At 64.5% G+C, this 92,247-nt stretch carries 93 protein-coding genes; 42 read left to right on the plus strand and 51 right to left on the minus strand.

From position 1 onward, the window contains the following. Window positions 1–191: 191 nt before the first annotated feature. Together SE91_RS09930 and rpe are read right to left on the minus strand one after the other, a co-directional pair. Window positions 192–788 (minus strand): hypothetical protein, encoded by a 597-nt coding sequence (locus SE91_RS09930; protein WP_245318419.1) that lies wholly within the window; start codon window positions 786–788, stop codon window positions 192–194. Window positions 789–831: 43 nt separating this feature from the next. Continuing rightward, a complete protein-coding gene (gene rpe / locus SE91_RS09935; RefSeq protein ID WP_060736493.1) occupies window positions 832–1,533 on the minus strand; it encodes a ribulose-phosphate 3-epimerase in 702 nt (233 codons plus the stop codon). A 252-nt stretch (window positions 1,534–1,785) separates the two neighbouring features. Here rpe and SE91_RS09940 point away from each other — a divergent pair, with 252 nt between their 5' ends. After that, complete coding sequence (locus tag SE91_RS09940) at window positions 1,786–2,577, plus strand: EF-hand domain-containing protein (RefSeq protein WP_061847484.1); 792 nt, start codon at window positions 1,786–1,788, stop codon at window positions 2,575–2,577. Between the two features lie 13 nt (window positions 2,578–2,590). Here the strand turns inward: SE91_RS09940 and SE91_RS09945 are convergent, their stop codons facing one another. The 3 genes from SE91_RS09945 to SE91_RS09955 are packed head-to-tail and all read right to left on the minus strand — an operon-like array spanning window position 2,591 to window position 6,754. Next, complete coding sequence (locus tag SE91_RS09945; protein ID WP_061847485.1) at window positions 2,591–2,803, minus strand: KTSC domain-containing protein; 213 nt, start codon at window positions 2,801–2,803, stop codon at window positions 2,591–2,593. A 36-nt stretch (window positions 2,804–2,839) separates the two neighbouring features. After that, window positions 2,840–3,850, minus strand: a complete 1,011-nt coding sequence (locus SE91_RS09950; RefSeq protein WP_061847486.1) for a P1 family peptidase — start codon at window positions 3,848–3,850, stop codon at window positions 2,840–2,842. Between the two features lie 57 nt (window positions 3,851–3,907). Then, the gene (locus SE91_RS09955) at window positions 3,908–6,754 is read right to left on the minus strand and encodes a PAS domain S-box protein (RefSeq protein WP_061847487.1); all 2,847 of its coding nucleotides are present in this window, start codon (window positions 6,752–6,754) and stop codon (window positions 3,908–3,910) included. Window positions 6,755–6,991: 237 nt separating this feature from the next. Here SE91_RS09955 and SE91_RS09960 point away from each other — a divergent pair, with 237 nt between their 5' ends. Next, on the plus strand, window positions 6,992–7,378 hold the full coding sequence (locus tag SE91_RS09960; RefSeq protein WP_008564714.1) for a response regulator: 387 nt from the start codon (window positions 6,992–6,994) through the stop codon (window positions 7,376–7,378). A gap of 76 nt (window positions 7,379–7,454) precedes the next feature. On the opposite strand, the gene SE91_RS09965 is transcribed toward SE91_RS09960, so the two are convergent. From SE91_RS09965 to SE91_RS09985, 5 genes are all read right to left on the minus strand, one after another. Next, window positions 7,455–8,573, minus strand: coding sequence for a branched-chain amino acid ABC transporter substrate-binding protein (locus SE91_RS09965; protein WP_008564711.1), 1,119 nt, complete (start codon window positions 8,571–8,573; stop codon window positions 7,455–7,457). Window positions 8,574–8,744: 171 nt separating this feature from the next. After that, on the minus strand, window positions 8,745–9,479 hold the full coding sequence (locus SE91_RS09970) for an ABC transporter ATP-binding protein (protein ID WP_060736492.1): 735 nt from the start codon (window positions 9,477–9,479) through the stop codon (window positions 8,745–8,747). Beyond that, window positions 9,476–10,321 (minus strand): ABC transporter ATP-binding protein, encoded by an 846-nt coding sequence (locus tag SE91_RS09975; RefSeq protein ID WP_061847488.1) that lies wholly within the window; start codon window positions 10,319–10,321, stop codon window positions 9,476–9,478. The genes SE91_RS09970 and SE91_RS09975 overlap by 4 nt, the downstream gene beginning before the upstream one ends. Beyond that, complete coding sequence (gene livM, locus SE91_RS09980; RefSeq protein WP_061847489.1) at window positions 10,318–11,637, minus strand: high-affinity branched-chain amino acid ABC transporter permease LivM; 1,320 nt, start codon at window positions 11,635–11,637, stop codon at window positions 10,318–10,320. Before livM ends, SE91_RS09975 begins: the two co-directional genes overlap by 4 nt. Window positions 11,638–11,648: 11 nt before the next feature. After that, a complete protein-coding gene (locus tag SE91_RS09985; RefSeq protein ID WP_061847490.1) occupies window positions 11,649–12,566 on the minus strand; it encodes an ABC transporter permease subunit in 918 nt (305 codons plus the stop codon). Between the two features lie 263 nt (window positions 12,567–12,829). Between SE91_RS09985 and SE91_RS36985 the strand changes: the two genes are divergently transcribed. Then, window positions 12,830–12,997 carry a hypothetical protein gene (locus SE91_RS36985; RefSeq protein WP_193409736.1) on the plus strand — a complete coding sequence of 56 codons (168 nt, stop codon included), beginning with the start codon at window positions 12,830–12,832 and terminating at the stop codon, window positions 12,995–12,997. 183 nt (window positions 12,998–13,180) lie between these two features. After that, window positions 13,181–13,705 (plus strand): hypothetical protein, encoded by a 525-nt coding sequence (locus SE91_RS09990; RefSeq protein ID WP_061847491.1) that lies wholly within the window; start codon window positions 13,181–13,183, stop codon window positions 13,703–13,705. Here the strand turns inward: SE91_RS09990 and SE91_RS09995 are convergent. The 3 genes from SE91_RS09995 to SE91_RS10005 all read right to left on the minus strand — a co-directional run bounded on the left by SE91_RS09995 (window position 13,667) and on the right by SE91_RS10005 (window position 16,339). After that, on the minus strand, window positions 13,667–14,059 hold the full coding sequence (locus SE91_RS09995; RefSeq protein ID WP_061847492.1) for a carboxymuconolactone decarboxylase family protein: 393 nt from the start codon (window positions 14,057–14,059) through the stop codon (window positions 13,667–13,669). The genes SE91_RS09990 and SE91_RS09995 overlap by 39 nt on opposite strands. Window positions 14,060–14,173: 114 nt before the next feature. Further along, entirely contained in the window at window positions 14,174–14,956 is a 783-nt protein-coding gene (pcaD, locus tag SE91_RS10000) for a 3-oxoadipate enol-lactonase (RefSeq protein WP_061847493.1), read from the minus strand. A 27-nt stretch (window positions 14,957–14,983) separates the two neighbouring features. After that, window positions 14,984–16,339, minus strand: coding sequence for a 3-carboxy-cis,cis-muconate cycloisomerase (locus SE91_RS10005; RefSeq protein WP_061847494.1), 1,356 nt, complete (start codon window positions 16,337–16,339; stop codon window positions 14,984–14,986). Window positions 16,340–16,508: 169 nt separating this feature from the next. On the opposite strand from SE91_RS10005, the gene SE91_RS10010 reads away from it, so the two are divergent. The 8 genes from SE91_RS10010 (at window position 16,509) to SE91_RS10045 (ending at window position 23,380) form a co-directional block, all read left to right on the plus strand. Further along, the gene (locus SE91_RS10010; protein ID WP_008564659.1) at window positions 16,509–16,955 is read left to right on the plus strand and encodes an SRPBCC family protein; all 447 of its coding nucleotides are present in this window, start codon (window positions 16,509–16,511) and stop codon (window positions 16,953–16,955) included. A gap of 135 nt (window positions 16,956–17,090) precedes the next feature. Beyond that, window positions 17,091–17,576: a (2Fe-2S)-binding protein gene (locus SE91_RS10015; RefSeq protein ID WP_060736488.1), complete on the plus strand. Its 486-nt coding sequence runs from the start codon at window positions 17,091–17,093 to the stop codon at window positions 17,574–17,576. A gap of 32 nt (window positions 17,577–17,608) precedes the next feature. Then, window positions 17,609–18,415, plus strand: coding sequence for an FAD binding domain-containing protein (locus SE91_RS10020; protein ID WP_061847495.1), 807 nt, complete (start codon window positions 17,609–17,611; stop codon window positions 18,413–18,415). 62 nt (window positions 18,416–18,477) lie between these two features. Continuing rightward, window positions 18,478–19,401, plus strand: coding sequence for an AAA family ATPase (locus tag SE91_RS10025; RefSeq protein ID WP_060736487.1), 924 nt, complete (start codon window positions 18,478–18,480; stop codon window positions 19,399–19,401). Window positions 19,402–19,538: 137 nt separating this feature from the next. Beyond that, window positions 19,539–20,741: a vWA domain-containing protein gene (locus SE91_RS10030; RefSeq protein WP_061847496.1), complete on the plus strand. Its 1,203-nt coding sequence runs from the start codon at window positions 19,539–19,541 to the stop codon at window positions 20,739–20,741. 10 nt (window positions 20,742–20,751) lie between these two features. Then, complete coding sequence (locus tag SE91_RS10035; protein ID WP_061847497.1) at window positions 20,752–21,075, plus strand: XdhC family protein; 324 nt, start codon at window positions 20,752–20,754, stop codon at window positions 21,073–21,075. Window positions 21,076–21,077: 2 nt separating this feature from the next. Then, on the plus strand, window positions 21,078–21,779 hold the full coding sequence (locus SE91_RS10040; RefSeq protein WP_061847498.1) for an XdhC family protein: 702 nt from the start codon (window positions 21,078–21,080) through the stop codon (window positions 21,777–21,779). After that, the gene (locus SE91_RS10045; RefSeq protein ID WP_061847499.1) at window positions 21,776–23,380 is read left to right on the plus strand and encodes an NTP transferase domain-containing protein; all 1,605 of its coding nucleotides are present in this window, start codon (window positions 21,776–21,778) and stop codon (window positions 23,378–23,380) included. The genes SE91_RS10040 and SE91_RS10045 overlap by 4 nt, the downstream gene beginning before the upstream one ends. Window positions 23,381–23,488: 108 nt before the next feature. Here the strand turns inward: SE91_RS10045 and SE91_RS10050 are convergent, their stop codons facing one another. Continuing rightward, window positions 23,489–24,280: a hypothetical protein gene (locus tag SE91_RS10050; protein WP_156489556.1), complete on the minus strand. Its 792-nt coding sequence runs from the start codon at window positions 24,278–24,280 to the stop codon at window positions 23,489–23,491. A 163-nt stretch (window positions 24,281–24,443) separates the two neighbouring features. On the opposite strand from SE91_RS10050, the gene SE91_RS10055 reads away from it, so the two are divergent. Both SE91_RS10055 and SE91_RS10060 read left to right on the plus strand, forming a co-directional pair. Then, a complete protein-coding gene (locus SE91_RS10055; RefSeq protein ID WP_008564648.1) occupies window positions 24,444–24,833 on the plus strand; it encodes a DUF4189 domain-containing protein in 390 nt (129 codons plus the stop codon). A gap of 65 nt (window positions 24,834–24,898) precedes the next feature. Next, window positions 24,899–25,309, plus strand: a complete 411-nt coding sequence (locus SE91_RS10060) for a DUF2000 family protein (protein ID WP_061847501.1) — start codon at window positions 24,899–24,901, stop codon at window positions 25,307–25,309. A 139-nt stretch (window positions 25,310–25,448) separates the two neighbouring features. On the opposite strand, the gene SE91_RS10065 is transcribed toward SE91_RS10060, so the two are convergent. Genes SE91_RS10065 through SE91_RS10075 form a run of 3 tightly spaced genes read right to left on the minus strand, consistent with a single transcriptional unit; the run spans window position 25,449 to window position 26,671 of the window. Beyond that, window positions 25,449–25,862 carry a GFA family protein gene (locus tag SE91_RS10065; protein WP_061847502.1) on the minus strand — a complete coding sequence of 138 codons (414 nt, stop codon included), beginning with the start codon at window positions 25,860–25,862 and terminating at the stop codon, window positions 25,449–25,451. Window positions 25,863–25,874: 12 nt separating this feature from the next. Then, entirely contained in the window at window positions 25,875–26,339 is a 465-nt protein-coding gene (locus SE91_RS10070) for an SRPBCC family protein (RefSeq protein WP_061847503.1), read from the minus strand. After that, the gene (locus SE91_RS10075) at window positions 26,336–26,671 is read right to left on the minus strand and encodes an ArsR/SmtB family transcription factor (protein ID WP_060736482.1); all 336 of its coding nucleotides are present in this window, start codon (window positions 26,669–26,671) and stop codon (window positions 26,336–26,338) included. The genes SE91_RS10070 and SE91_RS10075 overlap by 4 nt, the downstream gene beginning before the upstream one ends. 109 nt (window positions 26,672–26,780) lie before the next feature. On the opposite strand from SE91_RS10075, the gene SE91_RS10080 reads away from it, so the two are divergent. From SE91_RS10080 to SE91_RS10105, 6 genes are all read left to right on the plus strand, one after another. Further along, entirely contained in the window at window positions 26,781–27,476 is a 696-nt protein-coding gene (locus SE91_RS10080) for a TetR/AcrR family transcriptional regulator (protein WP_156489557.1), read from the plus strand. After that, complete coding sequence (locus SE91_RS10085; protein WP_236840746.1) at window positions 27,473–28,390, plus strand: efflux RND transporter periplasmic adaptor subunit; 918 nt, start codon at window positions 27,473–27,475, stop codon at window positions 28,388–28,390. Before SE91_RS10080 ends, SE91_RS10085 begins: the two co-directional genes overlap by 4 nt. Then, window positions 28,387–29,319, plus strand: coding sequence for an ABC transporter ATP-binding protein (locus tag SE91_RS10090; RefSeq protein ID WP_061847504.1), 933 nt, complete (start codon window positions 28,387–28,389; stop codon window positions 29,317–29,319). The genes SE91_RS10085 and SE91_RS10090 overlap by 4 nt, the downstream gene beginning before the upstream one ends. Next, a complete protein-coding gene (locus SE91_RS10095; protein WP_061847505.1) occupies window positions 29,316–30,479 on the plus strand; it encodes an ABC transporter permease in 1,164 nt (387 codons plus the stop codon). Before SE91_RS10090 ends, SE91_RS10095 begins: the two co-directional genes overlap by 4 nt. 109 nt (window positions 30,480–30,588) lie before the next feature. Then, window positions 30,589–31,896, plus strand: a complete 1,308-nt coding sequence (locus tag SE91_RS10100) for an adenylate/guanylate cyclase domain-containing protein (protein ID WP_061847506.1) — start codon at window positions 30,589–30,591, stop codon at window positions 31,894–31,896. A gap of 153 nt (window positions 31,897–32,049) precedes the next feature. Further along, a complete protein-coding gene (locus SE91_RS10105) occupies window positions 32,050–32,964 on the plus strand; it encodes a PhzF family phenazine biosynthesis protein (protein WP_061851074.1) in 915 nt (304 codons plus the stop codon). Window positions 32,965–33,074: 110 nt separating this feature from the next. Here SE91_RS10105 and SE91_RS10110 read toward each other — a convergent pair whose 3' ends face one another. Both SE91_RS10110 and SE91_RS10115 read right to left on the minus strand, forming a co-directional pair. After that, window positions 33,075–33,533: a DUF488 domain-containing protein gene (locus SE91_RS10110; protein WP_061847507.1), complete on the minus strand. Its 459-nt coding sequence runs from the start codon at window positions 33,531–33,533 to the stop codon at window positions 33,075–33,077. Window positions 33,534–33,542: 9 nt separating this feature from the next. Beyond that, window positions 33,543–34,379, minus strand: a complete 837-nt coding sequence (locus SE91_RS10115; RefSeq protein ID WP_156489558.1) for a DUF72 domain-containing protein — start codon at window positions 34,377–34,379, stop codon at window positions 33,543–33,545. A gap of 100 nt (window positions 34,380–34,479) precedes the next feature. Here SE91_RS10115 and SE91_RS10120 point away from each other — a divergent pair, with 100 nt between their 5' ends. From SE91_RS10120 to SE91_RS10135, 4 genes are all read left to right on the plus strand, one after another. Beyond that, window positions 34,480–34,860: a hypothetical protein gene (locus SE91_RS10120; RefSeq protein WP_061847508.1), complete on the plus strand. Its 381-nt coding sequence runs from the start codon at window positions 34,480–34,482 to the stop codon at window positions 34,858–34,860. Window positions 34,861–35,008: 148 nt separating this feature from the next. Further along, on the plus strand, window positions 35,009–35,212 hold the full coding sequence (locus SE91_RS10125; RefSeq protein ID WP_008568381.1) for a hypothetical protein: 204 nt from the start codon (window positions 35,009–35,011) through the stop codon (window positions 35,210–35,212). 258 nt (window positions 35,213–35,470) lie between these two features. After that, the gene (locus SE91_RS10130) at window positions 35,471–36,616 is read left to right on the plus strand and encodes a glycosyltransferase family 2 protein (protein ID WP_061847509.1); all 1,146 of its coding nucleotides are present in this window, start codon (window positions 35,471–35,473) and stop codon (window positions 36,614–36,616) included. Between the two features lie 6 nt (window positions 36,617–36,622). Further along, window positions 36,623–38,125 (plus strand): glycosyltransferase family 39 protein, encoded by a 1,503-nt coding sequence (locus SE91_RS10135; RefSeq protein ID WP_061847510.1) that lies wholly within the window; start codon window positions 36,623–36,625, stop codon window positions 38,123–38,125. Between the two features lie 4 nt (window positions 38,126–38,129). Here SE91_RS10135 and SE91_RS10140 read toward each other — a convergent pair whose 3' ends face one another. Both SE91_RS10140 and SE91_RS10145 read right to left on the minus strand, forming a co-directional pair. Next, window positions 38,130–40,019 carry a CHASE2 domain-containing protein gene (locus tag SE91_RS10140; RefSeq protein WP_061847511.1) on the minus strand — a complete coding sequence of 630 codons (1,890 nt, stop codon included), beginning with the start codon at window positions 40,017–40,019 and terminating at the stop codon, window positions 38,130–38,132. A gap of 78 nt (window positions 40,020–40,097) precedes the next feature. Beyond that, window positions 40,098–40,622, minus strand: coding sequence for a FecR domain-containing protein (locus SE91_RS10145; RefSeq protein ID WP_061847512.1), 525 nt, complete (start codon window positions 40,620–40,622; stop codon window positions 40,098–40,100). A 654-nt stretch (window positions 40,623–41,276) separates the two neighbouring features. On the opposite strand from SE91_RS10145, the gene SE91_RS10150 reads away from it, so the two are divergent. Continuing rightward, a complete protein-coding gene (locus SE91_RS10150; RefSeq protein ID WP_061847513.1) occupies window positions 41,277–42,380 on the plus strand; it encodes a DUF2778 domain-containing protein in 1,104 nt (367 codons plus the stop codon). A gap of 69 nt (window positions 42,381–42,449) precedes the next feature. Here the strand turns inward: SE91_RS10150 and SE91_RS10155 are convergent, their stop codons facing one another. After that, window positions 42,450–43,274, minus strand: a complete 825-nt coding sequence (locus SE91_RS10155; RefSeq protein ID WP_061847514.1) for an SDR family NAD(P)-dependent oxidoreductase — start codon at window positions 43,272–43,274, stop codon at window positions 42,450–42,452. A gap of 105 nt (window positions 43,275–43,379) precedes the next feature. Then, window positions 43,380–43,973, minus strand: coding sequence for a cysteine hydrolase family protein (locus SE91_RS10160; RefSeq protein WP_061847515.1), 594 nt, complete (start codon window positions 43,971–43,973; stop codon window positions 43,380–43,382). Window positions 43,974–44,098: 125 nt separating this feature from the next. Between SE91_RS10160 and SE91_RS10165 the strand changes: the two genes are divergently transcribed. Both SE91_RS10165 and lepB read left to right on the plus strand, forming a co-directional pair. Then, window positions 44,099–44,932 carry a LysR family transcriptional regulator gene (locus tag SE91_RS10165; RefSeq protein ID WP_061847516.1) on the plus strand — a complete coding sequence of 278 codons (834 nt, stop codon included), beginning with the start codon at window positions 44,099–44,101 and terminating at the stop codon, window positions 44,930–44,932. Window positions 44,933–45,049: 117 nt separating this feature from the next. Continuing rightward, on the plus strand, window positions 45,050–45,802 hold the full coding sequence (lepB, locus tag SE91_RS10170) for a signal peptidase I (protein WP_061847517.1): 753 nt from the start codon (window positions 45,050–45,052) through the stop codon (window positions 45,800–45,802). Window positions 45,803–45,916: 114 nt separating this feature from the next. Here the strand turns inward: lepB and groL are convergent, their stop codons facing one another. After that, window positions 45,917–47,557 carry a chaperonin GroEL gene (gene groL / locus SE91_RS10175; protein ID WP_060736470.1) on the minus strand — a complete coding sequence of 547 codons (1,641 nt, stop codon included), beginning with the start codon at window positions 47,555–47,557 and terminating at the stop codon, window positions 45,917–45,919. A 46-nt stretch (window positions 47,558–47,603) separates the two neighbouring features. Then, complete coding sequence (locus SE91_RS10180) at window positions 47,604–47,918, minus strand: co-chaperone GroES (RefSeq protein ID WP_008563030.1); 315 nt, start codon at window positions 47,916–47,918, stop codon at window positions 47,604–47,606. 377 nt (window positions 47,919–48,295) lie between these two features. On the opposite strand from SE91_RS10180, the gene SE91_RS10185 reads away from it, so the two are divergent. Continuing rightward, on the plus strand, window positions 48,296–48,583 hold the full coding sequence (locus tag SE91_RS10185; RefSeq protein WP_060736469.1) for an usg protein: 288 nt from the start codon (window positions 48,296–48,298) through the stop codon (window positions 48,581–48,583). Window positions 48,584–48,591: 8 nt separating this feature from the next. Here the strand turns inward: SE91_RS10185 and SE91_RS10190 are convergent, their stop codons facing one another. After that, complete coding sequence (locus SE91_RS10190) at window positions 48,592–50,721, minus strand: O-linked N-acetylglucosamine transferase, SPINDLY family protein (protein WP_061847518.1); 2,130 nt, start codon at window positions 50,719–50,721, stop codon at window positions 48,592–48,594. 219 nt (window positions 50,722–50,940) lie between these two features. Between SE91_RS10190 and SE91_RS10195 the strand changes: the two genes are divergently transcribed. Further along, window positions 50,941–51,480, plus strand: a complete 540-nt coding sequence (locus tag SE91_RS10195; protein WP_061847519.1) for a cupin domain-containing protein — start codon at window positions 50,941–50,943, stop codon at window positions 51,478–51,480. 159 nt (window positions 51,481–51,639) lie between these two features. Here SE91_RS10195 and SE91_RS10200 read toward each other — a convergent pair whose 3' ends face one another. Beyond that, window positions 51,640–52,890, minus strand: coding sequence for a NupC/NupG family nucleoside CNT transporter (locus SE91_RS10200; protein ID WP_061847520.1), 1,251 nt, complete (start codon window positions 52,888–52,890; stop codon window positions 51,640–51,642). A 173-nt stretch (window positions 52,891–53,063) separates the two neighbouring features. Here SE91_RS10200 and SE91_RS10205 point away from each other — a divergent pair, with 173 nt between their 5' ends. Then, a complete protein-coding gene (locus SE91_RS10205; RefSeq protein ID WP_061851076.1) occupies window positions 53,064–54,302 on the plus strand; it encodes an MFS transporter in 1,239 nt (412 codons plus the stop codon). Between the two features lie 152 nt (window positions 54,303–54,454). Here SE91_RS10205 and SE91_RS10210 read toward each other — a convergent pair whose 3' ends face one another. The 6 genes from SE91_RS10210 to SE91_RS10235 all read right to left on the minus strand — a co-directional run bounded on the left by SE91_RS10210 (window position 54,455) and on the right by SE91_RS10235 (window position 60,012). Then, window positions 54,455–55,213 (minus strand): SDR family oxidoreductase, encoded by a 759-nt coding sequence (locus SE91_RS10210; protein ID WP_061847521.1) that lies wholly within the window; start codon window positions 55,211–55,213, stop codon window positions 54,455–54,457. Window positions 55,214–55,237: 24 nt separating this feature from the next. Beyond that, on the minus strand, window positions 55,238–55,996 hold the full coding sequence (locus tag SE91_RS10215) for a proteasome-type protease (RefSeq protein ID WP_008563017.1): 759 nt from the start codon (window positions 55,994–55,996) through the stop codon (window positions 55,238–55,240). 127 nt (window positions 55,997–56,123) lie between these two features. Further along, window positions 56,124–56,531 (minus strand): carboxymuconolactone decarboxylase family protein, encoded by a 408-nt coding sequence (locus SE91_RS10220; RefSeq protein ID WP_061847522.1) that lies wholly within the window; start codon window positions 56,529–56,531, stop codon window positions 56,124–56,126. Between the two features lie 68 nt (window positions 56,532–56,599). Continuing rightward, on the minus strand, window positions 56,600–57,448 hold the full coding sequence (locus SE91_RS10225; RefSeq protein ID WP_060736467.1) for a transglutaminase family protein: 849 nt from the start codon (window positions 57,446–57,448) through the stop codon (window positions 56,600–56,602). Between the two features lie 195 nt (window positions 57,449–57,643). Beyond that, on the minus strand, window positions 57,644–58,588 hold the full coding sequence (locus SE91_RS10230) for an alpha-E domain-containing protein (protein WP_008563002.1): 945 nt from the start codon (window positions 58,586–58,588) through the stop codon (window positions 57,644–57,646). 5 nt (window positions 58,589–58,593) lie between these two features. Then, window positions 58,594–60,012: a circularly permuted type 2 ATP-grasp protein gene (locus tag SE91_RS10235; RefSeq protein WP_061847523.1), complete on the minus strand. Its 1,419-nt coding sequence runs from the start codon at window positions 60,010–60,012 to the stop codon at window positions 58,594–58,596. Between the two features lie 277 nt (window positions 60,013–60,289). Here SE91_RS10235 and SE91_RS10240 point away from each other — a divergent pair, with 277 nt between their 5' ends. Genes SE91_RS10240 through SE91_RS10250 form a run of 3 tightly spaced genes read left to right on the plus strand, consistent with a single transcriptional unit; the run spans window position 60,290 to window position 62,277 of the window. Further along, on the plus strand, window positions 60,290–61,027 hold the full coding sequence (locus SE91_RS10240) for a competence/damage-inducible protein A (protein ID WP_061847524.1): 738 nt from the start codon (window positions 60,290–60,292) through the stop codon (window positions 61,025–61,027). 35 nt (window positions 61,028–61,062) lie between these two features. Continuing rightward, window positions 61,063–61,590, plus strand: coding sequence for a xanthine phosphoribosyltransferase (gpt, locus tag SE91_RS10245; protein ID WP_008562986.1), 528 nt, complete (start codon window positions 61,063–61,065; stop codon window positions 61,588–61,590). A 24-nt stretch (window positions 61,591–61,614) separates the two neighbouring features. Further along, entirely contained in the window at window positions 61,615–62,277 is a 663-nt protein-coding gene (locus SE91_RS10250; protein WP_061847525.1) for a hypothetical protein, read from the plus strand. Between the two features lie 13 nt (window positions 62,278–62,290). Here SE91_RS10250 and SE91_RS10255 read toward each other — a convergent pair whose 3' ends face one another. Further along, window positions 62,291–63,313 (minus strand): methionine synthase, encoded by a 1,023-nt coding sequence (locus SE91_RS10255; RefSeq protein ID WP_061847526.1) that lies wholly within the window; start codon window positions 63,311–63,313, stop codon window positions 62,291–62,293. A gap of 119 nt (window positions 63,314–63,432) precedes the next feature. Here SE91_RS10255 and SE91_RS10260 point away from each other — a divergent pair, with 119 nt between their 5' ends. The 3 genes from SE91_RS10260 (at window position 63,433) to SE91_RS10270 (ending at window position 65,853) form a co-directional block, all read left to right on the plus strand. Then, on the plus strand, window positions 63,433–64,134 hold the full coding sequence (locus SE91_RS10260) for a glutathione S-transferase N-terminal domain-containing protein (protein ID WP_061851077.1): 702 nt from the start codon (window positions 63,433–63,435) through the stop codon (window positions 64,132–64,134). Window positions 64,135–64,267: 133 nt separating this feature from the next. Then, the gene (locus SE91_RS10265; protein WP_061847527.1) at window positions 64,268–64,876 is read left to right on the plus strand and encodes a 2-hydroxychromene-2-carboxylate isomerase; all 609 of its coding nucleotides are present in this window, start codon (window positions 64,268–64,270) and stop codon (window positions 64,874–64,876) included. Continuing rightward, window positions 64,876–65,853 (plus strand): NADPH:quinone oxidoreductase family protein, encoded by a 978-nt coding sequence (locus SE91_RS10270; RefSeq protein ID WP_061847528.1) that lies wholly within the window; start codon window positions 64,876–64,878, stop codon window positions 65,851–65,853. Before SE91_RS10265 ends, SE91_RS10270 begins: the two co-directional genes overlap by 1 nt. 129 nt (window positions 65,854–65,982) lie before the next feature. Here SE91_RS10270 and SE91_RS10275 read toward each other — a convergent pair whose 3' ends face one another. The 8 genes from SE91_RS10275 to SE91_RS10310 form a co-directional block, all read right to left on the minus strand. Continuing rightward, a complete protein-coding gene (locus SE91_RS10275) occupies window positions 65,983–66,873 on the minus strand; it encodes a crotonase/enoyl-CoA hydratase family protein (protein ID WP_061847529.1) in 891 nt (296 codons plus the stop codon). A 120-nt stretch (window positions 66,874–66,993) separates the two neighbouring features. After that, window positions 66,994–68,415, minus strand: a complete 1,422-nt coding sequence (locus SE91_RS10280) for an amidase (protein ID WP_061847530.1) — start codon at window positions 68,413–68,415, stop codon at window positions 66,994–66,996. A 2-nt stretch (window positions 68,416–68,417) separates the two neighbouring features. Beyond that, window positions 68,418–69,581: a M20 aminoacylase family protein gene (locus SE91_RS10285; protein ID WP_060736462.1), complete on the minus strand. Its 1,164-nt coding sequence runs from the start codon at window positions 69,579–69,581 to the stop codon at window positions 68,418–68,420. A 13-nt stretch (window positions 69,582–69,594) separates the two neighbouring features. Next, window positions 69,595–71,100 carry a M81 family metallopeptidase gene (locus SE91_RS10290; protein WP_061847531.1) on the minus strand — a complete coding sequence of 502 codons (1,506 nt, stop codon included), beginning with the start codon at window positions 71,098–71,100 and terminating at the stop codon, window positions 69,595–69,597. Between the two features lie 211 nt (window positions 71,101–71,311). Then, window positions 71,312–72,961 (minus strand): ABC transporter ATP-binding protein, encoded by a 1,650-nt coding sequence (locus SE91_RS10295; protein ID WP_061847532.1) that lies wholly within the window; start codon window positions 72,959–72,961, stop codon window positions 71,312–71,314. 135 nt (window positions 72,962–73,096) lie between these two features. Beyond that, on the minus strand, window positions 73,097–73,984 hold the full coding sequence (locus SE91_RS10300; RefSeq protein WP_008562921.1) for an ABC transporter permease: 888 nt from the start codon (window positions 73,982–73,984) through the stop codon (window positions 73,097–73,099). A gap of 19 nt (window positions 73,985–74,003) precedes the next feature. Beyond that, window positions 74,004–74,945 carry an ABC transporter permease gene (locus SE91_RS10305; RefSeq protein ID WP_008562920.1) on the minus strand — a complete coding sequence of 314 codons (942 nt, stop codon included), beginning with the start codon at window positions 74,943–74,945 and terminating at the stop codon, window positions 74,004–74,006. Between the two features lie 198 nt (window positions 74,946–75,143). Further along, window positions 75,144–76,274, minus strand: coding sequence for a M20/M25/M40 family metallo-hydrolase (locus SE91_RS10310; protein ID WP_061847533.1), 1,131 nt, complete (start codon window positions 76,272–76,274; stop codon window positions 75,144–75,146). A gap of 270 nt (window positions 76,275–76,544) precedes the next feature. On the opposite strand from SE91_RS10310, the gene SE91_RS10315 reads away from it, so the two are divergent. After that, window positions 76,545–78,152, plus strand: coding sequence for an ABC transporter substrate-binding protein (locus SE91_RS10315; RefSeq protein WP_061847534.1), 1,608 nt, complete (start codon window positions 76,545–76,547; stop codon window positions 78,150–78,152). A gap of 227 nt (window positions 78,153–78,379) precedes the next feature. Continuing rightward, window positions 78,380–79,975 (plus strand): glycosyltransferase family 39 protein, encoded by a 1,596-nt coding sequence (locus SE91_RS10320; RefSeq protein WP_082813911.1) that lies wholly within the window; start codon window positions 78,380–78,382, stop codon window positions 79,973–79,975. Window positions 79,976–79,984: 9 nt separating this feature from the next. On the opposite strand, the gene SE91_RS36990 is transcribed toward SE91_RS10320, so the two are convergent. Together SE91_RS36990 and SE91_RS10325 are read right to left on the minus strand one after the other, a co-directional pair. Continuing rightward, complete coding sequence (locus SE91_RS36990; protein ID WP_197489450.1) at window positions 79,985–80,122, minus strand: hypothetical protein; 138 nt, start codon at window positions 80,120–80,122, stop codon at window positions 79,985–79,987. 53 nt (window positions 80,123–80,175) lie between these two features. Further along, window positions 80,176–81,426, minus strand: coding sequence for a multidrug effflux MFS transporter (locus tag SE91_RS10325; RefSeq protein WP_061847536.1), 1,251 nt, complete (start codon window positions 81,424–81,426; stop codon window positions 80,176–80,178). 328 nt (window positions 81,427–81,754) lie between these two features. Here SE91_RS10325 and SE91_RS10330 point away from each other — a divergent pair, with 328 nt between their 5' ends. Then, window positions 81,755–83,059: a hypothetical protein gene (locus SE91_RS10330; protein ID WP_245318421.1), complete on the plus strand. Its 1,305-nt coding sequence runs from the start codon at window positions 81,755–81,757 to the stop codon at window positions 83,057–83,059. Between the two features lie 29 nt (window positions 83,060–83,088). Here the strand turns inward: SE91_RS10330 and SE91_RS10335 are convergent, their stop codons facing one another. The 5 genes from SE91_RS10335 to SE91_RS10355 form a co-directional block, all read right to left on the minus strand. Continuing rightward, window positions 83,089–84,036 carry a GDP-L-fucose synthase family protein gene (locus tag SE91_RS10335; protein WP_061847538.1) on the minus strand — a complete coding sequence of 316 codons (948 nt, stop codon included), beginning with the start codon at window positions 84,034–84,036 and terminating at the stop codon, window positions 83,089–83,091. A gap of 75 nt (window positions 84,037–84,111) precedes the next feature. Continuing rightward, a complete protein-coding gene (locus SE91_RS10340) occupies window positions 84,112–85,050 on the minus strand; it encodes an NAD-dependent epimerase/dehydratase family protein (RefSeq protein ID WP_061847539.1) in 939 nt (312 codons plus the stop codon). A gap of 52 nt (window positions 85,051–85,102) precedes the next feature. After that, window positions 85,103–85,699 (minus strand): D-sedoheptulose-7-phosphate isomerase, encoded by a 597-nt coding sequence (locus tag SE91_RS10345; RefSeq protein ID WP_061847540.1) that lies wholly within the window; start codon window positions 85,697–85,699, stop codon window positions 85,103–85,105. A gap of 136 nt (window positions 85,700–85,835) precedes the next feature. Continuing rightward, the gene (locus tag SE91_RS10350; protein WP_197489451.1) at window positions 85,836–87,008 is read right to left on the minus strand and encodes a DegT/DnrJ/EryC1/StrS family aminotransferase; all 1,173 of its coding nucleotides are present in this window, start codon (window positions 87,006–87,008) and stop codon (window positions 85,836–85,838) included. Beyond that, window positions 87,005–87,490 (minus strand): transketolase C-terminal domain-containing protein, encoded by a 486-nt coding sequence (locus SE91_RS10355; RefSeq protein ID WP_197489452.1) that lies wholly within the window; start codon window positions 87,488–87,490, stop codon window positions 87,005–87,007. The genes SE91_RS10350 and SE91_RS10355 overlap by 4 nt, the downstream gene beginning before the upstream one ends. 722 nt (window positions 87,491–88,212) lie before the next feature. On the opposite strand from SE91_RS10355, the gene SE91_RS10360 reads away from it, so the two are divergent. Then, window positions 88,213–88,638 carry a hypothetical protein gene (locus SE91_RS10360; protein ID WP_061847542.1) on the plus strand — a complete coding sequence of 142 codons (426 nt, stop codon included), beginning with the start codon at window positions 88,213–88,215 and terminating at the stop codon, window positions 88,636–88,638. 21 nt (window positions 88,639–88,659) lie between these two features. On the opposite strand, the gene SE91_RS10365 is transcribed toward SE91_RS10360, so the two are convergent. Further along, window positions 88,660–89,862 carry an FAD-dependent monooxygenase gene (locus SE91_RS10365; RefSeq protein WP_061847543.1) on the minus strand — a complete coding sequence of 401 codons (1,203 nt, stop codon included), beginning with the start codon at window positions 89,860–89,862 and terminating at the stop codon, window positions 88,660–88,662. Between the two features lie 19 nt (window positions 89,863–89,881). After that, window positions 89,882–90,127 (minus strand): zinc-finger domain-containing protein, encoded by a 246-nt coding sequence (locus tag SE91_RS10370; protein ID WP_008562814.1) that lies wholly within the window; start codon window positions 90,125–90,127, stop codon window positions 89,882–89,884. Between the two features lie 306 nt (window positions 90,128–90,433). Here SE91_RS10370 and SE91_RS10375 point away from each other — a divergent pair, with 306 nt between their 5' ends. Continuing rightward, a complete protein-coding gene (locus SE91_RS10375; protein ID WP_061847544.1) occupies window positions 90,434–91,570 on the plus strand; it encodes a hypothetical protein in 1,137 nt (378 codons plus the stop codon). A gap of 167 nt (window positions 91,571–91,737) precedes the next feature. Further along, window positions 91,738–92,247 (plus strand): alpha/beta fold hydrolase (locus SE91_RS10380; RefSeq protein WP_061851079.1); only part of this gene is annotated, 510 nt, incomplete at its 3' end.

Raw genomic sequence — 92,247 nt, forward strand, 5'->3', positions numbered from 1 at the left:
ACGTGCCGGGACCTGCACCGGTCCGGCGGAAGGGCCAAACACGACAAACGCACTGAACCCAAGCCACAACGCCACGCCAGTCCAAACCAGGGTCGTCGTCATGATGTGCTCCCGCGAAACAGGCAAGAATCACTAGCCGTGATTTGCGCGAATCAGGGAAGCCCGGAGGAGTACGGAAAGTGGTTGCAATCTTAGGGATTGCGCGCTGCAGCGCCCGCAGCTTTCTGCGCATTCGACCGGCGCACGTTGCCTGCCCGTGCGCCTTCGAGGATATCGCGGATGCGCGGGGCGTCTCGAACGCAGCGAAACCCATAGCGGCCGGAGTAGTCGGTATCGGGCGAACGCGTCGATCGTCCTGACGCGAAATTGAGGTGGCCACCGCCACCGCCGATGTCGAGGATTTCAAGGACCGCGTCCATCGCCTGGAACGGCGTCTGGCTGACCGTCCGTCTGCCCCAGGCCGTTCTCAGGATCAGCGCGCGGCGATCGGTGATCAAATAGAGTGTCTGCAGGTCTTGCAGCAGCATCACCAGCGGAGCCGCAATCATCGCAACTCCCAGCATCACGAGAGGTTGGGCCGCTTGGTCGACCCAATCGTTCCTCAGGGCGACGACGGTCAGAAGCAGCCAGGGGAATCCGAGCCACCACAGAAATCGCCACAGGATCATCCGGGCGATGCCGTCGGGTTGGCCCTCCCAGATCACCTGCTCGCCGTCCTGCAAGGCCTCGGCGCGCAGGCGCCTCAAGCCTGCAGAAAACGGAGTAGCACGAATCTCGTCCATTCCCATTGGTCGCACCGGCTACAAGGCCGGTTCGGACCGCGAACGGCGGTCAAATCGCTTCGCCGCGCGCGCCTGCGGCAGCGTTGCGGATTGCCGCGATGTTGGTCTTGTAGGCCTCCTGCGTGCCGCCCCTGAACACGGACGTGCCGGCGACGAAGGCGTTGGCGCCGGCCGCCGCGAGCGCGCCGGCAACGTCGGGACCGACACCGCCATCGACCTCGATGTCGATCGGGCGTCCGGCAATCATCGCGCGGATGTCACGGATCTTGCCGATCGCAGAGGGGATGAAGGCCTGGCCGCCGAAGCCTGGATTGACCGACATCACCAGCACGAGGTCGAGGAGGTCGAGCACGTATTCGAGCGTGCTGATCGGCGTTGCCGGATTGAGCGAGACGCCGGCCTTCTTGCCGAGCGCGCGGATGGCCTGGAGCGAACGGTGCAGATGGGGACCCGCTTCCGCATGCACGGTGATGTGGTCGCAGCCGGCCTTCGCGAAGGCCTCGAGATAGGGGTCGCAGGGCGAGATCATCAGATGTGCGTCGAAGATCTTCTTCGTATGCGGGCGCATCGCCTTGATGACGTCGGGGCCGTAGGAGATGTTCGGAACGAAGTGCCCGTCCATCACGTCGAGATGAATCCAGTCGGCGCCGGCGGCATCCACCGCGCGCACCTCCTCGCCGAGCCTGGAAAAATCCGACGCCAGGATCGAGGGCGCAATGGCAAGGGGACGGGGAGCGAAGGCTTGGGTCATGGCACGTTGTCCGGTGGCGGCCGCAAGAGGAATGGCCTCGCCTAACATGGGCCTCTGCGGCGGGCAATGCAGGGGGTGGCGCTTCCTGTGGGCGGAAATTTCTGCCGCGACCGGCACGAATTGCCGGTGTTTGCAGGCCGTGCCAAGTGCAGCGAAGGCGGATTTCATTGAGCTTTTTTCGCTGGCACGACGCTTGCTGACGTCAACTTCGGAACATTGGCCGCGGCATGCCGCGTCAGTTGGAGTTGTGCAATGTTGTTCGCCCTTGGCGCGGTATCGAGTGCGCTCGACGCGATCCAGTCGCTGACGAACTCGAAATCGTCCTCCTCGACGCAGAAGACGGGATCGTCCCAAGGTGCGGCCAATCCGTTTGCGATCAACAGCGGCAGCAGCACGATCAGCGGCGCGACCTCGTCGGTCAATTCGAGCCGGTATCCGCAGATCTCGCCGGAGACGATGAACGCGCTGTTCGCGGCGCAGAGCCAGTCGGCCGACGGTGCGAGCAGCTCGACCTCATCGGGCTCGGCGTCCTCGACGTCGAAGGGCCGGGAGGCTGCGCTGAAGGATCTGTTCTCGCAAATCGATGCGGACGGCGACGGCAAGATCACCAAGTCCGAGTTCGAGGAGGCGCTCGGTGCCGGCGGCACCAATCTGGCGCAGGCCGACGACGTGTTCTCGAAGATGGATGCCAACTCCGACGACAGCATCAACCTCGACGAAATGACGAAGGCACTGACGGGCGGCCGTCATGGCCATCATGCGCAGGGCGCTGACGGCTCGGGTGACGCCTCGGGCGGCGGATCAGGCTCGAAGGCGAGCGGCGGATCGACCTCGACGACGACGACCAATGCGGACGGCTCGACCACCACCACCGTCACCTATGCCGACGGCTTCAAGATGTCGACGACGGTGCCGGGCGCCTCCAGCTCTTCAAATGCTAATGGTGGCGGCAATTCGCCTTATGACTGGTTCGGACAGATGATGCAGCGTCAGGCGCAGTCCGCGGCGGGATCGGCGGCTTCATCGATGTCGATGAGCGTTTGAGCGGAACTCCAGGCTAGCCCGTGTATTCATGCGTGATGTCACGATAGGCATAGCGATCGCGGATTTCGCGGTTGAAGAATGAGCCCTTAGCGAACGCATCCCTGAACGCGGCCGCGACCTCGGCCGGCACGTCCTCGTAGACATACAGGCGCCCGCTGATGAAGGTCACCTTCAGCTCGCGCGTCTCGGGCGCATAGCGAAAGAAACGGATCACTGACGACGGCATGACGGTGCACCTTGGCCCCGCCGGGATAACGCCTTGTCAGGCGTTTCGTTGCGATCCGAACCGGTCCTGCCACGCCGGCTGCGCACCGGGGAACGGCAGGGCGGTCGCGCCGTAAACGCCGCGGGCGATCGCGCGCGCGACCACATTGGCTGCGACCGTGCCGAGTTCGGTCAGGCCGGCCAGCGGCTCGATCGGTTTGTCGCAGGTCGCGGCGGCGAACAGCACGTCGCCGTCAGTCGGCGCATGCACCGGATAGATCGCGCGGGCGAAGCCGGTATGCGCGATCATCGCCAGCCGCTTGGCCTGGGGCTTGGTCAGCACCGCGTCGGTGACGACGGCGCCGATGGTGGTGTTTTCGCGGGCGTTCACCGCGGGACCGCCCTTGATGCGCATGCGGAGCATGTCGTCCGTGAACTTGTCCGGCAGCCCGCGTCCGCCGAATTCGCCGTCCACCTCGAACGGTGCGGCCCAGAACCACGGTCCGTTGCCGACGGTGACGCTGCCCACCGCGTTGACGGCGACGATCGCCGCGACTTTGACGCCGCTTGGTGTCACAGCCGAGGCCGAGCCGAGCCCGCCCTTGAACGTCGCGGTGGTGGCCCCTAGGCCGGCGCCGACACTGCCGAGCGCAAAGTCCGTGCTGGCAGCGGCTGCCGCCGCGTAGCCGAGGTCGCGATAGGGCGAGAAGCGTCCCCAGGCCTTGTCGCCGCCGTTGAGGAGGTCGAACAGAATCGCGCCCGGCACGATCGGAATCAGGGCTTCGCGCACCCGATGGCCGCGGCCCTGCTCGGCGAGCCAGGCCTGCACGCCGCCGCCGGTATCGAGGCCGAAGGCAGAGCCGCCCGACAGCGCGATCGCGTCGACGCGCTCGACGGTGTTGGCGAGATCGAGCAGTGCGTCTTCGCGCGTGCCGGGGCCTCCGCCGCGCACGTCGATCGCGGCGACCGCAGGGGCGTCGAAGATGATCGCGGTCGTGCCCGATGCGACCTTCGCATCTTCGGCATGGCCGACACGGACGCCGGCGATGTCGGTGAGGAGATTCTTCAAGCCGGCCTCGCGATCTGAAAGAGTTCACCTGTGCGATAGCGCAGAGGTGCCGCAGGCTCAACTGGCGAGCGCCGTCCTGAGCATCTTGGCGAGCTCGGATTTGCGATAGGGCTTGGCCAGCAGCAACACGCCGGAATCGAGCCGGCCGTGATGGACGATGGCATTCTCGGTGTAGCCCGAGGTGAACAACGTCTTGAGGTCGGGGCGGCGCCGGGCCGCTTCGTCGGCAAGCTGCCGGCCGTTCATGTTGCCCGGCATGATGATGTCGGTGAAGAGCAGGTCGATGGTCTTGTCACTGTCGAGGATGGTGAGGGCCTCCGCGCCGTTGGCGGCCTCGAGCGCGGTATAGCCGAGACTCTTGACCTGAGTCACAACATATTGCCGCACCAAAGCGTCATCCTCGACGATCAGAATCTTCTCGTTGCCGCCGGTGATGGGCGCATTCTGGAGCGCCTCGTACTCGGTCTCCAGCACCCCGGTCGAGCGCGGCAGGTAGATCTTCACGCTCGTGCCGTGGCCGACCTCGCTGTAGATCTTGACGTGGCCACCCGACTGCTTGACGAAGCCGAACACCATGCTCAAGCCGAGGCCAGTGCCCTTACCGACCTCCTTGGTGGTGAAGAACGGATCGAAGACCCGATCGATCAGGTCCGGCGGGATTCCGCTGCCGGTGTCGCTGACCGCGATCATCACGTAGTTGCCCGCGACCATGTCGGGATTCATGCTGGCGTAGCCGTCGTCGAGGAAGATGTTGCGGGTCTCCAGCACCAGGGTGCCGCCGTCGGGCATGGCATCGCGCGCATTCAGCGCGAGATTGAGGATTGCAGTAGAGAGCTGGCCCGGATCGACCAGCGTCGGCCAAGCGTCCTCGGTGAGCTGAGGCATGATCGTGATCTGCTCGCCCAGCGTCGGATGCAGCAGCTTGGCGGCTTCGAGCGCCAGCGCGTTGACGTCGATCTCGCGCGGCTGGAGCGGCTGCTTGCGCGCAAAGGCGAGCAGGTGCTTAGTCAGCTGCGCGCCGCGCTCGGCGGCATCGTCAATCAGCTTGGTGATGGCGGCAAGCTCTGGCCGGTCGGCGACGGCGTCGCTGAGAATGCCGATCGTGCCCGTGATCACGGTCAGCACGTTGTTGAAGTCGTGGGCGACGCCTCCGGTCAATTGGCCGATCGAATCCATCTTCTGGACCTGCCGGAGCTGCGCCTCGGCAGCCTGCTTGTCGGTGAGGTCGCGTCCGATGAAGAAATGGCGCTTCACCGGCTCCGACCAGGTGCCCATCCAGTTCAGAGTAACCTCGTGACCGTCGTAGTGGTAGTAGCGCGCCTCGAAACTGCGCTTGACCGCGCCGCGGCGGGCAGCCCGCATCTCGCTCCGCGTCTTCTCGAGGTCGTCGGGATGAATGAACTCGGTCGCGCTGTGCCCGACCATGTCCTCGGGACTGTAACCAAGGATGTTCTCCACGCTCGGGCTGACCTGGATAAAATTGCCGTAGCCATCGGTGACCAGGATCAGATCTTGCGACGTCTCGAAGATGCGTTGGCGTTCTTCGGTCTCGCGGCGCAGCTTCTCGCGCGCCTGCTTTTCCTCGGTGATGTCATGGGCGATCTTGGAGGCGCCGATGACCTCGCCCTGATCCGTGCGCAGGGGGGAAATATTCAGCACCACGTCGAGCGGACGTCCGTCTTTTCGAATGCGGATCGTTTCGTGCTGGGCGATCGACTCGTTGCTGGCGATCCGGTTGAGGATGCTCCTGACTTCGCCCTTGCGGTCCGGCGGCACGATAATATCGATCGGCTGGCCGACGGCTTCAGCGGCGGAATAGCCGAACAACTGCTCGGCGGCCTTGTTCCAGCCGGTGATGATACCGTCGAGCGTCTTCGTGATGATGGCATCATTGGAGGATTCGACTACCGCCCCGTACAGCGCGAGGCGCTTGCCGAAATAGTCGCGTTCCGAAGCCGATTGCTGCCGGAGCCGGCCGACAAGGCCCACCGTGTGCGCCTGAAGGCGGACATTCTCGATGAGAAGCACCGCAAGCACGAAGGTCGCCGCGGCGAGGCCGTAAAGCCGGCCGGCATAGAAACCGAGGTCGAAGCGTGCGACGTTGATGATCGCCGACAGCGCGATGTCGAACAGCCAGGCGCACATGACCACCATGAGCCAGATGTCGATCACCGAATGCGGCTTGCGGAACCAGAGTGAGACGAGCGCAGCAAAGCTCAGCGACCACACGAAGGACACGACGCCGATCATGGTCGGGGTGTAGTGGCCGTCGCGCAGCAGGACCGGAAGCAGATCGTGCCCTGCAGTGACCATCCAGCCGAACACCGCAATCGCGGCGACGACGCCGAGCACGCTGGCATAGATCGCGCTGTTGGCGGTCATCCGAACGCGGGCGCCCCCATCCTTCTCCTTCAGCCAGGCATAACCCACCACGCACAGCGGAAAGCCCGCGTGCCAGATCATGTAGAGCCAGACCGTCGTCTGGCGGCCCGCGCCAAACAGGCCGGTCGGTGTGAACAGACCGGGGAAGGTGAGGGCGTGGAGCACGGCGGCCGCAGCGGTGAAAAGATAGCCGGTCGCGAGCCACAGCAGCGCGCGGGTCCGCAAGACCGCAAATTGCGACAACAGCAGCACTGCCGTGACGATGTCGCTCACGGCAAGGGCCGATTGATAGCTCGCGACGAAGGCGGGAACTGGCAGTAGTGGGATACCGGCGAAGGGTGCGGCCATCGCGAACAGAATCGACGAGATGCCGACGATCGTCAGGGCCGCGGCACGGTCGGTCGAGGTGGCCGGCAGGGTCGAAAGAAATGTGCTTCGATCGATCGTCGCCGGCACGTCCACCTCTTGCAGGTCGATCTTGGGCGGGATTTTTGGCAAGCTTTTGGACAGGCTCTTGAGCATCTCAGCTCGTCTCGTTCCGCTAGTTGTGGGCTTATGGTAGCGGGTTCTAGGCGCAGTTTGTGAACGGAACCGGTTACGACTCAACCAACGGTTACAGCTTACTTAATCTCGGTAGGAGCACGGAATAGGGATCGGGTAAGGAGGGCTTTACGGGGTGGTGTCATAATGCCCCTCCGCCGTTTCGAGTTCCAGGCTTGCGTCGGAGGATTCGGATCTGGATACCGGGAGTTGTTCCCAATGCCTCGCGTTCTCATCATCGACGACCAGACGGACGTCCGCGCGATGATCGCCATGGTGCTCCGGGTCAATCGGTTCGAAGCCGTGGAGGCCGAGAGTGGTGCAGCCGGGCTGAAAGCCTTTGCGGAAGGTTCCTTTGACGCGGCGATCGTCGACATCTTCCTCGGCGACACCAGCGGCGTCGATGTCATCGCGGGTCTGCGCGAACGGGCGCCGGCGCTTCCCGTCATCGCGGTCTCCGGGATGACGGCGCTCGATTTCATGGAGCAATCGCCACACCTCGCCAATGTGGCCTGTTTGCAAAAGCCGTTTCGGCCGAACGATCTCTTGCAAGCCCTGCGGAAGGCCCAGGCCGCGGCGGGCGGCGAGCTGCCCGAAACCGTCTGATCCTGTCGCAAGACAAAACGCCCCGGGGCAAGCCGGGGCGTGATGATGATTGAGAGATGGAGGTCAAGGCCAACGGCTAGGTGCCGTTGCCGCTGATCTCGGCGTAACCGCCCTTCGCGTCCCACTTATAGACGACGTAGTCGATCTGCTTGATGTCGCCCTTGGCGTCATACTCGATCGGGCCGATCACGGTGTCCCACTTGCCGGCCTTCACCGCCTCCATGACCTTCTTGGCGTCGGTGGTGCCGGCCTTCTTCGCGGCCTGCGACCAGACCTGCATCGCCGCGTAGGTGTAGAGCGTGTAGCCCTCGGGATCGATGCCCTTGGCCTTGAAGGCCTCGACGATCTTCTTCGCCGTCGGCTTGTTGCGCGGATCGGGACCGAAGGTAAACAGCGTGCCTTCGCCCGCCGGACCGGTGATGGAGGCGTACTCCTTGTCGGCGAGCGCGTCGCCGGCCATCAGCACGGTCTTGAGGCCCTGGTCGCGCATCTGACGCAGGATCAGGCCGCTTTCCTGATGATAGCCGCCGACATAGACGAGATCGATGTTGTCACGCTTCAGGCGCGAGACGATCGCGTTGAAGTCCTTGTCGCCCTTGTTGTAGGACTCATACATCTTCTCGGTGATGCCGGCCTTGTTGAGTGCCTTCTTGGTCTCGTCGGCAAGACCCTTGCCGTAGGTGGTCTTGTCGTTGAGGATCGCGATGTTCTTGCCCTTGTAATTCTTGGCAATGTACTGCGCCGCGATCAGGCCCTGTTGGTCGTCACGGCCGCAGACGCGGGCCACGTTCCAGAGCTTGCGCTCGGTGAACAGCGGATTGGTCGAGGCCGGCGTGATCTGGAGCACGTTGCCGTCGGCATAGGCTTCGGAGGCGGGGATCGACGACGACGAGCAATAGTGCCCGGCCACGAACGGGATTTTCGCGCCGGCGATCTTCTCGGCGATCGAACGCGCCTGCTTCGGATCGCAGGCGTCGTCCTCGACGGAGAGCGCCAGCTTCTTGCCGTTGACACCGCCGGCGGCGTTGATGTCGGTCACGGCCATCTCGGCGCCGTTCTTCATCTGGCGGCCGAAGGCGGACTCGCCGCCGGTCATCGGGCCTGCGACTGCGACGGTGACATCCTGCGCGAATGCCGCGCTCGACAGCGCGAGCGATGCGCCGAATGCCAGACCGATGAGCTTCAGTGATTTCATGAGATACCTCGCGGGTGGTCGCCTGTGGAAGTTGCCGGGGCACGCCCGGTCCAAACCGGCGCCATTCTTGAATGAAATCGCCGAGAAGTCACCGGCAAAATACGGGCAGCGGCGGAGATATCTCGCCGCATTCGGCCGCACGTCATTCGACTTGGTGGCCTTTGGCGGGCCTCAGCCGTGCCGGCCGCCTTCTAGGTAGGCGGCGCGAATCTCTGGGCGCTGCAACAACTCCGCCCCGGTCCCGGCCAGCGTGATCAGGCCATTGACCATGACATAACCGCGATGGGCGAGCTTGAGTGCGTGGTTGGCGTTCTGCTCCACGATCAGGACGGTCAGGCCGTCCTGCCGGTTCAAGGTGCGGATCGCATCGAAAATCTGGCGCGCGATCAACGGCGCGAGGCCGAGGGAGGGTTCGTCGAGCAACAGCAGCCGGGGACGGCTCATCAGCGCGCGACCGATCGCCAGCATCTGCTGCTCGCCGCCGGACAGGGTCCCGCCGCGCTGGGCGTAGCGTTCCTTCAGCCGCGGAAACAGCGTGAACACGCGCTGCAGCGTCGCCTCGCGTTCGGCCTCCGTGCATCCGGTGGCGTCCGCCCCCATCTGAAGGTTTTCCGCCACGCTCATGCGCGGGAAGATGCGGCGGCCTTCCGGCGATTGCGCAATGCGCAAATGCGCGATCTCGTGGGTGGGGACGTCGGTGATGTCGCGGCCTTCGTAAACGATGTGGCCGGCGCGGGCGCGCGGCTTGCCGAAAATCGTCATCATCAGGGTCGATTTGCCGGCGCCATTGGCGCCGATCAGCGCGACGATCTCGCCAGCGTTGATCTCGACGTCGACGCCTTTCAGCGCCTCGATCTTGCCGTAGGCGGCGCGAAGACCGCGGATCGCGAGCAGGGGCGACGTCACGACCCGCTCTCCATCACGGCCACGGCCTCGTCCTCGTCGGCGCCGAGATAGGCGGCGATCACCTTGGGATCGTCGCGGACCTCGCGCGGCGTGCCTTCCGCGATCTTGACGCCGTGGTCCATCACCACGATGTGGTCGGAAATCTCCATGACCACGGACATGTCGTGCTCGATCAGCAGGATCGAGGTGCCGAGCTCGTCGCGGATCGACAGCAACAGCTCGCTCAGGGCCGCGCTCTCGCGGGCATTGAGACCGGCGGCAGGCTCGTCCAGGCACAGCAGCGCGGGCTCGGTGCACATGGCGCGTGCGATTTCGAGCCGGCGCTGGTCGCCATAGGCGAAATTGCCGGCGGCTTCGTCGGCGCGCTCGAGCAGATTGACCCGCTTGAGCCAGTCGGTGGCGAGATCGATGGCGCGCTTTTCGGCGTCGCGATAGGCTGGGACGCCGAGGAGGCCGAGGAGGGTGAAGCCCGAAGCGCGCATAAGTACGTTGTGCTGCGCCACCATTAGGTTTTCCAGGGCGGTCATGCCGGGAAACAAACGGATGTTCTGGAACGTGCGCGCGACCTTGGCCTGCTTCGCAATGCGAAAGTCGTTGAGCCGATCCAGCGCGATCACCCCGCCGTCGTCGTGGGTCAGGCTGATGCTGCCGCCGCTCGGCTTGTAGAAGCCGGTGATGCAGTTGAAGACCGTGGTCTTGCCGGCGCCGTTCGGCCCGATCAGCGCGGTGATCTTCTTGCGCTCGGCTGCGAAGGACAGGTCCTGCACGGCGACGATGCCGCCGAAGCGCATGGTGAGCCGGTCGACGCCAAGAATCTTGTCGTTCGCCTTGCCGCCGCTCATCCGTGCCCTTCCTTGACGAGGTCGGAGGAGATCGCCTTTGCCTTGGTCAGGTACACAGTCGGGGCGCGATGGCCGATCAGGCCGCGCGGTCGCCAGATCATGATCAGGACCATCGACATGCCGAACACCAGCATGCGGTAGTTCTCGAGACCGCGGAACAGCTCGAAGCCGCCGATCAGGGCGAGAGCCGCGAGCGCGACGCCGAGCTGCGAGCCCATGCCGCCGAGCACGACGATGGCGAGGACCAGGGCCGATTCCTGGAAGGTGAACGATTCCGGGCTGATGAAGCCCTGGCGCGTCGCAAAGAACGCGCCGGCGAAGCCGCCGAACATGGCGCCCGTCGCGAACGCCGTGAGCTTGGTGGTCGTGGTGTTGATGCCGAGCGCCCGGCAGGCCACCTCGTCCTCGCGCAGGGCTTCCCAGGCCCGGCCGATCGGCAGGCGGCGCAGACGGATCGTCACCCAGTTGGTGAGCAGCGCGAGCGCCAGGATCAGGTAGAACAGGAAGATGATGCGGTGGGTCGCCGAATACTCGATGCCGAGCCTGAAGGCGAGCCCCTCATCGCTCCTGTCGAGCGGGATGCCGAAGAAGGACGGGCGCGGAATGCCGCTGACGCCGTTGGGCCCGCCCGTGAGCTCCTGCCAGTTGATGATGACGAGGCGGATGATCTCGCCGAAGGCCAGCGTCACGATGGCAAGGTAATCGCCGCGCAGGCGCAGCACGGGAAAGCCGAGCAGCACGCCCCAGAACGCAGCGAGGATGCCGGCAAGCGGCAGGCAAATCCAGAACGACCAGCCGAAATTGGTGGCGAGCAGCCCGTAGGAATAGGCGCCGACGGCGTAGAACGCGACATAGCCGAGGTCGAGCAGGCCGGCGAGGCCGACCACGACGTTCAATCCCCAGCCCAGCATGACGTAGGTGAGCACGAGGATCGCGAGGTCGAGGATGTAGCGCTGGTTATAGAAGATCACAGGCACCAGCAGGGTGAAGATCAGCAGCGCCGGCGCGAGGTAGCGGCCGATGAAGGAGACGCCGCTCTGCACCGCCGGTGGCACCAGTCTCTCGGTGCCGGTCGGGCCGATCCATTGTCTGAGCAGCTCGATCACGATCGAGCCGCCGAACACGATCGCGACGAGGGACGCAAGCTCCCCGAAGCGCGTCCAATAGGTGAGCTGGCCGGACGAGCCCGCCTCGGTGCGAACGCCGACCATCAGCGAGAACAGCACCAGCGCGATCAGCGCGTTGATGACGGCCGTCTTCAGGAGGGAGGCGATGCCCGTTGTGGATTTGACCGTCTTGGTCGAGGAAGCTGTCACGCGGCGGTCCGTCAGACTTTTTCGACTTCGGGGCGACCGAGAAGGCCGGTCGGCATGAAGATCAGCACGACGATCAGGATCGAGAACGCCGCGACGTCCTTGTACTCGACTGAGAAATAGGCCGACCAGAACGTCTCGATCAGGCCGATCGCCAGCCCGCCGAGCATGGCGCCCGGCAGCGAGCCGATGCCGCCGAGCACGGCTGCGGTGAAGGCCTTGATGCCGGCGACGAAGCCCATGAAGAAATCGACCAGGCCATAGTAGAGCAGGTACATCAGGCCGGCGACCGCGGCGAGCGCGGCCCCGATCACGAAGGTCATTGAGATGGTGCGGTCGACGTCGACGCCGAGCAGCGCCGCCATGGTCTGGTCCTGCTCGCAGGCGCGCATGTCGCGTCCGAGGCGGGTGCTCGACACCAGCCAGGTGAAGAGCGCCAGCAGCACGACGGTGGTGATGACCACCATGATCTGAATATTGGAGAGCTGAATCACGAAGCCGTCCGGGCTCTCATGCAGGGTGTAGCCGCCGGTGATGAAGGGCGGGATCGGCTTGACGCGGGCGCCCTGCGCCACCTGCGAGTAATTGGTCAGCACAAAGGACATGCCGATCGCCGACAGCATCGGGGCGAGGCGGAAGGAATGGCGCAGCGGCCGGTAGGCGATGCGCTCGATGGTCCAGCCATAGAGCGCGGTGATCGCCATCGAGACCAGGAGCACGATCAGCAGGATCAGGGGGATTGCTGTCAGGCCGAACGAGATCAGGATCAGGAAGGTGATGAGGGCGATGAAGCCGCCGATCATGAAGACGTCGCCATGAGCGAAGTTGATCATGCCGACGATGCCGTAGACCATCGTGTAGCCGATTGCGATCAGGCCGTAGATGGAGCCGAGCACGAGGCCGTTGATGAGCTGCTGGGCGAAATAATCCATGGCTGCCGTTACCACACCTGACGCGGCTCAAAGGGAGCTCTTGAGAAAGAGTTCTTGGGCCCCGGCAGCCCTTGAGCGCTCTTCCGGTTTTGTAACAGGAGGGAACTGGCGGCCGCAACTGGCCAAGCCTCGGCACAAAGGCTTGTACAGAGATCATTTCGCGCTTGAGTTCCAGCAATGGACGGAACCGGGTTCCGGCGGCAACCAATCTGGAGGCCGGCCGTTATCTTCCCTCTGACGTCCAACAAGGGAGTTTCCCCGAAATGACGAAGCAGCAGAACCAGAATCCGGGCCAGCAGAGTCAGAACCCCGGCCAGCGTAATCCGCAGCAGCAGGGTGGCGGCCAGAAACCCGGACAGCAGCAGCAGGACCCGATGCGCCAGGGCGATCGTCCCGGCCAGCAGCAGGGTGGCCAGCGCGATCAGGAATAGCGAGTTTGGGAACCCAGTGTGAGGAGAGGCCCCGCCGAAAGGCGGGGCTTTTCCTGTTGGGGCGGTCCACTCGGGCAGTTAACGTAAACAAAGGGTTTAAATTGCCGCCGCAGTCTGATGCGAGTTAGCTCCCCCGAGGCCGCCTTTCGCTGAAGGCGGTCGGCCAATCAGGCGGGAAGCGGCATGTTCAGGAATTGGCGAATCGGTTCGGTCAACGGCGCGCTGCTGGCGGCCTACTTCATTCCGGTCTGGACCCTCGTCGCCTTCAACATCATCGTGGCACCGGTGCACGGCCTCTACGAGCGGCCGAGCGTCGCGGTGGCGCTGTTCCTGAGCGACCATCTCCAGATGGCGGGGATGGACACGGTGCGCGCCGCTTGGCTGCTGGCGCTCGGACGGCTGACGGTGGTGGCGTTCTTCGCGATCTATCTCGTGCTGCTCTGCATCCCCCGGACACGGAAGAACGGCGGCAGCGACGAGGCGCTGGGCATTGCGCTAGCGATTGGCAGCCTGCTCTCGTTTGTCAGCATGGTGATGGCCTCGAAGGTCGGTGAGATGGCCGCGCTCCGGCTGCACGCCACCGAGCTCCTGCTGCTGCTCGGTGCCGCAGTCGTGCTCGTGATCGAGAAGCCGGAGGCAGCGCCAAAGACTGTCGAGAGCGCCGCTCCCCTAGGTCTTGAGCAGGCCGAGCTCCTGCACAATCGCTGAGGCCTCCTTGACGGCGTGGTTGACCGCCGGCACGCCGCAATAGATCGCCTGCTGCAGCAGGATCTCCTTGATATCGTCGGCCGTGAAGCCGCCCTCGGCGAGCGCTGCGCGTACATGCAGGCGGAATTCGTCCCATTGCCCGAGCGCGACCATGGTGCCGATCACCAGCACCCGCCGCGTGCGCTCATCGAAATGCGGCCGCGTCCAGATCTCGCCCCAGGCGTAACGGGTGATCATGTCCTGGAAATCGGTGTTGAAGGCGTTGCGGTTCGCGATCGACTTGTCGACCCAGGCATTGCCCAGCACCTTTCGGCGCACATTCATGCCGGCATCGCGGCGCTTCTGGTCGTCCATTGTCTTTCCTCCTCTCCGTCATTGCGAGCGCAGCGAAGCAATCCAGAGTGTCTCCGCGGAGGGATTTTTGGATTGCTTCGTCGCTACGCTCCTCGCAATGACGGCCTTGTGTGACTAGCGCTGCGTCAAGAATCCGACCACCGCATCCGTGAACGCGTGCGGCTGTTCGACATTGGAAATGTGGGCGGCGTCGATGATGGTCATGCTGGCGCCGGGAATGTTCGCGCGGATCAGTTCGCCCGCCGAGATCGGCGTCGCCATGTCGTGGCGGCCGGCGATCACCAGCGTCGGGCTCTTGATCTTGGGGAGCAGCGCACGTTGGTCGAGCGTCGACAGCGCTTCGCAGCAGGCGAGATAGCCCTCGACGGGGGAGGCGAGCAGCATCGACTTCATCTTCGCGGTGATGTCAGGCTCGCGTTCGCGAAAATCCTGGGTCAGCCAGCCCGCGATCACGGCATCGGCGACCGCCGCGATGCCGCCCTTCTTCACGGCATCGATGCGCTCGAGCCATTTGGTCGGTTCGGCATAATAGCAGGAGGTGTTGGCGAGGATGAGCTTGCCGAAGCGCTCCGGCGCGTTGGCGCCGAGCCATTGCCCGACCATGCCGCCCATCGACAGGCCGCACCAATGCACCTTCTCGATGTTGAGGTCGTCGAGGATCGCGAGTACGTCGCGGCCGAAGCGCTCCATGGTGTAGGGGCCGGCCGGGACGCTCGACTTGCCGTGACCGCGGCGGTCGTAGCGGATGACACGGAACACCTGCGTCAGCGCCTTCATCTGCGGCTCCCACATCTGAAGCGTGCAGCCAAGCGAGTTGGAAAGCATCAAGGTCGGCCCGCCGTCGCGGCCCTCGACAGAGACGTTGAGCAGGCATCCGTCGGCATCGATCATGGGCATGCAGCGTCTCCGTCGTATGTGCAGTTCTTATTCACGGTCGATACTGTCGAGCAGCCGGTCGATCAGGGCTTGGGAAGCCCCTTGATAGGCCATCGGCTCGAACAATGCCGCAATTTTTTCCGGCGGCAGATGCGCGGTGACGAGCGAATCGGCCGACAGCACCTCGCGCAGATGCTTCTTCTCGGCGACGGCGCGCTTGCTGGCGGCCTCAATCAGATGATGTGCATCGCTCTTGCCGATTGTCTCGGCCAGCGCAAACGTCACCGCTTCAGCCATGATCAACCCCTGCGTCGCATCGAGATTGCTGCGCATCCGCGCGGCATCGATTTCGAGGCCTTCTGCAATGTCGACGATGGCGGCCAGCGCCCCCGAGGTGACCAGCATCAATTGCGGCAGCGTCGGCCATTCCGCGTGCCACGGACCGGCACTGCGCTCGTGATCCTGTACCTGCGCGGCCAAAATCGTGGCGGCGAGCTGCGGGGCCATGGTGGCAGCGCCCAATGCGCTGGCGGCGGCGACCGGGTTGCGCTTGTGCGGCATGGTCGAGGAGCCGCCGCGGCCTTCACCGGCGGGCTCGAACGCTTCAGCGACGTCGGTCTGCATCAGCAGCGACACGTCGCGCGCGATCTTGCCGCAGCTGCCGGCGAGTATGGCGAAGCTGGAAGCGGCCTCCGCGATGCGTTCGCGATGGGTATGCCAGGGCGCTTCGGGCAGCGGCAGGTTCAGCTCATGCGCCAGCCGCTCGGCGACCACGAGCCCCTTGTCACCGAGTGCGGCGAGCGTGCCGGCGGCGCCGCCGAATTGTAGCGCAAGGCCCTCGCGGGCGAGCCGCCTGAGACGGCAACGGGCGCGGGCGAGGCTGGATGCATATTCGGCGGCCTTCAGGCCGAACGGCATCGGCAGTGCGTGCTGGAGCCAGGTCCGCGCCACCATCGCGGTGGTACGATGGGTGCGCGCCAGTGCCGCAAAGCCCTTGATGGCGCGGCTGAGGTCGGCATCCAGCACCCCGATGCCGGCGCGCAGCGTGAGCATCGTCGCGGTGTCGATGACGTCCTGGCTGGTCGCGCCCCAGTGCACGTAGCGCGCGGCCTCCGCGTCGGCCTTGCCGACATTGGCCGTCAGCGCCTTGACCAGCGGAATAGCGAGATTGCCTGATCGCGTTGCGGCCTCGGCCAGAGCGGCCATGTCAAAGGCATCAGCCTTGCAGGCGGACGCGATCGGCCCCACCGCGGATGCCGGAATCACGCCCGTGGCGGCCTCGGCCCGGGCCAGAGCTGCCTCGAAATCGAGCATGTTCTGCAGGGTCGAACGATCGTTGCAGGCCGCGCGCATGGCCGCGCTCGACAGCATCGGGGCAAGCAGGGGGGAGAGCGATGTACTCATGTCTCGCGGGACCTAACCACCATGCCCGGCCTGTGCCAATCCCAAACCATTGACGCAAGCTTTTTGCAGTTGCGAATATGCATTGCACGTGACCGGGGTGCGCCCTTTCCTTTATGGCCTCCGTGCGTTACTTGAACAGCATTATAGTTGTGCGATCCGGGAGGCACCCATGGCCATGACGATGAACGGCGAAGTCCAACTTGCGGCGCCGCGCGAGGCCGTGTGGGACAAGCTCAACGATCCCGAGGTTTTGAAGGCCTGCATTCCTGGCTGCGAGGAGCTGGAGAAGACCGACGACGGCGGCTTTCGCGCGACGGCCAAAATGAAGGTCGGCCCCGTGTCCGCGCGCTTCAAGGGCAAGGTCACACTGTCCGATCTCGACCCGCCAAACGGCTACAAGATCTCCGGTGAAGGCGAGGGCGGGGTGGCCGGCTTCGCCAAGGGCGGCGCGGCCGTCAGGCTCGCGGAGAAGGACGGCGGCACGCTGCTCTCCTACGACGTCGAGGCACAGATCGGCGGCAAGTTGGCGCAGCTCGGTCAGCGCCTCATCAACGGTGCGGCCAAAAAGCTGGCCGACGAATTTTTTGCGAACTTCGCCAAGGCGGTACAGGGCTGAAGGCTATCGCCTTTCGGCATGGCGGCTTGCGCCCGGGGTGATGTTGCCCCCGGGCATATTGGCCCATATGATGGGTTGGAATAACTATAAGAACCGCTTCGACGGGACCCGTTGGGGCGCTGATAGAGAGTGCTTATGGCAAAAATCTCCCTCATCGTGAACGGCAATCCAGTCACGGCCAATGTCGATCCCCGCACCCTTCTGGTGCAGTTCCTGCGCGAGAATCTGCGGCTGACCGGCACGCATGTCGGCTGCGACACCTCGCAGTGCGGCGCCTGCGTCGTGCATCTCGACGGCAAGGCCGTGAAGTCCTGCACCACGCTGGCGGTGATGGCCGACGGCCACGAGGTCAAGACGATCGAGGGATTGGCCGCGGACGGTGCGCCGCTGCATCCGATGCAGGAGGCATTCCGCGAGCATCATGGCCTTCAGTGCGGCTTCTGCACGCCCGGCATGATCATGACTGCGATCGATATCGTGCATCGTAAGGGTCATGAGCTTGACGATCACACCATCCGTGAAGAGCTGGAAGGCAATCTCTGCCGCTGCACCGGCTACCAGAACATCGTCTCTTCGATCTCCGCCGGCGCCAAGGCGATGGCGAAATCCGACCTCGCGTAAACCGCGCACGCATTCCGCGATCAGGACACCCCATGTACGAATTCAAATATCATCGTCCCGGCACCGTGCGGCAGGCGGCCAATCTGCTGGTGAAGAACGAGGACGCCAAGGTCATCGCCGGCGGCCACACGCTGATTCCCGTCATGAAGCAGCGCCTCGCCAGCCCGCCGCACCTCGTCGACCTCTCTCACATCGAGGGGCTCAACGCGATCGAAATGAAGGGCCGCTCGCTGGTGATCGGCGCCACCGCCAGGCACGCCGAGGTCGCGACCTCCGCCATCGTCGGTGAAGCGATCCCGGCGCTGGCGAATCTCGCGAGCCAGATCGGCGATCCCGCGGTACGTCACAAGGGCACGATCGGCGGTTCGCTCGCCAACAACGATCCGACCGCGGACTATCCGGCCGCCGTGCTCGCGTTGGGCGCCACCATCGTCACCAACAAGCGCCGCCTCAAGGCGGAAGAATTTTTCCAGGGCCTGTTCTCCACCGCGCTCGAAGCCGACGAGATCATCACCAAGATCATGTTCCCGCTGCCGAAGAAGGCGGCCTACATCAAATTCCGCAACCAGGCCTCGCGCTACGCGCTGGTCGGCGTGTTCGTGGCGCGGCGTCCGTCGGACGTGCGGGTCGCCGTCACCGGTGCGGGCTCCGAAGGCGTGTTCCGTGTCACCGCGTTCGAGGAGGCCCTGAAGAAGCGCTTCTCGGCCAAGGCGCTCGACGGCATCACGGTGCCGGCGGAAGGCCTCAACAGCGACATCCACGGCAGCGCCGAGTACCGCGCGCATCTCATTGGCGTGCTGACGCGCCGCGCCGTCGACGCCGCCAATGCCAAGGAATGAGCTGACCTCATTCCTTGGCCCAGACCTGTCCCCGGTGAGGGCGTAGCGAGACTGGCTATTTCATGACTTCAGCGGCCAATTCTTCCGGTGCTTTGCCGGCATCGGTCGATGCGATGCTCGAACTGCTGACCTCGCGCGGCTATCTCGCCGAGCGGTCGCTGGCGACGGTGACCTATCTGTCGCTGCGCATGGGCCGGCCGCTCTTCTTGGAAGGCGAAGCCGGTGTCGGCAAGACCGAGATCGCCAAGGTGCTCTCGGCGGCGCTTGGGCGGAAGCTGATCCGCCTCCAGTGCTACGAAGGCCTCGATGTCTCCTCCGCGGTCTATGAGTGGAACAGCGCCGCGCAGATGATCGCGATCCGGATGGCGGAAGCTGCCGGCGACACCGATCGCGACCAGCTCTCGAGCGACATCTTCGCCGATCGCTACATGATCAAGCGGCCGCTGCTGCAGGCGCTGGAGCCCGACGTCGCCGGCCCGCCGGTGCTTTTGATCGACGAACTGGACCGCGCCGACGAAGCATTCGAGGCTTACCTGCTCGAGATCCTCAGCGACTTCCAGGTGACCATCCCCGAATTTGGCACGGTGAAGGCGCCGAGCCCGCCGATCGTCATCATCACCTCCAACCGCACCCGCGAGATCCACGACGCGCTGAAGCGGCGCTGTCTCTATCACTGGGTCGACTATCCCGCCGCAGAGCGCGAGCTCGCGATCGTCAAGACGCGCGTGCCCGGCATTTCCGCGAAGCTGTCGCAGCAGGTCGTGCGCTTCGTCCAAGCGCTGCGCAACCAGGACTTCTACAAGTCGCCAGGTGTCGCCGAGACCATCGATTGGGCCACCGCATTGTCAGAGCTGGACGCCCGCTCGCTGACCCCGCAAGTGGTCGGCGACACCCTGGGCGCGCTGCTCAAATACCAGGACGACATCACGCGGATGCAGGGCGACACCTTGCAGAAGGTGCTGAAGGACGCGACGAGCGAGAATTAGACTCGCGCTACAATGATTTCGTCATTCCGGGGCGCGCCCTTGGGCGCGAGCCCGGAATCCATACTCCCGATCGTGGTTATGGATTCCGGGCTCGCGACTGCGTCGCGCCCCGGAATGACGGCTGAGAGTGCAGAGCCATGGCCATCAACCACCTTGCCCCCGAGCAGACCGAACAATTCGCCGACAACATCGTCGGCTTCGCCCGCGCGCTGCGCGCGGCCGGCATGCCGGTCGGCCCAGGCGCCGTCATCGACGCCATGAGCGCGTTGCAGGTGATCGACATCGGCAGCCGCGCCGACGTTTTCACCACGTTGGAGGCGATCTTCGTCAAGCGCCACGAGCATGCGCTGATCTTCAAGCAGGCTTTCAACCTGTTCTTCCGCGCCTCGGAGGAGTGGAAGCACATGCTGGATTCGGTACCGCTGCCGGAGCAGGCCAGGAAGAAGCCGCAGGCAGGCTCCCGCCGTGTTCAGGAGGCGATGTCGCAGCCGCGCATGACGGAGACTCCGCAGCACCAGGAGCAGGATCTGCGCCTGTCGGTCTCCGACAAGGAGATCCTCCAGAAGAAGGATTTTGCACAGATGAGCGCGGCGGAGATCGCGGAAGCCTTGCGCGCCATCGAGAAGATGCACCTGCCGCAGGCCGAGCTGCTGACGCGGCGGCGCCGGCCCGATCCGCACGGTCTTCGGCTCGACCTGCGCCGGACGCTGCGTGCCTCCTTGCGCACCGGCGGCGACATCATCGACATCCACCGCCTCGGGCGGATCGAGAAGCCGGCGCCTATCGTAGCGCTGCTCGATATCTCGGGCTCGATGAGCGAGTACACCCGCCTGTTCCTGCATTTCCTGCATGCCATCACCGATGCCCGCAAGCGCGTCTCGGTGTTCCTGTTCGGCACCCGCCTCACCAACGTCACGCGCGCGTTGCGCCAGCGCGACCCTGACGAAGCGCTCGCGAGCTGCTCGGCGGCGGTGGAGGATTGGGCCGGCGGCACGCGGATCTCGGCCTCGCTGCACAACTTCAACAAGTTGTGGGCACGCCGCGTGCTGAGCCAGGGCGCCATCGTGCTCCTGATCTCCGACGGGCTGGAGCGCGAGGCCGATTCCAAGCTGGCCTTCGAGATGGACCGGCTGCACCGATCCTGCCGGCGGCTGATCTGGCTGAACCCGCTGCTCCGGTTCGGCGGCTTCGAGGCCAAGGCCCAGGGCATCAAAATGATGCTGCCGCACGTTGACGAATTCCGCCCGGTACATAATTTGAGTTCGATCCAGGAGTTGATCACGACGCTCTCCCGGCCGCTGCCGCCGCATCACCGCAGCCTGATCCGCTCCGCAGCTTGAGAGGCACCCCATGCTCGATCGCGACGAGGATATCCTGAAGGCGGCGGAAGACTGGCAGAGGGCCGGCCGTGGCGTCGCGCTGGCGACCGTGGTGGAGACCTGGGGCTCGGCCCCGCGTCCGGCGGGCTCGAGCCTCGTCATCAATGACGAGGGCACGTTCTTAGGGTCCGTCTCCGGCGGCTGCGTCGAAGGCGCCGTGGTCACCGAGGCCATGGACGTGATCGAGAGCGGCAAGCCTAAGATGCTGGAATTCGGCGTCGCCGACGAGACCGCCTGGAATGTCGGCCTGTCCTGCGGCGGCACCATCCGCGTCTTCGTCGAGAAGGTCGGTTAGCCGTGAAGCTCGCGATCCTGCACGAACTCAACGCCGAGCGCGCCGCGCGCCGGCCCGTGATCCTGGTGACGGACACCGAGAGCGGCGAGCAGCGCTTGGTGAAGGCCGCGGATTTTGCCAAGGATCCGCTGCGGGCCGAGCTGGAGAAGCAGCTGCGCATGGGCAAGAGCGCCAATGTCGAGGCCGGCGGCAAGAAGCTGTTCCTCAACGTCTACGCGCCGACCGCAAAGCTCGTGATCGTCGGTGCGGTGCATATCAGCCAGGCTCTGGCGCCGCTGGCGCGCTCGCTTGGCTATGACGTTACCGTGGTCGATCCCCGCACGGCCTTTGCCAGCCCCGAGCGCTTTCCCGACATTCCGCTGATCGCGGAGTGGCCCGATACTGCGCTGCCGCCGCTCAATGTCGATGCCTACACCGCCTTCGTCGCGGTGACGCACGATCCGAAGATCGACGATCCCGCGCTTCTGCACGCCTTCGAGCGCAAGTGTTTCTACATCGGCGCGCTCGGCTCGCGGAAGACGCATGCCAAGCGCGGTGACCGGCTGCGGGCGCAAGGCGCCAAGGAAAGCGACATCGCGCGCATCCATGCGCCCATCGGGCTTGCGATCGGCGCGGTCTCGCCGTCCGAGATCGCGGTGGCAATCATGGCCGAGATCACGGCCGTGCTTCGGCTACCGCCGAAGGAAAAAGAAGAAGCAGCATGAAGTTCGGACCGGCGAGCCCCAAGGATGCGATTGGCGGGGTGACCGTCCACACCCTGCGTCAGGGACCGCTAGTGCTGAAAAAAGGCACGACGATCGGTCCTGCCGAGGTCGAGGCGCTGGAGCGTGCCGGCATCAAGGACATCGTCGTGGTGCGGATGGAGGAGGGCGACGTCTCCGAGGACGTCGCGGCCGCCAGCATCGCGCTCGCAATCGGCGGCGACGGCATCCATGTCGAGCGCGCCTTCACCGGCCGCGCCAATCTGTTCGCCGCGCGCGCTGGCGTGCTGGTGATCGACCGCGCCGCGGTCGACCGCATCAACAATATCGACGAGGCCATCACCTTTGCCACGCTTTCGGCGTACAAGCCGGTGGTCGAGGGCGAGATGGTCGGCACCGTCAAGATCATCCCGTTCGGCGTCGAAGGAAGCTTGCGCGATGACGCGGTGAAGGCCGCCGGCAAGGACGTGCTCAAGGTCGCCCCTTACGTCATCAAGCGTGTCGGCGTGGTGTCGACACTGCTGCCGGGCCTGTCATCCAAGGTGATCGACAAGACGCTGCGGGTCACCGCCGAGCGGCTCGCGCCCGCCGGCGCCGGCATCATTGCCGAGCGGCGCGTTCCGCATGAGGAGCAGGCGCTATCGGCCGCGATCAAGGAATTGCTCACACTCGGTGCGGAGCTCGTGATCGTCTTCGGCGCTTCCGCGATCGCCGACCGCCGCGACGTGATTCCGGCGGCCGTCACCTTCATTGGCGGCGAGATCGAGCATTTCGGCATGCCCGTCGATCCCGGCAATCTGCTTCTGATCGCCCGCGCCGGCAATGTGCCGGTGCTGGGCGCGCCGGGCTGTGCGCGCTCGCCGGTCGAGAACGGGTTCGACTGGGTCTTGATGCGGCTGCTCGCCGGCATCGAGGTGACGCGGTCCGAACTGATGGGCATGGGCGTCGGTGGCCTGCTGATGGAGATCGTCACGCGCCCGCAGCCGCGCGCCAAGCCGGAGACCGAGGGCAACAGCCAGGTCGCCGCTATCGTGCTGGCGGCCGGCCGCTCCACCCGCATGGGTGGGCCGAACAAGCTGCTCGCCGAGTTCGACGGCAAGAAGCTGGTGCGGATCGCGACCGAGCAGGCGCTCGCCTCCAAGGCATCGGAGGTGATCGTGGTAACGGGACATCAGGCCGAGCTGGTCGAGCAGGCGCTGCAAGGCCTGAAGGTCAAATTCGTCCGCAATCCGGATTTCGCCGGAGGCATCGCGAGTTCGGTCAAGGCCGGTATCGCCGCTGCGCCCGAGTCTTGCGACGGCGCCGTGGTGTGCCTCGGAGACATGCCGCTGATCGATGCCGGCTTGATCGACCGCCTCATCGACGGGTTTGCACCGGACCGCGGCAACCTCATCGTCGTGCCCGTCAGCGAAGGCCGCCGCGGCAACCCCGTGCTGTGGTCGCGCCGTTTCTTCAAGGAATTGATGACGCTCGACGGCGACGTCGGCGCGCGGCATCTGATCGCCAAGCACACTGAAGCGGTGGCCGAAGTGCCCGTCGATGGCGAGAGCGCCTTTCTCGACATCGATACGCCGCAGGCGCTGGAAGCGGCGAGACGGGGATAGGCTGCGTGACTGCGTGTGTGGATTAGCCGAAGGCGTAATCCACCACTGTGTTTCTCCGCGGAAACAAAAGAGGTGGATTGCGCTTCGCTAATCCACTCGGCGATGTCGCTAAAGGCCGCCGATCAATTTGAACGCCAGCTTTGGCGTTGGTCCCGAAAGGTCGTGGACCAGTGTGGCCGACATGGCATCGCTTTCGCAGATGTAGGCGTGGCTGAGCGCATAGGTCCGGCCAGACAGCGTGAATGCCAGCTTGATCGCGCCGCAGATGCGTTCGGTGTCGTTTCGCTGCGCGGGGCGGACTTCCCTGAAGAGGTCGTGCAGGTTTGTTCCGACCACCAGCGGCACTTTCTCGCAGACGTCACAGCCGTTCGGAAGTTGCTTGGTCAGTTCGGCGACGTCGTTGGGAGCGCTGACAAACGTTTCGGACAGCAGGATCGTCGGTGAAAGCCTGAACAGGCGCGTCTGCAACAGGCGGATGTCCGGGGCGAGCTTGAGCTCCCTGGCTTTCTTGATGTGCCCGCCAATTCTTTCAACGATAGACGGATCCTGAATTTCATCGAGTCTGACTTCGTTGATGGCGTCCGTCGGAGCCAGGACGGCGAGCATGAATGCGTCCTTCGGCGGCTTGCTTGCGACCTGCAGCCGCGTGCTCGTTGCGACGCCGTTCTGGAATTCCTGGTTCTTGTTCGAGAACGTCCCCTTCGGCTCGGCCGCGCTTTTCCAGCCCTTGGCGATCAACGTCACCTGCGTTCCCTTTGGGATGGTCCCATACACGCAGACGGAAGATGGTCCCCGCGCCGGGCAGAGATAGGCATCTCGGAACAGTCCTTGCTGGTCAGCCGAGCAAGCGGTTGTCGCCGAGAGCGTGGCGAGAATGACAAGCGGCAGATGTTTGATCACGATCAGGCCTCCCCCTGGTCGCGGCGGGCGTCGGGTCGAGCGCGCGCAACGACAACAGATAGATATCCCCTCGTTGCCTGCCGATTTCAACCACCCGTTCACCATCTGGAAACGACCGGGGCTTAGAGTCGGCCGCACCTGCCTTGGGGGGAGGGGTTTTTCCATGGCTTCGAACGTCGTCGCGCGCCGTTGCGCGATGTTTTGCTTTGCGCTGTCCGTCTGTGTCACCGGCGCCCGCTACATCACCGAAGCCCACGCCGCGGGCGCCATCGCGGTCGGCAAGTGCGGCGCCTATGGCCAGGCCTATGATTATGGCGCCGAGCACGAAGCTCGCGCCGCGGCGCAGAAGCAATGCAAGGGCGATTGCACGACCGTGACGATGAAGCGCGCCTGCGCCGCGATGTCGGTCGATCTCACCAATCCGTGCGGCGCCTACGGCTACGCCGTCAAGCCGAAGATTTCGGCCTCGCTCAATGCCGCCACGCGCGAATGCTACAAATACGGCGGCAAGGAATGCGTGATCCGCGCCTGGGCCTGCGACGCGAAGGGCTGATTGCTCTTGCTGTCGTGATGGGGCAATGCGTAGCATCGCTGCGGGAATGACAGTGGAAGAAACAAATGCAGTTCGATACCAAGATCGCCGTCGTGATCCGGACCGATCTTCAAGCCTGGCAGAAGCTCAACGTCGCCTCCTTCCTCATCAGCGGCATCGCCGCGGCCTTTCCGGAATGCATCGGCGAAGCCTATGAGGACGCCTCGGGCACGACATATCATGCGTTGATCGGCCAGCCGATCCTGATCTACGGCGCCGATGGTCCTGCATTGTCGCGCGCGCTGGATCGCGCGCTCACCCGCAACGTCAAGCCGGCGGTCTACACCGAGGACATGTTCAAGACGACGCATGATGCCGCCAACCGCGAGGCGGTGCGGGCCGTCGCGCGCACCGACCTCAATCTCGTCGGCATCGCAATGCGCGCCGATCGGAAAGTGATCGACAAGATCGTCGATGGGCTGAAATTTCACAGCTGAAGCGGCCGAACGATGCTCGTCGTCATGCCCGGGCTTGTCCCGGGCATCCACGTTCTTGGGATCGTGGCGTAGGACGTGGATGGCCGGGACAAGCCCGGCCATGACGATGCTGAGGCTGCGACACTCCAAATTAGTCGCCTCATCCCGGCGGCATGCCCGTGAACTTCGCCAACTCAGGATCGAGGCGATCCCAGTCATGGCCGCGCGCGGCGAAGGTGACGGCTTGCGGTTGGTAGCGGGCGGGCTCGTCGAGGCTTGCGGCGCGGATGGTGAACACGTCGGGCTGCGCCGCGAAGATCATGTAGACGGCCACGCCGCATTGCGTGCAGAAGCCGCGCGTCTTCACGTTGCCGTTGTCCGCGACCATGTCCCAATGCTTGGCATCGCCGGTCAGCGTGACGCCGGCGCGCGCGAACGTCGCGTAGGAGCCGTGGCCGCTGCCGCTTTCCCGCTGGCAGTCCCGGCACTGGCAGTGATTGCTGAATAGTGGCTCGCCGGCGATCGAATAGCGGATCGCGCGGCAGGCGCAGCCGCCGGTATAGGGCTTGTCCATCACGACGCCTCCTTACGTGTCTTCGCCCGAGACGGCATCGAGCCGCCGCAGCACCTTGACCCAGCCGTCGCTCATGTTGCGATAGGCGGTGTCGTTCTTCGGCGTCACGAAGCCCGAATGCACCACACGCACGCGCGTCCCTGCCTCGACCGGCGTGAGCGTCCAGGTCACGATAGTGTCGAGCGCCGAGCCGTAGCCGGTGTTGCTCTCGTCGCCGCCCTTCCAGGCATAGGAAAAGCGCCGGTTCGAGGCGACCTCCAGCACGCGGCAATGGATGGTGCCGTCCCAGGCGCCCGCCGGATTGGTCTTGAACGTGAAGGTGTTGCCTTCGACGGCTTCGAAACCGGTCGGCGGCATCAGCCATCGCGCGATCAGTTGGGCGCTGGTCAGTGCCTTCCAGATGACCTCGACCGCATGCGGGAAGACCTCGTCGATGACGATGTCCTTTGTCTCGGCTTTCAACTCGGCTGCACTCACGGATCGATCTCCTTCAAGAGGTCACGCAGGTTCTGGAAGCGCTCGCGCCAGAACACGCCGTAATGGTCCATCCAGGTGACCAGGGGCTCGAGCCCTTGCGGCGCGGCGCGGTAGTAGACGTTGCGGCCCTCGGCACGCTCGGCAACGAGGCCGGCCTGCTTGAGGGATTTCAGGTGCTGCGAGATCGCGCCCTGGGTCACGCCGCTGCCGCGCGTGAGCTCGGCGACGCTAATCTCCTTGCTTTCGAACACGCGCTCGAACACGGCGCGGCGGGTCGGATCGGCAAGGGCGCGCATCACTGTGGTGATGGGATTGGGGGTGGCATCGATCATGAGTATTCAATTAGCTATTACTAATGAATTAGTCAATGCTAATTTGTTTCGGCGCTCCCGCTGCATTTTCAAGATTGACATTGACTGACTAGTCAGTCATAAATGGAGCATGACAAAGAAGCCGATCAAAGCCGCCACGTCATCTGCAGATCGCGCCAAGGGGAGGGCCGACGCGCCTCAGGGCAACGACGCTGTGCCCGCCTCGAACCGCGCCACGCGTGCCCAGGAGCGACGCGCAGCGATCGTGGAGGCCGCGATGGAGGAGTTCATCGCACGCGGCTTTGCCGCAACACGGCTTGACGACATCGCCAAGCGCGCCGGCGTCGCCAAGGGCACGATTTACCTGCACTTCAAGGACAAGGAATCGATGTTCGAGGAGCTGGTGCGCATCGTCATCGTCCCGGTCGTGGCGCGGCTGAATGCGCTGCCGCCGCCGACCGGCACGGTGCGCGAGCTGATCGAGACCTTTGCCGGCAACTTCCTGAAAGAGGTCATCGGCACCAGGCGCGGCGATCTCGTGCGCTTGATCGTGGCGGAGGGGCCGCGCTTTCCGTCCGTCGCCGATTTCTACTATCGCGAGGTCGTTTCGCGCGGGATTGCCGGCATGCGCGCACTGATCGAACTCGGCATTGCCCGCGGCGAGATTCGCGAGAAGGACCTCGCGCGCTTTCCGCAGATCCTGGTCGCGCCGGCGATGATCGCGGTGATCTGGCAGAGCCTGTTTGCGCGACACGCGCCGCTCGACGCGCAGGAGATGCTGCGCGTCCATCTCGATTTGATTTTTGGCGAACGGAGGACGACATGACGTCGTCACAAATCGTTTCTCCCCTCATCCTGAGGAGCGCGGAACGCGCGTCTCGAAGGATGCAGGCCCGGCTGTGGCTCCTCGCCCTTCGAGACGCCGCTTCGCGGCTCCTCAGGGTGAGGGATCGACAGCAGCATGTGCCGCGCCTCTGTGCGATCGCAGCACTCGCGCTCGCAACCTCGCTGGCCGGCTGCAAGGAAAAGCGCGATCCCGGCTTCCAGGGCTGGGTCGAGGCCGATATGATCTTCGTCAGTCCCGACGAGGCAGGCCGGGTGACCAAGCTCAACGTCCGCGAGGGCGACGAGGTCAAGGTCGGCGATCACCTCTACTCCGTCGATGACGATCTCCAGCTCGCCGATCTCAACCAGAACAAGGCGACGCTGGCAAATGCCCAGCAGACCTATGATCGCGCGGCCTCGCTGAACAAGACCGGCTCGGGCACACAGGCCAATCTCGATTCCGCCGTGTCCGGCTTGCGCGTCGCCGAGGCGCGGGTTGCGACGTCGGAGACGCGGATGGCGCGCCGCCGGGGCTTCGCGCCGGTCGCCGGCACCATCCAGCAGATCTATTTCCGCGAGGGCGAGATGGTCGCGGCGCAGCGGCCGGTGCTCTCGATCATGCCGCCCGGCAACATGAAGCTGCGCTTCTTCGTGCCGGAAACCGAACTTCCCAAGCTCGCGATCGGCGACACCGTGCGCGTGTCCTGCGACAATTGCGCGGCGGATCTCACCGCCAAGATCTATTTCATCGCGACGTCGGCCGAGTACACCCCGCCCGTGATCTACAGCCTCGAAGAGCGCAACAAGCTCGTCTATCTGATCCAGGCGCGGCCGTCGCGCCCTGACGCCTTGCGCGTCGGACAGCCGATCGACATCCATCTCAATCCGAAGACACCGGTGGCGGACAGGCGATGAGCGGCGGCAACGGCATCGCGATCGACGTCAAGGGCCTGAACAAGTCGTTCGGGGGTCGCGAGGTCGTGCACGATCTGTCGATGCAGGTGAAGCGCGGCTCGATCTACGGCTTTCTCGGTCCTAACGGCTCGGGCAAGACCACGACCATTCGCATCCTCTGCGGCCTGCTGACGCCCGACAGCGGCGAGGGCACCTGTCTCGGCTACGACATCCGCCGCGATGCCGAGAAGATCAAGCGCCAGGTCGGCTACATGACCCAGCGCTTCAGCCTGTATCAGGATCTCTCGGTGCGCGAGAACCTCGAATTCGTCGCGCGGCTTTATGGCCTCAGCGATGCGCGCGGCGCTGCGCGCGACATGATCAAGCGGCTCGGGCTCTCGGGCCGTGAGGAGCAGCTCGCCGGCGAGCTCTCCGGCGGCTGGAAGCAACGGCTGGCGTTGGGTGCCTGCACGCTGCCCAGTCCGCAGCTTCTGCTGCTCGACGAGCCGACGGCCGGCGTCGATCCCAAGGCGCGGCGCGACTTCTGGAACGAGATCCACGCGCTCGCGGCGGAGGGCCTCACCGTGCTGGTCTCGACCCACTACATGGACGAGGCCGAGCGCTGTCACGAGATCGCCTACATCGCCTATGGCCATCTCCTGACGCACGGCACGGTGGAGCAGGTGATCGCGAATTCCGCGCTCACGACCTACACCGTCACGGGTGAGAGCCTGAATGAGCTCGCGGCTGCACTCACGGGCAAGCCCGGCATCGACATGGTGGCGCCGTTCGGGACCTCGCTGCACGTGTCGGGGCGCGACGTCGAAGCGCTCGAAGCCGGCATCGGGCCATGGCGCGAGAAGGGCGGTCTGCACTGGCAGAAGTCGTCGCCGTCGCTGGAAGACGTGTTCATCGAGTTGATGAGCCGCTCCAAGGACAATTTCCAATGAGCGCCGCCGACCATCGCGCACCCCGCCACGAGGCCCGCGAGCGCTTCGGCTTCCTGCGGCGCTGCTATGCGATGTTGGTCAAGGAGTTCATCCAGCTGAAGCGCGATCGCGTCTCGTTCGCGATGATCGTGATGTTGCCAGTGATGCAGCTCATGCTGTTCGGCTATGCCATCAACACCACGCCGCGCCATCTGCCGAGCGCGGTGTTGCTCCAGGAGGACTCCGATCTCGCCCGCTCGATCCTGAAGGCGCTGGAGAACACCGCCTATTTCCGCTTCCTCTATGAAGTGTACGACGTCGACGATTTCGACAATCTCCTGAAATCCGGCAAGGTGCTGTTTGGCGTCGAGATCCCGCGCGGCTTCGAGCGCGCTGTGCGGCGCGGTGACAAGCCGGCGCTGCTGGTCGCCGCCGATGCCACCGATCCGGTTGCGGCGAGCTCGGCGATCGGCTCGCTCGGCATGGTGGTGCAGACCGCGCTCAAGCACGATCTCTACATCGGCGATCCCCCGGAGATGCCATTCGAGATCCGCGCGCATGCCCGCTACAATCCGGCCGCGGATTCCAGTCTCAACATCGTGCCGGGCCTCGTCGGCACCATCCTCACCATGACCATGCTGATCTTCACCGCGCTGTCGGTCACGCGCGAGGTCGAGCGCGGCACCATGGAGAGCCTGCTGTCGATGCCGATCAAGCCGGTCGAGGTGATGTTCGGCAAGATCGTGCCCTACGTTCTGGTCGGCTTCCTCCAGGCCTTCCTCATCATCGGCATCGGCGTCGGCCTGTTCGGCGTGCCCCTGCTCGGCAACCTGTTCCTGCTGGCGCTGCTTTCGACGCTGTTCATCACCACCAATCTGTCGATCGGCTACACCATCTCGACCCTGGTGCAAAACCAGCTTCAGGCGATGCAGATGTCGATGATGTTCTTCCTGCCGAGCATCCTACTCTCCGGCTTCATGTTTCCGTTCGCGGGCATGCCGGCCTGGGCGCAATATCTCGGCGAAGCCCTGCCGCTGACCCATTATCTCCGCATCGTCCGCGCCATCATGCTGAAGGGCGCGACCATGCAGAACCTTCATTTCGACACACTGGCGCTGGCGGCCCTGATGCTGCTCGCCATGACCATCGCCGTCACGCGCTTCCGCCGCACGCTGGATTGAGGCAAACTGTCCTCGCTGTCATTCCGGGACGATGCGCCAGCATCGAACCCGGGATCTCGAGATTCCGGGTTCGCGACTTGGTCGCGCCCCAGAATGATAAGGGGGCGGAATGGTCAGGTTTGCGAGCAGGAAGACGCGGCATCACGCCGTGCTATCGGGCGATTTCGAGCGCGAGCTGACGCGGGAGGTGCTGCGCACCGAGCTGTTACGGGTGCGCGCGCTGATCATGACGGGCTGCTGCATGATGTTGTTACTCACTGCCATTTACCTGATCGATCCCGCCGTGGTGAACCGGGTTTGGCGCGGAACGGAGGGGATCATCGAGGTCTACGGACTTCTGGCCTGCTTCATCCTGTTCGAAGTCTGGGTCCACACCCAGATCAGGAAGAACCTCCGCCTTGATCGTGACCTGCCGGTGATCCGGCGCTATATCGGCACGCTGATCGAGACGTCGCTGCCGACGTTCATTCTCATTCTGCAAATCCGGACCATGGGCGCGCCTCAGGCGCTCGGCTTCGCTGTGCCGCTGATGTACTTCATCTTCGTGATCCTCTCGACCCTTCGGCTCGACTTCTGGCTCTCTGCATTCACCGGTTTCGTTGCCGCGGCCGGGCTATTGGCCGTCGCACTTTATTACAACTCGGCCGGAGAGACCGACGAACCCCTGGTCTATCTCCACGCCGTGCGCAGCATCGTCATCCTGATCTGCGGGGTGCTCGCGGGCGCCGTCGGCGCGCAGCTGCGGCGGCAGTTTGCCGCCAGCATTGCGGCGGCCACCGCGCGCGACCGGGTGACCAATCTGTTTGGTCAGCACGTTTCGCCGCAAGTGGTGGAGCGGCTGATGGCGGAGGGATCCAGCACCGGGGGCGACGTCCGCCGCGTCGCCGTGATGTTCGTTGATTTCCGCGGATTCACCGCCGGTGCGCAATCGCGCACGCCGCAAGAGGTCGTCGACCGGCTCGACGGCGCCTTCGCCGTGCTGGTTGACATTCTCGATCGTCACGGCGGCATCGTGAACAAGTTTCTCGGCGACGGCTTCCTCGCACTGTTCGGCGCGCCGCTGGAAGCCTCCGACGCCGCGCAGCGTGCGGTCGCCGCAGGCCGCGAGATGCTGACCGCGATGGAACGCATCAACGCCGAGACGAGCTGGCCGCTGCGCATCGGCATCGGCATCCATTTCGGCGAAGTCGTCGCCGGCAATATCGGTTCGCCGCGACGCAAGGAATATACCGTCATCGGCGACACCGTGAACTTCGCCTCGCGGCTGGAGGCGCTGAACAAGGAGTTCGGCTCGCAACTCCTGATCTCCGCAACCGTCCGCGAGGCACTAGGCGACGACGGCAGCGACGCTGTCGCGCTCGGCGAGGTCGAGGTGCGCGGCTACGAGCGGCCGGTCGCGGTGTTTCAGTTGGGCTAGCGCGCCACGCATATCACACTGACGTCTGCTCTCCACTTCTCAAATCGATTGCTCCGATTGCTCCGAATTTTGGGGCATGACGAGCGATGTTGCCGGCTTGTAGACTGCCGGCGATGCGGCCGGTCGCGGCCGCGCTTGCATGAGGAAGAGACGATGCAGCGCCGCTACATCACCGTCGACGTGTTCACCGACCGTGCCTTCGGGGGCAACCCGCTTGCCGTGGTGCTCGATGCCGGCGGGCTCACGACCGCGCAGATGCAGTCGATCGCGACCGAATTCAACTATTCCGAGACGACCTTCGTGCTGTCGCCGCGCAATCCCGGCCACGATGCGGAGGTCCGCATCTTCACCCCGGTCAGGGAGCTTCCCTTCGCAGGCCATCCCAATGTCGGAACCGCCTTCGTGCTGGCTCGTCGCAGCAATGAGCCCTGGCCGCGGTTGTTGTTCGAGGAGAAGGCGGGGATCGTGCCGGTCGAGATCTGGCGCGAGCAGGGCAAGGTCGTCGGCGCCGAACTGACCGCGCCGCAGAAGCTTGCGCGGCTTGCAAAACTGTCCGCGGCCGAGGTCGCCGCATGCCTGTCATTGACGGCGGACGACGTCAGCACCGATCGCCATGCGCCGCAAGTCGTCGGCGTCGGAACGCCGTTCGTGGTGGCGGAATTGCATTCGCGCGATGCGCTGCGGCGGGCGAAGCCCGATGCTGCGGCGTTCGGCCGGATACTGCCGCGCGACGGCGCGTTCTCGGTCTATTTCTATACACGCGACATTCCGGCGGCCGAGGCTGGCTGCGATCTCCTGGCGCGGATGTTCATGCGCGGCACTGGCGGGTTCACTGAAGATCCCGCCACCGGCAGCGCAACGGTCGCTGCGGCCGCGCTGCTCGCCGAGCTCGATCCGCGTCGCGACGGCGAGCTGAAGCTCACCGTCGGTCAAGGTTTTGACATGGGCCGGCCGAGCATCCTGCGGACGACGGTGGAGAAGGAGGGCGGTGCCCTTCTCGATGCCTATGTCGGCGGCCATTGCGTGCAGATGATGGAGGGGACGTTCGAGCTGGTTGGGGAGGGGTGAGTTCTATCTCCCTTCGTCATGCCCGGGCCTGTCCCGGGCATCCACGTCTTGGCCGCGGGCGAAGAAGTTCGTGGATGGCCGGGACAAGCCCGGCCATGACGGAGAGACGATCAGATCTGCCGCCCCACCAAATTCTTCACAGCAACGCCATCGCGCTCCTCGATGATCTCCGCGATCATCTGGCGATGGCAGTGGGTGTGGTCGCGCTCGTAGCAGAGCAGGCACACTGGCCCGGCCTTCTTCACCAGCGCCGAGAGCTCGTCCATCTCTTCGCGCGCCTGCGGCGTCTTCAAGTGCTTTGAATAGATCTTCTCCAGCACATCAAACTGCCCGCTGCGTGCAGCGAGCCGGCCTTCCTTGGGCGTGCCGAGCGCGGCCAGATGGACATAGGCGATGCCGCGCTCATCGAGGCCTGCCGACAGCTGCTTCTTGGAAAAGCCGGGCCGACGCGAGGACGTCACCGCGCGCACGTCGACCACGAGCTTGACGCCGGCCTGTTCCAGCTCGTCCAGCACCGCCTTGGGCGGTGTCTGCTCATAACCGATGGTGAAGAGTTTTTTCTTCGCCATGGGACACCCTCAGCTCACGCGCGCGATCAACTCCATGGCGCCGTGCGGTGCGCGCACCTTGCCTTCATGGATGACATAAGCAAACACGTCGCGCGGCTCCTTTTTCGGCTTGGTTTTGTCCACCTTGGGCAGGTCGTCCGGTTCACTGCCGGAAGCCCAGGCCTGAAAGCGCTCGGCCCAGGCGTCCAGCTGCTTCGGCGGGTAGCAGGTCTTGATCTCGTCATTGCCCTTCTGGAGTCTTGCATAGACGAAGTCGCCGGCGACGTCGGCGATCGCCGGATATTTGCCGTGCTCGGCGAACACGACCGGCGTCTCGAATTCGCGGATCAGGGCCACGAAGTCGGGCGTGCAGAAACTGTCATGCCGCACCTCCACGACATGGCGCAGCGCGCGCCCGTCGAGCTTGCGCGGCAGCAGCTCCAGAAACTTGCCGAAATCGGCACCATCGAACTTCTTCGTCGGCGCGAACTGCCAGAGCACGGGCCCGAGATGGTCGCCGAGCTCCAGCACGCCGGAACCGTAGAACCGCTTGATGGAATCGCCGGCCTCGGCGAGCACCCGGCGGTTGGTGGCAAAGCGCGGTCCCTTCACCGAGAACACGAAACCCTCGGGCACTTCGCTCGCCCATTTGCGGAAGCTCTCCGGCTTCTGCGAGCCGTAATAGGTGCCATTGATCTCGATCGAGGTCAGCTTCGAGGCGGCGTAGGACAGCTCCTTCGCCTGCGTCAGCTTCTCCGGATAGAACACGCCACGCCAGGGCTCGAAGGTCCAGCCGCCGATACCGATGAAGATGTTGCCGGATTTTTTGGACGCAGTTTTTGCTTTGGCCACGGAAGGATCTCGCATCGACGGGGAGGGACCTCATCCTAATCAAACCAGTTGTGATTGGCCAGTTGGCTGGTCCCGTCTAAGCTCGCGCCCAGGACCCGCGACAAAGGAGAACAAGATGCGGATGCTGTTGGTGGGAGCGGCGCTCGTTGTGATGACATCTGCTGCCATGACGCCTTCCGCTTTGGCGGATGATGACGACACGAAGAGCGCGCAGAAGCTCGCCCAGCAGGGCCGCGACGACTACTGGCATTGCCTGGCGCGGGAATATTCGCGTGACTCCAACAAGGGCCTATCGGAACAGGATTTCGGTCGCTCGGTTGCGGGCGCCTGTCCGTCGGAGCGGCAATATTACCGGGTGGCGCTGCTCGACTATCTCACCACGCAATATCCAACCATCGATTCCAGCGCCCATCTTGCCACCGCGAACAGGGCGGTGGAGGCGGCGCAGAAGGACATCGTGACCGCCTACGTCAAGCATCGGACGCCGGCGAAATAGGGAATGGGAGTGGCGAGTAGCGAATAGGGCCAGAAGACTCGCCTTCTATTCGCTACTCCACCATTCGCCATTCGCTCCCTTCGGCAGCCCTTCCGGCTGCGCGCTCATCCATGGTATCACTGGGTGCATAGGGAATAGGGATGGGTCGATGTCGTCTGAGTCGGTGGGGGGCATTCTGGGCGCGATCGCCGCGGCGATCGTGTTGGCGGTCGCCGTCGTGTTCGGTCCGATCGGACAGTACGGAAAGCCGCCCAAGCCGGCGAAGGTCGAGCCAGCCCCTACGGCGGCGCCCGCCGCCCCGGTCGCGCCAGCGCCGCGAGGGCCGGTGATCCGGGAAGTCCCCAACCAATAAGGCTGGAAAAATCGGGTTTTGGGCCCCCTTGCGGAGCGGATTGGTCGTTCCTATCTAGCTTCTAACGGCGACGTTGAGCGAAAACTCCGGCGCTGGGACGACCTTGGAATAGCTTGGGCTTGCGCCGGATGTACGCGCGGCCCGCCGTTCCGGGGTCGTTGGCATTTTGGGGCCTGCTTTGGCCATTCCCCACAGAAACCCCGGCTTGGCAGCGCAAGAACTTGGCAGCGCAAGACGCGGCGGATATACGCTGCCGTCATGAATGAAGCGATCAGACCGGGCACCGACAACCCGCAGCAGGCCCAAAATCAGGCTCAAGAGGGGCCGGAACTGTCGGTCATCGTCCCGACCTTCAACGAGCGCGACAACGTCATGGTGCTGTACCGGCGGCTGGAGGCGACGCTCGCCAACATCGCTTGGGAAGTTGTGTTCGTTGACGACAATTCACCCGACGGAACCTGGGACGTCGTTCGCGCGCTGTCGCAGCGCGACAGCCGCGTGCGCTGCGTCCGCCGCATCGGCCGGCGCGGCCTTTCGGGGGCCTGCATCGAGGGCATCCTGGCCTCGAGCGCCCCCTATGTTGCCGTGATCGACGCCGACCTCCAGCACGACGAGACGCAACTGCCGAAGATGCTGTTGCTGCTCGCGAGCGATCAGGCCGATCTCGTGGTCGGCAGCCGCTACATCGAGGGCTACAAGAGCGAGGGCTTCAACAAGCAGCGCGCCGGCGCCAGCGCGCTCGCAACCGAGTTCGCAAGGAAGATGCTGCGGGTCGAGATCGCCGATCCCATGAGCGGCTTCTTCATGATTCGCCGCGACCGTTTCGAAGAGCTCGCACCGAAACTGTCCATACACGGCTTCAAGATCCTGCTCGACCTCGTCGCGACCGCGCACGGCAGCTTGCGCGCCGTCGAGATTCCCTACACGTTCGGCGCTCGCCAGCATGGCGAGAGCAAGCTCGACTCTATGGTCGCGCTCGATTTCCTCGGCCTCGTGCTGGCAAAATTCACCAACGACATCGTCTCGCTGCGCTTCATCCTGTTCGCGATGGTCGGCGGCATCGGCCTCGTGGTGCATCTGACGACGCTGTTCATCGGACTTCAGCTGTTCAAGGTGCCGTTCGCTGAGGCGCAGGCCGCCGGCGCCATCGTCGCCATGACCAGCAATTTCATCCTCAACAACTTCCTCACCTATCGCGACCAGCGGCTCAAGGGCTTCGCGCTGCTGCGCGGCCTGATCGCCTTTTACATCGTGTGCAGCGTCGGACTGCTCGCCAATGTCGGCGTCGCTTTCTCGGTCTACGACCAGGAGCCGATCTGGTGGCTGGCCGGCATGGCCGGCGCGCTGATGGGCGTGGTGTGGAACTACGCGATGTCCGGACTGTTCGTCTGGCGCAAGAAATAGCGCGATATGGGCGGAGCTGACGCGCGGATCGTCCGCAACACCGTGCTGGTGATCCTCGCACTGGTGCTGCTGCGGCTGGTCGCGGCCGCGTTCACGCCGATCACCTTCGACGAAGCCTATTACTGGATGTGGTCGAACAACCTGGCGGGTGGTTACTACGACCACCCGCCGATGGTGGCCTATGTGATCCGCGCCGGCACCATGATTGCCGGCGACACCCAGCTCGGCGTTCGACTCGTCTCGATCCTGCTGGCGCTGCCGATGAGCTATGCGGTCTATCGCTCCGCCGCGATCCTGTTCGGCGGCACGCGCGTGGCCGCCACCAGCGCCATCCTGCTCAATGTGACGATGATGGCCTCCGTCGGCACCCTAATCGTGACGCCCGATGCGCCTCTTCTGGTCGCCTCCAGCTTCGTTCTGTTCTTCCTTGCGAAGGTGCTGGAGACCGGACGCGGGCTCTGGTGGCTTGCAGTCGGCGCAGCCGTCGGTGCGGCGCTGCTGTCGAAATACACCGCGATGTTCTTCGGGCTGGCGATCCTGATCTGGCTCGCGGCCGTGCCGAAACTGCGGCACTGGTTCCTCTCGCCCTGGCCCTATCTTGGCGGCCTCGTCGCGCTGGCGCTGTTCTCGCCGGTGATCCTCTGGAATGCGGATCATCAATGGGTCTCGTTCGCAAAGCAGCTCGGTCGTGCCAAGGTCGAGGACTTCCGTCCCGTCTTCATCGCCGAGCTGATTCCGACCCAGATCGCGTTCGCGACCCCGCTGGTGTTCATCCTGGGCGCGATGGGGCTGCATGCGCTGACCTGGCATCGGGCCGGCGCGCTGGCCTCACGGGTGCTGATCGAGGCGATGTTCTGGACCATCGTCGCCTATTTCGTCTGGCATTCGCTGCATGCCCGCGTCGAAGCCAACTGGTTTGCGCCGGTCTATCCGCCTTTCGTCATTGCCGCGGCCGCCGCCGCCAATCTCGTGCAATGGAAGCCGCGCCAGCGGCGCCTGGCCGATTTCTGCCTGCGCTGGGCAGCGCCGGTGGGCATCGTGATGTTTGCAGCCCTGATCCTGCAGGCCAATACCGGCTGGCTCTCCGGCTATCGCCGCGATGCGACCGTGCGCAGCGTCGGCGTCGGCTGGCGCGAGCTCGCCGCCGACATCGAAGCAGTGCGCGCGCGCAGCGGCGCAACCTGTGTGCTCGCGCAGGATTACGGCACCACAGGCTGGCTGGCTTTTTATCTGCCGCGCGGCACCTGCGTCGTGCAGCAGACCCAGCGCATCCGCTGGGTCAACATGCCCGAGCCCGATCCCAAGCTGCTCGCCGGCAAGCTGCTCTATGTCGACGAGCTGCGCGCAGAGGGGCATTCCGCTCTCAACGGTCTCTTCGCGCAGGTGACGCAGGTCGCGCAATTGCAGCGCAAGCGCGGCCCGCTCGTGGTCGAGACCTACGGCATCGATCTGCTTGAAGGCGCCAAGGGCGACGTGCTCGACCGCTCGCCGCCGCCGGAGGCGAGGTAAGGCCTCAGTCGACCGCTTCTGCCTTGGTGTGATCTTGCACTGGCCCATCCCGGTCCCGCCAGAACCAGACGGTCACGACGCCGGAGCGGCCGCGGACCTGGGTGAGGAGGGGGCCCGTCAGGACGCCGTCGGGCGCGCCGTGGAAATCGGCGGCATCGAGCAGCGTATTGCTCAGTGCGAGCCGCGCGTCGTTCCGCGCGGCGACCTCCATCAGCCGGCTCGCGACATTGACGGTATCGCCCGTGGCCGTGATGTGCTGGTGGCTCTCGCCGAGGCGGGAGGCGACGATCTCGCCGCAATGTGCGCCGATCTTGAATCCGAGCTGGTCGCCGATGGCCGGCGGCAGCGAGGCGATCCAGCGCTCGACGCCGCGGTGCAGCTCGATCGCACATGTCAGCGCGCGCGCCGCGTCGTCGGGCATGGCGCGCGGCAGGCCGAACAGGATCATGGCGCCGTCGCCGAGGAAGCCGGTGATCATGCCGCCGCAATCGACGGCGGTCTTGTCGATCTGCGCGTGAAACGCCTTCAGGATCTCCCGGAGCGCATCCGGATCGGTCCGTTCGCTCAGACCCGTGAAGCCGGAGAGATCGATGAAGACGACGGCGGCGTTTTGGCGAACGGGCTTGGACAGAAAATGAGGATCGCGCGCCAGCCATTCCTGCACCGCCGGCGCCTGCAAGCGCGCCAGCGACCTGCTCTTGGCGGCGAGATATTGCGTGCGGCGGCCTCCCGCCCACAGTTGGACGCCGATAAAGAGTGCAACCGGCGGTACTGTCGCTGCGAGCGTCGTCGCAGCGTTCAGCCAGATGCCATGCGTGAATGCGAATACGTTGAGCCCTGCCCAGGCGATCATCACCGCAGTGGCCACGATGATGCCGAGCGCGCTGCGTCGCCAAGCGAGCAGGGCGACCAGCAGCAACGGCAACAGGATCGCGGCGAAGGCATCGGCGATACGGACCCTGCGGTCGCGCAGGATGCCGTCGCCGGCGACGAGATGGGTGATCGCGGTCGAGACCACCTCGACGCCGGGCATCAGCGAATCGAACGGCGTCGGGTAGAAGTCGCCGCCGCCAGCGACCGCGGCGCCGATCACGATGATCCGGTTCTCGATCGCGGCGCGGCTGAGCGTGCCGTCGAAGATGCTCTGCGCGCTGACGGTGCGGATGGTGCGGCGCGGGCCGTAATAGGTGATCGGCAGCGCGAAGTCGCGGTCGGTGGGCACGATGCGATCGCCGAGCATGAGATGATCGGGGGCCACCGTCAGCGGTTGGTCGAGCGCGCGCGCTGCGACGCGCAACGGGAATGACAGCTCGACCTTGTCGCGGGTCCGGAACAGCATCGGTACCGCGAGCGGCGAGCCCGACTGTCCCGTCGCGACGTTGACGACGCCGACCTCGGCATGGTCCGCGAACGCCGGCAGCGGCAGCAGGAAGCGCTCGGCCTGGGGCAGAGCGGCAAGGGGCCCGTCGCTGCTCGGCTCCACGGTCTCGCTAGCAGACGGGAAGATCGCCGCCGCGGCGAGCACCATGGGACCGGTGGCGAGCGTGTTGGCCAGCGTCGCATCTCCGATCGCGGCGCTGCGGTCGACCAGCAGCAGATCGATCGCGACGACCTTCGGCTTGAATTGCACGATGGTGTCGACCACGCGCGCAAGATCGGCGCGCGGCAGCGGATAGCTGCCGCCGCGCTTCACCACGGTATCGTCGATCGCGACGATGGTGACGAGATCAGGCGGACGCTGCACGCCGCGGACCTGGGTCCGCCAATCTGTCAGCGTCGCTTCGAGGCGGTCGAGAAAGCGCAGATGGCCGTTGGCGTGCGCGGCAAAGATGCCAGCGCCCCACAGCGCGGTGAGAACGAGTGCCACCAGGAGCTGAACGCGTCGGCTACGCATGCGGTCGTTTTGCAATCTTCTATCGTCCAAATCTCATTGACCGAGCCTTGTTGGATACGGCCCAAAATTGTCCAAGCCTTATTGTCCGAGCCTCGCCATGAGCGCGTCGATGCGCGGCTGGCCCCATGTCTTGACGATCAACGGCCCGGTTGCCTCGACATCGACGCCTTCGCCCGGTCCGAGCACGACGCCGCGTCCACGGGACCTGCGGGTCACGCCGACACGGCCATCGGCGACGAACACCGAGGTCTTGGCGTCGGCGACATCAACTGCCCATTTCGTGCCGCGCACGGCAGCGATTGCCCGAGGGGTCAGCACCTTGAAGGGATTGCCACCGGGCTTCTTGGGCACTTCGATCAGGAGCGCTTTGCTGCTCAACTCCACGGAATCTATATGTCCGTCGCGGTTGGCGTCCTTAAGTTCAAATCTGGCGCCATTTTCCGTGACGATCGTGATGCCATTGTCGCAGCGCCAGACTTGCGTGCCCACGGCTGACGGCGAAGCCGTGCAGCCCGCATTGGCAGCAGGCTGTGCACACGCGAGTCCGATCAACAAAAATGACCACGCTGCGGTCAAAAGTCCGGTGCGTGAAAAGCCTCTCATGCCAGCCTCCGTTTGCGTGCTCGGCACAGTTCAAGACGAGGCGATACGCTTCCGTATCACGCGCAGAGGCTGCTGAAAAGTGCCGAGGTAGGAGCTACTTTCTCGTGACGGCGATTTCCAGACCGGGCGCGATCAACTTCCAATCACGGCGCCGTGCCGCGTGACCGCTCTGTGCGAGATGTGTGACGTGGCAACGGGTCGGCCGCCGGCCTGCTTGGCAGCGTGGGCCAGCCTCACACAATGCTCATCCGTTATCCTGCGGGCATCGAGAACCACGAAAACGACTTGATTGGATGGCCTTGGAGACACGGGCATAAGCGCCCGCAGAGCTTGTCAGTCCGTCCGAGAACTATGGTTAACAGATCCAGCTAAGTCCGTAGTTCTGCGGGCTTTTTTCTCAAAATGAGACAGCGCTAACGAGCTGCCCTACATCCGCCCGAACTTAATCCGCATTTAACTAAAAGTCGCCTTAATGACGCTCCGACCCTCTGCGAGATGCTGTTCCCGGATCGTGACCAGCGGCACTTTGAAGGGGGACTGAGTGACACCGTCCTGGACGCAAGGCGAATGAGTACGAGTATCGCTGCGCAGAGTAACGCGGCACGGAAGTCCAAGAAGTTCTCGCAGAGCTATTCGCGGAAATCTTCCCGAACGATGACCACCACCAATTGGCTCGGCGCCGCGGCGATCGGCTGCGTCGTGATGGGCGCCGGCTGGACCATCTACACCAACGTCTTCGGCGCCAGCGTCTATCCGACCGTCGGCAACAGCGGCTACGACGAGCCGGTCATCAAGCGTGCGCCCAGGGTCGCGCTGCGCGAGGCGGGTGAGGCGGTCAAGGAAGCCTTCGCGCTCCTGCCGGACCGGTTGCAGGTCGCCGCGCCGATCTCGCGCGAGATGTTCAACGATCGCTTCGCCGCGGCTGCCACCCAAGGCGTGCCGTCGAATGCCGACAGCGCCGCGCCCGCGACCCAGGTTGCCGCGGCCAAGGAAATCGCAAAGGACGCCCCGAAGCCGAGCGTGATAGCAAAGGTCGCGGAAGCACTGAAGCCGGCCTCGGCCAAGAGCAGTGACAAGACCACTGACAAGACCGCAGACAAGGCCAAGCGCGCACCGGATGCGCAGCTGCAACTGGCCTCGGCCGATCCAGCCCAGATCGTGCCCGCGCCCGACGCGAAGCCGAAGTCGTTTGCCGATCGCGCCAAGGCCGCGGTGATGTCGATCACCGCTCCGCGTCAGTCGATGGTCGAAAAACTCTGGGGCAAGCGTGAGCCGTCCGGCGGGCTCCTGGCCTATGCCTCGGCCGATGCCAACATCACCGCTGCCATCGCGCCTAAGGAGCAGAACCCGATGTTCGGCGGCGCGCCGCCTTATGAGCGCGACACCGCGGTCTACGACATCAAGGCCAAGATGGTGTATCTGCCCGACGGCACCAGGCTCGAGGCGCATTCCGGCCTCGGCTCCAACCGCGACGATCCGGACTCCCGCCGCCTACGCATGCGCGGCGTGACACCGCCGCACATCTACACGCTGAAGCCGCGTGAGGCGCTGTTCCACGGCGTGCCGGCACTGCGCCTGACCCCGATCGGCGGCGAAAGCGCAATCTATGGCCGCGACGGCCTGCTCGCCCACACCTACATGCTCGGACCGAACGGGGATTCCAACGGCTGCGTGTCGTTCAAGGATTATTACGCGTTCCTCGACGCCTACCGCAACAAGGGCATCCGCAAGCTCGCGGTGCTGGAGCGGGTTGAGTGATCTCGCCTCGCCATCAACGATGAAAAAGGGCCGCTCACAGCGGCCCTTTTCTTTTGCGTGGCCTGCGCTTCAGCCCGGCCAACACTGTCCCCCGCCGTCGATCCTCAGCACCTGGCCGGAGACGAAGGCGCCCATGGGGCCGGCAAAGAACTCGACGACCCGCGCGACCTCGTCCACTGTCGCGATACGGTCGAGCGTACCGCTTTCGACCATCCGTTTCGGGTCCACCTCGCGCGTGCCGAGGAAGCGGCCAGTGCGGGTATCGCCGGGCGCGATGCAGTTGACGGCGATGTCGTAAGGGCGGAGCTGGTCGGCTAGACATCGCGTGTAGTGCGTCACCCCGGCCTTCGACACCGCATAGATCGAGCCCTGGGTGCGTCCCTTGAAGGCAGCGACCGAGCCCAGCGTAACGATGCGGCCGGATCGCCGCTCCATCATGCCTTTCGCGACCGCTTGGCAGGTCAGGATGGTCGAGAGCAGATTGCGCTCCAGCACCGCGCGCACATCGGCCTCCTTGATGTTCACCGCGTCGTTCGGATCGGGCTTGCCGCCGGCGGCTGCGATGTCGCCGCCGGCGTTGTGCACGAGAATGTCGATCGGACCGAGCGCGCCTTCGGTTTCGGCAATCACGCGCGCGATGTCATCGCCTCGGGTGAGATCGCCGAGCACACGCTGGCTGCGGACGTCGAATTCCTGGGCCATCTCCGCGGCCACCGCCGTGAGCGTCGTGCCCTCGCCATATTCGGCGGGCCCGTTCTCGCGCATGCCATGGATGGCGACGTCGGCGCCGAGCGCAGCGAGCTTCTCGGCAAAGGCGCGGCCGAGCCCGCGCCCCGCGCCGGTCACCAGCGCGACCTTACCCGCAAGTATTTTCGATCCGTCACGTGGCGCCATGATCTTTTCCTGTTGTGGCTCGTCGACATGATCATGGCACGATCAGCGCTCGACGAAAACACGCCGCGAATTGCGCGCCACGTCGCCCGAGTCCAGATTACGCGTTCACGCGAGCGCCTCGCCGCGAGCGATGATCGCAAAGCGGTCCGATAGCTCGGCCAGCGCGACCTCGTGGATGGTGCGGGCGTCCAGGGTGCCGCCGCGTCCATCGGGCAGATCACGGGTGGCGCAGCTATCCGCATCGATGGTTGTGCGAAAGCCGAGATCGAGCGCGGCACGCGCAGTGGAGCTGACGCACATATGCGTCATGAAGCCGGCAAGAACGATGTTCTTGCGTCCGCTCGCGGCGAGCTGCGCCTGCAGATCGGTGCCGGCGAAGGCGTTCGGCAGCTCCTTCTCGATCACGAGCTCATTCGCGAGGGGGCTGAGCTCGGCGACGATGGCGCCGCGATCGGCGGAGCGATCGAACAGGCTGCCTTGCTTGCCGCGATGGGCGATGTGGATGATCGCAGATCCGCGCTCGCGCGCTCGCGTGAGCAGCCCGGCCGCCCGCACGATCGCAGGCTTGGCATCGGGCAGGGCGAGGGGACCAACCAGATATTCGTTCTGGATGTCGATCAGCACCAGCGCGGCGTCGGCAAGAGCCGGCGGGGTGAGGTCGGCACCAGCGAGCTGCAGCAGGGTCTTTGCGGTCGTCATGATTCGATCTCCAGACTGAGTGTTGGCGAAGCATAGTCCCACGGCGACCTGCCGATATGCAGGGATATTGCAGCCGTCGGCTGCGATATTGCAGACTGCTGCCGGCCGATATAGCCTCGCAGCCCATGAACTGGGACGACCTTCGCATCATCGCCGCGGTCAGAGACGAGGGCACCTATGCCGGGGCCAGCGCACGACTGCGCATCGACGAGACCACGGTCGGCCGCCGGCTGTCGCGCATCGAGCGCGCGCTCGGCCTACGCCTGTTCGAGGCGGTCGACGGTGTCCGCAAGCCGACGCGCAGTTGCGAAGCGGTGCTTGCGCATGTCCAGGAAATGGCCGCGCATGCCGCAGAGATCGGCCGCATCAGTGAGAGCCTGCCGGGCCCGGTGGGGCGTCTGCGCATCGCCTCCACCAACGCGTTCGCCGAGGAGGTGCTGGCACCGCATGCGAGCGACTTCCTGCGGGCCAATCCCGGCCTGACACTGCAATTTCTGACCTCGAGCGAGAATGTCAGGTTCTCGCGCTGGGAAGCCGATCTCGCGATCCGCCTGCGCAAGCCCGACAAGGGCGACTTCTCCATCTCGAAGCTGGGAGAGATCCGCATCTATTATTTCGAACCGATCGCGACCGAAGGCGAGCCGGTGCTGTGCGCCTTTCCGGACGAGCTCGGCGCCATTCCGGAGATGCAGTTTCTGCGGACGAAGAAAATCCGGCCGCGCTGCGTGACCGACAATGTTCGCGTCATCCGCACGCTGATCCGGTCGCGTCAAGCCGCGGGCGTGCTGCCGGAGCACAGCTGCATCGACCTGCTCGCCGACCGCCGCCTGCGCGCCACGCTGCTGCCGAAACGGCGCGACGTCTGGCTGCTCGTTCAGAACCATCTCAAGCGCGATGCCGCGACGCGCGTGACGATCGACTGGGTGCGGGCATGCTTCCAGCAGATGTCGCGTGCCTGACGTGACCTGTCATGAACGCGTTGCCGCGCTTGTGCGACCAAGATCAGGGAGTGGGGATTGCACGCGCGTAAGAGTTGCGTAATCTCTTGACGACACGGACTTGATCAGGGCAGCTGCATGACCATTCTTCAGGACACGATCCGGCCGGCGCGGTCGTCGGCGCAATCGCGGGAATGGAAGGCGATCCTCATCCTGATCCTGCTGATCCCGGTGCTGTGGTCGCCGCCATTCCTGTTCCGCTTCTTCCTGTACCAGCCGTTCAACATTCCGTCCGGTTCGATGTCGCCGACGCTGATGGTCGGCGACTACGTCTTCGTTTCGAAGAGTGCTTATGGCTATGGCCGTTATTCCTTCCCCCTCGCTTCGTCCTGGATCTCGGGCCGCGTCTTTGCCGCCGAACCGGAGTATGGGGATATCGTCGTATTCCGGACCGCGAAGGACACTTCTGCCGACTACGTCAAGCGTGTCGTCGGGCTGCCCGGCGATCGCATCCAGATGCGGCAGGGACAGCTTTTCCTCAATGAGAGACCGGTGACGCGCGTCGCGCTCGAATACGGGCTTGCCGGCACCGCCTGCAATCTCGATGGTAGCTACAAGGTCAAGCGCTGGCGCGAGACGCTGCCGAGCGGCACGTCCTATGTGACCTACGACTGCATCGACAACGGCTTCCTCGACAACACCAACGTCTTCACGGTGCCGCCGGGCCACTTCTTCGTGCTCGGCGACAACCGCGACAATTCCACCGACAGCCGGCTGTCGTCGTTCGGCTTCATCCCGATGGATAATCTCGTCGGCAAGGTGACGCGGATCTTCTGGTCGCTCGACGAAGACGGCGAGCCGAACATCGAGCGGCTGGGGAAGGTGGAGTGAGGCGCGCTCGCGCCCAAGAGGGCGCGCCCCGGAATGACGACAGGAAAGAGTGTGCTCAAAACAAAAACCCCGGCATCGCTGCCGGGGTTTCGTAGTCCTTGAGATGGCTGGACCTTAGAAGTCCATGCCACCCATGCCGCCGCCGGGGGGCATCGCGGGGCCGGCGCCGCCCTTCTTGGGCAGCTCGGCGACCATGGCTTCCGTGGTGATCAGGAGCGCGGCCACCGAGGCTGCGTTCTGGATCGCGGTCCGGACCACCTTGGTCGGGTCGATGATGCCCTTCTTGACGAGGTCGGCATATTCGCCGGTCTGGGAGTCGAAGCCGTAATTGTAGGCCTTGTTCTCCAGGATCTTGCCGACGATCACCGAGCCATCTTCACCGGCGTTGATCGCGATCTGGCGAGCGGGAGCCGACAGTGCCTTGCGCACGATCTCGACGCCGGTCTTCTGGTCGTCGTTCTTGGTGCGCAGGCCCTTGAGCTGCTCGGAGGCACGGAGCAGGGCGACGCCGCCGCCCGGGACGATGCCTTCCTCGACAGCCGCGCGGGTCGCATGCATCGCGTCATCAACGCGATCCTTGCGCTCTTTCACCTCGACCTCGGTCGCGCCGCCGACGCGGATCACCGCGACGCCGCCCGCGAGCTTGGCGAGACGCTCCTGGAGCTTCTCACGGTCGTAGTCCGAGGTGGTCTCCTCGATCTGCGCCTTGATCTGTGCCACGCGCGCCTCGATATCGGCCTTCTTGCCGGCGCCGTTGACGATCGTGGTGTTCTCCTTGTCGATCATCACCTTCTTGGCGCGACCGAGCATGTTGAGCGTGACGTTCTCGAGCTTGATGCCGAGATCTTCCGAGATCGCCTGGCCGCCGGTCAGGATCGCGATGTCCTGCAGCATGGCCTTGCGGCGATCACCGAAGCCCGGAGCCTTGACGGCCGCGACCTTCAGGCCGCCGCGCAGACGGTTCACGACCAGGGTCGCGAGCGCTTCGCCTTCGACGTCCTCGGCGACGATGACCAGCGGCTTGCCGGTCTGCACCACGGCCTCGAGCAGCGGCAGCAGCTCGTTCAGCGAGGAGAGCTTCTTCTCGTTGATGAGGATGTAGGCGTCGTCCATCTCAACGCGCATCTTGTCGGCGTTGGTGACGAAGTAGGGCGAGATGTAGCCGCGGTCGAACTGCATGCCCTCGACCACGTCGAGCTCGGTCTCGAGCGACTTGGCTTCCTCGACGGTGATGACACCCTCGTTGCCGACCTTCTTCATGGCGTCGGAGAGGAACTTGCCGATCTCCTGGTCGCCATTGGCCGAGATGGTGCCGACCTGGGCGATCTCGTCGTTCGAGGTGACCTTCTTGGAGTTCTTCTGCAGGTCCGCAACGACGGCCTCGACCGCGAGGTCGATACCGCGCTTGAGGTCCATCGGGTTCATGCCGGCGGCGACCGACTTGGCGCCTTCCTTCACGATCGCCTGCGCCAGCACGGTGGCGGTGGTGGTGCCGTCGCCGGCCGCGTCAGCGGACTTGGAGGCGACTTCGCGCACCATCTGGGCGCCCATGTTCTCGAACTTGTCGTCGAGCTCGATCTCCTTGGCGACGGTGACGCCGTCCTTGGTGATGCGGGGAGCGCCGAACGACTTGTCGAGCACGACGTTGCGGCCCTTCGGACCGAGCGTAACCTTCACAGCGTTGGCGAGGACGTCGACGCCGCGGAGCATCTTGTCGCGCGCTTCAACCGAGAATTTGACTTCTTTGGCTGCCATCTGGAATTTTCCTTGAGATGTTTGACTGGAGGGAGGAGAGGGGCTCTTAAGCCGCCTTCTTCTTGGACTCGGTGACCTCGAGAACGCCCATCACGTCGCTCTCCTTCATGATCAGCAGATCCTGGCCGTCGATCTTGACCTCGGTGCCGGACCACTTGCCGAACAGCACGCGGTCGCCGACCTTCAGGTCGATCGGGATCAGCTTGCCAGCTTCGTCGCGGCCACCCGGGCCGACGGCGACGACTTCGCCCTGGGAGGGCTTTTCCTTGGCAGTGTCGGGAATGATGATGCCGCCAGCGGTCTTCTCTTCTGCGTCGATGCGCTTGACCACGACGCGGTCGTGAAGCGGACGGAATTTCATGCAGTCCTCCTAAGCATTTGCTCGGGTTGAGATTTCAAGATTGTTAGCAATCGATGCCCGTGAGTGCTAGCACGGGCGAGCCTGAAATAGGACAGGAATTTTGCGGGGGCAAGGGCTTCTAGCAGAAAAATCAGCACCCGGAAGCACGGACTGCCAGAATCTATTTCCTAGCGTTAACCGAGACCGCGCCCGTATTAGCACGGCGCCCGATCTGCTGCTAACGCATTGAATTTCAACAGCTTGTTAAACTTTTGGGCTTGAGATGGGTTGTCAGTTTGCGTCACATTTCTCTCATGTGAGCGCATCAGGACCGGGTGGCTCGTAAGGCGCACACCGACCAGGCCACCCCTCGATGCGCTCCTGCAAAGGAGGTTGGCATGGGACTGCGGAGTGGGGGCGTTTCCGAGGACTTCCGGAAACAGATGCTGGGTTACGGGCTGACGACGGCGCAAATCCTTTACCGGATGCCGGATCATCCCTCGCTGCTCCAGACCTACGTCTGGCAGAATTACGACATGTTTCCGAAATTTCCGGCGCTGAAGGATTTTCTGGCGTTCTGGCAGGAGAAGCTCGACGGTCCGCTCCATTCAGTCACTGTGGCGCATTCCAAGCTGATCAAGCCGACCGAGCTGCGCGCAGTGGACGGCGTGTTCAGGCTGCATTGAGCACGCGATCAGGCCCCGCCGTCGCAGTAGCGCTGCCACATCGCGCGGTATGCGGCGTCCGCCGCGCGCGCATATGAGCTGGGGTTGCCGGCAGCCGAGGCGTTGATCTGTCCGGGCAGTTCGCTGCGCAATTTGTCGAGGTCGCCGATCCCGGCTGCACGGCTGACCGCGATCTCGACATAGGCCTCCTCGCTGTCCGCGACCCAGTCCGGCAGGCCAAGTGCGGTGAGGATGGCGCCGGCGGCGCGGCTGGGCAGACTGTTTCCGAGCTTTGCCACCACGGGCACGCCCATCTGTAAGGCTTCCAACGTGCTGACGCCGCCATTCTGCGGGAACGGGTCGAGCGCAATGTCGACGCGATTGAACGATGCCAGATGCTCGCTTCGCAACGTGGCTCCGAGCAGATCGACGCGTTCGGCCGGCAATCGGCAAGCCGCAAACCGCGCCAGCAGATTGTCGCGGACCAGTTGATCGTCCAGCGCAACATCCTTGATCAGGAGTCGAGAGCCCGGCACCCGCTCGAGAATCCTGGACCAGACGACCACGGCCTCGTCCGAGATCTTGCTGATGCGGTTGAAGACACCGAACGTGACGAAGCCGTTCGAAATCGCCGGCGCTGGCGCCCGCGCAATCCCGTCGGGCAGAGGCGCCAGCGTCACGAAGCACGGCAGGTCGACGATGGTCTCCGCAAACAGATGCCGGACCGCGGACGGAATGGCGACGGGATCCGAGAACAGATAATCGATCGTCGGCAGCCCGGTGCCGGTGCCATGGCCCCAGCCGTGCACCTGAATCGGCGCCGGCTTGCGCGCAAACACGCCGAGGCGGTTTCCTCTGGTGTGTCCGGACAGATCGATCAGGATATCGACGCCATCGGCGCGGATCTCGGCGGCGAGACGATCGTCGGTCCATTGCGAAGCGTCACGCCAGCGATCGGCGATTTTCTTGAACTCGCTGGTCGTCGCATCCACTTTCGACGAGCAGGCGTAGCACACGATCTCGAACTGCGCCCGGTCATGGTGCTGCAGCACCGGCTTGAAGATGAACGCGGCCGAATGCGCGTTGAAATCCGACGAGACATAGCCAAGCACCAGACGGCGGTCCGGATTGCGGCTGTTGTCATGCGGTCCCGACGCTTCTGATGCGATCTTCGCACCGACACGCTCCCACCACACCTGCCGCGCTTGCTGATGCCGTTCGACGGTGGCGTCCTCCGCAAAGTCGAGCGTGAATATCTTGTTGGAAATCGCGCTCTGCAGGTCAGGCTGGATGTCGAGCGCCCTGTCGAAACTGGCGAGGGCCTCGTCGACCCAGCCAAGTCCGGCGAGGCAAAGGCCCTGCATCATGTGAGCTTGAATCGAATTTGGATCGATCGCGAGGGCCTGCTCGCAATCGCGCGACGCCTGGGCAATTTGCTGTATCTGGAGCAGCACGCCGGCCCGCGCGAGCCACCCATTCGCGTCGTCGGGGGCCAACGCGATCGCCCGATTGCCGTCTGCCAGGGCTTCGTCAAATCGCTGAAGTTCCCGCAAAGCGATGGCGCGGTTTGCGAGCGCCGCCGCATAATCGGGCTTGATCGACAGCGCGCGTTTCAGGCTTGCGATGGCCTCGTCATAGTTGCGCCGACGGCAGAGCGCCCAACCCCGGCCGTTATGGGCTTCGGCAAGATCCGGGTTGAGCGCAAGCGCCTTGTCGTAGCTGTGCAGCGCCTCCTCGTGAAGCTCAAGGGCCACGCTCGCGTTGCCGAGATTGGACAGCGCCAGGGCGTAATTGGGCCGCAAGGCGAGGGCCTTGCGATAGCTCTCGCGGGCCTCGTCGTGACGCCGTAGCCCGTTGAGGGCGACGCCCAGGCTCATATGAGCTTCGGCTGACCGCGGATCCACCGCCACCGCCCGGCTCAGCAGAATTTCCGCGTGCTGGTAGTTCTTGGCATCCGACTCCAAGGTGCCGAGCATATGCAGCGCGATGAATTGGTTGGACGCGAGCTGCAGGAGCTGTCGGTAGGCAGCCTGTGCCTCAGGGAGGAGCCCCATCTTATGCAGCTGGAGCGCATGCTTGAGCATTGGCAGGACTTCGGCTTTCTGCCGTTTCTCGAGCCGGGCCTTGTGAAATGCCCGTTGGCCGACGCTGTTGCCCATGAATCAATTCCCCCAGAATCTGCCGGCGAGACTAATTCAGCGCGACAGCCAAGACGAGACGACGGCCGTGCGCCACGACAGCTTGGGACAAGCTACGGCCGACCGGATCGTCAGGGGTTACAACCCCGTGCGCCACAATTGCTGCATCGTCCAAGACTGGATAGTCTCTCCTCGGGTTGGACCCATCCGGTGGACGCGGCTCAAACAGGGAGGCAGACAATGGCCAGGCAAAAGGCATCAAGACCCGCAACGAAGACCGCAGTGAAGAAGCGGAGCGGCGTCAAGGCCGCGGCACGATCCCCGGCGCGCAAGGCCGTGAAGGCGAAGGCGCGCACGGCGCCCGCCAAGAGCGCGCCAAAAAAGCCCCTTCGACCGAAGCAGCGCATCGCAGTCAGCCATCATCGCGAAGAGGATTTCAAGGCCGACGGCCTGCGCGCCTACGCCAAGTACCGCGACCTCGGCATCGCCGAGGCGAGCCACGGCCTCGCGCAAGCGCACGTCATTCGGCTTCAAGGTCCCTGCGATCCAGCCGAAGTATCGAAGCTGCACTTCCACGACGTCGAATTCCAGATGGTCTATGTGCTCAAGGGCTGGGTGAAGACCTATATGGACGGGCAGGGCGAGACCTTGATGAAGGAAGGCAGCGCCTGGACCCAGCCGCCGAAGATCAAGCACATGATTTTGGACTATTCGGACGACGTCGAGCTGCTGGAGGTGATCCTGCCGGCGGAGTTCAAGACCGTGGAGCTGAAGGCGTAGGCGACGACGCCACGCCGCTCTCTCTGTCGTCATGCCCGGGCTTGTCCCGCCTGCGCGGCCGAAGCCGCTTCGGCGAGGCGAAGGCCCGGGCATCGACGTCTTGACCGCAGCGAAGAACGTGGATGGCCGGGACAAGGCCGGCCATGACGGCGCAAAGACCTACACCAGCACCCCCACCACCGCGCCCATCAGGCACGTCGTCAGCGTCCCCGACACGATCGACTTCAGCCCGAGCGCGTTGATCTCCTCGCGCCGCTCCGGCGCCATCACGCCGAGGCCGCCGATCATGATGCCGAGGCTGGCAAAATTGGCGAAGCCGCACATCGCGTAGAGCATGATCAGCCGCGAACGCGGATCGAGCGCCTCAGGCGGCAGCTTGGAGAAGTCGACATAGGCGATCAGCTCGTTGAGCACGGTCTTGGTGCCCATCAGGCTGCCGGCCGTCACCGCCTGATCCCACGGCAATCCCATCAGCCAACACACCGGTGCCATCACGAGCCCAAGCAGGCGCTGCAGCGAGATCGCCGCGCCGCCAATGTTCGGCAGCAGGCCGAGCGCGGCATTGACGAGATAGACCAGCGCCACCAGCACCAGCAGCATCGCGACGATGTTGATCAAGAGCTCAATCCCGGCGCTGGTGCCCTTCACGATCGCATCCATCGTGCCGGAGAGCTCCATCTCGGGATCCTCCAGCGAACCGCCGGTGCGCTTGTCGGAGGTCTCCGGCACCATGATCAGGCTGACCAGGATCGCAGCCGGTGCGCCCAACACCGAGGCGATGACGAAATGCGCGGCTGCGTCGGGGATGAGGGGGGCAAGGAACGTCGCATAGAGCACCAGCACGGTGCCCGCGATCCCGGCCATGCCGCCGGTCATCACGAGAAAGAGTTCGCTGCGGGTCATCTGCGCAAGATACGGCCGCACGAACAGCGGCGCCTCGACCATGCCGAGGAAGATATTGGCGGCGGTCGACAACCCCACCGCGCCGCCGACGCCCAACGTGCGCTCGAGCAGCCAGGCCATGCCGCGCACGATCGGCGGCAGCACGCGCCAGTAGAACAGCAGCGTCGTCAGCACGCTCATCACCAGCACGATCGGCAGCGCCTGGAACGCCAGGATGAAATCGGCACCCGGCACTTTCAAATCGAAAGGCAGGGTGCCGCCGCCGACATAGCCGAACACGAATGAGGAGCCGGCGCGCGAGGCCGCCGAGATCGCTCCGACCGCCTCGTTGATGGCGCCGAAGGCGCGCGCGACGATCGGCAGCTTCAGGAGCACGACCGCTGTGACGAAGGTGGCGACGAGGCCGATCGCCGCCTGCCGCAGCGAGACGGCACGGCGGTTCTCCGCGAGCGCGAAGGCGACCAGCAGCAATGCGAAAATGCCGAGTGCCGATTGCAGGCGCAGCATGATGTCCCCAAAAGCCCCAATGATTATGGCCGCGCCTGCGATGCAAAGGCAATGCCGGGCAATGCGGGAGACGTCCCGCTGTTGACAAGCCGTTCCGCCTCAGTCACGCGGGGGCACGACAAGATCAGGGCGCGGTCGGTCCAAGGGTGACCCAGAAGACGATCCAAGAGGCGATGCCAGAGCAGCCAATATCGGGACATCCGCCGGTCAGCGCCCGCGCGCTGCTCTCCCACCGGGCCTTCCTGTTCTTCCTGCTCTCGCGCAGCCTGTCGCGCTTCTCCAGCCAGATCGCGGCGGTCGCGATCGGCTGGCAGATTTACGATCTCACCGGCTCGGCCTTCGACCTCGGCATGGTCGGTCTCGTCCAGTTCCTCCCCACCGCACTGCTGGTGTTCGTCGCCGGCCATGCCGCCGATCGCTACGAGCGCAAGCGGGTGGTCCGGCTCTGCCAACTCGTGGAAGCCGCGACCGCGCTCTATCTTGCCGTCATCACCTATCTCGGCGCGGCCGGCGAGGTGCAGATCTTCATCGCGACCTTCCTGCTCGGCATCGCCGGCGCCTTCGAGAGCCCGACCACGGCGGCGCTGCTGCCGCTGATCGCGCCGCAAGGCTCGCTCCAGCGCGCCACCGCTGTCTCGAGCGGCGCCGCGCAGGTGGCGACCATCACCGGACCGGCGCTTGGCGGCCTCGCCTATGCGGTAGCGCCGCATCTCGCTTATGCAGTGATGGTCTTGTTCTGGATTCTCGGGATGATCCTGACCGGCTTCATCCATCCGCGCCCACAGGCGATCGCGAAGGAGGGGACGAGCTCAGACAATATCTTCGCGGGCGTCCGCTTCATCCGCCGCAACCCCGCGATCCTCGGCACCATCTCGCTCGATCTGTTCGCGGTACTGTTCGGCGGCGTCACCGCGCTGCTGCCGATCTATGCCCGCGATATCCTGCAGACCGGCCCGGTCGGACTCGGTGTGCTGCGCGCGGCACCCGCGGTCGGCGCGCTTCTGATGACCATGGTGCTGGCGCGCCACGCCATCTCGCGGCACGTGGGCCTGCGCATGTTCCAGGCCGTGATCGTGTTCGGCCTCGCCACGATCGTGTTCGCGTTGTCGTCCTGGATGTGGCTGTCGGTCCTCGCGCTCGCCGTGCTCGGTGCAGCCGACACGATCAGCGTCGTGATCCGCTTCTCGCTGGTGCAGCTGTCAACGCCCGACGAGATGCGCGGCCGGGTCGGTGCGGTCAATTTCCTCTTCATCAACGCCTCGAACCAGCTCGGTCAGTTCGAGAGCGGGGTGGCAGCCGCGCTGCTCGGCGCCATGCCGGCCGCCGTGCTCGGCGGCGTCGCCACCGTCGCGGTGGCCCTGCTCTGGATGAAGCTGTTTCCAAGCCTCCGGCGGGTGCAGACTTTGGAGTAGGGGCAAGCTCTCGTGTCGCGGACGTGGTGCAGCGCGCAAGCGACGCGCCGCTGAGCCGGGACCCATGTAACCGCGAGCGACGTCGGCGAGAGACGGGCCCCGGCTCAGCAGCGCGTCATGTCTGCCGCGCTGCGTCCGGGGCACACGATCAGCTAGCCCCGCCCCACGAAGGGCATCTTGGTCGCCATCACCGTCATGGTCAGCACGTTGGCATCGAGCGGCAGGCCGGCCATGTAGGCGACGGCATCGCCGACCGCCTTGGCGTCCATGCGCGGCTCGTGCTTGGTGGTGCCGTCGGGCTGCAGCACGCCGGGGCCGTTGACCATGCGGTCCGTCATCGGCGTTGCGGCATTGCCGATGTCGACTTGGCCAACCGCGATGTCATACATCCGGCCATCGAGGTTGGAGGCCTTGGTCAGGCCGGTGATGGCGTGCTTGGTCGAGGTGTAGGCCGCCGAGAACGGCCGCGGCGCATGCGCCGAGATCGAGCCGTTGTTGATGATGCGGCCGCCGCGCGGGGTCTGGTCCTTCATGATGCGGAAGGCGTGCTGGGTGCACAGGAACGGGCCGGTGAGGTTGGTGTTCACCACCGCCTGCCACTGTTCCAGGCTGAGATCCTCGAAGTTCACGGCGGGCGCGCCCATGCCGGCATTGTTGAACAGCACGTCGAGCCGGCCGTAGGTCGCCTTCACCTTGTCGAACAGCGCGGCGATGGACTCCGGCTTGGTCATGTCGGCGGTGACGCAGAGGCTTTTGCCCGCGGGGCCGAGCTTCGCGGTCTCCTCCAACATGTCGAGCCGGCGGCCTGTGAGCACCACGGTGAAGCCGGTGTTCATCAGTGCGAGGGACGCGGCACGTCCGACACCGGTGCCGGCGCCCGTCACCAATGCAATCTTCTTTGCTTCACTCATCGTTTCCTGCCTTTTCTGATGCTGTCAGGTTTTGGGTTCTTTGTCGTTCTTGTAGGGCGGCCGTGGAATGTTCTGATGCGCGGCGCGCAGCGCCGCCGACCAGCGCGAGCGCAGATCGTGGAAATAGGGCTCGCCCGCCTCGATGCGGTGGTTGAGATCGGCCTCGCAGGCGTCGCTCCGCACCACCAGCACGTCGATCGGCAGGCCGACACCGAGATTGGAGCGCATGGTCGAATCCATCGAGATCAGGCCGGTCTTCAGCGCCTCATAGAGCTCGACGTCATAGTGCATGGCGCGGTCGAGCACCGGCTTGCCGTATTTGTGCTCGCCGATCTGCAGGTACGGCGTGTCGGTGGTGCACTCGATGAAATTGCCGGCGGTGTAGACCATGAACAGGCGCATCCGGGAGCCCTTGATCTGGCCGCCGAACAGGAAGGAGACGTCGAAGGAGACGTCCTCGGATTTCAGCGCCGGTCCCTCGGTGGCGTGCACCGCCCGGATCGCACGGCCGATGCGCTGGGCCGCCTGGAACATGGTCGGCGCGTTCATCAGCGTCTCGAGCTCGCCCGTGTTGGGATCCTCGAGGCCCTCGGTCAGCGTGGAGAGCACCGACTGGCTGATGGCGAGGTTGCCAGCGCTGGCGATCGCCATGATGCGCTCGCCGGGCTTGGAGAAGATGTGCAGCTTGCGGAAGGTCGAGACGTTGTCGAGGCCGGCATTGGTGCGGGTATCGGCGATCATCACCAGACCGTCCCGAACCAGGATTCCGCAGCAATAGGTCATTTGCAGTCCCCGAACGCGTTTGTGCGGAATTACTAGCCAATTTCGCCGGCCGGTCCAACCCCCGATTCCCGGCCGTCGTTCCGGGCTCGCGACTTCGTCGCGCCCGGAATGCCGCTTGCTTTGTCGCTCAGTCCGCCCCGTCCACGAGAAACGCCTCATCGACCGGCACGCCGAGCGCCGTGACCAGCCGGTTCGTCTCCGCGGCCATGCCGACGATGGCGAGCAACTCGCCATATTCGGCCTCGGTCATGCCCTTGGCCCGCGCAGCGGCGGTTTGAGAATGGATGCAATAGCTGCAGCCATGCGCGATCGAAACCGCAACGTAGAGCATCTCCTTGACCTTGGGATCGAGCGCGCCTGGTGCCATCACCTCCTTGATGCTCTCCCAGGTTCGCCGTAGCGTCTTCGGATCGTGCGCCAGCGCGCGCCAGAAGTTGTTGACGAAATCCGACTTCCGCACCTTGCGGATGTCGTCGAAAACGGCGGGCGCTTCTGGAGAGAGTTCGTCGTCCGAAAGCAGCTTGACGGTTGCCATGGGGTACCTCGCGGGGCAGATCTGATCCCGACGAGTGTAACACAGCGCATGCGATCGGACGGCTGTGCCTAGCCCTGCGACTGCGATTGTGATTGCGACTGCCCGCCGCGGCCGGCCTGCTCGACCTTGACTGCCACCGTCAGCGTCTCCGTGCCGCCGCCATAGCGGGTGCCGCGCACGGGCGCGGCGCCGAGATAGTCGAGCCCGATCGCGACGCGGACATGGGCGTCGGTGGCGCAGATGCTGTTGGCGGGATCGAACCCGATCCAGCCCAGATCGGGCACGTAGGCTTCGGCCCAGGCATGGCCTGCGTCCTGGTGCACCGTGCCGTCCGACCGCAGGAAGTGCCCGGAGACGAAACGCGCTGGCACGCCGCCGCTGCGGGCGCAAGCAATGAAGATGTGCGCGTAATCCTGGCAGACGCCGCGCTTGAGCGCGAACGCCTCGGCCGCGGAGGTCCCGCTGTTGGTCGGGTCCTCGTCGAAGGTCATGTGATCGCTGATCTCGGTCATCAGCGTGTGCAGGAAGCCGAGCGTGTCGCTCTCGGCCTCGCTGCGCAACTGCCGCGCGACCGCCAGCATCGCCGGATTGACGGAGGTCAGGTCGGTCTGGCGCAGAAACATGCCGGCCGGGAAGCGCTCGTCCGCGCCGCGCAGCACGCCGCCGGTGTCGTGGGTCTCGATCAAGCCCTCGGCGATGATCTGGATGTCGCCGACGGGTCCGCAGGACAGCACATGGGTGACGTTGCCGAACGCATCCTCATGCGTGTCGAGCTTGGTGTCCGTGGAGACGTCGATCTGCCATTCCGCCACATATTGCCCGTCATGGCTGCCGGGCGTCATACGCAAGATCTGGATCACGCTGGTGGCCGGCGGCTCGTAGCGATAGGTCGTGGTGTGCTGGATTCGCAGGCGCATGGTGGACCGTGTCGTTGGTTGTTAGGCCCGACTGCCGCCGCAAAGAAGCTCGTCGTGCCCGGGCTTGTCCCGGGGCATCCACGCTCTTCCTCACCGCGAAAGCAAGAACGTGGATGGCCGGGACATCTAGCGCGAAGACGCGCTTCGCGTTGTTGCCCGGCCATGACGGCATCCCATGTCGTCAGTCGGGTGACATCAGATCAAATACTGCTTCGTGATGATTTCGCCCAGCCTGGAATTGTCCGCGATGAATTCCTGAATGAATTCATGCACGCCATGCTGGAAAATGTCGTTCATATTGCTGTGTTCCAGCCGGTTGCGGATGCCGCGGGCGTGGCGCTGGGCGGGGCCCTGGCGGCCGTAGGCGACGCCGATCTGGTCGAGGTTGCGCACGAGGTTGCCGTAGCAGCTTGCGAGCGAGCGCGGCAGCGTGTCGTTGAGGATGAGCAGATCCGCGATCAGCCACGGCTTCAGCGTCTCGCGATAGACCCAGTGATAGGCGGTGAGTGCCGAGACCGAGCGCAGGATCGAGCTCCACTGATAGAAATCGAGCGGGCCGCCGACGTGCTCTTCCTCGGGCAGGAGCACGTGATACTTCACATCCAGGATGCGCGCGGTGTTGTCGGCGCGCTCGAGATGCACGCCCATCCGCGAGAACCAGTAGGCGTCATTGCGCAGCATGGTCCGGTAGGCCGAGCCGTCGAAGCGCAGCGAAGTCTCCTGCACGAAGCGCAGGAATTTCGCGAGATCCTCGCGCGTCGAGGTGCCCTTGCTCCAGACCGCCTGAAGCTCGATCCAGGCCGAGTTGATGGTGTCCCACATTTCGCTGGTGAGCGCGGTGCGCACCGAGCGCGAGTTCAGCCGCGCCGCCTCGATGCAGTTCCTGATCGAGGACGGATTGTTGGCCGAGAAGGAGAGATAGTCGACGACGTTGTGCTCGTTGGCTTCCTCATATTGCTGATAGAAGCTGCCGGCGACGCCGGCGGTGAGCAGCGCCGAGTCCCATTCATTGGTCTTGCCGATATAGGCGGCGGGCAGCGCAGTGACGCGCAAGGTCGCATCGATGGTGCGCGCCAGATACTCTGCACGTTCGACGTAGCGGGCGAGCCAGTAGAGGTTTTCGGCAGTACGCGACAGCATTCGCTCTACTCGTCCAGGATCCAGGTGTCTTTGGTGCCGCCGCCCTGGCTGGAATTGACCACCAGGGACCCTTCCTTCAGCGCGACGCGTGTCAGGCCGCCTGGCACGATGGTGGTGCGCTTGCTGCCGGTGAGCACGAAGGGCCTTAAGTCGACATGGCGCGGCGCAAGGCCTGATGCCGTGCAGGTCGGGCAGGTCGAGAGCGCCAGCGTCGGCTGCGCGATGAAGCCTTCCGGCTCGCGTTTGAGCTTCTCGCGGAAGGCTTCGATCGTCGCCTTGGTCGCAGCCGGGCCGATCAGCATGCCGTAACCGCCGGAGCCGTGCACTTCCTTGACGACGAGCTCGCTTAAGTTGTCCAGCACATAGGCGAGGTCCTTCGGCTCGCGGCAGCGCCAGGTCGGCACGTTCTTCAGGATCGGCTCCTCGCCGAGATAGAACTTCACGATGTCAGGCATGTAGGAGTAGATCGCCTTGTCGTCGGCGATGCCGGTGCCGACGGCATTGGCGAGCGTGATGTTGCCGGCTGCATAGGCCGACATCAGCCCGGGCACGCCAAGCACGGAATCGGGACGGAAGGTGAGGGGATCGAGGAAGTCGTCGTCGACACGGCGATAGATCACGTCGACCCGTTTCAGCCCTTCCGTCGTCCGCATGAACACTTCGTTGTTCTTGACGATGAGGTCGCGCCCTTCGACCAGTTCGATGCCGAGCTTGTCGGCCAGAAACGAGTGCTCGTAATAGGCCGAGTTGTAGACGCCGGGCGTGAGCAGGGCGACCGTCGGCTCGCCGGATGCGCTTTGCGGCGCCACCGAACGCAAGGCCGCGAGCAGCTCGTCCGGATAGCGCTCGACCGGCGCCACCTTGTGGCGGGCGAACAGATCCGGAAACAGCCGCATCATGATCTCGCGGTTTTCCAGCATGTAGGACACGCCGGACGGCGTGCGGGCGTTGTCCTCCAGCACGATGAAATCTTCGGCGTCGACCCGGACGATGTCGATGCCGGCGATGTGCACATAGACGTCGTGCGGCACCTGCTGGCCGTTCATCTCGGGGCGAAAGACCGGGTTCTGGAAGATCAGATCGTCGGGCACGATCTCGGCGCGCAGGATGTCGCGGCCGTGATAGATGTCGCGCAGGAACATGTTCAGCGCCCGCACGCGCTGCTTCAGGCCCTTTTCCAGCAGCGTCCATTCCTTGCCGGACATGATCCGCGGAATCACGTCGAAGGGGATCAGGCGTTCGGTGGATTCGGAATCGCCGTAGACGGCGAAGGTGATGCCGATGCGGCGGAACAGGAGCTCGGCTTCCTGGCGGCGATATTCGAGCGCCTCGGGAGGCGTCTCCTTGAGCCAGCGTGCCAGCTCCTGATAGGCGGGGCGAAGGTCCCCGCCGGGAATGTTCATTTCATCAAACGCGACTGCCATAGATCCCGACTTGTCTCCGCAAGGCGTTGCGTCATTGGACAGGCCGCCGAGCCCTAGTGAAGGCCGTAACGTCCGGGTCCATGCGGCAAGAGTGCATGACTTTCATGTGGTAGCAAGGGCCGGGCCAGCGCGATAAGCATGGAGGATGGGCATTTGCCGGGGACGGCTGGCGGCGTGCCTGAAAAAATGGCTGAGGACTGCTTACTTCGTCAGCAAAACCGCGTGACTTCAAAGCGTTACCTCGGCAAAGTCGGCGCCACAGGTGAGGGACAGTTTTATGAGCGAGATCGTCACGGCGGGCATTCTGGTCATTGGGGACGAAATCCTGTCGGGCCGGACCAAGGACAAGAATATCGGCTTCATCGCCGACTATCTGACCAATATCGGCATCGACCTGAAGGAGGTCCGCGTCGTCTCCGACGACGAGGCCGACATCATCGCCGCGTTGGATGCGCTGCGGCATCGCTACACCTATGTGTTCACCACCGGCGGCATCGGCCCGACCCATGACGACATCACCGCCGACAGCGTCGCCAAGGCGTTCGGTGTCGGCATCGATCATCATCCGGAGGTGGTCGCCCGCTTCCGCGAGCGCTGGAGCGAGCAGGACCTCAACGAGGCCCGCCTGCGCATGGCCCGCATCCCCGACGGTGCCGAGCTGATCCAGAGCGCGACCATCCTCGCGCCCGGCTTCAAGATCGGCAATGTCATCGTGATGGCCGGCGTGCCCTCGATCATGCAGGCGATGATGGACATCGTCTCCCCCAAGCTGAAATCGGGCGTGCGCATGCTCTCCGAATCGGTCCGCGCCAATGCCAGGGAAGGCGACATCGGCAGCCCGCTGCGCGCGATCGCAGAAGCCCATCCCGACACCATCATCGGCAGCTATCCGTTCATGGACGAGGACTCGAGGCCCAACACCAATCTCGTGGTGCGCTCGCGCGATGCGGAGAAGCTCGCGGCTGCGATGGCGGCGGTGAAGGAAATGCTGGCGGGATTGAACGTCAGCCGCTAGCACCTGACGGCCGACGGACGAAGCAGGAGACGACAATGGCGGGCGAAGCACCGGAACTCAGCGCGCAGGAGCGGGCGGGCAAGGCCTTCCCGGTCTCATGGGACCAGTTCCACCGGGATTGCCGGGCGCTGACCTGGCGGCTCAACGAGGTCGGCCCGTTCCATGCGGTGATCGCGATCACGCGCGGCGGCCTGGTGCCGGCCGCGATCGTGGCGCGCGAGCTTGGCGTGCGCGTAATCGATACGGTCTGCATCGCCAGCTACGATCACAACAAGCAGGGCGATCTCCAGGTCCTCAAGGGAATCTCCGAGGCGGCGATGAAGCTCGGCGGCGGCACCGGGAAGGGCCTGTTGATCGTCGACGACCTCGTCGACACCGGCAAGACCGGCAAGCTGGTGCGCGAGATGCTGCCCGATGCGCATTTCGCCACCGTCTACGCCAAGCCGATGGGCCGTCCGCTGGTCGATACCTTCATCACGGAGGTCTCGCAGGACACCTGGATCTTCTTCCCCTGGGACACCGCGCTGTCCTACCACCCGCCGCTGCGCGACGGGGCGGCTTGAGCAACGGCGAATGGCGAGTAGCGAATGGTGAGTAGGAGCCCCGCCACTCGCAATTCGCTAGTCGCTGCTCGCCCATTGCAAAACCGCGTCACGCCCACCGGCGACATCATCGCAACACCGCATCGCGGCCTGTTCACCGGCAATCGCGGCATCATCCACGATCCCGCCACGAAGACGCTGCTAAAGAAGCGCTGGTCGTCGCCGGCCTGGATTACCTGCCTGTGCGAATTCCGCGGCTGGCGTCGCCCGGTGATGGCGCGCCGGAGCTGGACCGAGCTGTTTTTCCTTGACGAGGCCACCGCCTTTGCCGCGGGCCATCGTCCCTGCTTCTTCTGCCGCCGCGACGACGCCAAACGTTTCCGCGCGGCGTGGGAAGCGGGGAATGGCGCAAGCGGCGTCAGCGCGAAGGCGATGGACGCCGTGCTGCATCGGGAGCGTCTCGACCGCGGCCGCAAGCGATTGCACCCGCTGCCAGTGCCGCTCGCAGATCTGCCCGACGGCGCCATGGTGCAGCAGGGCGAGGAGTGCTTTCTGGTGGCGCAGGGCAGGGTGCTGTTGTGGTCACCGGCGGGCTATAGCGCGGTCGAGCGTGAGCCTAGCGAGGCGGCGCTGCTGACGCCGCCCTCGACATTGCGCACATTAAGGGCCGGCTACGCGTCGGTGCTGCATCCGACGGCGATGGCCTAGCGCAGCCCGGCCGTCACCGCAGCTTCTCGCGTGCCAGCGCCGCCCCGGCGCCGAGCGCCATCAGCTTCGCCTCGGCGATCTCGCGCCGCATCGGCGCCATGCCGCAATTGGTGGTGGCGATGATGTTGCTCTTGGGGACGAATTTCGACACCGCGTCGATCACTTTCACGACGTCCTCGGCCGTCTCGACCGTGTCGCTGGCGACGTCGATCACGCCGGCCTGCACGACTTTGGTCTTGAGCAAAGCCAACAAGTCGAGCGGCACCTTCGAATTGCGGCACTCGATCGCGACTTGCTGGATCGGGCTCGCATCGATCGCCGGGAAAATCTGCTCGTACTGCCGCCACTGGCTGCCGAGCGTTTCCTTCCAGTCGGTGTTGGCCTTGATGCCGTAGCCATAGCAGATGTGAACGGCGGTGGTGCAGGTCAGGCCCTGCGCGGCGCGCTCCAACGCCTTGATGCCCCAGTCGTTAACCTCGTCCATGTAGACGTTGAAGGCTGGCTCGTCGAACTGCACGAGGTCGACCCCATCGGCCTGCAGCGCCTTGGCTTCCTCGTTCAGGAGCTCGGCGAACGCGAACGCCATCTTGACGCGGTCGCCATAGTAGCGGTCGGCGATGGTGTCGATGATCGTCATCGGGCCTGGCAGGGTGAACTTCAGCTTCTTCTTGGTGTGCGAGCGCGCAACGCGAGCCTCGTCGGCGTGAACGCGTCCCTTGAGGCGGAGCGGGGCGACCACCTGCGGCACCATCGCCTTGTAGCGGTCCTTGCGGATGCCCATCTCGACCTTGTGAGCGAAGTCGATGCCTTCGACCTTCTCCAGGAAGCCGTGCACGAAATGCTGGCGGGCCTGCTCGCCCTCGGTGACGATGTCGATGCCTGCGTCCTCCTGGATCTTCAGCCAGATCAGCGTCGCGTCGCGCTTGGCGTGGAGAAGCTCCTCGCCTTGCGACTTCCAGGGCGCCCACAGCATGTTGGGCTCGGCGAGCCATTCCGGCTTCGGCAAGGAGCCGGCGATCGTGGTTGGAAACAGCATGGCGGCCCTCCCGGCAGGTTGTGTTGCGCCCCTTCCTGCCATGTCCTAACGTCGAGGTACAGAACAACAAAAGTCGTCATTGGCTGGCGGCAGTGACAGGGACGCGCAAGGGAAAGGCCATGATCGAGCTCTATTACGCGCCGACGCCGAACGGCTGGAAAGTCTCGATCATGCTGGAGGAACTCGGGCTTCCCTACACGGTGAAGTCCGTCAACATCCGCGCCGGCGAGCAATTCAGCCCCGAGTTTCTGGCGATCTCCCCCAACAACCGCATCCCTGCGATCGTCGACCACGCGCCCGCGGATGGCGGCGCGGCGTTCTCGGCATTCGAGACCGGCGCGATCCTGATCTATCTGGCGGAGAAGACCGGCCGTTTCTTACCCACGGACCTGCGCGGCCGCTCTACCACCATTCAATGGGTGATGTGGCAGATGGCTGGCCTCGGGCCGATGCTCGGGCAACACGGCCATTTCGCGCTCTACGCGGCAGAAAAAATCCCCTATGCCATCGAGCGCTACCGCGACGAGGCGGCGCGGCTCTACGGCGTGCTCGACCGGCAGCTAGGCAAGACCGGCGCCTATGTCGCCGGCGACTACTCGATCGCCGACATCGCCTGCTTTCCCTGGACCATGACCCACAAGGCGCAAGGCTTTACGCTCGACGACTACCCGAACGTGAAGCGCTGGTATGCCGCGGTGCGTGCCCGGCCGCAGGTGCAGGCGGGCCTTGCGATCGGAAAATTCGTCAAGGAGCCGTTCGACGAGGAATCACGCAAGATCATGTTCGGCCAGCGTGCGAAGGAAGTGCTGGGTAAGCGTTAGTGCCCGTTCCTCATGGTGAGGAGCGCCGCAGGCGCGTCTCGAACCATGAAGGCCCGACCGTCACCCTGGCCATCCTTCGAGACGGCCGCTCCGCGGCCTCCTCAGGATGAGGTCCGTCAGTAAAGGAAACGCCATGATCGAATTCTTCTTCGACTGCTCCAGCCCCTGGACATACCTCGCCTTCCACAACATCCAGCCGCTCGCGAAGGAGCTCGGCGCGGAGATCGTCTGGCGGCCGATCCTGGTCGGCGGCATCTTCAACACGGTCAATCCGAGCGTCTACGCCCAGCGTGAGAAGCCGGTGCCGCTGAAGGCGCGCTACATGAAGAAGGACCTCGATGACTGGGCGCGCTCTGCGGGACTTGCGATCAAGATGCCGCCGACGGTGTTTCCCGTGAACAGCGTGAAAGCCATGCGCGGCTGCATCTGGCTCGGTCAAGACATGGTGCCGTTCGCTACCGCCGTGTTTGAGGCCTATTGGGGCGCGGACAAGGACATCTCGCAGGACGCGGTGCTGGCCGAGATCTGCAGGAAAGTCGGTATCGACGAGCAGAAGTTCTTCGCCGGGATCGCAGAGCAGGGCATCAAGGATCAGCTTAAGGCCAATACCGAGGAGGTCGTGGCCCGTGGCGGCTTCGGTTCGCCGACGATCTTCGTCGGCAAGACCGACATGTATTTCGGCAATGACCGCATGCCGCTGATCCGCGAGGCGCTTCTGCGCCGCAAGGCGAGTGCAGCCTGATGGTGCGGGCCGTCGTCTGTCGTGCACTCGGCGCGCCCGAGACATTGCGGCTGGAAGAGTTTCCCTCGCGCGCGTTGAAGCCGGGCGAGGTGCGCGTCGCGGTTCGCGCCGCCGGGCTGAACTTTCCGGACGTGCTGATGGCTGCCGGCGAATATCAGCTCAAGCCGGAGCTGCCGTTCACGCCGGGCATGGAAGCCGCCGGCGACGTCACCGAAGTGGGTGCGGAGGCAAGCGGCGTTACCGTCGGCGACAAGGTCATCGTCAAGATGCGCCACGGCGCCTTCACCGACGAAGCGGTGGTGATGCCGTCGCAGCTCACCCCGATGCCGTCGACGTTCGATTATGCGGAGGCCGCGACCTATCTCGCCGGCCACGGCACCGCCTATCATGCGCTGATCGACCGCGGGCGGGTCGAGCCCGGCGAGGTGCTGCTGGTGCACGGCGCGGGCGGCGGTGTCGGTCTTGCCGCCGTCGAGATCGGCAAGATGCTGGGCGCGACCGTGATCGCGACTGCCTCCAGCGACGAGAAGCTTGCGATCGCCAAATCGCGCGGCGCCGATCATCTCGTCCGCTACGATCGCGAGCCGTTTCGCGACGCCGTCAAGCGCATCACGGACGGCCGCGGCGCCGACGTCGTGTTCGATCCCGTCGGCGGTCAGGTCTTCGAGGATTCGATGCGCTGCATCGCCTGGGGCGCGCGGCTCCTGGTGATCGGTTTCACCGGCGGCATCGGCTCGGCCAAGACTAATCTGTTGCTGATCAAGGGCGCCAGCGTGCTGGGCGTGCGCGCCGGCGAAGCCGTGCGAAAGAACCCTGGGCTCGGCGAGGTGCGCTTGAAAGCGCTCTTGCAATGGGCGGAGGAGGGCAAGCTGCGCCCGAACGTCTCGCACCGCCTGCCGCTGGAAGATTATGCAAAGGCGATGCGGCTGTTGCTCGACCGCAAGGCGATCGGGCGAGTGGCGCTGGTGATGGAGTGAGTTGTCATGCCCCGCGAAGGCGGGGCATCCAGTAATCACCAGCGGTCGTGACAATTGACGCTGGTGGAATACTGGATCACCCGCCTTCGCGGGTGATGACAGCGGTGAACGGAGGACGGGCCCCTCGCGTCACTTGTACTCCCGCTCCGTCCACCACGGGAAATAATCCGGCATATCGGTCGACACCTTGTTCTTGAACTGCGCTGGACGTTTCTCCAGGAACGACACCACGCCTTCCTTGACGTCGTCCGAGCGGCCCCGTGCATAGATGCCGCGGCTATCGACCTTGTGGGCCTCCATCGGATCGTCGGCGCCCATCATGCGCCACATCATCTGGCGGATCAGCGCCACCGAGACCGGCGCGGTCTTTGCGGCAAATTCCTTGGCGAGCGCGCGGGCGGTCGGCAGCAGATCATCAGGCGCGACGACCTTGCTGACGAGGCGTCCGGCAAGCGCTTCCTGCGCCGGGAAGACGCGGCCGGAATAGCACCATTCCAGCGCCTGCGAGATGCCGACGATGCGCGGCAGGAACCAGCTCGATGCCGCCTCGGGCACGATGCCACGCTGGGAGAACACGAAGCCGAACCGGGCGGCATCCGAGGCGATGCGGATGTCCATCGCCAGCTGCATGGTGACGCCGATGCCGACCGCCGGGCCGTTCACCGCCGCGATCACCGGCTTGAGGCATTTGAAGATGCGCAAGGTCACCTGGCCGCCGCCGTCGCGCACCTGCGGATCGCTGTAATCGACCTTGCCGTCGGCGAGGCGATTCACCGGCCCGCGCCGCGCGTCGCGGTCGAACGTGTCGGCACCCGAGGAGAGATCGGCGCCCGCGCAAAAGCCGCGGCCGGCGCCGGTGACGATGATGGCGCGGACATTGTCGTCCTTGTCGGCGGCGTCGAACGCGTCGATCAACTCGCTCTGCATCTGCGCGTTGAAGGCGTTGAGCTTGTCGGGCCGGTTCAGCGTGATGGTGAGGATCTGCTCGGCGACCTCGTATTTGATCGTCTCATACGCCATGGTGGGTTTCCTTCCCTGTCATTCTTTGAAACAATTCTGTCATTGCCGGGCTTGACCCGGCGATCCATCTTTCTCGAAGAGGATGGATGCGCGGGGCGAGCCCGCGCTTGTGCTCAGACGCTACTTCGCCGGCGGGTTCGGCCAGGGCCGCTGCGCGCCGCGCAGGCCCTCGAATGCCTTGGCCATGCCGAGCACGCCGATATCGTCGAAGCGGCGGCCGACGATCTGCACACCGATGGGAAAGCCCTTGGCATCGAAGCCGCCATTGACGGAGACCGCAGGATTCTCCGACATATTCCACGGCACGGTATAGACGATGTGCTCGAACGGCTTCATCGGATCGTTGGTGGGCGAAGCCCATTCCGCCGGATAGTTCACGTTCGGTGCGGTCGGCGAGATCACATAGTCGAGTTCGCAGAACAGCTTTCCCGCTGCGGCGCGGATCGCCATGGTCTGGTTGAAGCCGCGGAGGACGTCGAGGCCCGACAGCTTGGCGCCGGACTCGCCCCATGTGAAGATATAGGGCAGCACCTTTTCCTGCTCGGCCCGCGTCAGCTTCGACAGATCGTCCCACATCCGCGCGCGCCAGAAATTGTCGAGGCCGTCGAGCATCGCGCGGGTGAGGATGCCGTCGACCTCCGTCACGACGGCGCCGGCGGATTCGAACGCCTTCGCCGCCTTCACCGCGATCTCGCGCACCGGCTTCTCCAGCGGCAGGCCGACGCCGGGATCGAGCATCAGGCCGATGCGCAGCTTGCGCGGCGACTTTTCCAATCCTTTCCAGTTGAGCGGCTCGGCGGGCAGGCTCATGCCGTCGCGCCGGTCGGGCTTTGCGATCACGCTCATCATCAGCGCGCAATCGTCTACCGTGCGGGTCATGGGACCTGCAACGCGGCCGACATAGGTCGGGTCGATCGGTACGCGGCCGAAGCTCGGTTTCAAACCGACGAGGCCACACCAGCCGGCGGGCAGGCGCACCGAGCCGCCGATATCGGTGCCGAGATGCAGCGGTCCATAGCCGGCCGCAGCGGCGGCGCCGGCGCCCGCGCTGGAGCCGCCGGGGTTCTTGGCGAGATCCCAGGGGTTGCGCGCGAGCGCGTGGAAGCTGGAGAGCCCGGACGACAGCATGCCGTAATCGGGCATGGTGGTTTTCGCGAAAATGATCGCGCCGGCTTCGCGCAGCCGCGCGGCGGGCGGTGCGTCCTTCTCGGCCGGCACGAGCTTGACGCTGGCCGCGCCGAGCGGCACCGGCACGCCCTTGGTCGCGATATTGTCCTTCACCGTCACAGGCACGCCGTCGAGCGCGCCGGACGGCTCGCCGCCGTTCCAACGTGCGGTCGAGGCCTTGGCGGCCTCGCGCGCGCCATCGGGATCGAATGCATAGAGCGCCTTCAGATGCGGTTCCCACGCAGCGACGTGTGTGAGCACGTCCTCAAGCACCTCGCTCGGCGAGAATTGCTTGGCGCGATAGCCCGCGATCAGGTCGACCGCGGACAGATCGTGCAGCGAGGTAACTGCCTCTTCGACGCTCTTCTTATGCATTGCTAACCTACCGGCATCCGGGTCTCGATGATGCGGGCAAACATGCTGGCGCCGATCGGCAGGATCTTGTCGTCGAGCACGAAGCCGGGATTGTGCACGGGCACCGAGCCATCGTGGCCGACCCAGAAATAGGCGCCGGGGATGGTCTCCAGCATGTCGGCGAAATCCTCGCTGCCCATCTTCGGCTGGGCGCGCGTGATCACGTTGGCGGGATCGACGATGGTGCGCGCGACGTCCTCGACCACCTTGGACTGCTCGACCTGGTTGACCAGCACGTTGAAAGTGTCGCGGATGTCGACGTCGATCACGCATTGGTAGGCGCTGGCGATGCCGGCGCAGATGGTGCGGATGCGTTCGCTGACCAGGGTACGAACTTCCTTCGAGAAGGTGCGGATGGTGCCGCAGAGATGTGCGTCGCCGGGAATGACGTTGTAGGCCGAACCGGCGTGGATCTGCGTGATCGACACCACCGCGGCCTGCAGCGGCTCGACGTTGCGGCTGACGATGGTCTGGATCGCCTGCGCCAGCGTGGTCGCGATGATCACCGCGTCCTTGGAGCGCTCGGGCATCGCGCCGTGCGCGCCGTAGCCGGTGATACGGAGGTCGAAGAAGTCGGCGCTCGCCATCGCCGGGCCAGGCAGGATCGCGATCTCGCCATGGTTGAGGTCGGGCGCGTTGTGCAGGCCGTAAAGCTCGTCGCAGGGAAACTTCTCGAATAGCCCGTCCTTGATCATGGCGCGGGCGCCGCCGAGGCCTTCCTCGGCCGGCTGGAAGATCAGGTGCACGGTGCCGTCGAAATTCCTGGTCTCGGCGAGATAGCGCGCGGTGCCGAGCAGCATCGTGGTGTGGCCGTCATGGCCGCAGCCGTGGAAGCGGCCGGGAATCTTCGAGCTCCATTTCAGGTTGGTGTTCTCTTCCATCGGCAGCGCGTCCATGTCGGCGCGCAAGCCGATGCGCTTGGTGCCCGTGCCCTTGCCCTTGATGACGCCGATCACGCCGGTGCCGCCGAGACCGCGATGCACCTCGATGCCCCAGCTCTTCAGCTTGTCGGCGACGATGCCGGAGGTGCGCACTTCCTCGAAGCCGATCTCGGGATGGGCGTGGAAGTCGCGGCGGATGGCGGTGAGTTCGTCGGCATAGCCGTCGATGCGGTCGATCGTGGGCATCTGTCCTGTCCGGTTAGCGTGAGGGAGGCGTGAAAACGGGGCCGTTCGGCTTGATGCGGATTCCCGGGCGCAGGCGCGTCCAGGGCAGGGTGGCGGTGTCGGCGGGCATGGCGCCGGGCGCGGCGCAGATCATCAGCTTTTCGGCGATCGGCTCGAAATCGGCGCGGAAATGCACCGAGCTCTTGTTGACCAAAATCTTCTCGCGCGTCGGCTCGATGCCGACATAGCGGTACATCGCCTGGTCGGCGAGCTGGGCCTTGTGCGAGGAGACGACAACGCGGACATCGCCGATGCGCAGGCACGCGGAGGGGCCCATCTCCATCTCGCGGCCGCCATAGTAGGGTCCGGGCGCGATGAAGCGGCCGTCGGAGAGCTTCTCGACGACGAAGGTTTCGGTATAGGGCTCGTCGCCGGGGATGCCGGATTTGCCGCCGAGCGACAGCGTCACGGTGGCGCCGACGCCGGCCTCATGCGCCGCCTTGGCCGAGGCCGGATCGTAGATCGCGCCGGTGGCCGCGCTCGCCTTGTTGCGCACCAGCGCGCGCAGCATGCCGGTCGTGTCGGAATCGCCGCCGGCGCCGGGATTGTCCTGGGTGTCGGCGATGATGATCGGCTTGCTTGCGTTCCTGGACAGTTCCATCGCATGACGCACACCGTCGTCGGGCGACCAGATCCTGCCGTCGAAATCATTCTCGTGGCTTTCGATCAGCTTGACGATCGCCTCCGCGGCGCGGTCGGCGTCGGCTTGAGTCGCCCCATAGGCAAACACGCTCGGCCCGCAATCGCGGAAATCGGCGGCGGGGAAGCCCGGCGCAAAAGAGAGTGTCGGAACCGCATCGCTCTCAAGCGCGGCGAGCTTCTCATAGATGCCTTTGGTGGGCTGATCGTTGGTGCACTGCCAGCTGATCGGGATCAGGAACGGCAATTGCCGGAACGATTTTGCCAAGCGCTGCTTCGTCTTCAGCAACAGTGCGAGATGCCGCGCGGAGGCTCGGCCGGTCTCGGCCATGTCAACATGCGGATAGGTGCGGTAGGCGATCAGCGCGTCGGCATGTTCCATCATTTCGGGCGTGACGTTGGCGTGCAGGTCGAGGCTGGCCACCAGCGGAACATCCTTGCCGATGACGCGGCGCACGCGCGCCAGGATCTCGCCCTCGCCATCGTCGAGATGCTCGGTCACCATGGCGCCGTGCAGGTCGAGATAGACCGCATCGAGCGGACCGGCGGCCGCGACGCCGTCGACAATCACTTTCACGATGCGCTCGAAGGCGTCCTTGGTGACGTGCGCCGACGGGCTGGCACCGCAGGCGATGGTGGGGATGAGTTCCCAGCCGTTCGCCTCGGCGCTTTCGACGAAGCCGGCCAGACCGACATTGATGCGCCGCATCACCTTCAGCACGTCCGCGCCTTCAGTCATCGCCGGCCAGCCGCCACCATGCTGAAAGTCCGCGAACGTCGCCTTCGTCGGAGCGAAGGTGTTGGTCTCGTGCAGAAAGCCGCCGACGGCGATACGTGTCATCAATTCAAGTCCAGCGTTGGAAAGTGCGCGACGTTAGCCTTGGCCAAGAGGCGAGGGCAAGACAGGAAGCAATCGCGCCGCGCATAGGGTCAAGCTGTTTTGGGAATGTGTGCCGCGCACACCGTCATTGCGAGCGTAGCGAAGCAATCCAGAGTCTTCCCGCCGAGGGATTCTGGATTGCTGCGCTACGCTCGCAGTGACGAGGATGATCCTACGCGCTGGCCCCCACGCCCTCCGACACCGGCCGGAAGTTCGCAAAGTCCCAGTCGCGCCCAGGAGCGGCATCCAGCAGCGCCTTGGTATAGGCCTCCTTCGGATGCGTCAGCACTTCCGCGGCGGGGCCCTGTTCGACGACGCGGCCATGCTGCATCACCACGACCTCGTCGCAGATTTGCGCGGCGACGCGAAGGTCATGGGTGATGAACAGGATCGCGATGCCGAGCCGCTTCTGGATCTCGTCGAGCAGTTCCAGCACCTGCGCCTGCACGGAGACATCGAGCGCGGAGACGGCCTCGTCTGCAACCAGCACGTCCGGATCGAGCGCGAGCGCACGCGCGATGGCGATGCGCTGGCGCTGGCCGCCGGAGAACTGGTGCGGATAGCGCGTGACCGCATCGGCCGGCAGTCCGACGAGCTCGAGCAACTCGCGCGCCCGCTTCATCGCGTCGGCATGCGCCGCGCCGTAATTGATCGGGCCTTCCGCGATGCTCTCGCCGACGGTCACGCGCGGGTTGAGCGAACGGTAGGGGTCCTGGAACACGATCTGGATCTTCTGCCGGTGCGGCTGCAGCAGGCGGCGCGAGATGTCGGCGATCTCGCGGCCGGCGAGCCGCACGCCGCCGGAGGTCGGATCGATCAGGCGCACGATGCAGCGCGCCACCGTCGACTTGCCTGAGCCGCTCTCGCCGACGATGCCGAGCGTGCGGCCCTTGCGCAGCGTCAGCGTCACCTTGTCGGCGGCAAGCACCTCGCGACCTTTGCCGAAGAAAGAACGTTCCTTGTAGACCTTGCTGAGCTCGTTGGCTTCGAGCACGACGGGCTCGCGGCTCTCCTCGCGCGGCGGCCGCGGCACCAGGCTCGGCACCGACGACAGCAGGTTGCGGGTGTATTCCATGGTCGGATTGCGCAGCACGGTCTCAAGCGGTCCGGTCTCGACCAGCCGGCCCTGCCGCATCACCGCGACGCGGTCGGCGATCTCGGCGACCACGCCCATGTCGTGAGTGATGAACAGCACCGCGGTGCCGTGATCGCGCTGGAGGTCGCGGATCAGCGTCAGAATCTGCTTCTGCGTGGTGACGTCGAGCGCGGTGGTCGGCTCGTCCGCAATGAGCAGCTTCGGCTCGAGCACCAGCGCCATCGCGATCATGATGCGCTGGCGCTGGCCGCCGGAGAGGCGGTGCGGATAGGAAGCGAAGATGCGCTCGACTTGCGGCAGGCGGACGTGCTCCATCATGTCGAGGATGCGCTTCTTGCGCGCCTTGCCGTCGAGATCGGTGTGGGCGCGCAGCACCTCGTCGATCTGGCGGCCGACTGGCACCACCGGATTGAGCGCGGTCATCGGCTCCTGGAAGATCATCGCCATTTGGGTGGCGCGCAGCTGGCGCAGGCGGCGGTCGGTCGCGGTCAGCAGCTCCTCGCCGACCAGCTTGACGCTGCCGCTCGTCGGCACCAGCGTGCCCTTCGGCAACAGGCCCATCGTGGTGAGCGAGGTCACCGACTTGCCCGAGCCGCTTTCGCCGACGAGGCACAGCGTTTCGCGCTCGCGCACCTGGATCGAGATGCCGTCGATGATCTTTGTTGCGCCCGGCTTCTTGCCGACCGAGACGACGAGGTTGTTGATGTCGAGGATGGTGTTGGTCATGCCGCCAAACTCTCGCTCGTCATTCCGGGGCGCGCGTGAGCGCGAGCCCGGAATCCATTGAGCCGCGATGCAAGTGGTGAGATGGATTCCGAGTTCGCGACTTCGTCGCGCCCCGGAATGACGAAACTGAGGATATCACTTCCCCTCCCGCTGCTTCATGCGCGGATCGAGGGCGTCGCGGGCGGCATCGCCGATCAGATTGATGCTGAGGATGGCGATCGAGAGCAGCAGGCCCGGGTAGAAGATCAGCGACGGCTTGATCTGGAAATACTGCCGGCCCTCGGCCATGATGTTGCCCCAGGTCGGCGTCTCCGGCGAGATGCCGGCGCCGAGGAAGGAGAGGATCGCCTCGGTCAGGATCGCGGAGGCGCAGATATAGGTGCCCTGGACGATCAGCGGGGCCACCGTATTCGGCATCAGGTGCCGCCACATGATCTTCGGCAAGGACGAGCCGACCGAGATCGCGGCTTCGACATAAGGCTCCTCGCGTGCCGACAACACCACCGAGCGCACCAGGCGCGCCACGCGCGGGATTTCTGGAATGGTGATCGCGATCAGCACGGTCCAGAGGCTGGCGCCGGACAGCGAGACCACGGCGATCGCGAGCAGGATGCTCGGCATGGCCATCAGACCGTCCATGACGCGCATCAGCACGGCATCGACCAGCTTGAAGAAGCCGGAGACGAGACCGATCGCGAGCCCGATGGCGATCGACAGGATCGCCGCGCCGATGCCGATCAGCAGCGAGATGCGGCCGCCATAGATTACGCGCGACAACACGTCGCGGCCGTAGGCGTCCGTTCCGAGCAGGTACTGCGCCGAGCTCGGCTTCAGCCGCTGCGACGGCGCGAGCTGGATCGGATCATACGGCGCGATCAGGGGCGCCAGGATCGAGATCAGCACGATCAGCCCGAGCAGGACGGTGGCCGTCGCGATGATCGGCGTCGAGGTGAGGAATCCGAAGCGCGGCCGCAGCGGCGACGTGATCGGAATGGACGACTGGGGAAGGCTATCGACGGACATACTTGTTGTTACCCTTGCCTCAGTACCGGATCCGGGGATCGAGCAGCGTGTAGGCGACGTCGATCAGGAGATTGACGATGACATAGATCAGCGACGTCAGCAGGATCATGGCCTGGATCACCGGGTAGTCGCGCGCCAGCACCGCATCCACGGTGAGGCGGCCGATGCCGGGAATGTTGAACACGCTCTCGGTGACGACGACGCCGGAGATCAGCAGCGCAAAGCCGGTGCCGATCACGGTGATCACAGGCACGGCGGCGTTGCGCAGCGCATGCCGCATCATCACCGCAACCTCGTTGATGCCCTTGGCCCGCGCGGTGCGGACGTAATCTTCGCCGAGCACGTCGAGCATCGCGGCACGTGTCATGCGTGCGATCAGAGCGACATAGATGAAGGAGAGTGCGCAGGTCGGCAGGATGATGCGCTCGAAGAACGGCCCGAAGCCGTTGAAGATGCTGCGGAAGCCCTGTACCGGCACCCAGCGCAGCTCGATGGCGAATATCTGGATCAGCAGATAGCCGATCACGAACACCGGCACGGAGAAGCCGAGCACGGACAAGCCCATGACAAAGCGATCGATCCAGGTGCCGTGTTTCCAGGCGGCGATCACTCCCAAGGGGACCGCGACGATCACGGCGAGGACGATGGTGCACAGCGCGAGCGAGATCGAGGGCTCGACGCGCTGGCTGATCATCTTCATCACCGGCAGGTTGGAGATCAGCGAGGTCCCGAGGTCGCCGTGCAGCAGCTTGTTCACCCAGGTGACGAACTGCACGATCAAGGGCTCGTTAAGGCCGAGCGAGGTGCGGATGCGCTCCAGCCGTTCCGGCGTCGCGTTGTCGCCGGCAAGAATGGCGGCGGGATCGCCGGGGGTGAGGCGGAGCAGCAGGAAGACGAACAGCGCGACGACGCCCATCACGGGCACAGCGGCGAAGATTCGGCGAACGAGATATCCGAGCAAGTTGGATCCGTCAGATTAGAGTCAAATCGGGCAGGGCCTTCGGCGAGCCTGCCACCAGCCTAACATTTCAGCAATTCCCGTGCCATCCGGGCCACAGCTTTTGCAGGGTGGTCGGCCGTTTGGGGGAGGCGGTGCTCTCTTCGTGTCGTCATTCCGGGTTCGGTCCTCCGGACCGTCCCGGAATGACGGGCTCAGAAATCACTCCAGCGTCGCCAGCAGCCCCGCCATCAGCCGCCCCCTTTCGACCAGGCTTTCGACCTCGATATACTCCTCCAGCGTGTGGCCATTGCCACCACGCACGCCCAGGCCGTCGAGCGTTGGGATCCCCATGGCGCCGGTGAAATTGCCGTCGGAGCCGCCGCCGGCGCTCGCATGCGGCAATTCGGCGCCGAGCGACTTGGCGATGCCGCGGGCCTTTTCGTACAGCGCCATGGTGCCGGCGTCCGGTTCCCACACCGGGCGCGTCACGCCGCGGGTGACTTTGAAGGTCACATCATTGGTCGTGCCCGATAGCGCCAGCATCCTCTCGACGCCCCGGTCGAGATCGGCCTGGCGCTTGGCCATCGACAGCGCTTCTCCCGTGGCGGTCGTGGCAACGCAGTTGACCCATTGTCCGCCATGCACGACGCCGACCGAGAAGGTGCAGTCGTCCGTGGTCATGGCGTCGATCGCGAGGATCTGGCGGGCCATCTCGCGGATCGCCGAGCGCCCCGCCGACAGCGTTGCGCCGGCGTGGCTCGGCCGTCCAGTCGCCTCGAGATTGAAACGCGCGATGGCGTAACGTCCGGTGGTGACACCGTTGTCGGCGCGGCCGGGCTCGGGCACCAGCACGTATTTGTTGCGCGCGGCCTCGGCCTCGATGATGTCGCGCGTCGACGGCGTGCCGACTTCCTCATCCGGCGTGAACAGCACCGTGATCGGCAGCGGCGTGGTGAAGGCCGCGCGGGCCAGCTGCCGGATCGCTTCGAGCGAGAGATAATTGCCGCCCTTCATGTCGTAGATGCCGGGGCCGTAGCACTTGTTGCCCTCGCGCCGCCATTTCAGCTTCTCGATGGTGCCGACGGGGTGGACGGTATCCATATGTCCGGCGATCAGGATGCCGGGCTCGCCCTGCTTGGGATGGGGGAAGCGCGCGCGGATCACGCCGCCAAAGCCCTGGCGACCGGCGATGCGCTCGATCGTCGCACCCATGATGGCCATATCCCGCGCTGCGATATCGAGCATGCGGTTCACGGCATCGGCGTCCCAGGTCGGGCTCTCGCATTCCACCCAGCCGCGCAGGCCCTGGAGCATCGCCTCGGAATCGAAGGGAAGATTGGCTGGATTCATCTCAATGTCTCTCAAGCTTCGCAAGGTGGAACGCGCATTGCATCGGCGCGGGGCAGGACGAACGGAGAGAGTTGTAGAGCTAAACCGATCCTTGTGGAGCCCGTGCGCACGCCGCGAGGGCTTGCAGCGAAACCGGATTGACGCGCTCGGCACTGTCTGCAAGTCTTGAAAAGATAAAGGCATTGCATGGGGTTAGTTCGCCCAAAGAACGAACCGGATGCTCAACCAATAATCTGCCTTTGAACAGTTTCACGTCAGGAGAAACTTTCCATGTTTAACTTCTTGCGCCGGGGGCCTCGCGCGTTCGCCTCCAAACTTGCGCTGTCGGTCGTCGCGCTGTCCACGGCGATGGCCTCGCCAGTGTTTGCCGCCGGCAAGACCATCACGGCGGTGCTGCATTCGGACCTGCGCATCATCGATCCGATCTTCACCACGGCCTACATTACGCGTGACCATGGCTACATGGTCTACGACACGCTGGTCGCCACCGATTCGAACTTCAAGGTCCAGCCGCAGATGGCGGACTGGAAGATCTCCGACGACAAGCTCACCTACACCTTCACGTTGCGCGACGGCCTGAAGTGGCATGACGGTGCGCCGGTCACGGCGGAAGACTGCGTCGCCTCGCTCAAGCGCTGGGCCGCGGTCGACGGCATGGGCCAGAAGCTCATGGACTTCACCGCGAGCATCGAGGCGACCGACGCCAAGACCATCACGCTGAAGCTGAAGGAGCCCTACGGCCTCGTGCTGGACTCCATCGGAAAACCCTCTTCGCGCGTCGCCTTCATGATGCCGAAGCGTCTCGCGGAGACGCCGGCGGACAAACAGATTCCGGAGCAGATCGGCTCGGGCCCGTTCAAGTTCGTGGCGTCGGAATTCCAGCCGGGCGTCAAGGCGGTCTACGTCAAGAACACCGATTACGTGCCGCGCAAGGAGCCCGCGAGCTGGACCTCGGGCGGCAAGGTGGTGAAGGTCGATCGCGTCGAGTGGATCACCATGCCGGACTCGCAAACCGCGGTGAACGCGTTGCAGTCGGGCGACATCGACTTCATGGAGAATCTGCCGTTCGACATGCTGCCGATCCTGGAAGCGAACAAGGAGCTCACGGTCGAGACCCTGAACAAGTTCGGCTTTCAGACGCTCGGCCGGATGAACTTTCTACATCCGCCGTTCGATAACGTGAAGGTGCGCCGTGCCGCCTTCCTGGCGATCAACCAGAAGGACGTGCTCGACGCGCTTGTCGGCAACGCCAAGTATCAGAAGATCTGCGGTGCCTTCTTCGTGTGCGACACGCCGCTCGCGACCGAGGTCGGCGCCGAGACCCTTACCAAGGGCGGCGGCATGGCGGCGGCCAAGAAGGCACTCGCCGAGTCCGGCTATGACGGCACGCCGATCGTGATCATGGCGCCTGGCGACGTCACGACGCTGAAGGCGCAGCCGATCGTTGCGGCCCAGCTGCTGCGCGAGGCCGGCTTCAAGGTCGACCTGCAGGCGACCGACTGGCAGACGGTGGTGAGCCGCCGCGCCAGCCAGAAGCCGCCGAAGGAAGGCGGCTGGAACATGTTCTTCACCAACTGGGTCGCGGCCGACGTCTCCAACCCGATCGCCAATCTCTCGATCGGCGGCCAGGGCAAGAAGGGCTGGTTCGGCTGGGCGGAAGACGCCAAGATCGAGCAGCTCAAGGATGCCTTCGTCCGCGCGTCCTCGATCGACGAGCAGAAGAAGATCGCCGCCGATATCCAGAAGCAGGCCTATGAGCAGGTGATCTACATTCCGCTGGGGCAGTACCTGCTGCCGAGCGGCTGGCGCAAATCGCTGAAGGGCGTGCTCGACGGTCCCGCCACGCCGGTGTTCTGGAATATCGACAAGACGGAGTAGGCGGGAGGGCCCCTTGCGCCCTTCATCTCCATTGTGACGCGGCGCCGCTGTCCTCAGCGGCGCCGTTTTCTTTTTGTCCTGTCCTCGGCCGGTCGGGATGGTGGATGACTTTAACTCTTCCAGTTTCCAAGCATTGCCATTTGCTTCTCTGTTGAAATAGATGTGGCGTCCTTTCGCTTCTCTTTCCTTATTTGATTCCCGTGCCGATCGATTTTGCATTCCAGGCGATGGCCGAAAGGTCGGATCGCGCGCCGGCGCAATGGCGGCGGCCTTTCCTGCGTTGGCTCGATGGTGGTGTCGAGGCGGGCTGGGCGGTGCCGCTTCTCATCGCCTGCTTCGTCGCGATCTGGACGCTCTATCTGATTGTCGCCTATGCCGGCGGCGGCCTCCACCCTGATACGCTCGAGGCCTGGACGCTGGGCCGGCATTTCGAGTGGGGCTATCACAAGCATCCGCCGTTAAGCGGCTGGGTCGTCGCCGCCTGGACCGCGATCTTCCCGTCCACCGACTGGTCGCTGCAATTGATGGCAATGGCCAATGCCGGGCTTGCGCTGGTGTTCGTCGATCGTATCGCGCGGCAATTCGTGACGGGGCACAAGCGCGTGCTGGTGCTTTTGCTGCTGATGCTGACGCCGGCCTATCAATTCCATGCCCAGCGCTTCAATGCCAATGCGGTGCTGCTCGCGACCTGGCCGCTGGCAACCTGGTGCTTCCTGCGCGCCTTCGAGACGCGCGCCGCATCTTGGGCCGTCGCGGCGGGATGCACGACGGCGCTGGCAATGCTGGGCAAATATTATTCGATCTTTCTCGTGGCGAGTTTCGCATTTGCAGCGCTGGCCCACCCAGCACGGCGCGCCTATTTCACCTCGGCTTCGCCCTGGATCTCGATCGTCGTCGGGCTCGCGACGCTGTCACCGCACATCCATTGGCTCGCGACGACGGGAGCATCGACCTTCGTCTACGCACTGGTGCACGCAGGCAGCTATGCAACGATGTCCCTCGGCGAGGCGAAGAACTTCGTGCTCGGGCTCGCGGCGGCGATGAGCATTTCGGCCGTGCTGTGGGTGTTCATCGCCGGCACGCGGCTGAAGCAGTTTCCGGCCGATTTCGCCGCCATGAATCCGGGAGCGCGGCTTCTGTTCTACGTCACGATCGGCACAATCATGCTGCCGGTCTCGACGTCACTGGTGATGGGCACGGATCTGCCCTCGCTATGGGCGTTGCAGGGGCTGTTCCTGTTCGCCGTTCTCGTGGTCTGCGGCGCGAGCTACCCGATCGAGCGCTTCTATACGGTCAATCTCACCGTGATCACGGCCGGCATCGCGCTCGCCGCCGTGTTGGTCGCTGCGCCGATCCATGCCGTCTACCGCAACGGTCACGGCTACGAGGAAGGGCGCGAATTTTACGCAGAGGCGGCCAGCAAATTGACGCGCGAATGGCGCGAGCTGACGGACAAGCCGCTCAGCATCGTGAGCGGCGATGATCCGCTGGCCTTTGCCATGGCCTTCTATAGTTCCGACCATCCGCACCATGAACGAGCATTCGACTATCAACGCAGCTTGGGCTCGTTGCAGCAGTCGCTGGACCGGGGTTGGGCAGCACTCTGCTTCCGGGGCCAGGACTATTGCAATCGATGGATGGACTGGGTGTCGCCGCGGGCCGGATCCGTCGTCAGGCGTGAGTTTACCGTGCAGGCGTCGCTGGCAGGCAGGGCTGGTGTGACGCGGATCGTGGTCGTGCTGATGGTGCCGCCGCGCCGGAGCGATGCGGTTGCCGAAAGCACAGCCGATGATTTCAGGGGCAGCAGGCGGGCGCTGGATTAGCTGTCGTGCTCAGCAGTAGCTATCGCGCAGCCGCTCGAGCCCCTCGCTTACGAAAGGCGGCGTGAACGCCGTCTGTTCGGCCGGCTCGGACTGCTCCATCTGCTGCGGTTCCGCGCCCCGATCGTCGTTGTGGTGTTCCAGTTCCATACCGCAGCCTTTCGATTTGCTGCAGTACAACATCGAGCTGGCCCGCTGGTTCCTCAGGCGGTCGGGCGATGATGCGGCCTGAACAGCCGCCCCTTCTCCACCACCAGCACGATCGCGAGCGCGGCGAGCGTCGACAGGAAGAAGCCGACCGAGAACGGCAGCAGCGTGCCGTCGAAGCTCTGGCCGATCGCCATGCCGACCACGATTCCGATCAGCGTCGTGATCGAGCCGTAGAGCGAGGAGGCGGTGCCGGCGATGTGGCCCTGCGGCTCCATCGCGAGCGCGGTGAAGTTGGCGACCATCATGCCGAACGAGAACATCATCAGGGCGGAGAGCACCATGAACAGCGACAGCGGCAGCACGCCGAGAATTTCGGTCATCAGCATGACGCCGGCGACCGCGGTGTAGAGCGTCAGCGCGCCGTGCGAGATCACGCGCATGCCGAGCCGCCCGACCAGCTTGGCGTTTAGGAAGCCCGCGATGGCAACGCCTGCTGCGATCGCCGCAAAGGCCAAGGGGAAATAATGGCCAAGACGGTAGATGCCGGTGAAGACCTGCTGCGCCGAAAACACAAAGGCGAACAATGCGCCCATGACACTGCCCGCGGCCATCGCATAACCGATGGTCTGTCGGTGGGTCACGGTCTGCCGGAAAGCCGCGAGCACGTCGCCAAGCGCCAGCGAGCGGCGCTCGGACTCGGGCAGGGTTTCCGGCAGGCGCAGCACGCTCCATGCGAGCGCGAGCAGACCGTACAGCGTCAGCACGACAAAGATGCCGCGCCATTGGGACACCAGAAGCACTGCCTGTCCGAAGGACGGGGCGACTACCGGCACTGCGATGAACACCATCATCGCGAGCGACATCACGCTGGCCATGCGGCGGCCGACATAGCAGTCGCGGACAATCGAGGTCGCGATCACCCGCGTCGCCGCGGTGCCAAAACCCTGCAGCGCACGGGCCAACAGCAGCGTTTCGAATGTGGGGGCAGCAATCGCGAGCACGCTCGCGACCGCATAGACCGTCATGCCGCCGAGCAAGACGGGACGGCGGCCGAACCGGTCCGACAGCGGGCCCATGACGAACTGGCCCGCGCCGAAGCCGATCAGGAACGTCGACAGCACCAGCTGAAGATGGTTGGCGACCGGAATCTTGAAGGCGGTGCCGATGTTGGGCAGGGCCGGCAGCATCATGTCCATCGCAAGCGGATTCAGCGCCATGATGGACGCGATCACGATGACGAATTCGGGAAAACCCATGGGACGGTGTCCGGAGGACACCCAATCGTCGGCATTGACGTCGGACAAGGAAGCTCACCTCTGAAATCGAGGGTTTTTATTTCTTCCCATGCTGCATTGCACAACCCCCGTTTCGAGATGGCTGTCAGGCGGGGGCAGGGCGAACAACAATTGGTGAGATATCACCGCTCCTTGCCGGCCAGCACCCGCAACTCGGGCAATTGCCCGGCTGGAAACGAGTGATTCACCATCCTTCCCAAAGATCGGCGGCCGGTGCGGCCTTTCCGACCGGGCAGGATGAAACCGAAACGCGTCCTGTTCACAGTATGGCTGAGACAATGAGGCGCCGCACCGGCCCAGAGAAACCAGCCAAACAGGGTATTTGCCAGTGTCCGACATGACAGATGCTGTACGATGGCTGGCACCTTCGGCGGCTGCACGGCGGAACGTCTGGCTTGCCTGCCTGATCGCGCTGACGGCGCTGCTCGTGCTCGGAAATCTCGCCAACGACGCCACGCTCGATCTGAAATATGGCTGGGACGCCCGGGTCAATTGCGCGGCGGTCGAGGCGCATGTGGAGGGCCGGGATCCCTATTTCGTCAAGAACCTGAAGGGCACCAAGCTCTCCTATCCCTATCTGCCGGTGACGCTGGACGTCTTCCGCCCCCTCTGCGCCGGCGGCGCTCTAGTCGAGCATTACAGAGGCATCTTTGTCGTCCTCGCCGTGCTCTGCGGGCTGCTCTTGCCCGGCCTTGGCCGAGCGCCTTCGAGCGCGCGTGATGTTGCGCTCCGGGTGCTCTGCGCGCTCGGCGCGTTCGTCGGTTTCGAATGGGTGGTGGCATCTGGGAATTTTGCGATCCTGAGCGGTTTGCTGACCGCGATCGCGCTGAAGCTCTTGCTTCGGCCGCTTCCATCGGAAGCCTCGAAAGATCAGGGCTTCTCGTGGCGCCTGGCCGGCGCCGCGCTGCTGGGCCTCGTCACCTCGTTCAAGCTGGTGTTCTTCCCGGTGCTCGCGGCGCTCTATTTCCTGCCGCTGCCGCGCGGCCGCAAGCTGGCTTTGATCGCAGTGGCGGCCTTCAGCTTTGGCGTGCCGATCCTGATATCGAAGCTGCTGTATCCTGACCTGTTCGCAAGCTGGCAGCTGGCGATGGCGGGGCAGATCCCCGGCCAGCATGTTGTCGATCTCCTCGAGGCCAATCCGTCGTTGCTGCTGCTGGTGCTGAGCGTCATGGACCATGCCGGGATCGGTGGCGGCAAGCCCGCGCTGTTCGCGGCCTATGCGCTCGCCGCGCTCGCGCTCGTGCTGGTGCCGTTCGCCCTGTCCGTCCTGCGCGCGGTCGGCAGCCGGCCGGTAGGCGAAGGGGGATCGCTTCCGATGCGCCTGGACCGCTGGCTGATGGATCATCCCCGCGTCGCCATGCGCATCACGGTGCTGGCGATGTTCGCGCTCTATCTCAGCTCGCCGCGCCTCAAGGAATATGCCTTCTTCGAGCTCGCGCTCTATGCCGCGATCCTCGTGGTCGACCTTCCGGCCATGGCACTCGCGGGCATTCTCACCGTCGGCCTCGCCTTTCCGTCCCTGATCTCGCTTCTCGGGGCGCCATTCGAGGGCAGTTTCATCCTCCTCGTCATCGCGCTGGTTTGCTTCTGGATCGTGCTGCTCGATTTTCGCGCGGAGCCCAAGCGCCTCGAGCAGGATTAATTGGTTCAGGCGAGGGCAGCCTTCGCCTGCTAAGCTGCTTGTTTCGACAAATAAGCCGCGTAAGCCAGCTTGAGACCCTCCTTGAGCGGCGTTCGCGCCTGCCATCCCAGCTCGGCCATCCGACTCGTATCGAGCAGCTTGCGCGGCGAGCCGTCGGGACGCGACGTGTCGAAGACGATCTCGCCGCGATAGCCGACGGTGTCCGCGATCTGGCGGGCAAGTTCACCGATAGTGACCTCCTCGCCGGTGCCGATGTTGACGAGCTCGGAGCTCGAATAGGTCTTGATCAGGCGCACGCAAGCATCCGCCATGTCGTCAACGTATAGAAATTCACGCTTCGGTGCACCCGTCCCCCAGACGGCCACGCGTGCTGCGCCGGATAGCTTGGCTTCGTGGAAGCGGCGTATCAAGCCGGCCATCACATGGCTGTGCTCAGGATGATAGTTGTCACCGGGGCCATAGAGATTGGTCGGCATGACGCTGATGAAATCAGAGCCGTATTGGCTTCGATAGGCCTCCACCATCTTGAGGCCGGCGATCTTCGCTATCGCATAGGGCTCATTCGTCGGTTCAAGCGGGCCGGTCAGTACCGAATCTTCGCGCATCGGTTGGGCGGCGAGCCTCGGATAGATGCAGGAGGAGCCCAGGAACATGAGCTTTTCCGCGGCGTTCAGATGCGCGGCATGAACGATGTTCGCGGCAATGGCGATGTTGTCGTAGATGAATTCGGCGCGCAGAGTATTGTTGGCAACGATTCCGCCGACCTTGGCCGCGGCTAGAAATATCACCTGGGGGCGCGCTTTGCAGAACCAGGCGAAGACCGCCGATTGGTCCCGCAGATCGAGCTCCTTTCGCTCGATGGTCACCAGTCGAACATCTTCCTGCTCGAGCCGGCGGACAAGCGCGCCGCCGACCATTCCCCGGTGGCCAGCGACAAAAACGCTCTTTCCCTTCAACTCAAACGGCACGTTCGCCATCGGCGTTCCCTCGCTGACGTCTAGACCACCTCGGGCGGGCAAGCCAGGATCGATGACCAGCCCACCGGTCGATGGTCAAACATTCGCATAGATGCTGTTCTTGATCATGACGAACCCCTTCAGCAGTTCCTGGATGCCATCATCCAGCGAAACATTGGGGCGATATCCGGTCTTCTCGACCTTCGCGTTGGAGACGATGTAGTTGCGCTGGTCGGGGTCGCGACCCACCTCGGCGTCCACAAAACAAAACTCAGGGACGAATTTCTGGATGTGTTCGCAGAGTTCCTTCTTGGACACGTTCGCGTCTGAAAGACCAACATTGAAGATCTGGCCCTTCATGCTCTCGAAGTTGTCAAGCCCGTGCTCGAAGACCCGTGCGACGTCGCGGACATGAATATAGTTGCGCTTGAAATGTCCCTCGAAGAGGACGACGAAACGGTCGTTTGCCGCGCGGTAGACGAAGTCGTTGACCAGCAGGTCGAGACGCATGCGGGGGGACATTCCGAACACGGTCGCCAGCCGGAAGCTGATGACGTTCGGATGCTCCATCAGCTCTTTTTCAACGGCCACCTTGTCGATTGCATATTGCGAGATCGGGCGCAGCGGAGATTCCTCCGTGCAATAATTGTTCTCGTCGCCGGAGCCGTAGGCGCTGTTCGTCGTCGGCATGATGATCCGCTGATTGCGGGACACATGCTTCAACATCATCGTTATGGCGTCGTGATTGGTCGTCTTTGCTCCAATGGGATCCCGGCTGCACAGCGGAGCTCCGACCAGAGCCGCGAGAGGAAAAATGACGTCGGCCTTCTTCAGGAGTGGCTGCATGGTCTGTTCGCTGCGGATGTCACCCTGAACCACGCTGAAGCCTTCGTGATGGCAGCACTGGTTGAGGCTGGACTGCTTGAACATGAAATTGTCCAGCACGGTCACTTTGTGGCCAGCGTCCAACAGTCGGGGAACCAGGGTTGATCCGATATAACCGGCGCCGCCAGTCACGAGAATGTTGTAGCTCATATTGGGGGCTTCCCTTGTTATGAATGGCCTGAGTTCGCGTCTACAGCGTGCGTCACGTGGATCGGACCGGAAACATGGCATTCTCTACGCATTCACAGAGTGCGTGCGCAAAGATGATGTGCATTTCTTGGATGGTGCTGGTCACCTCGCTGGGTGCGAGCAAGCAATGGTCGGCTTCCTCAGCAGCGAGGCCGCCATTGCCGCCCGAGAAGATGATCGTACGGATGTTCAGCTTGCGGCAAGTGCGCAGCGCTTCGAGAATGTTCCTCGAATTGCCGGATGTGGTTATTCCGAGAAAGATGTCCTTGGCCGTCATCTTTCCCTCGATCTGGCGGGAGAAGACCGCATCGAACCCATAGTCGTTCCCGATTGCGGTCAGGATCGACGTATCGACGGTCAGTGCCTCCGCTGCCAACGGCGCGCGATCTCGGGCGAGTTTGCTGACGAACTCGGCAGCCAGGTGCTGGGCATCCGCCGCAGATCCGCCATTGCCCGCGATATGGAGACGCCCGCCGGACTTGTACGTAGCGCCGACGACATCGGCAATTGCTTCGAATGCGGCAATCCGGTCCAGATCCGATAGGAGCGCTCGCTTCGCCTCGATCGAGGCCGTCAGTCTCGTCAGTAGGGCTGCTCTCGCGGCGGTCATATCGGCACTCCGACGGGGCAAGAACCGAATCCCGATAGGTCGGCCGCGCGACACTGCTCGTGGGGCAAGTCGGAAACCGCGCCGTGGAGACGCCTATTCTTGTCGACCGCCAGGATTGCCTGCATGGCTGTTGATCTCAGTTCACCGCGTTGAGGATGGCGCAAATCTCATCGACCTCATCAATTCTGAGGTCGGGAAAATTGCCGATGTAGAAGCCGAAGAAGTGGATGTGGTCGGTTTGCGGGAATTTCTTGTAATGTTCGGCCGGGACGAACGATTTCAGATATGGCTGACGGAGCTGATTGCCTCCGCCGGCGCTGCCTCTGCGAAACTCGATGCCGGCGGCGCGCATGGCCGACATCAGACGTTCGGCGAGGTCCATATCGGGCTGACGCAGCACCAGATTGAAGGCGTAGTTGCTGGAGCCCTCTGTCTTGAAATCCGTACGGAACTTCTCGGGGTTGATGCGCGACAGGAAACGAAGGAAGTTCGCTGTCCGGCGTTCTACGTTCGCGTCGAGCCGCGGAAGCTGCCGCCGGCCGAGGATGCCCCCGATCTCCGTATTGCGCACGTTATAGGCGGCGTGGGCGAAGATGAAATCCGGATTCAGATCCGGGTGAGCCGCAACGTAGGACTCCTTGATGGCCGGATCGTTGGCTTCTCGCACCATGCCGTGGGACCGCAGCATTCTTGCCGCTTGATAGGCCGCATGATCGTTGGTGCAGATCATGCCGCCTTCGATGGTCGTCATGTGGTGGGCATAATAAAAGGAGAAATTCGATATCCAGCCGAAGCTGCCGAGCTTCTTGCCGCGATGCGTCGCGCCGTGAGATTCGCAAACGTCTTCGATCAGCGGAATTCCCGCTTTCTCGAGATGCTGGATCAGCTCGTCGGTTAGTCCGTCGAAGCCCTGCACATGGGTCAGAAATACGGCACGTGTCCGTTCGGTGATGGCATCGACGATCTTCGTTGCATCCATCGCCAAGGTCGTCGGATCAATGTCGACGAACACCGGCGTGAAGCCGTTCTGGATCACCGACGCGACGTCCGAAATCCAAGTGAGCGGCGGCACGATCACCTCGCCACCCTCGGGATGGCGAATCTTGAGAATGGCCATCGTCAGGAGATTGGCAGAGGCCCCGGAGTTGACGAGGACGCTGTACTTGGTGCCCAGCCACTCGTTCCATTCCTGCTCGAACGCGCGGACGTTCGGACCGTTGGTGAGGATCGGGTCGTCCTGCTTCAAGTGCTCGATCAGAGCGTCCAGATCTTCGCGCGCGATATTGTTGCGCATCAGGGGGAATTTCATTGCGGGCGACCACCGTTCAGGGGAGGGAGAGTCTTGGAGGATGATGCCGAAATCTGCAGCAGGCGCTTGGTCACCACGTCGGGGCCTATGCCGACCTGCTCATGCAATTCCGCGCGCGATCCGAGCTCGAAGCGATAGCCGCCTTCGACGCCGACGTTGAGCAGCTTGGCGTCCAGCGCGCTATGTCCGAGGAAATTGTAGAGCAGTGCGTCGAGGCCGCCGCGGCCGGCGAATCCCTCTTCCATGCTGACGATGGTCTGGTACGGCGACAGCTCGTCGTGCAGCGCCTTCGCGGAAAAGCGCGCAAGGTCGAACAGGTCGACGAGGCCAACGTCGATTCCGGCTTCGCGTAGCCGGTCGGCGACGATGAATGCCGTGTGGACCATGTAACCCGTGGCGACAAGACAGATCTTCCGGCCGCGGCGGTGAACGTGAAATCCCTTCGTGACATCCGGCGGGCCGTCCGGGTACAGGACGGGCAATTGGGGTTGATCGTTATGGTTCAGAACTTCGTTGGGTCCCTCTTCAATTCTCACTTATCTGATTTCACTGAGGGGTGGATGTATGTGCTAGGCGTCTCCGTCTTGGGCGGCATCATTGCTAAACAAAAAGTCGGCAGCCCCAATTTCGGATCAGCTGGACGAGCGACGCCAATGATGCCGGAACGACAAACGCATCAACACTAAGTCCGCGCTTGCTCGGACTTGGTGCGGGCGGCCGGACTCGAACCGGCACAGGCCTTGCGGCCCCACGGATTTTCTTACCACTTCGGCTTTCGCCGCCGCCCACCCGGCGTTCGTGGTCTGGACTATCCCTTCACCCTGGCGTTTGTCCGCTGTAGGTGCTGCCCGTCTAGTCTCTACACCTTCCCCCTGACGGAGGCTTGGCTCGGGATTGCCAGTGAAGGTTTCCCCGACTTTGAGCAGTTCTGCTCCCAGGGTTTCCCCCAGGGCACTCAATGGCTTAAGTCCGATGCGTCTACCAGTTCCGCCACGCCCGCATCGGCCCATCTATACGGCGCAAATAGTTTAAGGCAAAGAGAATACAGTTGTTTTCGCACACGCTTTGAGCACTGGATCGGCCTGCTTGATCGACCGGTCGTTGCGATTCCCGCGTCAGCCGACCGGTCCCGCCACGGAAGCCTCAATCCGGACATCTGTTGTTGCTTTAGGCATTCTCAATTTACGGGGACTATTCATCCGGCATGGCTGCTTCGTTTTCATGTTTCCTGCGCGGCTCCGTCGCGCTGCCGGCGCTGCTTGCGGCTGGCCTTGCGCTGTCCGGCTGCGCCGGCATGAGCGAGACGGTCGCGCCGGCTTTTGCCGATCCCGGCAAATACGAACTGTACGACTGCAAGCAGCTCGAGGCGGAGCGCAAGGCGCTCGCCGCCCGCACGGCCGATCTGCAGCGGCTGATGGATAAGGCGGAGACCGGCGTCGGCGGCGCCGTCGTATCCGAGCTCGCCTATCGCAACGAATACGTCGCGGTGCGGGGCCAGTCGCAACTCGTCGAGGATGCCTGGCACCGCAATAGGTGTCGGGAAACGCCGCCGAATGCCGCGCCGACGGCGTCAGCTCCGCAGCCGCCGGCGATCAAGCCCGCCCCGAGATCCGGCAGTGGCGCGCGCTGACCCGCCACACCTGAGCACGCGTCACGGCCGCCAATTGTAGATCCAGTCCTGCCGCGCCAGCATGCGGTCCGGGCCGAGGGCGCGGATCGCAAGGTCGCGCGCGAGCGCGAGCGGCCCGGCGAAATGGTAGATGCGGCCCTGCTGCCGCGCCGTCCGCTGCACCCGCCGTACGCGCGCTTGGCGTGCCCGGCCGTATTGCGTCAGCGCGGCCGTGATGTCCGCAGTGCTTTCGGCTGTCCCGACGTTCAAATGCCGGGCGAGCACGGCGGCATCCTCGATCGCCATGCCGGCGCCTTGCGCCGCGAACGGTAGCATCGCATGCACGGCATCGCCGAGCAGCCCGATCGGCCCATTGCTCCAGGGACAGCCGTCGGGAACGCCGAACAGCGCCCATTTCCGCCAGTTGTCGACCGTGGCGAGCATCATCCGCGCCGAGGCCGGCCAATGGGGCGCGGCAAAGGCGTCCATCACCTCCCGCCGATCGCCGGGCGTGCTCCAGCCCGGCCTGTTCCAGGTGCCGGGCAGCACCGCGACCACGTTGATCTGGCGTCCGCCCGCGATCGGATAGGCCACGAGATGGGCGTTCCGGCCCATCCAGAGCTGCACCCGGCGCGCGGTGTAATCCTTCGGCAATTGCGTGGCATCGAGCGTGCCGCGCCACGCGATCAGGCCCGAGAAGCGCGGCTGCACCTCGGGAAACAGATGCTGGCGGACCGTCGACCAGATGCCGTCGGCGCCGATCAAAGCGCTGGCGAGATCGCTGCGGCGGATCGTGCCGCTGCGATGGACCACTGTTAGCCCCTTGGCGTGCGGCGCCACGTCCTCGAAGGTCGCGCCCAGCTTTAGGTCGATGTCGGGATGGTCGGAAACGGCCCCGGCGAGCGCGGATTGCAGGTCGGCGCGGTGCACCACCCAATAGGGCGCGCCGGCGCGCGCCGAGGCGGCTTCACCGAGCGGCATGCGCAGCAGCTCGCCGCCGGCCCGGGCGCTCATGATCGAGACCGCCTCCGGCGTCACGGCGCGCTCGTTGAGCCGCTCGGCGAGGCCGAGCTCCACCAGCACGCGGCTGGCATTAGGGGAGAGTTGCAGGCCGGCGCCGACTTCCTCGAGCCGCTCGGCCTTTTCCAGCACGACGATGCGGAAGCCGCGGGCCGCGAGCGCAAGCGCGGCCGTCAGTCCACCGATGCCGGCACCGGCGATGACAATCGTTCGGGAGAGCGCCACCCCTGACCGATACGGGCGGTCAGGCCACCTTGTCCTTCAGCACGCATTCCGGCGGGCGGGCTTCGCCCGGCTTCAGGTCGGCCGCGAAGCGGTACAGCGTCGAGCAATAGGGGCAGATGATCTCGTTGTCGTTGCCGAGGTCGAGGAAGACGTGCGGATGATCGAACGGAGGGTTGGCGCCCACGCACATGAACTCTTGCGAGCCGATCTCGATGACGGGAACACCGGCATCGTTGTGGAAGTGCGGGACGACATGGTCGGACATCGTAACTCATCCTGGAGTGGCAATGGCGGCAGATACAATCACAACTGACGCGGCATCATTATGGCGCCGCGGACCATACTGGCGGGTATGGATGATTGCTAGTCCAGCGGAACCGAAAGCTCCGCAACGCCCCATGCTCATTTGCTCATGCAAATTCGACACAATCTTGCGGCCTGAGAGAAGCCCTTCTTTCGTCGGGGACGTTGTGTCGCAATTTTGGCGTACTATGTCTGTGGGACGAACGTAGTTGCGGCCAGAGACGAATCGTCAGGCGTCAACGATTTCAGGACCTTCCAGGTTTTCCGCATGAAATGGCTGCGAATCAGCACAGCGTTGGCCGGTATCGCGGCATGCAGCTTCATGCTCGCGCAGGTAGCACCCTATGCCCGTGAGGCCGGCGCGATCCTCGCCGCGCAGGACGATCCGGTCGCACTCTCCGAGCTCAAGCTCGACGTGCTGCTGCGGCAGAACGAGCGCCTGGTTCAGGACAACATCGAGGCCGCGCTTGCGGCCGGTGACGCCGACCTCGCCGACAGTTTCGTCGCGCTCGCGCGTGACCGCAACATCGCGCTGCCGGACGATCTCCTCAGCCGGGTCAACGATGCGGTCAAGGCGGAGAATTCCACCTCGCAATTCGCCAAGCGATTTGCCACCGGCCTCGTCACCGGCAATGCCGAGGACGTCGCGAGCCTGTCGGGAACGGTGGCCGGCGATCTCTTCGTGTTCGGCGACATCAGGGACATCGTCCGCGAGGGCAAGCACCTCGCCTTGGGCGAGGACACCGACCGCCTCGTGCTCGGGCTTGCGGCGGCCGGCCTTGCGGTGACCGCGGCAACCTATGTCTCCGTCGGTGGCGCCGCGCCGGTGCGCGCCGGGCTGACGCTGGTGAAGGACGCGCGCAAGGTGGGGCGGCTCGGCGAGGGGCTTGCCGCATGGGCCGGCCGGTCCGCGCGCGAGGTCGTCGACACGCCGATGCTCCAGAATGCGGTCGCCAAGGGCTCGGTGCTGCGCCCGGGCGAGACCGTGCGCGCGATCAAGGCTGCGTTCCGCGCCGAGAAGGCGGGCGCGCTGGTCCGGCTCGGCAAGGACGTGACGCGCGTTGCCGAAAAGACCGGCACCCGCGGGGCGATGGACACGTTGCGGATCGCCGAAGGTCCCAAGGACGTCGCGCGCGCGGCGCGGCTCGCGGAAGCCCAGGGCGGCAAGACTCGCGCCATCATGAAGCTGCTGGGCCGCGGTGCATTGCTGCTCGTCGGCGGCATGTTCGATCTGGCGCTCTGGCTGTTCGGTGCGGCGCTGACGCTGTTTGGCCTGTTGTCCTCGATCAAGGCCACCACCGAGCGTCTCACCCAGGCCTGGTGCGATCGCACGCGCGCGAAGCGGCTCCGCCGGGCGCAGATCGCCGCGGAGGCCGCTCTGTCGGAGGCAGGCCTTCGGGCCTAAACGCGACCAGATTGCGGTCATTCGTGGCCGCGCTCCAGGCTATTGTTTGAGCACATGATCTCCACGCAAACGCGTTCCGCGTTTGCCGCGCGCAAAAACGGCTGCACAACTTTCCGGATCATGCTCTAAGATCGGCTTGTCCCCCTCGAGACCTCCCGGAACTGATGATGCCGAGCTTCCACAACGGCGCCGTTGAAATTGCCTATCTCGACGAAGGCGAGGGCGAGCCGGTCATCCTCGTGCACGGCTTTGCCTCCAGCAAGAACGTGAACTGGGTCTATCCGACCTGGGTCTCGGAGCTGCGCAAGAACGGCCGCCGCGTCATCGCGCTCGACAACCGCGGCCATGGCGAGAGTGCGAAGCTCTACGAGCCCGCGCAATATTCGATTCCCGTCATGGCCGGCGACGTGCTCGCGCTGATGGATCATCTCGCGATCCCGCAGGCCGACATCATGGGCTATTCGATGGGCGGGCGGATGACCGCGTGGCTCGCGCTCAACGAGCCGCATCGCCTGCGCTCGGCGATCCTCGGCGGCATCGGCATCGGCGGTCTGATCGAAGGCACCGGCCCCGGTGAGAACGTCGCGAAGGCGCTGGAGGCGCCCTCGCTGGAAGACGTCACCGATCCCATGGGCCGCACCTTTCGCGCCTTCGCCGACCAGACCCGCTCCGACCAT

It is taken from the genome of Bradyrhizobium sp. DOA1 (genome assembly GCF_001593325.1).
Lineage (GTDB): Bacteria > Pseudomonadota > Alphaproteobacteria > Rhizobiales > Xanthobacteraceae > Bradyrhizobium.

Excerpts from the sequence above, each read along its gene's own strand:
- SE91_RS09930 (WP_245318419.1), bottom strand. The coding sequence starts at position 788 with ATGGGAATGGACGAGATTCGTGCTACTCCGTTTTCTGCAGGCTTGAGG.
- rpe (WP_060736493.1), bottom strand. The coding sequence starts at position 1,533 with ATGACCCAAGCCTTCGCTCCCCGTCCCCTTGCCATTGCGCCCTCGATC.
- SE91_RS09940 (WP_061847484.1), top strand. The coding sequence starts at position 1,786 with ATGTTGTTCGCCCTTGGCGCGGTATCGAGTGCGCTCGACGCGATCCAG.
- SE91_RS09945 (WP_061847485.1), bottom strand. The coding sequence starts at position 2,803 with ATGCCGTCGTCAGTGATCCGTTTCTTTCGCTATGCGCCCGAGACGCGC.
- SE91_RS09955 (WP_061847487.1), bottom strand. The coding sequence starts at position 6,754 with ATGCTCAAGAGCCTGTCCAAAAGCTTGCCAAAAATCCCGCCCAAGATC.
- SE91_RS09960 (WP_008564714.1), top strand. The coding sequence starts at position 6,992 with ATGCCTCGCGTTCTCATCATCGACGACCAGACGGACGTCCGCGCGATG.
- SE91_RS09965 (WP_008564711.1), bottom strand. The coding sequence starts at position 8,573 with ATGAAATCACTGAAGCTCATCGGTCTGGCATTCGGCGCATCGCTCGCG.
- SE91_RS09975 (WP_061847488.1), bottom strand. The coding sequence starts at position 10,321 with ATGAGCGGCGGCAAGGCGAACGACAAGATTCTTGGCGTCGACCGGCTC.
- SE91_RS09985 (WP_061847490.1), bottom strand. The coding sequence starts at position 12,566 with ATGGATTATTTCGCCCAGCAGCTCATCAACGGCCTCGTGCTCGGCTCC.
- SE91_RS36985 (WP_193409736.1), top strand. The coding sequence starts at position 12,830 with ATGACGAAGCAGCAGAACCAGAATCCGGGCCAGCAGAGTCAGAACCCC.
- SE91_RS09990 (WP_061847491.1), top strand. The coding sequence starts at position 13,181 with ATGTTCAGGAATTGGCGAATCGGTTCGGTCAACGGCGCGCTGCTGGCG.
- SE91_RS09995 (WP_061847492.1), bottom strand. The coding sequence starts at position 14,059 with ATGGACGACCAGAAGCGCCGCGATGCCGGCATGAATGTGCGCCGAAAG.
- pcaD (WP_061847493.1), bottom strand. The coding sequence starts at position 14,956 with ATGCCCATGATCGATGCCGACGGATGCCTGCTCAACGTCTCTGTCGAG.
- SE91_RS10005 (WP_061847494.1), bottom strand. The coding sequence starts at position 16,339 with ATGAGTACATCGCTCTCCCCCCTGCTTGCCCCGATGCTGTCGAGCGCG.
- SE91_RS10010 (WP_008564659.1), top strand. The coding sequence starts at position 16,509 with ATGGCCATGACGATGAACGGCGAAGTCCAACTTGCGGCGCCGCGCGAG.
- SE91_RS10015 (WP_060736488.1), top strand. The coding sequence starts at position 17,091 with ATGGCAAAAATCTCCCTCATCGTGAACGGCAATCCAGTCACGGCCAAT.
- SE91_RS10020 (WP_061847495.1), top strand. The coding sequence starts at position 17,609 with ATGTACGAATTCAAATATCATCGTCCCGGCACCGTGCGGCAGGCGGCC.
- SE91_RS10025 (WP_060736487.1), top strand. The coding sequence starts at position 18,478 with ATGACTTCAGCGGCCAATTCTTCCGGTGCTTTGCCGGCATCGGTCGAT.
- SE91_RS10030 (WP_061847496.1), top strand. The coding sequence starts at position 19,539 with ATGGCCATCAACCACCTTGCCCCCGAGCAGACCGAACAATTCGCCGAC.
- SE91_RS10035 (WP_061847497.1), top strand. The coding sequence starts at position 20,752 with ATGCTCGATCGCGACGAGGATATCCTGAAGGCGGCGGAAGACTGGCAG.
- SE91_RS10045 (WP_061847499.1), top strand. The coding sequence starts at position 21,776 with ATGAAGTTCGGACCGGCGAGCCCCAAGGATGCGATTGGCGGGGTGACC.
- SE91_RS10055 (WP_008564648.1), top strand. The coding sequence starts at position 24,444 with ATGGCTTCGAACGTCGTCGCGCGCCGTTGCGCGATGTTTTGCTTTGCG.
- SE91_RS10060 (WP_061847501.1), top strand. The coding sequence starts at position 24,899 with ATGCAGTTCGATACCAAGATCGCCGTCGTGATCCGGACCGATCTTCAA.
- SE91_RS10065 (WP_061847502.1), bottom strand. The coding sequence starts at position 25,862 with ATGGACAAGCCCTATACCGGCGGCTGCGCCTGCCGCGCGATCCGCTAT.
- SE91_RS10075 (WP_060736482.1), bottom strand. The coding sequence starts at position 26,671 with ATGATCGATGCCACCCCCAATCCCATCACCACAGTGATGCGCGCCCTT.
- SE91_RS10080 (WP_156489557.1), top strand. The coding sequence starts at position 26,781 with ATGACAAAGAAGCCGATCAAAGCCGCCACGTCATCTGCAGATCGCGCC.
- SE91_RS10085 (WP_236840746.1), top strand. The coding sequence starts at position 27,473 with ATGACGTCGTCACAAATCGTTTCTCCCCTCATCCTGAGGAGCGCGGAA.
- SE91_RS10090 (WP_061847504.1), top strand. The coding sequence starts at position 28,387 with ATGAGCGGCGGCAACGGCATCGCGATCGACGTCAAGGGCCTGAACAAG.
- SE91_RS10095 (WP_061847505.1), top strand. The coding sequence starts at position 29,316 with ATGAGCGCCGCCGACCATCGCGCACCCCGCCACGAGGCCCGCGAGCGC.
- SE91_RS10100 (WP_061847506.1), top strand. The coding sequence starts at position 30,589 with ATGGTCAGGTTTGCGAGCAGGAAGACGCGGCATCACGCCGTGCTATCG.
- SE91_RS10105 (WP_061851074.1), top strand. The coding sequence starts at position 32,050 with ATGCAGCGCCGCTACATCACCGTCGACGTGTTCACCGACCGTGCCTTC.
- SE91_RS10110 (WP_061847507.1), bottom strand. The coding sequence starts at position 33,533 with ATGGCGAAGAAAAAACTCTTCACCATCGGTTATGAGCAGACACCGCCC.
- SE91_RS10115 (WP_156489558.1), bottom strand. The coding sequence starts at position 34,379 with ATGCGAGATCCTTCCGTGGCCAAAGCAAAAACTGCGTCCAAAAAATCC.
- SE91_RS10120 (WP_061847508.1), top strand. The coding sequence starts at position 34,480 with ATGCGGATGCTGTTGGTGGGAGCGGCGCTCGTTGTGATGACATCTGCT.
- SE91_RS10125 (WP_008568381.1), top strand. The coding sequence starts at position 35,009 with ATGTCGTCTGAGTCGGTGGGGGGCATTCTGGGCGCGATCGCCGCGGCG.
- SE91_RS10130 (WP_061847509.1), top strand. The coding sequence starts at position 35,471 with ATGAATGAAGCGATCAGACCGGGCACCGACAACCCGCAGCAGGCCCAA.
- SE91_RS10135 (WP_061847510.1), top strand. The coding sequence starts at position 36,623 with ATGGGCGGAGCTGACGCGCGGATCGTCCGCAACACCGTGCTGGTGATC.
- SE91_RS10140 (WP_061847511.1), bottom strand. The coding sequence starts at position 40,019 with ATGCGTAGCCGACGCGTTCAGCTCCTGGTGGCACTCGTTCTCACCGCG.
- SE91_RS10145 (WP_061847512.1), bottom strand. The coding sequence starts at position 40,622 with ATGAGAGGCTTTTCACGCACCGGACTTTTGACCGCAGCGTGGTCATTT.
- SE91_RS10150 (WP_061847513.1), top strand. The coding sequence starts at position 41,277 with ATGACCACCACCAATTGGCTCGGCGCCGCGGCGATCGGCTGCGTCGTG.
- SE91_RS10155 (WP_061847514.1), bottom strand. The coding sequence starts at position 43,274 with ATGGCGCCACGTGACGGATCGAAAATACTTGCGGGTAAGGTCGCGCTG.
- SE91_RS10160 (WP_061847515.1), bottom strand. The coding sequence starts at position 43,973 with ATGACGACCGCAAAGACCCTGCTGCAGCTCGCTGGTGCCGACCTCACC.
- SE91_RS10165 (WP_061847516.1), top strand. The coding sequence starts at position 44,099 with ATGAACTGGGACGACCTTCGCATCATCGCCGCGGTCAGAGACGAGGGC.
- lepB (WP_061847517.1), top strand. The coding sequence starts at position 45,050 with ATGACCATTCTTCAGGACACGATCCGGCCGGCGCGGTCGTCGGCGCAA.
- groL (WP_060736470.1), bottom strand. The coding sequence starts at position 47,557 with ATGGCAGCCAAAGAAGTCAAATTCTCGGTTGAAGCGCGCGACAAGATG.
- SE91_RS10180 (WP_008563030.1), bottom strand. The coding sequence starts at position 47,918 with ATGAAATTCCGTCCGCTTCACGACCGCGTCGTGGTCAAGCGCATCGAC.
- SE91_RS10185 (WP_060736469.1), top strand. The coding sequence starts at position 48,296 with ATGGGACTGCGGAGTGGGGGCGTTTCCGAGGACTTCCGGAAACAGATG.
- SE91_RS10190 (WP_061847518.1), bottom strand. The coding sequence starts at position 50,721 with ATGGGCAACAGCGTCGGCCAACGGGCATTTCACAAGGCCCGGCTCGAG.
- SE91_RS10195 (WP_061847519.1), top strand. The coding sequence starts at position 50,941 with ATGGCCAGGCAAAAGGCATCAAGACCCGCAACGAAGACCGCAGTGAAG.
- SE91_RS10200 (WP_061847520.1), bottom strand. The coding sequence starts at position 52,890 with ATGCTGCGCCTGCAATCGGCACTCGGCATTTTCGCATTGCTGCTGGTC.
- SE91_RS10205 (WP_061851076.1), top strand. The coding sequence starts at position 53,064 with ATGCCAGAGCAGCCAATATCGGGACATCCGCCGGTCAGCGCCCGCGCG.
- SE91_RS10210 (WP_061847521.1), bottom strand. The coding sequence starts at position 55,213 with ATGAGTGAAGCAAAGAAGATTGCATTGGTGACGGGCGCCGGCACCGGT.
- SE91_RS10215 (WP_008563017.1), bottom strand. The coding sequence starts at position 55,996 with ATGACCTATTGCTGCGGAATCCTGGTTCGGGACGGTCTGGTGATGATC.
- SE91_RS10220 (WP_061847522.1), bottom strand. The coding sequence starts at position 56,531 with ATGGCAACCGTCAAGCTGCTTTCGGACGACGAACTCTCTCCAGAAGCG.
- SE91_RS10225 (WP_060736467.1), bottom strand. The coding sequence starts at position 57,448 with ATGCGCCTGCGAATCCAGCACACCACGACCTATCGCTACGAGCCGCCG.
- SE91_RS10230 (WP_008563002.1), bottom strand. The coding sequence starts at position 58,588 with ATGCTGTCGCGTACTGCCGAAAACCTCTACTGGCTCGCCCGCTACGTC.
- SE91_RS10235 (WP_061847523.1), bottom strand. The coding sequence starts at position 60,012 with ATGGCAGTCGCGTTTGATGAAATGAACATTCCCGGCGGGGACCTTCGC.
- SE91_RS10240 (WP_061847524.1), top strand. The coding sequence starts at position 60,290 with ATGAGCGAGATCGTCACGGCGGGCATTCTGGTCATTGGGGACGAAATC.
- gpt (WP_008562986.1), top strand. The coding sequence starts at position 61,063 with ATGGCGGGCGAAGCACCGGAACTCAGCGCGCAGGAGCGGGCGGGCAAG.
- SE91_RS10250 (WP_061847525.1), top strand. The coding sequence starts at position 61,615 with ATGGTGAGTAGGAGCCCCGCCACTCGCAATTCGCTAGTCGCTGCTCGC.
- SE91_RS10255 (WP_061847526.1), bottom strand. The coding sequence starts at position 63,313 with ATGCTGTTTCCAACCACGATCGCCGGCTCCTTGCCGAAGCCGGAATGG.
- SE91_RS10260 (WP_061851077.1), top strand. The coding sequence starts at position 63,433 with ATGATCGAGCTCTATTACGCGCCGACGCCGAACGGCTGGAAAGTCTCG.
- SE91_RS10265 (WP_061847527.1), top strand. The coding sequence starts at position 64,268 with ATGATCGAATTCTTCTTCGACTGCTCCAGCCCCTGGACATACCTCGCC.
- SE91_RS10270 (WP_061847528.1), top strand. The coding sequence starts at position 64,876 with ATGGTGCGGGCCGTCGTCTGTCGTGCACTCGGCGCGCCCGAGACATTG.
- SE91_RS10275 (WP_061847529.1), bottom strand. The coding sequence starts at position 66,873 with ATGGCGTATGAGACGATCAAATACGAGGTCGCCGAGCAGATCCTCACC.
- SE91_RS10280 (WP_061847530.1), bottom strand. The coding sequence starts at position 68,415 with ATGCATAAGAAGAGCGTCGAAGAGGCAGTTACCTCGCTGCACGATCTG.
- SE91_RS10285 (WP_060736462.1), bottom strand. The coding sequence starts at position 69,581 with ATGCCCACGATCGACCGCATCGACGGCTATGCCGACGAACTCACCGCC.
- SE91_RS10290 (WP_061847531.1), bottom strand. The coding sequence starts at position 71,100 with ATGACACGTATCGCCGTCGGCGGCTTTCTGCACGAGACCAACACCTTC.
- SE91_RS10295 (WP_061847532.1), bottom strand. The coding sequence starts at position 72,961 with ATGACCAACACCATCCTCGACATCAACAACCTCGTCGTCTCGGTCGGC.
- SE91_RS10300 (WP_008562921.1), bottom strand. The coding sequence starts at position 73,984 with ATGTCCGTCGATAGCCTTCCCCAGTCGTCCATTCCGATCACGTCGCCG.
- SE91_RS10310 (WP_061847533.1), bottom strand. The coding sequence starts at position 76,274 with ATGAATCCAGCCAATCTTCCCTTCGATTCCGAGGCGATGCTCCAGGGC.
- SE91_RS10315 (WP_061847534.1), top strand. The coding sequence starts at position 76,545 with ATGTTTAACTTCTTGCGCCGGGGGCCTCGCGCGTTCGCCTCCAAACTT.
- SE91_RS10320 (WP_082813911.1), top strand. The coding sequence starts at position 78,380 with ATGGCCGAAAGGTCGGATCGCGCGCCGGCGCAATGGCGGCGGCCTTTC.
- SE91_RS36990 (WP_197489450.1), bottom strand. The coding sequence starts at position 80,122 with ATGGAACTGGAACACCACAACGACGATCGGGGCGCGGAACCGCAGCAG.
- SE91_RS10330 (WP_245318421.1), top strand. The coding sequence starts at position 81,755 with ATGACAGATGCTGTACGATGGCTGGCACCTTCGGCGGCTGCACGGCGG.
- SE91_RS10335 (WP_061847538.1), bottom strand. The coding sequence starts at position 84,036 with ATGGCGAACGTGCCGTTTGAGTTGAAGGGAAAGAGCGTTTTTGTCGCT.
- SE91_RS10340 (WP_061847539.1), bottom strand. The coding sequence starts at position 85,050 with ATGAGCTACAACATTCTCGTGACTGGCGGCGCCGGTTATATCGGATCA.
- SE91_RS10345 (WP_061847540.1), bottom strand. The coding sequence starts at position 85,699 with ATGACCGCCGCGAGAGCAGCCCTACTGACGAGACTGACGGCCTCGATC.
- SE91_RS10350 (WP_197489451.1), bottom strand. The coding sequence starts at position 87,008 with ATGAAATTCCCCCTGATGCGCAACAATATCGCGCGCGAAGATCTGGAC.
- SE91_RS10360 (WP_061847542.1), top strand. The coding sequence starts at position 88,213 with ATGGCTGCTTCGTTTTCATGTTTCCTGCGCGGCTCCGTCGCGCTGCCG.
- SE91_RS10370 (WP_008562814.1), bottom strand. The coding sequence starts at position 90,127 with ATGTCCGACCATGTCGTCCCGCACTTCCACAACGATGCCGGTGTTCCC.
- SE91_RS10375 (WP_061847544.1), top strand. The coding sequence starts at position 90,434 with ATGAAATGGCTGCGAATCAGCACAGCGTTGGCCGGTATCGCGGCATGC.